Raw genomic sequence first — 109,978 nt, 5'->3', positions numbered from 1 at the left:
TTTCCCGGGCCGCAAGGCTCGGGAGGAAACTTTCTAAACTATTTTACTTTTCTTTATCTCAGTATGTTAAAATATTGCTTAATTGATAATTAACAATTTATAATTGATAATTAATAATTAAAAGCTGCTTGCAGCGAATGACCTTAAGGTGGTTATTGCGGCGGGGCTCACCTCTTCCCATCCCGAACAGAGAAGTTAAGCCCGCCTGCGCAGATGGTACTGCATTATTGTGGGAGAGTATGTCGTCGCCTTTCTTTGAAAACCCTTCCCGGTAGCGGGAAGGGTTTTTTGTTTAAAATGAGAGGTACCTTAGCTCAGATGGTAGAGCAATGGACTGAAAATCCATGTGTCCCTGGTTCGATCCCTGGAGGTACCACACAATGCTCGGATGGTGAAATTGGTAGACACGCTGGACTTAAAATCCAGTGAACAGCAATGTTCGTGCGGGTTCAAGTCCCGCTCTGAGTACCAAAACAAAAAAAAGCGTAATTACTAAATAAATGTAATTACGCTTTTTTGGGTTTATGAAATATGGATTTGATCTTTCCATGATAATGACTTCTTATGATAGATGTTACACTAAAAAAAGCGAATCATTTATAGACCCGCTTTTGTAATAGTAGCTTTTGATATTTTTAGATTCCTAAACGAAAATCTTTTACGCTTTTTTGTTCTAAGCTAATATTTTCAAAATAACTTGTGGTTCCTTTATCAACCGGGCATTGTGCGCTGATTCCTGTCCAAATTTCTGATGGATAATTGTTCTTGTATAAACGAACCATTTGCCAATTTTTATTATCAAGTGAATAATAGCTGGCTACTGTTTCTGTATCTGATGAAATTTTCATGTATACTGTTTTCGCTTTGACAACATCATGATTGTTGTCGTCTGAGGTTCCTATTGTACGAACTGTGACAATTCTATGGTTGCCGCGTTCATCCTGTTCGAAACAAAATTTTTGATAAAAACTATCGTTTACATATAAGTATAATACTCCGGCATTGTACAAACCGCGTTTAGTAAACTCAGGGCTTACTTTTGCTGTAATTGTAAAAGGCTTTGTATTATCAAGTTTGGATAAAAGAATAGGGGCCGAATTATTTGATAGTTTATTATTTGGATCTGAAAAATAATCTTTTTTCTCGCCTACATTGAATAGTATGTTTTCTGTTTTATCCACTTTTGCCAGGGTATCAGCGCCATTAATTGATTTTGTAAAGTGGATTTGACTTAGTTTAATATCGCATGGAGTTCCACTGACAATCGCTGAATCTTTTGTTTTCGCAGCTGCGTTTTCGGTAGTTTTATTTTCTTTAGAAATATTGTTACATCCTGTAAATAAAATAATTTGTAAAAGGCTGCAACAGATAAAGGATTTAGATTTCATAATGTTTTTGTTAAAGGTATAAATAGTCTAACTTAGTTTTTCAAATTTACACCCTGCTTCGAATATCGACAATACCTAAAATTAACCAATTTATTTGAGTACTATGGCAAACATATCCATCGAAGATCAGTTGACTTCTACTTTATTAAAACAAACTTTTTTGGATGACGAAATACTCGATATAGAAGATTATAAAAAAATGACTGCTGCTTATGTTTCCGTAGAGCAATGCGTAGCGGTACTTTCGGATTTTCAGGCTGACTGTAGTTATATTTATGCGGGTAATTTTGGTAAATTCTTTGGACTTCCTTTAGGTGATTTGTTTATAGATTCAGCTTTTGAGGATTGTATATTTGATAAGCTAAATTCGGATGATGTAATCGAACGTCATGCATTAGAACTTCATTTTTTTCAATATCTTAAAAGTCTCCCTGAAGAAGAATATAGAAATTACAGTACTTTTAGTCGTTTACGCTCTTCTGATGAGAAAAATGTGCGCTATATTAATCATCGGACCATGTATCTTAAAATATCACCTAATGGAAGCGTTTTATTTGCATTGTGTTTATATGCACCATCTATTAATTCTGAATTTCGAAACGGAATTGAAGGTAAAATTGTGAACATTAGAACAGGAGACACTATAACATCAGATAAATACAAACCTTACGCAGAAAGTCTGCTTTCTAAAAGAGAACTAGAAATTTTGGCTCATCTTGCGAAGGGAAGTAATAGCGATCAGATTGGAAGTTTGTTAAATATCTCGGTTTATACTGTTCGCCGCCACAGACAAAATATAATTCAAATACTACAGGTTGCGAATACAACCGAAGCTTTAAAAACAGCTTTTGTTATGGGACTAATAAATGTATAAGATTTAAAACATAAAAAACCTTTAAATGCTATGCGCTTAAAGGTTTTTTATGTTTTTCTTTTAGTTGAATGCTTTTTCAAAATTTGAATCGGCATTTTTCGCTTTTTTTGAAGGTAAAATAGAATCACATTTGTCTTTTTCAATTATCGGATTCCAGTCGCCTTCCAGATTACTTGCAGTCGTTGTGTTTGCTGCAAATATTTTTTCTTTGGTATATTCTTCAGCTTCGGTTTTATTTAACTGGCGCGACCATGAAATACGTTTATCGGTGTCAGAACCTGGACCAAAACAATCATATTCGGCATAGAAAGAAGTTTTCCAGTTGTCATAAGCTTTATTTTCAGGATCTTTGGACCATATCGACCAGCCTTCAGGAATTATAGCTGATTCTTCGTAACAATGGATAAAAACTGTATTTGCACCGGCTCCCCAAGGTCTTCCAAGAGATACTTTTGAAATGGCTGCTTTTGGATATTTCATTATGACACAATCTTTGAATACAAAACCATATTTACTTTTTCCTGCCTCATGGTTTCCGGCAGTGATGTAAGAGTCTTTTCTGCATTGGATAACACAATTTTCAAACAAGGCTATACCTGCGCCAAAAATGAAGTCTGTTGTTCCATCAATGATACAATCTTTGATATAGGTTCTCTTATTTGCTTTAAGATAAAAAGTATCCTGAAAACCGCTCATTTTGCATTTGTGGAATATTGCTCTGTCACCATTGACCATTAAAGCGACTGCCTGACCACCTTTTTTATACTCAGGTAACTCACTACTAATAGTATTTTCAAAAGTGATGTTTTCTGCAAGAAAGTCATTTGCTTCAATTAGAACACTAAATGATTTGCTAGTTCCTCCAGCTCTTTCAGCATAATCATCATAAGTAAGAATAGTATTTTTATAAGATTCGCCAATTAAAGATATATTTTTCTTTCCTGCCGTTAGTTTTAATTTTTCTTTATACGTACCAGGCTTTACAAAAATGATAGTGCGTTTAGAACTATTATCAGGTACAGCATTAAAAGCGTCCTGAACTTTTGTGTAGTTACCACTCCCATCAGCAGCTACGACAATATCATAAGTTTTATTTTTTTGAGCATGTAAAGTCATGCTGAAACTAATAAGTAAGAAATAAAAGGTAAGTAGAGTTTTTTTCATGTTAGATTTATGAAATGATAAAGTTTAAAAATAAAATTTCCAAGGAACATTATTGCTCCTTGGAAATTTATAAAAATAATTGAAAATTAACTAAGAAATGACTTTTTTTACTTTATGTCCAAATACTCCGAAATAAAGGATAATTGCAAAACACACCAAAGGAATGATATATCCAGACTGAATATCGTCATGTTTCATGTCAATTAAAGTTCCCATTGCGTAAGGAAGGATTGCACCACCGACAATAGACATTACAAGCCATGATGAACCAGTTTCTGTATTGGATTTTAATCCTACCAATCCTAAAGAGAAAATAGTTGGAAACATAATTGACATAAAGAAACCAATTCCCCCTAAAGCGTAAATAACTACAATTCCGGATCCATAAATGGCTACTAAGCAAAGTAAAATACTGGCTACGCAATAAATAGAAAGAAGAACATAATCTTTAACAAACTTCAAAAAGAAAGTCCCAATAAAACGTCCTGCCATAAACAGGAATCCATAAATACCAAGATAGTAACCGGCTGTTTTTTCATCTAATCCGGCACCTTGTTGTGCAATTCGGATAAAGAAACTTGTAATACAAACCTGAGCACCTACATAAAAGAATTGTGCTACAACTGCCCAGCTTAAATGAGAAAATTTTAAAACAGAGAAAAAACCGGGTTTAACTTCTACTTCTGTATGCTTTGGTTTCATTGATGGTAAATGCATAAAATAAAATAAGATAGCAACCAATACCAATACACTTCCTAAAATAATGTAAGGTAGTTTTACTGCTGAAGCTTCTTCTAATAAATAGGCAGCTTTTGATGCTTCCGGCATTGCTGCCATTTGTTCAGGAGTATGATTCGTTCCGGAGAGTATAAATAATGAACCAACAATTGGAGCTACCATTGCAGCCAATCCATTAAAAGAAGCTGCTAAATTCAATCTTTTAGAAGATGATTCTGCAGGACCTAAAATAGCCGCGTAAGGATTCGCACTGGTTTCTAAAATAGTTAATCCACAGCCAATAACAAATAGTGCAAATAAAAATAGTTCATATGCTCTTGAGTTTGCTGCCGGTACAAATAAAAAAGCCCCTGCAGCGAAAACCAATAAACCAATAATGATACTGTTTTTATAACCAAATCGTTTAATGAGCATTCCGGCAGGAATTGCCATAATAAAATAAGCAAAAAAGACTGCAGTATCAATCAATGTGGATTGACTGTTGTTTAATTCGCATGCTTTTTTTAAGTGAGGAATCAAAATAGAATCCAAATTGTGCGCCATTCCCCAAAGGAAAAATAAGCTGGTAATTAAAATGAAAGGTAAAAGATATTGATTTCCTTTTCCGCCTTCTGTTGGCACTTCGTGTTGGTCGCCTGTTTGGTTGGTTACTTGCATAGTTAGATTTTTATTTTAGGATTATTTCTTTTTTACTAATAAAAGGTGGTCACATACCAAAACCACTTCACCTCGCTGGTTGATGATTTCTACGTGCTCCGTCACAGTTCCCATATCCGGTTTTTTGGCTTCTCCTTTTTCTGAAATGGTAATTTCAGAATGAATGGTGTCACCAATGTGAACCGGTTTCACAAATCGCATTCTGTCATAACCTTTGGAAAAAGCTTCCGGATTTATTTCAGATGCCGTCAGACCGATGCCAATGCTGAAAACCATTGTTCCGTGGGCAATTCGCTGTCCGAAAGGCTGTGTCTTGCACCATTCTTCATCCATGTGATGCGGGAAAAAATCGCCGGTATGACCTGCATGAACTACAAAATCAGTTTCAGTAATAGTTCTGCCTAATGTAACTCTTTTATCATTAAGTTGATAGTCTTCGAAAAATGTGGATTTGAAATACATGTTTTTAGTTTTTTTAGTCCTTAGTGATTAGTTCTTAGTGACTAGCTTAGCGGCTAATTATTAATGACTTTTCACTAATCACTATATTTATATAATTTTTTGGGCGTTTTAACACGCTTTCCGCTGTATCTTTTTTGGCAGAAAAAGCCAAAAAAGGATGCCGCTTCAATCGTTAACGCGGGCAATCGTTGTTACAAGTCATTTAGTGGAATTCCTCCTTTTTGATTACTGATGTAACAGGCTTCAACAACCTTCATAGTGTCAAGAACATCTTGCACACTTGCTAATAATTTATCATCAGACCCTTCTTTAAAGCGCATTAGGTTTGACATTGTACCAATGAAAGCTTCCGGAAACCAGGAACCTTCCAGCTTGATTTTTTCCCATTCGTGGTTTCCATCCTTTTCTAAAGCAACCTCAAATTCATCCGGCATACCGTCAGGGTAATTCATCAATAAGCCCATTTTGGCTTTGATTGCTCCTTTTGTTCCTTCCCATTTGATGTAGCTTTCTTCATGTTTTGGACCAAAATGATGGTCGTGATTGGTATTAATAACCACTCGCATCGAATCACCGTAATCCAGAATAATCGAAGAACGGCAAGATGATAGTTTTTTCAAAGGATGATTAGTCGTTTTAGCATATACTCCTTTTGGATTCCCTAAAAACGAACGAATGCAGTCAATATAATGTACGCTGTGAAAAAGTATTTCCAATCTTGGATGTTCCTTAATCAGAGGGAACAATTCCCAAGGGGTGTTTACCGTTACTTTAAATTCTAAATCATACAAATCTCCAATGATTCCCTGATTGATCATATAGCGTGCTGCACTAACAAAAGAAGCAAATCGCAACTGAAAATTAATAGCGGCAACTAATTTTTTTCTTTCACAAACGGCAACAATTTCTTTGGCCTGTGCCAAATCATTTCCCATCGGTTTTTGAATCAGTACCGCAGCGCCATCTGGAAGTTGTTCCAGTATTTCGATATATTGATCAGGTAATACGGTAATGTCATAAACCGCATTCGATGGCGCATTTTTTACAGCTTCGGCTACATTTTCAAAAACATTTGGAATACCAAATTCTTCAGCCATTGCTTGTGCTTTTGCTACCGTTCTGTTTGTAATTCCGAAAACCGAAAAGCCAGCCATTTTATAAGCAGGCAGATGGGCATCTTTTACAATACCGCTCGCGCCAATAATAATAATTGGCTGTTTTGTTTCCGGTAACAAGGGTTTATATGGAATATTCATAATTATATAATTTGCAGAATAGCATTCTGTGTTTCTTGTAATAAATTTTGAGATGGAATATCACTTTCTAAAGCTTTTAAAACCATTTTGTCAATCAGTTCGGCTACTTTTGGCCAAACCGGCGTTTGTGGTAAGGTTAAAGCGTTTTCATGCAATGTTTCCAGTTTATGATAAAACGGAATAGTTTTGTTGATTTCAATATCATTCCAGGTTGATTTTCTGCATCCTATCCCGCCTTCATTAGTTAGCAATTTATCGCTTTCAGGCGTAGTGGAAAATCGCAGAAAATCGTATGCCAGTTTTTGATGTTTGCTTCCTGTACCAATGGTATATAACCAATACACATTCAGTGAAGCCGTTTTATTGTTTTCATCATGTGGTAATTCCGTAATATCTACTTTTCCTTTTATTTTCGATTCTTCAATTACTTCACACATTGAGGCAAATCCAAACCAGTTGATTGCCATTGCCGCTTCACCTTTGGCGAAAGCCATACCGGCTTCAACTGAACCAAAATCTTTGGATTGCGGATGAATGGCTTTTTTATTGTTGGCTATAGTTCTGTAAAAATCCAAAGCTTCAATCGCTGCCTTGTGGTGAATATCGATTTGATTTTGGGAGTTCAATAAAGAGCCTCCTCTGGTCCACAATTGCAGGCAGAAATCAAAAACCATATTATGTCCGTCAGGATAATGGGCAAAAACAGAACCGTATAAATTTTGATCAGGACGGTCGAAAAATTCGGCTATCTGAGTGAATTGCTCCCAGGTTTTTGGAGGATGCAGTTCATAACCAAATTGTTTTTTGAAATTTTCTTTTTCAATTGGATTTTCAAATAAATCTTTTCTATAAATCAGACATTCAGGACCATCATGAAAAGGGAGTCCGTAAGTGCCGTTGTTGATCTGTTGTAAATGCAATAAAGACTGATGCCAGCCTTCAGGATAATTGTATGGCGGATTTTCAGCAATCAATAGGTTTAAATCCAGAACTGCTCTTTCATTTGCAGCATCAAAAATCCAGTCGGTATTAATGTGTGCGATGTCCCAGTTGCCGTTTATTAAACCTTTATTGGTAATGGTTTCTTCATATAAATCGTGCAGTTCCAGCGGAATCATTTCTGCTTTAATAGTGATGTTGTTTTTCAGGCAGAAAGAATCCCATAGCTTTTGCAATGTACTTTCAAAAGGATCAAATTTCCGGACAGCGATTCTTAACTTTTCCATTATTAGACTATAAATTCTTTAATAACTCTCTCATTGTCCTGTCCTAATTTTGGAGAACCTTTTCCTGATGTAAAAATTTCTCCGTCAATTTTAATCGGGCATCGGGTAGTTTTGTATTTGTAATTGTCGAGCATTTCAACGCTTTGTGTAAAATTCAAAACCTGAAATCCTTCTTCAGCAAAAAGCTGTTTGTAATTCAAAACTTTAGCACACCAAATATCAGCAGGTTCTAAAATATCGAGCCAAAACTGGGTTTCCTGAGTCTGTAAATGTTCGGCTAAAATATTTTTGATATCATCCCTTAATTCAAATTTATTCTCCGGAAATTGTAATAGCGCATCACATTTTAAAAGCGAAGCTAAAACCGGAATAGATCCCATTGCTAAAGCTAAATAGCCATTTTGGGTTTTATAAATTCCATAAGGTGCGCCTAAATAAGCATGGGCATTGTTAGATTTCGTTCTTACTGGTAATTCACCACCGTCATTAAAAAACGTGGTAATCGTTTCAAACTGAAAATCAAAAGCAGATTCCAGCATGCTTACCTGAACTTTTGCTCCAATATTATGAGTTGCTTTTCTATACAAAGCAGCTAAAATTCCTTGTGCTAAATGTGCACCCGCCAGCATATCTACAATTGATAATCCCATTGGTACGGGGCCATCTTCCTGATTTCCGCTCAGCCAGGTTAAGGCTGTCAGAGATTGTAATAATAAATCCTGTCCCGGTAAATCTTTTAATTCGGATTTTGTACCATAGCCTGAAATTTCGGCATAAACGATATTAGGATTTATTTTTTTGACTTCATCATAACTCAAACCTACGCGTTCCATTACGCCAGGTCTGAAATTATGGATCACAACATCAGCTTTTGCTAATAATTTTTTTAATTTTTCGAGTTCGTCTGTTTGTTTAAAATCAATAGCAAACGATTCTTTGTTTCTGTTGATGGTATGAAAAACGGAAGACTCTCCGTTCATAATCAAATCAGATGTGTATAAGGTTCTGCAAATATCGCCTGTTCCCGGTTTCTCAATTTTTATTACACGTGCACCCAAATCTGCCAATCGCAAACTTGCTGAAGGGCCCGAAAGAAACTGGCTAAAATCTACTATTAAATAATCTTCTAATGGTTTCATTTTTTTGTTTAATCGTTTAACTGTTTAACCGTTGAATTGTGTTTTGAGTATCTTTTTGTTTAACTGATGACAAAACGATTTAACAAATAAACGACTCAACGGTTAAACAATTTTAATAAATAAACTCTTCGTGTATAGCTAAATTGTCTTCTCCAACTTTTGGAGCTGCTTTTGGACTAACCAAAATTTCTCCATCCAGCTGAATCGGGCTTCTTGTAGTAACCAAGGTTTCTCCTTCCGAATTTTTAACTGTTTGTTTTAATTGTAATTCCTCTACAAAAGGCTGGCTGTCTAATTCCTGGTAATTAAGTACTTTGCCACACCAGATTCCTTCCTTTTGAAGTAATTCAATCCAATAATCCGTTTTTTGAGTCAATAATTTCTCAGCTAATATTTCCCTGATTTCATCTCTTTGAGAGAACCACAAATGTTTATCAGCATATTTATTTAAATCAACTCCTAAAGTATTTCCAATAAAAAGCAAATCGCCCATAGCCAAAGAAAGATATCCTTCCTTAGTTGGATACACACCATAAGGTGCGCTTAAAAATGCATGTGCACTTCCTTTTACATCTCCTCGTTGTGGCTGTTGTCCTCCGTCATTTAGGTAAGAAGTAATAGCTTCGAACTGAACGTCCAAAACCGATTCCAGTAAACTTACTTCAACCAAAACTCCTTTTCCGGTTTTGGCTCTTTTCAATAATGCCGCTAAAATTCCCTGAACGAAATGATTCCCGCACATTAAATCTGCTACAGCCAGACCAAACGGAACAGGTTCCTGACTTTTTCTGCCGCTAAGCCAGCTTAATCCTGAAAGTGACTGGAGTAACAAATCCTGTCCCGGTTTGTTTGCCCAGGGACCTTTATCTCCGTAACCGGTTATGGTTCCGTAAATTATTTTTGGATTGATATTCAAAACATCTTCAAATGTCAAACCGATTTTATCCATTACGCCGGGTCTGAAATTATGAGTCATAATATCAGCTTTGGCGATTAGTTTTTTTACTAAAATTAAATCTTCAGGATTTTTAAGATCGGCTGCAAATGATTCTTTATTTCTGTTGATAGTATGAAACAACAAACTGCTGTCGTCAACAAAAAGGTCTTTGATGCTTAACTGGCGACAGGCTTCACCTTTTATGGGGCGTTCAATTTTAATAACTCTTGCTCCTAAATCGGCAAGCTTCAATCCAGCAGAAGGTCCTGCCAAAAATTGACAGAACTCCAATACAACTAATCCTTCTAATGGTCTCATAGTGTTATAAGTTTAAAGACTTGATGTAAAGTGTATCCATTGCAGATAAAGCAGCTTCTTCATCACCTCCGTTCATCAGATAATCACGAACTACATCACCAGCATGATCCTGAAAATACATGTGTCCTGAATATCTTGGTCTTAAAAAAGCTCTTTCTAAAGCAGGTAATGTGTTTTTGAAATAATCATGAGTTACCCCGTTGATTCGGTCATTCTTCCACGCTTGTAAATGCCCAGGCTGTCCCCCGTTATCTGAAAAAATATTTTGTTGTACCTGAGAAGATCCTGTAAATTCAGCATATTTCATCGCTTCCGGAATATGCTGGCTGAAAGAAGAAACAGCCAAACCGGTTCCGCCTAATGAACTGATCATCGGTTTATCATTCAATTTTACCAAATCATAAAAGTGAAGCAGATTTTTGCTGTAACCACTTCTCGAATAATTAGAATAGCCGTACGCAAAAGGACAATAGGCAATTTCATCCGAATTGACCATGGCCTCATACACCTGAATCGGGTTGCGATTAAAATTTGTCGGATTCATTAACTGAGCCAGTTCGCGATGCATTTGTAAAGCTTTTTTTCCTGTTTCTACAGAAATTACTTTTTCCTGTGATTGAAAAGGGTCTTCACCTAAACTACAGCAAAAAGAGTAAAAAGTCATTAATGAATCTACCGGAATCCCTGCAAAAGCGATCAGTCCTTTTTTGGCTAAAGCCAATAAATCATCGTAAGTCTGTGGAACTTTTAATCCCTGTTTTTCTAAAATGTCTAATCTTGCAGCTGCAACAGGAGTTGCTGCATCTATTGGTAAAGCCCATAATTTATTATGAAAGACATAACTTCCATAAGATTTACCCACGGTATTGGTTTCCTGATCTTTTATATATTCGGCAGAAAGATAATCTGATAATGGTAAAATGGTTTTGGTATCGGCACCAAATCCTGTCCATGGGTGATCGATAACAAGCAGGTCAAATCTTTTGGCTAAGTCTTCAATCGAAGCATCTGCAAATTCCTGTAAGCTTCTTTTCTCCCAGCTGATTTCTATATCCGGATTCAACTCTGTAAAACGTTGAGCTGTGGCAACCATCGGCAACAGACCTCTGGTATGATTCCACGTAATCCCTTTTAGTTTTTTCATTTTGATTGTCTAAATTTAATAAATGTGATTTTCACATTTACAAATATAGAAATTAGATTCAATTGCTAAGATTATATGATTTGTTTTTTCCCAGATAGTGCAGGCTTTTTTTATATTTTATACAAATTACACATAAAATGTGATATTGTTTTTAATTATATCTATTTTTCGTTATTGATTTTTAAAATAACTACCGGGTATCCATATTAAGTTTTATATTTGTAAATGTGAAAATCACATTTATTTTCACATCAATTTTTACATATAATACAATTATTTAAATTAGCGGTTATGCTTAAAACTTCTTTTCTTTCTAAAATGATTGTCTTACTGATTTTTGTAACGACGATTTCAAATGCTCAAAATACAATTCCAACAAAGCTGAAATGGTCAGAAAGAATGGCTTTAACACTGATGCAACGCCACCCGCAATCGTATATGCTTGATGATGCCAAAGTAGCGCATATTAGTTACGTACATGGATTGGTTACTTATGCTTTTCAGGAATTAGCTAAAAAAACAAAAAATGAAACGTATGCCGCTTATGCAAAACAATATGCTGACGAGTTGATTGACGCTGATGGAAATATTAAAACGTATAAGTTTGAATCTTTTAATATTGATAATATACCAACGGGCCGAATTTTGTTTGACATCTATGAGCAAACTAAAGATAAACGTTATTTAATTGCCATGCAGACTTTGCGTAAACAATTAGAAGAGCAGCCTCGTACGCCAAGTGGTGGTTTTTGGCATAAAAAAATCTATCCTAACCAAATGTGGCTGGATGGTTTGTACATGGGTGAACCTTTTTTTGCAGAATATACTGTAATGTTTGAAAACGGTGCTAAATTGGATGAAATTGCCAAAGAATTTGAATTGATTCAGAAATTTGCTACAGATAAAAAAACGGGTCTTTTGTATCACGCTTGGGACGAAAGCAAACAAATGCCATGGGCAAACAAAGAAACCGGAACTTCGCCTAATTTTTGGTCTAGATCGATAGGTTGGTATACAATGGCTTTAGTTGATGTTCTGGATTATTTTCCTAAAGATCATCCTAAACGAAAAGAACTGATTTTGTATTTAAATAATATTTCGAATGCTTTAGTGAAATTTCAGGACCCATCAGGATTATGGTATCAGGTTACTGATATGGGAACCCGTGAAGGTAATTATTTAGAAACTTCTGGGACGGCTATGTTTGCTTATGCTTTTGCAAAGGGAGCTAAAAAAGGATATTTGCCTAAAAAATTCAAAAAAATAGCAGAAAAGGCCTTTGACGGTATGACTTCAAAATTTGTTAAAGTATATCCTAATGGAGAAATTGAAATTACGAATGCCTGTGCTGTAGCAGGTTTGGGAGGAAATCCTTATCGTGATGGCTCTTTCGAATATTATATTAATGAAAAAAGGAAAGATAATGACCCTAAAGTAACCGGACCCTTTATTCTGGCGGCTTTAGAATTAAATCAATAATTTTAAAAAACTACATATATTATGTTTTCATTACAAAATAAAAAAGCAGTCATTACTGGTGGTGGTAGCGGAATAGGAAGAGCAATCGCTACCTTGTTTGCAAAACAAGGGGCAGAAGTTCATATCATTGATTTAACAATAGACAGTGCTCAGGATGCGGTTGCTGATATTGAGCAATTAGGAGGGAAAGTGTTTTCATACGCCTGCAATGTGGCGAGTCAGAAAGAGGTTGTTGAAACATTTGAAAAAATTGGAAACATTCATATTCTGATTAATAATGCAGGTATTGCCCATGTGGGAAAAGTAGATACTACACCGGAAACCGATTTTGATCGTGTGATGGATGTCAATGTAAAAGGAGTTTACAACTGTTTGTATGCTGCAATTCCGCAATTCCGATTATCAAATGGAGGTGTCATTTTAAACATGGCTTCTATAGCGTCATGGGTTGGAATTCAGGATCGTTTTGCTTATTCAACTGCTAAAGGAGCTGTAATGGCAATGACTTTATCAGTTGCAAGAGATTATATTGATGAAGGAATTCGATGCAATTCTATTTCTCCGGCAAGGGTTCATACTCCTTTTGTTGATGGATTTATCAATAAAAATTATCCGGGTAAAGAAGCTGAAATTTTCGAAAAATTATCAAAATCACAGCCAATAGGGCGTATGGGGAAACCAGACGAAATTGCTGCACTGGCTCTTTACTTATGCAGCGACGAAGCCGGATTTATTACCGGAAGTGATTATCCTATTGACGGAGGATTTATAAAATTAAATAATTAATAAAAAGAGACTAAGGTTCTGAGCGACTAAGCGGCTAAAAATTTTAGCCTTAGAAACTCAGAATCTTAGCAGCTTAGTAACTTAAAAAATAAAGAAAATGAAATTAATACGTTTTGGAGCAGCGGGACAAGAAAAACCAGGAGTTATAATTGGAGAAAAAAGATATGATGTTTCTTCTATTGTAACTGATTTTAATGAAGCTTTTTTCGAAAACAATGGTTTAGAGAAATTAAAGAAAGCTTTAGAAAGTAATCCCGTTCTGCCTGAAGTTGATGCTAATGTACGTTTAGGTTCTCCGGTGGCAAGACCTTCAAAAATAATCTGTATTGGATTGAATTATGTAGATCACTGTCATGAAACTGGTGCTCCGATCCCTACAGAACCAATTATCTTTTTTAAATCAACTACTTCTTTGTGCGGACCGAATGATGATTTGATTATCCCAAAAAACAGTGAAAAAACAGACTGGGAAATTGAATTAGCATTTGTTGTCGGTAAAAAAGCAAGTTATGTTGAAGAAGCAGAAGCTTTGGATTATGTTGCAGGATATGCTTTATTGAATGATTACAGTGAAAGAGCGTTTCAAATCGAAATGGGGGGACAATGGGCAAAAGGAAAAGGTTGTGATACTTTTGCACCTCTTGGACCATTTTTGGCTACACAGGACGAAATTGCCGATGTGAATAATTTACCAATGTGGTTAACAGTTAACGGAAAGAAATTCCAAAATAGTAATACTTCTAACCTGGTTTTCAAAATTCCATTTTTAGTGCATTATTTAAGTCAGTTTATGACCCTGCTTCCAGGTGACATTATCAGTACAGGAACGCCTCCGGGAGTTGGTTTGGGTATCAAGCCAGATCCAATCTACATCAAGCCGGGAGACGTTATTGAGTTAGGAATGGATGGTTTAGGTTCAAGCAGACAAGTAGCAAAAGCTTATAGTAAATAATACAAATTTGGAAGTTCAGTACTTCTGAAAATTAAATTGATTGAATTAAAATGAAATATATTGTTTGTGAAAAGCCACAAGAGTTTCTATATAAAGAGAAACCAATGCCGGAACCAAAGGAAGGCGAAGTGCTTTTGAAAATTAAAAGAATAGGCGTTTGCGGAACCGATATCCATGCTTTTGGAGGAACGCAGCCTTATTTTGAATATCCAAGAATTCTGGGACATGAACTTGCTGCAGAATATATTAAAGGGAATGCAAAAGGTTTTGAACCGGGAGATAAAGTAACTTTTATACCTTATTTTAATTGCGGAACTTGTGTTGCGTGCAGAAACGGACTAACAAATTGCTGTGCGAACATCAAAGTTTTTGGTGTTCATATTGATGGAGGAATGGCAGAATATGTTACGATTCCGGAGCAGTATTTATTGCACGGGCAAGGTTTAGATTATGATGAACTGGCTTTGGTAGAACCGTTAGCAATTGCTGCACACGGTGTGAGAAGAGCAGCAGTAAAAGCTACGGATACTGTTTTAGTAATGGGAGCAGGACCAATCGGAATTGGATTAATTCAGTTTGCTAAAATTGCCGGAGCTAAAGTGATTGTAATGGATATTAACGATTACAGATTAGGTTTTTGTAAAAATGAACTGAATGCTGATGAAACCATCAATCCGCTGAACGAAGATGTGGCTGAAAGATTAAAAGAATTAACTAATGGTGATATGGCTAACGTAGTTATTGATGCGACCGGAAACCAAAAAGTTATGAATAGTGCTTTTAATTACATTTCGCATGGCGGAAGATTTGTTTTGGTTGGACTTCAAAAAGGAGAATTGAGTTTCAGTCATCCTGATTTCCATAAAAGAGAATCTACTTTAATGAGCAGCAGAAATGCAACCATCGAAGATTTTGAATATGTAATGGAATGTCTGAAAGCAGGAAAAATTGATCCGAAGAAATACATTACACACAGAGGTGATTTTTCAGAAATGATCAATCAGTTTGAAAACTGGATTGACCCAAAAAATAATGTTATTAAAGCGTTAATCGAGATAAAATAAGATTACGCCATAGTTTTAAACACATAGAAACATAGATTTTCTTTTTAAAGAGAATTGAAAGAAACTAGTTTCTCACACATAGTTATGTGTCTGTATGCAAGTGAAACGTCTTTTTGTATGTTTCTAAAGCTATGTTTCTATGTGTTAAAATATATTTTACAGCTATCGAAAACCATAAATGAACAAAAAAATGGATTTAAATTTAAAAGGCAAGATTGTAGTAGTTTCCGGTTCTGCCGGAAAAGAAGGAAGTATTGGAGAAACCATGATCAAAAGGCTGGCAGATGAAGGAGCTATTCCTGCATTGGTAGACAGAAACAGCAGAGGTTTTGGTTATGCCGAAGAGCTTCAAAAAAGAGGAATTGATGCATTATTTGTTCAGACTGATGTAACAAATCCTGAAGAAATGGAAAACGCCGTTAAAAAAATCGTTGAAAAATACGGCAGAATCGATGCTGTAATTAATAACGTAGGTGTAAATGACGGTGCGGGATTAGATTCTAGTTACGAAGATTTTATGGATTCTTTGAAACTAAATGTGGTGAGTTATTTTTTATTAGTTAAATATGCGCTTCCGTATTTAAAAGAATCCAAAGGAAATGTTTTAAATATTGGTTCAAAAGTAGCTCTTACCGGACAAGGCGGAACTTCAGGTTACGCTGCTGCGAAAGGTGGAGTGCTTGGACTAACAAGAGAATGGGCGGTAGATTTGATTCAGTACGGAATTCGTTCTAATGCTATTATCATTGCAGAGAGTTATACTCCTGCTTATGAAGACTGGATTAAAACATTGGCAGATGGCGAAACTGTTCTGAAAAAAATCAATAAAAGTATTCCGTTTGAAAGCAGAATGACCAAAACAGAAGAAATTGCAGATACAGCTTTGTTTATCATTTCTGAGCGTTCTTCTCACACTACAGGACAATTTGTTTTTGTTGATGGAGGTTATGTACACTTAGATCGTGCTTTAATTAGTGATGTAAATTAATTGGTATGAACCGAATTGACTCACATCAGCATTTTTGGATATTTGATCCGGTTAGGGATAGCTGGATTGATGATTCGATGCAAAAGATTCAAAGAGATTTTTTACCGGAAGATTTATGGCCATTGCTTTCCCAAAATCAATTTTCAGGCTGTGTGGCTGTTCAGGCCAGTCAGTCTGAAGAAGAAACCAATTTCTTATTAGATCTGGCTTCAAAAAATGATTTTATAAAAGGAGTTGTAGGCTGGGTTGATTTGAGAGCTGATAACATTTCAGAACGATTAAATCATTTTTCTAAATATGAAAAACTCAAAGGTTTCAGACATGTTGTGCAGGGAGAATCGGATGATTTTATGTTCGGGGAAGCTTTTCGTAATGGAATCGCAGCTTTAAAAGAATTTAATTTTACTTATGATATCCTGATTTTTCATCGTCAGTTACCGGCAGCAATAGATTTGGTAAAATCATTTCCGGAACAAAAGTTTGTAATTGATCATATTGCAAAACCGAACATCAAATCGGGTGATATTGCATCATGGAAAAAAGCAATTGAAGAGATTTCTAAATTTGAAAATGTTTGGTGTAAAATTTCCGGGATGGTTACAGAAGCCGATTGGGACAATTGGAAATCATCCGATTTAAAACCTTATCTGGATATTATTTTTGAAAACTTCTCTGCAGATAAACTAATGTTTGGTTCTGACTGGCCGGTTTGTAATGTGGCTTCAGATTATAGTAATTTAGTCAAAACTTTAGAGGATTATCTGGCTGCGTTCTCTATAGAAAATCAGAATAAATTTTGGTTTGAAAATGCGAAATCATTTTATAAACTAAATGATTAGAAAATTAAATATATAAATATTGTTGTGAAAAAAACAAAATTAGTTTTTGGTATATGTTTTATGTTCTTAATTCTATCATGTGAGGGATCAGATATTTATCAAGGTAAATGGAAAGCATTAAATTTAAAAGGCGAGAAATATCAAATTATTTTTTCGCAAAAAGAAATTATTATAAAAAATAGCTTAGGAAAATCGGTAAAACATAGTTATACCCAAAGTGGAATGGGGCATCATGGTTCTTCAGATAAATCTATTGATACTTGTAAAATTCTATTAGACAATGGTCAAAACTATCAAATTTATTTCCCAAAAAATGACGAAAGTGCAGGGCTAATTATAGATGGAAATGGATCACAAGTTTTTAGTATTAGCAGAAAAGACTATTTGACATATGATGATATTTATAAGCTAAATTAAGGCCTGTAGAGAATAATTGTATAAAAATTATAAATTTATTTCAATATAAAAAAAGCGTGAAATTTTAAATTCACGCTTTTTTATGATTTTATTTTTTTAAAACATCAGTTTCAGGAGTCCATTTTTTCTGCCACTCCGGATATTTTTTTAGAGCTTTTTCAGGGTTATAAGTATACCATGCATAACCACTTCGACGTTCACGACTTACTTCTGCTAATGAATATAAGTACACACTATCCCTGTCACAAAATAAAGGTCTTGCTGTTCCTAATTCGTAATAACGTGTCCAGATTGGAGGTGCTGTAGGATCGTTTACAACACGACGGTCATCCTTAACTTTTTTGAATTTTGAATCGAATTCCGGAGCTTCAAAAGTCTCTACTCTGGTATTGTATATTTTAGAATCCTCAAACCATTTAACAGCACTTTGTACCGATCTGATAACCTGTTCACTCGGATTCTCAATTCTCATTAAAAATAGAACAATATCAACACTCTCTGCATTACTCACACTTGGCGGTTCAAACTTTCTGGCCCATGCAGGTAACAACGTCACCTCATCATGCTGCTGGCACCAGGCACTCAGCTTTCCGTGGTCAGAAATTTGTGTTTTTAAAATGCAGTCAATTCCTTTTTCATAAGCTGTATTTACTTTGTTTTTTGTTTCAGTATCTATAAAACTAAAATTAGGATCGTTCTGAACTATTTTATCCAGCAAATTCATAATTCCCATGTAGGCACCGTCATTAAAAGTGATGTGGCGGCTGTAACCTTTTTCCAAAGGATAATATTGAGGCCATCCTCCATTAGCATATTGTGCTTCCAAAATAAAATCGATTCCTTTCAGACAGGCAGTTTTGTATTTTTCGATTTTAGTCTGTGTATAAACCTGTGCCAGATAATAGACATGAGTATATGTGGTAGAGTTGTCAAAAGTGGTATGTAAAACCGATCTTGAACCTACAACATCGTTTATTTGCTCAGGTGTCAAAATTGCACGCATATCATAATTTTTTGGCCATCCTCCGTTATCGCGCTGAAAGCAGATAATATTATCCGCTATTTTGGTGTATTCGGATTCTTCGTATCTCGGCTGATTCGGTATCGGATTTACAATATTGTTTTTATCGGCAATACCATACCAGTGATTCGTACTGTCACCAAATGGTTTTGTACTTATCGCTACTTTATTATTCTTGTCGGATTGGGCGATTGAATGAAGGAACGAAAAAGAGATTGCGATAGCAAATAATAAACTCTTGTTTCTGGATAATTTTTGCAGGATTTTCATAGCAAATATTTAAGTTGGCTTCTGTGGTTTTTTACTTAGATACAACAGAAGCCTAAAGGTTTAATCAACTATAGTTTTACCGCTGATTTTGAAACAGTTTCTCCAATAATGGTTTTCTTAGCAAAATCTGAATTTGCAGAAGGAACAAATTCGACGTTCTCAGTAGCTTCTCCATTAATAGTAATAGCGTCAGATGATGTTGAATTAAATTCTATATTTTTAAAAGACATGTTTTTACCATTATAGATACTAATCACGTTCGGAGTTTTGATATCCATTTTAATATCACTGATTTTGATTCCATTAGCATCAACAATAGTAAATCCTTTTTCTGCTTTTGCAGTTAAATTAGAGATTTCAATGTTTTCAAGGTTCATTTCAGGTAATCCTTGTAAAAATACAGCTTGCTGAGCTCCTGCGATTGTGATATTTTTTATTGAAATATTTTTAAACGAAGGTGTTTTCTCGTCTACAGGCATTTTTTGGGTACTGATTGTGTTTCCACCTTCAGCTAAAGTTTCTGCAATAGATTTTCCTCCATAATAAAGATCGAAAGAAATGGCCTGAGAAGGAATATCGGTCATGAAAACATCAGAAATAAAAATATTTTCTACAACACCTCCACGTCCACGGTTACTTTTAAAACGTAATCCAACATCAGTTCCCATAAAAGAACAATTCGATACATGAAGGTTTTTTACACCGCCAGACATTTCACTTCCAACCGTTACACCTCCGTGTCCATGGTAAACGATATTATTTTTTACAATGATATTTTCGCACGGAACCCCACGGTCACGTCCGTCTTTATCTTTACCGGATTTGATACAGATGGCATCGTCTCCTACATCAAAACTTGAATTTTCAACGATAACATTTTTGCAGGATTCTACGTCAAGCCCATCACCGTTTTGTGAAAACCAAGGGTTACGAACCGTTACATTACGAACAATCAAATCTTCAATCAATAACGGATGAATGTTCCATGCCGGAGAATTTTGAAAAACAGGTCCGTCAAATAATACTCTTTTACTGTTTTGGATACTAACTAACACTGGACGTAAAAAATCATGTATAGCTTCAAACTCTTCCTTAGTTTTTAAATCCAGACGCACATTCTGATCTGCTCCTACAGATGCTTTCATAAATGTTTCAGATGGATACCAGCTCGTTTTGCTTTCGTTCAGAACTCCGCCTGATTCTACAAATTTCTTCCATTGACTTTCGGTTAGTTTACCTTTTTTAACTTGTCTCCAAACTTCGCCAGAACCATCCCAAACACCATTTCCGGTAAAAGCAACATCTTCAAGGTTTTTTCCGTAAAGTGGAGAAATACAGCGCCAGGTGTTTAAACCTTCAAAGCTGGTTTCTATAATTGGGTATAAACTTTTATCAGGAGAAAATTTGATTAAAGCGCCTGTTTGTGCGTGTAATTCAATTTTGCTTTTTAAAATAATTGGACCTGTAAGCCAGATTCCAGGAGGAATAATTAGTTTTCCGCCTCCTTTTTTAGAAAGAGCATTAATCGCATCTTCAAAAGCTTTTGTGTTTAAAACATATCCTCCGTTTACGGCGCCAAAATCTTTTAAATTGACTGTGTTTTTTGGAATTTTTGGTTCATTGACCTTTGCCATTTTAAATTCAATGTTGTCGTAAGTACCATTGGATTTTGATTTTTGGGCTACCGCATTTCCTGAATAGCTAATGGTCAGAACAGCCAATAGCATACGGAAAAATTGTGTTGGATTAGTTTTCATTCGTATTGAATTAGTTAAAGTTTGATTTTTTTGACATCGAAATAGTACGATATGTTTATATTGGTAAAACTTTTTTTATAAATAGTAAAATAAGTTCCCTAAAAAAACGAAAATACTACAATGTAATCGATTGCACAAATTTAATAAAAATATTTACAATATATTTAATAGGTGAAATAGGATTTAGATTGTCTGTAAAGCGAATTTGTTATCTTTTTTGTAAATAATTTCAGGGTATTGATAATTTGTGTTAGAAGGGATACAGGAGGGAGCAGGACACTTATATTTTTATGTTCCATTAAATTGTACCCATCATTTGGTAAAAGTGTAAAAAATACATTTATTTACAAGTCTTATATATTGTTAAGAATTAAAGCTTACGGTTTTACCTAAAAAAAAATAAAATGCGTTTAAATATTTTTACTAAAGTTCTAATTATCTTTTTGATAACAATCTGCACATTCTCATTGCATGCTGCTGAAATCTGGGTTTCTCCACAAGGGAAAGACACTAATTCTGGTACAAAATCAAGTCCGCTGGCAACTGTTCAGATGGCTGTGAGAAAGGCGAGGGAACTGCGTCGTCTAAAAGATCCATCTATAAAAGACGGAATCCGCATTATTGTAATGAACGGAACGTATTATTTGAACGAACCTTTATTCGTAAGGCCTGAAGATTCCGGAACGGCTGACAGTCCAACGACTATTGAAGCGGACGTCAATGCTAAACCAATCTTAAGCGGAGGAATCGAAATTAAAAACTGGAAAAAATCGGCACTTGCCATAAACAGCTTAAAAGCAGGAACAGTTTGGGAAGCCGATGCGCCACAGCAGGCAGGTGAAATTCTAAATTACCGTCAGTTATGGGTAAATGGGAAAAAAGCTGTGAGAGCCAAAAGTACGGCTGGAAATCAAATGGACAGAATTTTGTCATGGGATAAAGATTCTGAAACCTGCTGGATTCCTTTCAAAGACAAATCGGTGAAGTTCGAACCGGGAATGGAAATGTACATAGTCCAGTGGTGGGCAATCGCTAATCTCCGAATCAAAAATATCGAAATCAAAAAAGACAGTGCGAGACTTTCTTTCGAACAGCCGGAAAGCCGAATCCAAAGCGAACATCCGTGGCCAGCGCCATGGATTTCAAAAAACAACGGAAATTCAGCATTCTATCTGAATAACGGAATTTCAATGCTGAATGAACCGGGCGAATGGTTTTTAGACAGAAAAAAAGCTAAAATCTATTATATTCCAAGAAAGGGAGAGGAACTGAATTCGGTTAAAGTAACTGCTCCGGTTTTAGAAAATTTAGTCAAAATTGAAGGAACTTTGGACACTCCCGTACATCATTTTAACTTCAAAGGAATTTCATTTCAGTACAGCAACTGGCTTCGTCCATCACAGCAGGGACATGTGCCCTTGCAGGCGGGAATGTATTTGTTGGATGCTTACAAACTGAAAACTCCAGGAACTCCAAATCAGGCGAGTTTAGAAAATCAGGGCTGGGTAGGAAGACCAAGAGCTGCTGTTGAGGTAAATTATGCTAATAATACACAGTTTGAATCCTGCAGTTTTGAGCATCTGTCTTCTACAGGTTTGGATTTACACAGAGGAACAAATCACAATATTGTTAAAGGAAACCTTTTCAAAGACATTGGTGGAAACGGAATCAATTTAGGAGTTTTCTCCGAAGAATCATTCGAAGCACATTTACCTTATACTGTAAAAGACGATCGTGTAGTTTGCTCAGACGAATTAATTGCTGATAACTTAATTACCAACGTAGCCAATGAAGATTGGGGATGTTTGGGAATTGCAGCCGGTTTCATTAAAAACCTGACTATTGAACACAACGAAATTTCGGATGTAGCTTATAGCGGAATCTCGATGGGCTGGGGATGGACACATACTGAAAATGTGATGCGTAATAATAAAATTCTGCGTAATAAAATTCATCATTATGCGAAACATTTGCACGATGTAGCCGGAATTTATACGCTTTCATCACAGCCTGAGAGCCGAATAGAAGAGAATTACATTGATAAAGTCTATAACAGTCCGTATGCACACGATCCGTTTTTGTGGCTGTATTTGTATACAGACGAAGGTTCACAACATTTCACGATCAAAAACAACTGGATTCCGATTCAGAAAATCTTAAAAAACCAAAATGGTCCGGCTGGGAATATCTGGCAGGATAATTATGCTTTTGTAGATCCAAAAATCAAGGAAAACGCAGGAATCCGTGCACCATACAGCAGTTTATTAGTTAAAGAAGTTGTGGTTGACGAGGCCTGGGGTTTACAGGAAATGCCAAAACCGGTTGCTATTGAAGTAATTGGAAAAGATCTGGACATCGAAAAAATCAAATCGACTATAAAAGGGTTTCGAATTGTAGGCGAAGAGTTGTACCAATGGGAAAATCATCTGGTAATTTACGGTTTGATGAACCAGCCGGAAAGAACGAAGAGAAAACTGGCTTTGGCTTTTCCGAAATTAGAAATCAAAATCTACGAAAACCCAGTTTATGATTTTCAGAATTTCGAAAGATGCAAAGACGTTAAAGTAGCATCCGAATGGGAAAATATTATCCTTACTGCAAATTTGGTGGAAGACGAAAAACTGCAGAAAGAATATGTAGATTACCACACGACCCAATTTGAAAAATGGCCGGAAATTGCAAAAGGTTTCTGTAATGCCGATTTTCAGCAGTTACAGGTTTTCAAAAACGGAAGACAATTAATGTTAGTAATCAGTATTCCGAAAGGGGAAAGTCTGGACAAACTGAATCCGAAAACTACCGAAAACAACCCGCGTGTTAACGACTGGAACAACTTAATGAAAAAATACCAGACTGGAATCGAAGATGCAAAACCTGGGGAAGTTTGGATTTTTTTGAATAAAGTGAAAGTAGAAGAGAAAAAGTAGAAAAAAGAATAAAGAATAAAAAATTTACTGGAGAATCAGGAAGAAAGAAAATTTGCTCGATTTGCGTAATCTGCGTGAAAAAAATAAAATAAACTAACTATTTAAAATAACCACACCTCATGTTAAAAATAGCTATTCTGGGACTTGGAGAAGGACGAAGCACAATGTCGGCCGCTTTAGAAAGTTCAAAATTAGAGTTGGTAAAAGTATGTGACAGAAATGAAGACTTGTGTAAGCAAAGAGCCAAAGAATTCGATTTTCATTCGTACACCACAAACTATGACGATTTACTAAACGATGATGCGATTGATATCATCGCTATCTATACACCAGACCATTTACACGCTCAGCATGTAAAGCAGGCTTTATTGCACGGAAAACACGTAGTTTGTACTAAGCCTTTTATCGATGACCTTTCAGATGCGAAGGAATTATTGGAGTTAAGCAAATCAACTGGTAAAAAAGTTTTCATCGGACAGAGTTCACGATTTTTTGAACCGGCCAAAAGACAAAGATCTGATTATGAAGCAGGATTAATTGGAGATTTAATTACGATTGAAGCCCAGTATCACGCTGATCACCGATGGTTTTTGAAGAAAGAATGGTCGTTGTTACAATCTTTCAAATGGCTGTACGGAGGTTTGAGTCATCCCGTAGATTTCATCCGTTGGTACCTGCCAAACATCGAAGAAGTGATGGGTTATGGAATGATCAGCAGTAACGGAAAATCGGCAGGATTGAAGAATGAAGACACGATGCATTTTATCTTTAAAGCTACCGATGGAAGAATCGCCCGAGTAAGCGGAGTTTATACTTCGCCGACTCAGCCAGCTCAAAGAGACAGCGGAATGAGTACAATTTTAAGAGCAACCGAAGGTGCCAGCCAAGCCGACTATCATGAACTGCGTTATGCCGTTACAGACAAAACCGGAGAAGAAAAAGTAATTACCTGGGGCGACAGTACGTTGAAATATTATTTCCGATTTGAAGGTCAGAGTCATCACGGTGGGGAATATCAGAATTACTTAGAATATTTTGTAGATAGTATCGAACAGAATTTTGAAGCCTATCCAAATATGGAAGAAGGTATCGGAACGGTAGCTTTACTTCAGGCAATGGATCAGTCTTTACAAACCGGAATGCCAGTAAAAATCGCTGCTATTCTTAACCAATACGGACTATGAACAGCATCTACGATAAGTTAACGGCTCTGGATTTTATTATTGTCGCTGCCTATCTGGTGATTTTATTGGTCATTGGATATGTGGTGAGCGTGAAGCAGAGCAAGAAGAATGAAACGCTTTTTATGGCGGGAAATTCCCTGAACTGGTACAACATAGGATTCAATATGTGGGGTACCAATGTGGGACCTTCTTCTTTATTGGCTTTTGCCAGTATTGGTTACGCGACGGGAATCGTTGCCGGAAATTTCGAATGGTATGCCTTTGTTTTTCTGTTGCTTTTGGCTATTGTTTTTGCGCCAAGATACATTGCGAGTAAAGTCAGTACCATGCCCGAATATATGGGGAAGCGCTACGGCGACAGCACCCAGACAATTTTAGCCTGGTATGCTATGGTCAAGATTTTGGTAAGCTGGTTGTCATTAGGATTATTCAGCGGTGGAATTTTGGTACGCCAGATTTTAGGAATTCCGATGTGGCAGAGCGTGACAGTTTTGGTTATTTTCTCCGGAATTTTCACTTATGCAGGCGGATTGAAAGCCATTGCCAAAGTGAATGTTTTTCAGATGATTTTATTAATTGTCGTTTCGCTTACCTTATCGTATTTAGGTTTGCAGAAAGTAGGCGGAATCGAAGCTTTAATTGTCAAAACACCTTCTAATTTCTGGAATTTAGTTCAGCCTGCTGACGATGTACATTATCCGTGGCCTGCCATTTTATTAGGTTATCCGGTGGCGGCTGTTGCCTTTTTCTGTACAGATCAGTCAATGGTTCAGAGTGTTTTGGGAGCCAAAAATTTAGAACAGGGACAATTGGGGGTCAACTTCATCGGTTGGCTGAAAGTAATGGCTTTACCGTTGTTTATTTTACCGGGAATCCTGTGTTCGGTTTTGTTTCCGGAATTGGGTAAAAATTCCGATTTGGCTTATATGACGATGGTAACCAATTTATTTCCAAGCGGGATGAACGGTCTGGTGATTTGTGTCATGATTGCTGTTTTGGTAGGAACAATTGGTTCATCTTTGAATGCATTGAGTACCGTTTTTACGAATGATATTTATGTAAAGAAAATCAACCCGACTGCTTCTATCAAAGAGCAGATCAAAATCGGAAGATTGACAATTGGGGCAGGCTGTGTGTTTGCCATCCTGATTGCCATTGCGATTGATAATATCAAAGGACAGAATTTATTCAACATATTTCAGGCGGTTTTGGGTTTCCTTGCACCATCTTTATCAGTGGTGTTTTTGTTGAGTGTTTTCTGGAAACGCACTACCAAAAAAGCGGTGAACGCAACGCTTTCATGGGGTTCTGCTTTTAGTTTATTTGTTGGGGTATTGTATTTATGGATTTTTCCTGCTGATAAATACCCGGTTTGGCCACACTTTTTATTAATTTCCTTTTACATTTTTGCTGTGCTTTTAATTGCTGCAGTGCTAATTTCTTTAGTAGATAAAAATCCTGAAGTTAATTTTTCTGATGAAAGGGATATTCCTAAAACCAGTAAAAAGGTTAAACTGTTATTTGGTTTGCTGGGATTGACGATTTTGGTTTTGTATCTTGTTTTCAATTTCAATTAATGTTAAAAATAGCATCAAAGGTAGAGACGCACAGCAGTGCGTCTTTTTTTTTAAGCATATTTTCAAAGTACACTTATAATCGACCAAAATAACATGATGCCTCCGTTGTTTTCTAAAAATGATAGATTATCAAATTGATACATAATTTCTTATTTATATCCGAAAAATTGATTGAAATGTCAAATTTATTAGTTCAAGTTGTTTTTATCCAATGAAATTTTTATTTATTTGGTAAATAGTTTTGTATAGAACTAATTTTGACCAGAATTCCTAACTTTCCAAAGGCAGAAATGAAAACATTAACATTAAAAGAATATAAATACATATTCGATACTATGTATACTAGTTTGTGCCTGTTTGCCAATAAGTATATTGAAAACCTTGAAGCCTCACAAGATTTAGTACAAGATGTTTTTATCAGGATATGGGAAGAAAAAATTGTCTTTCAGCATGACCAGGCTGTTAAATCATATTTATATACAGCAGTTAAAAATCAGTGTCTCGATTATTTGAAGAGTGCTTATGTAAGAACGACACAATCTCTTGGCGAAGAAGACCTGTCTCAATGGGAGACGGATCCTTTTTTTCATAGAGAAGTGGTTATCTCTGAAACAAATCATATATTAGAAAAAGCTATAACAACACTACCTGAAAAATGTGCTCAAATTATAAAATTGAGTATAAAAGGAATGAGCAATCCGGAAATTTCTGAGGAACTTGGAATTTCTTTAAATACAATTAAACTGCAAAAAAAAATTGCTTACAAACGTTTACGTCCTTTATTAAAAGATTATTTCCTCTTATTTGCTTTTATAGCCGAATTAAAAAAATAGCTAAATATTTTAGGCAATATCTTGATTTCGTTGTAGATATTTAGGTGTTTTGCAGAAAACATTAAAAAAAATATTTTTTTCTACACCCACTTTATCTTTTTTGTCGTCTTAGTATAAAAAAACGATACTAATGACGACTTTAAACAAACTTTATGAACTTTCAAGACAAATTGCTCTGTCGCTTGTCAAAGAAAAAGATCCAGAAGAACTAAAAGAAACGGATCTTTTTGAGCAAACAGACAAGGATTATATTTTTGAAAACATAACCAATCCTGAAAAAAGAAGACAGCGACAGTTATTATCACAACAAATAGATAAAAAAAGAGGTTGGGAAAATATACAAAAAGCTATTGGAGCACCTGTAGATAAACCACCTCTATGGAAGTATGGAAAGTATGCTGCAGCCGCAGTGATTGTATTAGGAACTCTATTCTATTTTGCCCAACACGATTCTACAAACAAAATTGAAACTACCGTTGCATCAGGTAAACCTGCTATTGTGCCTGGTACAGATAAAGCGACCTTAGTTTTAGGGAATGGACAGACTATAGTTTTAGGAAACGGAAATACGTATAAGGGAAATGGAGTAACTACTAATGATAAATCAGTTACCTACTCAGATAATAATGCGGCTATAGAATACAATTACCTGACCATTCCGTGTGCAGGACAATTCTCTTTGTTATTAGCCGATGGAACCAGAGTTAGACTTAACTCTGAAACTCAGCTAAAATTTCCTAATCATTTTATCGACGGTAAGCCTCGTTCTGTAGAATTAGTGTATGGTGAGGCCTATTTTGAAGTGTCTCCAAGTTCAGCTCATAAAGGGTCACACTTCAACGTAAAAACCAAAGGACAAAATGTTGAAGTACTCGGCACACAATTCAATATCAAAGCATATAAAGATGAAGAGAATCTGATAACCACCCTGAAAGAGGGTAAGGTTGCTATTGATTATGCTGATAAAAAAGAAGAATTACACCCTGGAGAACAATCTGTCGTGAATTCAGTCACTTCTTCTTTACGAATTGCTCCTGCGAATTTAGATACTGAATTAGCCTGGATAAACGGTCAGTTTGTTTTTAATGATTTGACATTAAAAGATATAGTAAAAGTTTTATCCCGATGGTATGACGTCGATTTTGTCATTAAAGGTGAAACGATTAAAAATGAAAAGTTTAAGGGACAATTCAGCAAAAATCAAAACCTTGAAGTGATACTGGAATTAATCAAAACAACTAACCAAATTAAATCGTATGAAATAAAAGAGAAGACTGTAATTTTTAAATAAAAGTAAAAAGAGGGAAAGCATATAAACTTTGGCCGGTGTATAACAATCCCCCTTTTTGATTCATAATGACCAATTATTTTAATAACCAATCACCAAAACAAATTTATGAAAATTAACCAAACCATTTTTCGTCCCCCTTGTTGGGATCGATATTTTATTTTTATGATTCGAACCATACTGTTATTCTGTTGTCTCACGGCTTTTAGTATGTCACCAACAACTGCTTTTTCTCAAAATGAAAAAATTGTGATAAAGGAAGACGTGACAATTAGTGTCAATGAAATATTTGATTTAATTATTCAACAAACCAATTACAATTTTATCTATTCTCAGAATTTGTTTTTAAATGCACCCAAAGTGAATTTAAAAAAGGGATCAGTTAAAATTTCAAATTTACTTGAAAAGTGTGTCACGGCTAATAAGCTGGAATTTTCATTAGCAGGAAATAACACTATTGTAATTAAACCTATTCCTGTAGCAATTTTCCGTAATTCTAATCAGCAGGCAGAAATTCAAATCTCTGGAACTGTAACAGATGCTAAAGGTTTGGCTTTACCGGGAGTAAGTGTAACTTCAAAAAAAGCAAAAACTACTGAAATTACAGATTTGAATGGTCAATTTACAATGAAAGTTCCTGAAAATGATGTTCTTCAATTTTCCTATATAGGATATAAAACTAAAGAAGTTGTGATTAATAGTAATAAGCAAATTAAAGTAGTTTTAGAAGAAGATGTTACAGAACTTCAGGCAGTAAAAATTGTATCTACCGGAATCTATACAAGGAATAAGGAAAGTTTTACCGGAGCTGCCTCTACATTCACTGCCGAAGAATTGAGGACAATAGGAAATCAGAACTTAATTCAAAGTTTAAAAATACTTGACCCCTCATTTGTTCAAATTGATAATATTGCTGCAGGTTCGAATCCTAACATGATGCCAGACATACAAATCAGAGGCGCTAATAGCTTACCTAATTTAAGTGGTGAATATGCAAATAACCCAAACTCCCCTTTGTTTATTTTAGATGGGTTTGAGACTACTCTGCAGAAAATTTACGACTTAGATATGAACAGGGTGGCCGCTGTAACCATCCTTAAAGATGCTGCTGCAAAAGCTATTTATGGTTCCAGAGCAGCAAACGGTGTGGTTGTAGTTGAAACTAAAAGACCTAAAAAAGGGAAAATGAGACTGAGCTACACCGGGGATTTCAATGTAACCACCCCGGATTTGAGTAGTTATCATTTAACGAATGCCGAGCAAAAACTTCAGGTAGAATTAAATGCCGGGAGGTATAGTTCTAATTATTATTACAGTGAACAATTACTTAAGGAGCAATATAACCGAACCTATGCTGAGGTGGCAAGAGGCGTTAATACCTATTGGCTTTCGCAACCCTTAACAACAGCTGTAGGTCATAAAAGTACATTGTCTCTGGAAGGAGGGGATGATAATTTTACTTATGGTGCAGATTTAACCTATAATTCCATACCGGGAGTTATGAAAGAGTCAGGGCGTAGAACCACTTCGGGAAATCTGTTTTTATCGTATCGTGTAAGTGATTTTATTTTTAGAAATATTTTGACAATTACCGGAACTCATGCCTATGATTCTCCTTATGGTTCATTTTCGGAATACACAAGATTAAATCCGTATTGGACTCCTTTTGATGATAATGGCAATATTAAAAAATTATTAGGACAGTTTAATTCCGGATCCGGAACTCCTGTAAACTATTATAACCCATTATTTAATGCTACGTTAGGAACTAAAAATTTTAGTGATTACACCGATATCACCAATAATTTTCAGGCAGAGTGGTCTTTGTCTAAAGCACTTAAAATTGTTGGTCGTTTGGGCTATACGCAAATTCATGAAACCAGAGAAGATTTTTATCCCGCCAACCATACCCGCTATGCTGAATATTCGGAAGAAGATTTTTATAGAAGAGGAGATTATACGATAACCGATGGTAAAAGTCATTCTATCAAAACAGATCTTACGCTAAACTATTCCAAAACGATAGATAAGCACCTTTTTTACTTAAATGCCGGATGGAATTTATATCAAGTAGGAAGCGAAAGCCATGGAGTACATGCTCAGGGCTTTTTAAATGACCGAGTGGATTATATCAATTTTGCAAGACAATATGCTCAGGATGGCCGACCATCAGGTGCTGATGCTCTTACCAGGGAAACGGGATTACTTTCTGCGTTAAACTATTCATACGATGACCGCTATCTGGCAGATCTTACATATCGTTTACAAGGATCCAGTGTATTTGGCGCCGATAACCGTTGGGGGAGCTTCTGGTCGGTTGGTTTAGGTTGGAATATCCACAAAGAAAAATTTTTCAAAGCAGACTGGATCACACAATTAAAATTACGCACCTCTACCGGATATACAGGAAGCCAAAATTTTAACCCTTATCAGGCCATGGCTACTTACAACTATTTTACAGATAGTTATTATGACAACATAGTGGGAGCAAAATTAATAGGTTTAGCAAACGATCAGCTGAAGTGGCAGCAAACACAAGATTATAACTTTGGTTTAGATTTAGGCTTATTGAGCAAATTATCTTTACGATTTGATTATTACATAAGTCTTACTAATAACCTGCTTACTGAGGTAGCCATGCCCGGTTCTGTAGGGTTTAGTACTATTTCAGAAAATTTAGGCGAATTAAGAAATAATGGTATCGATGCCACTTTAAACTATAAAGCATGGAGTAATCCTTCCAGCAGTAGTTTTGTTAATTTATTTCTAACCGTTGGATCTAATAAAAACAAATTAGTAAAAATTTCAGATGCGCTAAATTCAGTTAATGATGAATTAGAAGCAGACAGAGGTACATCTACAAAACCCTTTGTAAGATATCAGGAAGGAAAATCTACTACAGCTATTTGGGCCGTTAGATCTATGGGAATTGATCCTGCGACGGGCAGCGAAATTTTTGTGAAAAAGAATGGGGATCTAACTTACGTTTGGGACCCAAATGATCAGGTTGCTGTAGGAGAATCTACGCCGAAGGTCAGAGGAAGTTTTGGATTTAACGCACAATATAAAGGCTTTGGTGTCAACTGCGCATTTTCGTATCGTTTTGGAGGCCAATATTACAATCAGACATTAGTAGACAGAGTAGAAAATGTGGATATTCAATATAATGTAGATGAACGTGTCTTTACAGATACCTGGAAAAATCCTGGCGATAATGCCTTCTTTAAAGCAATTGGACGTACTCCGACCCGAACCAACCCAAGTTCCCGTTTTGTTCAGGATCTTGATGAATTACTATTGAATTCTGTGAATGTTTCTTATGATTTTAGAAATAAGAACTTTTTAGAAAAATCGCATTTAAGCAGATTAAGATTGACACTATTCGGCAACGATTTAGCAAGAATGTCAACTATTAGAGCCGAACGAGGATTAGATTTTCCTTTTGCAAGAACGTTTTCTTTTTCTGTCCAGGCATCATTTTAAGTGATACAACATTAATGTATAAAGTTTTAAACCATGAAATCATATAAAATATTACCCAAAATAATAGTCTTAACACTATCATTAGTTTTGAGTTCCTGTACAGACTGGCTCGATGTTGAACCCAAATCCCAGGTTCGTGATAGTAATTTATTTTCGTCCGAAAGCGGCTTCAAAGAAGCATTGGCAGGCGTTTACACGACTTTGACCTACGAATCATTGTATGGAAGAGAAATGACTTTCGGATTAATTGGAGTTTTGGGAGCTGAATGGGATTTTCAAAGTATCTCTTATGACTTTGACAAGACCTATGATTATAAAAACAGCACTACCTCTTTAAACAGAATTGATGCTATCTGGAATCAAATGTATAACGCAATAGCGAATGACAATAAATTATTAGGAGAAATTGATGCTAAAAAAGGAGTCTTTAGAGATCATAATTTTGCCATTATAAAAGGAGAGGCTTTAGCACTAAGAGCATGGATTCATTTTGACCTTCTTCGTGTATTTGGGGCAAGCTATAAGGAAAACCCAAACAAATTGGCTATTCCCTATTTCACAAAAGCCAGTAAAGAAATTGCACCGCAACTTTCGGTAGATGCCGTAATTAATAATGTTATTACTGATTTAAACCAGGCAGCAGAATTATTGAAAAATGACCCTATAGTAACAGGGCAGCAAATTACTATTGGAGATGATAATGGGTATTTAATGAACCGTCAGGTGCATTTAAATTATTATGCGGTTAAAGGACTCTTAGCCAGAGTTTATCTTTACAAACATGATTATGCCCAGGCAGCTTCTAATGCTATGGAGGTAATAAATTCAACAAAATTTCCATGGATTACTCAAAATAGCCTGGTAGATGCAAATAATTCAGATCTTACATTTTCTACGGAACATTTATTCGCTCTGAATATTGTTCGAATGAATACTATTTATGAAAACTCATTTACCACGACAGGCGGCAGTAATGTTTTTTATATGTTTCCTCCAACCAGAACCGAATATTACGATAGTAACTCAGACGATTACAGATATCTATATTGGTACAGGGCAAATAATGAAGGGAATTATTTTTTAAGAAAGTACGAACAGTTAGAAAGTACAACCTGGCCTGCTGCTTATAGAAATAAAATGCCAATTATTAAATTGTCTGAAATGTACTTTATTGCTGCAGAAGCTCTCAAAGATACAGATATCACAAAGGCTTCAGCATTGATTAATGAGGTACGCACACACAGAGGTTTAAGCACAATGACTATTGACAACGCTGTATTTGATGCTGTTTTATTACAAGAGTTTAGAAAGGATGTTATAGGTGAAGGACAGCTTTTCTTTTTTCATAAAAGATTAAACGCAACCCGCATTCCCCGCTCACCAATTAATGATATAATCGCCATTAAAGGTTACAAATTGCCAATTCCGGTAAGTGAGCTTAATAACGCACCTGGCAGAGTAGATAATCAATAATCAAAAAATACATTTCATTACTATGAAAAATATAACATTTGCAATACTAATCTGCTCCTTACTATTTATAGGATGCGAAGAGGAACCCAAATCAATATACCCCGAAGATTTTAGTGGACTGAACTTGTGGTTAGGCACTAACTCGATGAAGCCGGACAGTTTGGAATACAATTATGCTTTTAAATCACTTAATGCTGTAGACAGTATCATGTTCTCTGTTAGATTAACCGGATTTTCTAGTGCTCAGGACAGAACTTTCAGGTTAAAACCTATAGGCGGAGATACCAATGCAATTGTAGAAGGAGTTCATTATGAGTTAAAGGACTATGTACTAAAAGCAAATACATATCAGGACGTTTTTCCTATTTATATCTATCGTTCTTCTGATTTTAAAGATACTTCTGCTAAGATTGTCTTTGGTCTTGAAGAAAATGAAAACTTTAAAAAAGGAATCACAGAACGTTCTGATTTAAAAATTGTTTTCAGGGACAAATTTAGTAAACCTGCTCATTGGGATGTAGACCCGCTTCCTTATTATAGGTTGTCTACTTTTTTCGGTGTTTACTCTGATGTTAAATTTCAATTTATTACAACCATAATCGGTGAAGCTCCGGTATTCAAGGTTCGTTATACGGGCACACCTGTTCCTCCTAACGAAATTAGTTATACGCGTGCTCAGTATTACCAAAATCGTTGCAAAAGCGAATTGATAAAGTACAATCAGGAGCACAGTCAGCCTTTGAGAGATGAAAATAATGTATTAGTTGTTTTTCCATAATCATTGGATAGAACTAATTTAAAAATTTAAAAAATGAGAAAAACAAATATATATAAGTTGTTAAGCTTCTTGTTTCTTGTGATTACAATGGTTTCCTGTTATGATGATAAAGGAAATTATGAGTATGAAAAGTTAGACGAAGTAACTATCGATGTTTCCGGAATGGCAACCTCGTATTCTATTTTACGTTATGACATATTAACGTTAGAACCTAAAGTAATCTATAAGGGCACGGAAGTAAATCCTGAAAATCCTCAATTTAAGGAATTAAGTTTCAGTTGGGAAATGTATCCCGCTCAGATAAATAAAGACATTCTGGAAAGACACAATTTGGCAACTACTGTTCACCTTCATCAAGAGATTACAGCCAATGAATTAGTTTGGGAAGTTCTTTTTACAGTAACTAATACTAATACAGGAGTAAAAACATTTGCAAAGTTTCCTGTTGCTGTCACTCCTGCTTTAGCCGAAGGGTGGATGGTACTCTACGAAAAAGATGGAAATACAGATGTTGGTTTGATAACGAATAATGAAATTTCTAAAACCGCCACTAATGAACGTGTTTTTTATGACTTATATGCAAATGCCAATGGAGCTCCAATACCAGGTAAACCTGGTTCACTAATTTATTCACTTGCCAACTTAACCGGAGCTCATGCTTTATATATACAAAGCGCTAATGATGCGGTCCGAGTGGATCCCGCAACGTTTAGAAGTATGGCTACTTTTAATGATAAAATGTTTTGGACACCTCCGGCAATAAAAGCTCCTGAATTTGTCACTGCAACTATAGCCAGAAAGGAATTTCTAATAAATAACAATCAGTTACATGTAGTTGATTATACCATTATTGCACCTGGAGACAGAGCTTTTAATGATGCCTTAGCTGGCAGCTATGGAAAATTAGCACCCTGGATGGCAACTGCAACAAGTGCAGCTTTTGACGCAATTTTATACGACCAGACCAATAAGAGGTTTGTGAAAGTGGTTTCTAGAGGTGCAGAAATTATTCCTATTGCCACTACACAGGCTGCAACTGCTGCATTTGATGTCAAAAATGTTGGTTTAGAATTAATCGATTCCGATTTAGGATTTAGCAATTTCGAACATATGCTTATGAAAGATGATAGTGGTAGTTATTTTTTATTAACCGCAAATTTTATTGGTGGAGAAACCACTACAATCGGACGAGGTAAATATAACATGAGTTCGTGTCCCGAAATAGCCAATGTTAATGCTATTGCTGCAGGGACATATGGCGAAGTATTTTATTATAGTTCTTCTAATAATTTATATCAGTTTAAATACACGCCCGGTACTACAGATAAACTGTGGACTCCTCCGGCAGGCGAAACCATAACTACAATTTCTTTACAAAAATATTATAATCAAAACAGAGCCACAGGTGTTATCTATGATCCTAAGAATTTTTGTAAAATTTTATACATCGCAACTTATAATGAAAGCACAAAAACAGGATCGGTTTATCAAATGGGTGTAAATGAAACCAATGGTGCAATTATTACGGGTACAGAAAAAAAGTACTCAGGGTTTGGTAAAATTAAAGCCATGGCCTGGAAACCATTTATTGTCAGGTAATCAATTTAATCCCGATACACCATAAAAAAAGTATCGGGATAATATAATAAGTAATTTAAAAAAAAATAATAAAATCAAGTAAATGAAAAAGTTTATAATTTCAATGATAATGTGTTCCGCTGCAATTGCAGTCAGTGCACAAGACTTTACTATTAAAGGAAAGATTAAAGGACAGGGGAACGAGCAAATAATTGTTCCCGGGCCTGAAGGAGATATTAAAGCACAAGCAAAAAATGATGTATTTGAATTGAGCGGTAAAGCCACAGATGAGCCTATTGTTACGCAATTAAGAACAACCTACGATCGTAACATTTACCTGGGTGGAGGTAAAACAGGTATGTATATGCCAGCTCCGGGTTTAGAAATTGTTCTTAGTAAAGGAGCGAATATTACTGTGAATGGTAATGTAGATGAACTACATCTGGCTGAAGTAACAGGCGATATCCATAATGACGGTTTTACAAAACTAAGAAAATTACAAGCCAAAAACATAAAAGAAATGATGACGCTTCAGCAGCAATTCACTGAAATTCGTATGATGGGTATCAAAGAAGAGACGGAGAAGCATTTAAAAAAGATGATGGCCAACCGAAAGGCGATTGAAGATGGTAAAAATGCTTTTATTAAAGAAAATCCCGATTTACTTGCCAGTATTTATTACTTAAATCAAACATCCAAAAGTTATTCTGCAAGCGAGTTAGAACAAGCATTCAATGCCTTGTCTCCAACATACAAAAATACCAGATACGGTCAGGGTATAAAATCAAAAATTGAGGCAAATAAAATAATAAGCGATGGTGGTCCGATGCCTGATTTTACCAAACCTGATGTAAATGGTAAGCTGGTGAAACTTTCTGATTTTAAAGGGAAATATGTACTGTTAGATTTTTGGGGCAGCTGGTGTGGTCCGTGTCGTGCGGCTAATCCACATTTAAAAGAGTTATATGCTAAATACAAATCGTTAGGTTTTGAAATTTTAGGTGTTGCAAGTGAAAAAGTTCAAAGTCAGGCTATAGCTGAAAAAAATTGGAAAGGAGCTATTGAAAAAGATGGGTTAACCTGGACAAATGTTATTAATAACGAAATTAATATAAAACAGGATGTTGTTGAAATGTATAGTATTGAGGCATATCCTACTCAAATTTTATTAGATAAAGAAGGACGATTAGTGAAACGTTGGAAAGGCTCCGGACATGAAGAACTAGATCAGACATTAAAAGAAATATTTAAACAATAAGCTATCATGATACAATTAAAAAAAATATCCCCTTTTTGTCTAAGTTTCATTTTTTTCTTTTTCGCATCACTTGCTTTACAAGCACAATCAGAGAAATCAATTCTTATTCATGGACATGTTCAAAATCTCAACCCAGAGATTTTTAAAAAATACAATAAGATCTGGTTATATGAAGGAATTGGAAGTCAAAGAAAACTTATCGATTCAACAGTAATAAATGAACAGGGAGATTTCAAACTCAAAACGAATAAAAAACAAACGCTGTATTCCTTAGATATTTTAAAATGGCAAACCGCATCGTTTTGGGCCGATGCAGATGTAAAAATTTCTGCCCGTGGTTATGATACGTCTAAATTTAAAATGAAAAACTCCGGTTTTGTCGAATTACAAAGTGCTTCTAAAGCAACTAAAATTATTAATGCAGCTGATTACAATCAATATCTTGCTTCAGAAGAAATGAAAATATTGAATGATGAGTGGTTGGTGGCAAACCGTACTGCACAGCAGGATTCAACCTGGAGAAAGTATATTAAGAGTGATGGGTTTATTAAAAAATCAGGTGAATTTAACAGACTTCGTTTAGAGAAATTTATTGAAGTTAACTCGGATAGTCCAGCCATCGCTTATTTACTGAGTTTGTATCCTACTGATGCTGATAGTGCGTTTTTTGAATCAAACATGCAACAAGCACTAAAAAAATATCCACAGTCCGAAAATCTGAAATATCTGGATAAGGAGTACCAAACCAAGAAGAATATTAGAAATTCATTAAAAACTAAAAGTCAAATACCTTCATTTGCCTATCCTTCGCCTAATGGGGATATTGTTAGTATAGAGTCTTTTAAAGGTAAATATGTGCTAATTGACTTTTGGGCAAGCTGGTGTGGTCCTTGCAGAAAAGCCATTCCGGCGGTAAAAGAACTTTACGCTAAATATAAAGACAAAGGATTTGAGGTATTAAGTGTTTCCGTAGATTCTAATCAGGAAGCATGGCGTAAAGCTATGGCCCAGGAAAATATGCCATGGCCACAAGTGTTAAGTCCCGATAAAGATAAGACACTAAAAGAATTTATGATTGTGGGTATACCAACCCTGTTTTTAATTGACAGAGAAGGAAAAATAATTCAGAAATTTACTGGTTTCAGCGAATCCTTAAAAGACCAGTTAGCTAAAGCAATTGAAAGTGAAAAGTAAAAAAACAGTATTTTTTCTATTGAAAAATTTATTTGTATTCGTACTGTTAATCAACAGCGTTGTAAGAGCACAGCATACAGAAATTCAGGATAAAGCCGTCAAAAAAGTTTTAGAAAAATCGTATCCCGCAGCTGTAAAGCTGTGGGGTATTGATAGTTTAAACTTAAAACAAAACAGCCCGCAGTTTTCAGGTGTTGTCGTCAAGCCAGAAGGAATTATTTTAACTGCAGCTCATGCTATTCATCCGGGGAATTTTTATAGTGTACATTTTCCTGATGGAAAAAAGGTGAAAGCTAAGGCTTTGGGAAGAATGGGAATTAAATCCATGCAGGGAAGACCAGATATAGGAATGCTTAAAATAATAGATCCGGGAACTTACCCTTTTGCAGAAATGGGTTGGTCGGATAGTATGAGTACTAATAATTTGTGTGTCAGTATAGCGTATCCAACAACCCTTAATCAGGATGTTCCAACCATACGTGTAGGTAAAATAACAACCGCGTTAGATCCATGGGGATTTATAGTTTCAACCTGCAAAATGGAGCCAGGGGATTCCGGAGGTCCGCTTTTTGATAATCTGGGGAGGGTTATTGCAATTCATAGCCGTATCGCCATAGATGAAGATATTAATTACGAGTCACCTGTCAATCTTTTTAGAGAATATTGGGAAGATTTGCTGCAACCGGTAAATTACGCAGAACTGCCTTCAAATAAACAACAATTTGCACCTGACACTTCAAAAGATAAACTTATAAATTTAAGCGTTACTCCTCCTAATTTAGTGGCAAAAGGAATCGTCGAAATAGTAAGTAAGGATGATAAAGCAAAAGTAATAGCTTTTGGTACGCTTATTAAGCCAGACAATAAATCAGGAAAATTTACATGCATTGTTACCAAAAGCAGTCTGCTAACAAACGCAGTTGTAGTTAAAATTGATGGTAAATTATACGATGCAAAAGTTGTTGCTACTAGTTTTCCAAATGATTTAGCACTCCTAAAAATCAATAAAATTAATAAAGATGCAATTTCTAATACTAAAGCTGTTGAATCATTTAAGAATCTTGGAATACCCCTTGTTAGTTTTTTAAGTGATAATAAAAATGAATTAAGTTCTTTAGGATCTGATGTCTTTAAGTTTGAGGCTAAACCTGCTAAAGGTTACTTTGGTGCCGGAGCCAATTTTATTAAAGGAAATATAACAATCACCAGTTTTAGTCCGGATAGTCCGGCTGCAAAAGCAGGTCTGCAAGTACAGGATCAGGTCAAATTTATTAACGGTATTGCTGTTACGAAGCCCGAAGATTATGGCAGGGAATTAATGCAGTATTTGGTTGGTGATACGATTTCGATAAAGGGATTAAGAAACGGAGAGGAGTTCAGTTATAACGTAGTATTAGAGAAATCTCCTTTAAGTGATCACCCTTCGAATAAATTTGAAGGTGGCAGAAGTGAACGATTTGATAATTTTGAATCTGTTTTTGCGCATGATGCAAAGTTAAAACCGTATCAATGTGGAGGCCCTGTTTTTAAAGCTGATGGAACTTTTATAGGAATTAATATAGCCCGATTTAGTCGCACGTGTTCTTTGGCAATACCTGCTGAGGTAATTTTTAATTTTGTAGAATCTTCTTTAAAAACTGAAATTTAATAGTTTACTAAATAATATTAACCAGAACGCTTTCTTTTTAGGAAGCGTTTTTTTATGTTTTTAACGTTAAAAAAAAGTAAGTAAATATTTATAATTTAAGTTAAAAATAATTAGGTTTGCCGTTATGGAAATATTTGAAACTATTTCTAATATAAAAAACGAACAAACAAAAGTTCGGTTTATATCATAACTTTATTTATATTTGCAAAGCCATTAGTATGAGGATTATAGGGAAAAAGACAATCTTAAAGATCAAAAAGAAAAACATAGGAAATAAAAAGCTATGTATTGAAATTGATAAATTAATCACAGATTTAGAAAAGTTTAATCCTAACGAAAAAAATATTAACGACATTAGAAATGATGCAGATTGTGTTCATAATGACGGATTTTATTTTTTTGATATTCACATTCACAGAACACTGATATTGATTGAGTTTGATGAGGACGGTGAAGCTACAATTGTTTGGGCCGGAACGCATCAGGAATATGAATCGACATTTAAAAATACCAAATCGACTATTGAAAAATGGTTGAGAAAAAACGGTTATATAGTATGAAAACACATTTTGACATAGAGCAACTAATAGAAAAGGGCGTAATCACAAACGAATTGGATTATGAAAGAGCGCTTATTGCCGACAGAAAATTGAGACTTCTTGCAAAGGAAGATTTCAACTTTAAAAAGCTAAGAACTAAACTGCGTGATATAATTGAAAAATATGAAAATGCAGAATGGAGTGATGTTAATCAAATTGATGATGCCAAACTTTTAGAAAGTGACAAAGCAGAACAGATTGCCGAATTAGAAAGAGTTTTTCTGGAAAACAGAAAACAGGCAATCAGAAAAAAACTCAAAGAACTGGAATTGACTCAGGAAAATTTAGGCTCAATTTTAGGACATAAAAGTAAGACTCATATGTCTGAACTTATGAATGGTATCAAACCTTTTACTTTAAGAGATTTAATTGTGATAAATCGGTTATTAAAAATAGAAATAGCTGTATTGATTCCGGTTTTCCTTTCCAAAGAAGATCAAATTAAGGTAAAGGAGGCTGTGATAAAATTGGGCAAACCAAAAGTAAGACTAACAAGTGATGATTTGGTTTTAGGGTAATTGAATAATTTTGATTAATATAATGATAGAACGCTTTTTGTGCAAGGAAGCGTTTTTCCTTTTTAAGAAATAGAAAGAATATTTTCGTAAACTTGTTTTTTATAATACTTCCAAAATTCACAAGTACATAATTGGAAGAAGCGTGAAATTATAGATATATAATATGAATAATACAGTATTCTATTCTTGGCAATCTGATTTGGAGAATAAATTTAATCGCTCATTTATTCAAGAAGTTCTTGAAAAAGCTGTAAAAATTCTCGCCAAAGATGAAAAATTTTTATTAAATGCTGTTGTTGATAGAGATACTTATGGCATGGTAGGCAGTCCTTCAATAGTCGAATCTATTACTGCCAAAATCGCAAAATCAGATGTTTTTATTTGCGATATTTCAATTATTAATTTTTCATCTACAGCTCGCCCTACTCCAAATCCAAATGTTTTGTATGAATTGGGATTTGCTTCTGCAATACTCGGTTGGGATAGAATTATAATGATACAAAATACAGCTTACGGTAGTATAGATATGTTGCCTTTCGATTTACGAGGAAGACGTGTTTTACAATATAATTTAGACAGCTCTGTTGAAAGTAAAAGTGAAGAAAGAAATAAATTAAAAAATACCTTAGTAAGTATATTTCGAGATGTTCTAAAGCATTATGCTAATGATTTTATTTTAAAAGAAAAAATTGTTTGGTGGGGGAAATGGACAATTGATTCTAAAATTAAAGTTCGTGGCGGGCAGTTGCATATTAGTAGAGTTTCATCGGATGCATTTTTATTTACTATTTCAATTTATGATGGGGCAAGATCCGGTAACATTTCTGGGAAAGCACAAATTATGACTCCGCATTCGGCTTATTCAAAAATTAAAACTTTTGATGGACAAAATTGTGGAATTATTTTTCGTAGAAGACTTGAAAATGACAGATGGTTTATCGAAGTTGAAGAAGGAGAAAATTGTGATACTTTCCATGGTTATAATGCTACATTTTCAGGACATTATATTCATGAAACAGAGATGATTGTCGATAATGGTCACATAGATGAAATTGACCTTAACGAAATAGAAAGAATTACAGGTAAATATTTATCAATTTTTTTAGGAAATTTTCAAGAGTTACATTTTGAAGAAGATTCGGAGGATAAAAGTCTAACAGTAATATCAGGTGGAGTAAAAGGATTGTATACAATTATGGAATCTATAGTTGCATTAGATGAGTCAGGGTGTGTTTGGTGTGCATTTATTGATCCAGAGATTGATTCAATTCGATATTTTTCAAATGTGCCAAATGAAATTAAAAACAAACCGAAATCTATCCAATCTTGGTTAGATAAGTTTCCTAGTAAAGAAGTTATTGAAAATGATAAAAATGAACAATATTTAGATGAAGAATTTTAAAACTTCTAGGCCATCTATATTTTAAATAGTAATAGCAATTACTTCACAGTAGAAACCAATAACTCCCGAATATCCACTTTTAAAAAAATAGAAATCTCATAAAGTGTTTCAATAGACGGTTGAATTTCATTTGTACACCAACGAGAAACAGTAGATTCCGTTTTGTTTAAATGATTAGCTAATTCTTTTCCACTTCTATTTTTTTCAGCTAAGACAGATTTTATTCTATTTAAATTTTCTTTTGACACTATGTTGATTTATGAATTCTCCTGCAAATATCGCAAAATTTTAAATACTTGAAAATCAAAGTTTAATATGTTGAAATTGCTTTTTCGTGTTGATTTATTTTGTTTTAAATATTATTTATTATAATATTGTGTAAATAAGTTGTCGTAATGAAGCAAAAAAATATAATTCAGCGCACAGGAAAAAGGCAATTGAAGGTACATCAAAAATACATTTCAAGGTCATACCATCGTTATGTTGTATTCCCAGAAATCAGACTTTGTGGGAAGTGGCTTCAGGGAATTGGCTTCGATTGCGGACAATTCGTAACAGTTTTACTTGAAGAAAATAAAATTATCATCACGGTGAGCAACGAAACAGAAATAGAGGAGTAAATATTTGTTTCAATTTAATATTTAAAAATGCTCTTTTAGCTCGTATCACAAAAAATTCAAATATAATTTATCTCTAAATCATTCTTCCAATTCTAAAATCAAATCCAATTTCACAACAACCATTGAATTAATTCAATATTTTAATAAAAAACCATAAGTACCTTGTGTTGTTAAAATAAACACAAACACTTATGAAAAAAATCTACTATTTAATGCTGTCCTTTCTGATATCGGGATCAGTTTCTGCAGCTACTTATTATGTAACACCAATCGGAACTGCTTCAAATTCTGGTTCGAGTTTTACTAACGCAATGAATTTTAAAACGGCTGTTGGCAAAGCCGTTGCCGGAGATGTTATTTTATTGCAGGCCGGAACGTATACAATTGCGTATACTACCGGTGCCAAAAACACGATTTCATTTACAAAATCAGGAACTTCGGCAAGTCCTATTAAGGTGGAATGCGTAAACAACGGAAGGGCGATCATAGATTTTTCGTTTCCGGATCAGGAATGGGTACAGGATTCGTACGGTTTTAGCATTACAGGTTCTTATTGGAGTTTTAAAGGAATTGCCATTACCAGAGCGGGCTATCAGGGCGCTTATGTAACAGGTTCTAATACTGTTTTTGAAAATTGTGCTTTTTACAACAATCGTAATACCGGTCTGGAAATTAACAAAGGAGGTTCGAATACCACAGTAAAAAACTGCGATGCGTACAGAAATTATGACCCTAAAAAGAAGGGAAGCATGGCAGACGGATTCGGCCCAAAACAAGAACAGGGACCGGGAAATAAATTCATTAACTGTCGTGCCTGGGAAAATTCAGATGACGGATACGATTGTTTTGACAGTACCCAAAAAGTGACTTTCGAAAACTGCTGGGCAATCAGAAATGGAGTAGATGTGTGGAATTACGGAGGCTTTACCGGAAACGGAAATGGTTTTAAAGTAGGAGGAAATTCTGTTCCGGCAGACAATGTACTGACTAGATGTGTTGCGATAGGACATCCCAAAAAAGGATTTGATCAGAATAACAATACCGGAAGCATAACGGTTTATAATTGTACAGGATTCGGAAACAACATCAACTTTGGTTTTGGAAATCCGGTGCAATCTGGAAAGAAACATATTTTCAAAAATAATATTTCATTATCCGGAACTATATCAATTTCAAACGCCACGCAGCAAAACAACTCGTGGAATTTAAGTGTAACTGTAAGCACTGCCGATTTTACAAGTACCAGTACTTCACTTGCCATAGCAGCCCGACAGTCAAATGGTGATCTTCCGACTAATTTGCCTTTCAAATTAGTTCAGGGAAGCGATCTGATTGACAAAGGAACGAATGTTGGTCTTTCGTATTTCGGCAGTAATCCTGATTTGGGTTATGCTGAAAGTAACTTTACAACCGCTAAAAAAATAAATACAGATCTGGCTGGAGAAACGATAGAAGATACGAACTCTGGTTTTGCATTTAATTATTATCCAAATCCCGTAAAAAATATTCTGACAATAGAATTAGACAATGAAATGGTAAAAGGTACAGTAATAGAATTGGCGGATTTATCGGGTAAATTGATTGTTAATAAAACAATGAATGGGCAGATACAAAACTTAAGTTTAGAGAATCTTCCGTCAGGAGTTTATATTTTGAACTTGATAACTTCCGGAAATAAAATTAGTAAACGCATCATTAAAGAGTAGACATTTGTAAATTTTTATTATTTTCACTTTAAAATTAAATAAGAAAAATATGTCGAATTATAAAGTATTAATCGCACTAATCTTTTCTGTAATTTTTAGTAATTATGTACATCCGCAATCAGGAAAAGTCATTATAAAACCAATTACAAATGCGGATAATAGTGTTGACTTTACTTATACCAAAGAAGCAGTAGGCAGTTATATAGTCAGCGTCAATTTCGGAAAACTGATAAATGCAGTAACAAGTGTTACAAAATTTAATGCAACTGCCGATTCAGGTTTACTTTTTACGTTAAAGCCAATCAATAAGAATAAAAAAATCGATTTTTTATATACGTATAATGCAACTCAGGGCTATTTAAATCCGACTGTAAATCAGGATATCATCTATTCACTCCCTTTTAAAGAAGGGAATGTGGTAAAAATTTATGCCATCACCAGAAGTGATATGAGTCCTGAAAGGTGGAAGAGTTATCTTGTTTATTCCAGAAATCAGGATACTATTTTCAGTATGAGAAAAGGAACTGTTGCCATTATTAGAAATTTTTCTGAAAAAGATTACGACGAAGTAACCAAAAAAACTACCAGTATTGAGAGAAAGCAAATTGTTATAGAACATGCTGACGGAACCTTTGCTACTTATTCGGGAGTTGAGGAAAAATCAATTAGTGTTACGCTAGGTGAAAAAGTGGATGCTCATACTCAACTAGGTGTTATGAACAGATACAATGATGATACCTTTAAATTTGTTTTCAATGTCTATTATCATGAACAGGACGAAAAGAACAAAAAGAATTTTAGAGGCATCGAAGTAGCTTTTAGTCCTAATTTTATAACCCAAAAAGGGATAGGGAAATTGGTAGACAAAAGGGAATATGTCGTGATTTATAATGATACTGTCAGGCTTCAGGAATAAATTCAAAATAAAAACACATGAAGTTGTCCTTTGAGACAGGCTCATGTGTTTTATTTTAATGAAATGCCTTTAAAGACAATCCAAATACTATGTTTCTATGTGTTTAGAACAGAAATTTAATTCCTAGTCTTTTTCTTTCCTTCAATATTCGGCAGAAATCCGGTAATGATTCCAAGCAAAGGAAGAAAAGCGCAAATGCTAAATACATAAGAAATACTCGTTACATCGGCTATTTTTCCCAGAACAGCAGAACCCAAACCGCCCATTCCGAAAGCAAATCCAAAGAAAAGACCAGCAACCAGACCGACTTTTCCGGGCATTAATTCGGTGGCATAAACCAAAATAGCAGAGAAAGCAGACGAAATAATCAGTCCGATAATGACAGATAATATTCCTGTCCAGAATAAAGAAACATATGGCAGCAGCATTGTAAAAGGAGCAGCTCCCAAAATAGAAATCCAGATGACATATTTTCTTCCGAAACGATCTCCAATCGGTCCACCAATTAAGGTTCCTGCAGCAACTGCACCTGAAAATAAAAATAAATAAACCTGTGACTGCTGTATTGAGATGTGAAATTTATCAATCAAAAAGAAAGTGTAATAACTCGTTATACTGGCCATGTAGAAATATTTGGAGAAAATCAAAACCAATAAAATAATCAGGGAAACGATTACTCTGTTTTTAGACAAATGATGTGTCTCAATTTTATGCGCTGCTTTATTGGCATTTCTTTCAGCTAAATGTTCCGTGTACCAAAGTGCAATTTTATACAATGCAAAAATTCCAATCAGTGCAATAAGGCAAAACCATGCAATGTAAGTTTGTCCGTGCGGAATGACGATAAAAGCGGCCAACAATGGTCCGATGGCACTTCCTGCATTTCCTCCCAACTGAAAGATTGACTGCGCCAGTCCTTTTTTACCGCCCGAAGCGAGATGCGCTACTCTCGAAGATTCCGGATGAAAAATCGAAGATCCGATTCCGATTAAACTTACCGAAAACAACAGATAAGCAAAGCTCGTGGCAATAGAAGCAAAAAATAGCCCGACAAGCGTAAACGACATTCCGATTAGTAAAGAATAAGGTTTCGATTTTTTATCGGTATACATTCCGACAAACGGCTGAAGAATAGACGCGACGATTTGATACGTAAAAGTAATGATACCGATTTGGGAAAAACTCAAATTAAAATTGTCTTTGAGCAAAGGATAAATTGACGGAATTACAGCCTGCAAAAGATCATTGATTAAATGCGAAAAACTGATTATGAATAAGATTGAATAGGTGGTTTTTTTGATAATTTCCGGATGAGCTTTAATAGTGTCCATGAGTTATTTTCAGGTTTTAAAATGATTTAAAATAACAGTTGTATTATTTTTTACAAAGGTGAAAAGAAATAATAATGTCGTAATTACTATATTTGGACAATGAATAATGATATTCGGACATATAAAGTAGTGAGTTTTGGATTTCAAATTAATCCTGAGTTACCGGTTGTGGGGTATACTGAAATGGTAAACGATGCCGTTTGTGTCTCGCATTCGCACCCGCGGGCACAGATTATTTACGCGACAAGCGGAGTCATGAATGTTGTGGTCGATAATCAGATTTGGGTGGTTAATCCGCTGCAGGGACTTTGGATTCCGGGTGGCGTCGAGCATCAGGTTTCGTTTCAGAAAGATGTCAATTTGTACAGTGCTTTTATTGATCCATCATTTACAGACGGACTGCCGACTGCGAGTTTTTCTTTTGATATTTCGGTGTTTCTAAAACAATTGTTGTTCAAAATCATTTCTTTTGGAACAGAAGGAGATATTGCACCCGCAAAAAGAAGAATCATTGATGTGTTTCTGGATGAACTGACTTTAATTGAACCGAGTGCGACTTTCCTGCCGACAACCAATCACGAAAGGTTACAAAAAGTAGTGGAACTTTTACTTAACGATGTCGCCAGTAAAAACACGATCGACCATTATGCAGAAATTTCTTTTATGAGCAGCAGGACCTTATCCCGATTGTTCATAAAAGAACTCGGAATGAATTTTAGCGACTGGCGTACCCGCTTAAAATTACTCGAAGCTATAAAACGACTAGGCGAAAAACAATCCATAAAAGAAATCGCACTCGATTTGGGTTATGAAACGGCCAGTGCTTTTATATTTATGTTCAAAAAACATTTAGGAACTACACCTTCTAATTATATTTTAGAGGATCAGAAATGAGTTTTTAACCTCATAATTATATGACTCAGTTTTAAAGATATTTTATTATAAATTAATAATGTTTTAAAATTCTCTCAAAAAAGGAATATTTTGTTAATTTCAGGACGGTACAGGACAGTACAGGTTATGAAATGTAAAAGGAACACTTATCTTTAATCCCAAAATATCTTTTTATGCGAAATCGATTTCAAAATTTTAAAAAATTATTTGTTTTTATAGTTTTATTTTCTTCAGCTTTTGTATTTGCTCAGGAAAATAAGCCTGCCACATGGATTTGGTATCCAGGCGATTTCGAAGTTTGGTTAAGCAATAAAATGCAGGTAAGACGCACAGAACGCGAAGCAGTATTTCCTCCGCTTTGGCAATATTATAGTCCGTATGCTTTGGTTACTTTTCAAACAGAAGTAGATATTCCGCAACCAGACGACGTGAAAATTTACTCAGAAGGACCTTTTCAATTACTTTTAGACGGCGTTCAGATTTACGGACAGCCAAAATCAATAACGGTTCCAGCCGGAAAACATAAAATTTCTTTTAAAGTGTACAATCAGGAAGTATTGCCGGCAATTTATATTAATGGAAAATACGTTAAATCTGATGCTTCATGGAAAGTAACCAACGAAGATAAACTTTGGATTGACGAAACCGGAAAAGCGCAACAATCTGGTACGCCATGGGTTCCTGTTGGTTCCTGGAATTTTGATTCAGCAGAGAATAAACCTTCGGGATTTAAACTAACAACCAAACCTTTAAGTGCAAAGAAAACAGAAAAAATTGGAGCGGGTCAGTTGGTAGATTTTGGAAAAGAGACTTTCGGTTATATTAAAATTCATGGTTTAAAAGGAAAAGGGAAACTAGCGCTTTATTATGGGGAATCTCGTGAAGAAGCTTTGGATTCTGCTAAATGCGAAACTTTAGATCATTTATCTTTTGACGGAAAACAATCCCAAACTTATACACATAATGGCTCGAAAGCATTCCGTTATGTTCAAGTACAAGCAGATGCTGGAGTAAAATACGATTCAATTTCGATGCTTTATGAATATTTGCCATTAGATTATCGCGGCGCATTCAAATCATCAGACGAACAATTGAATAATATTTGGGATGTGTCAGCTTATACGATGCATTTAACTTCTCGAGAATTTTTTATAGACGGAATAAAACGCGATCGCTGGGTTTGGTCTGGTGATGCGTATCAGAGTTATTTAATGAATTACTATTTGTTCTTTGATTCGGCTTCTGTAGAACGAACGCTTTTAGCACTTCGCGGAAAAGATCCTGTAACGGCTCACGTAAATATCATTATGGATTATTCGCTGTATTGGTTTGTAGGTGTTTACGATTACTACTTACACACAGGCGATACGAAATTCATCAAAACTTTCTATCCAAGAATGAAATCGCTGATGGATTTCTGTTTAGAAAGAAGAAACAAAAACGGATTCCTTGAACCATTAGAAGGGGACTGGGTTTTTATTGATTGGGCAGACGGATTGCCAAAAACGGGAGAAGTGAGTTTTGAACAAATGCTTTTAGCAAGAAGTTTAGAAGCAATGGCGGTAAGTGCTGAAATTGCTGGGAAAACTGAAGATCAAAAACAGTATCAGAAATTAGGAACTGATTTAAAAACCAAATTATTTGATGTCTTTTGGGATAAAAAAGAAAACGTGATGAAACACCAGCGTATCGATGGAAAAATACAAAACATCGTAACCAGATACGCTAATATGTTTGGTATTTTCTTTAATTATTTTAATGAAGAACAAAAACAAAGCGTAAAAAATAAAGTGTTACTCAATAAAGATGTTCTTCAAATCACAACGCCATACATGCGTTTTTACGAGTTAGAAGCGTTGTGTGCGATGGGCGAACAGAATTATGTTTTAAAAGAAATGAAAGATTATTGGGGTGGAATGCTGAATGAAGGCGCAACATCTTTCTGGGAGGAATACAGACCAAACAAAAAAGGAACGGAGCATTTAACAATGTATGGTCGTCCATACGGGAAAAGTCTTTGCCATGCTTGGGGTGCGAGTCCGATTTATTTATTAGGAAAATATTATTTGGGTGTAAAACCAACTGCTCCGGGTTATGCTGAATACGAAATCAAACCAAACCTTGGAGGATTGCAATGGATGGAAGGAAAGGTACCTACGCCAAACGGAGAAGTGGCTTTGTACGTTAGCAAATCAGAAATTAAAGTAAAAGCAGTTGAAGGTCAGGGGAAATTGATTGTTGAAAGTAAATCAAAACCAAAATCAAATTCAGGAGCATTTACAGAAGTTTCTAAAAATAAATATCAATTAATGGTGCAACCAAATGTAGCCTATCAAATTAGCTACAAAGCTTTATAATTTATGAGTCTTACAAAATTTCAAAGGTGCTTATTGGCATTGTTTATTTTAATAGCACCCAATTTAACGCAAGCACAGAATAAAGAACTGAAACCAGTTTCGTACACTGTTGTTACAAAAAAACTGCAGACCTACACTTTGCAACAATATGCTCACGTGTTCTCGGGAAGTAAACATAATGTGGTAGGATTGGCAACAGAATTGCGTGGATTTAAAGCAGTTCGGCTTCCATTGGACAGTTATAAAAATGGAACTCAAGATCCCTTAAAATTAAATTTTTCGCACAATTCAAAATTGTTAATCGGAATTTTTAAGGATACTTCTTCAGATTATTTGCAGGCTAATCAATTGGAAAATGCACAGTTGGTTATCCAAAATGGAGTTACAGTTACGGGACTTCCGGCTGTTGATGTTTATGCTTTGGAAGTGAAAAAAGGAATTCAAACCATTTTTCCCAACAAAAAGGGATTATTTATGGTATTGGGAGCTATAAATAATACGAGTTCTTTAGTGCAAACGGATGCTAAAATGTTAGATGGAAGAGAATGGAAGTTTCCGTATATCATAGAAGATTTTTCAGATGAAAAACCACTTTTCGAAATTATCAGTGGAGAAAACAAACCCGTTATTGATGAAGGAATGTCCGGAACAGAAGGAATTCAGGGCGGTTTTGAAGGCGGACGTGTTGTAAAAGTTGGGGATACGTACCACATGTTTCCAACAGAAAGAGCAGGAGAAAAAGGCGTTGATTACTATTACGATCGTGTAAAAACAAAAATAGGGCACTGGACAAGTAAAGATGCGATTCACTGGAAAAGAGAATCGACAATTTACCAAGCAAGCGGAACTTACGCTGTAACAGAAGACGATAATCCAATGAATGACCGTCGTGGTGCTATTTGGTCGTATATGCCGGTTTTCAACGAAAAAGCAAACAAATGGTATGGTTATTATTTAGCCTACACCGTTCATAAAGAAATTCAGCCGAATCATTCCTTTGGAAGAATCTGGCGTTGCGAATCAACTGTAGATGGAATCGACGGAATTGGTGGTCCGTACAAAGATATGGGTATTATTATGGAACCAGGATTGGATTCACAGCCTTGGGAAGGACGACAAGGAGTGGCTTCTTTTTTTCCATATAAAGTGGGCGATAAATATTTTGGATTCTATAGCGGTGCATATCCGTTCAATTCATGGGCAGATTATCCTAAGAAATCAGGAAAAGGCTGGTTTGTGGCTTTGGCAGAGTCAAATAGTCTCGAAGGGCCTTGGACTCGTTTGAATAAAGGTTTGGAGCCGATAAAAACAATTCATCCGCAATTTGTAGAAAACCCAATTGTGAGTCAATTACCCAATGGTTTGTACATCGCAATTTTCGACGGAGGCCCAGACGGCTGGGGTCATCATTTACCAAATATGATTGCGTATTCATTATCAGCAGACGGTGTTAATTGGGCAGAAGCACATTATTTACCAATCGAAACCAAAGTAGATAAATGGTGGGATATTATGAGAACGCCATTGTGTTTAATCCCAGAAGGAAATGATGTTTATACAATCGTATACAATGCAATTGATTTAAAGAGAAGATTTCATCCAACAGGAATGGTAAAAGTAAAATTGAACAGAGATGTGATGGATTCTAAATTAAAAGAATTGAAAAGATAAAGTTTCCCGCAGATTTTGCAGATTAAGCAGATAAAGAAATCAGCCAAATCTGCAAAATCTGCGAGAGAAAAAAAACTTTGCGTCTCAGCGACTTTGCGAGAGTTAAATAAAAAGCTTAAAAATTAATCTCGCAAAGACACAAAGTCACAAATAAAAAAACTTAGAGCCTTAGTGCCTTCGTGGCAAAAAAAACATAACAATGAAAATTAAATATCTAATCGTAGCCATTTCAGCACTTGCCGTAACCAGCTGTGCAACCAAATACAAGAAAAGAGAAATCACCGACAGTGTAATGCAGGAGATTTACGAAGAAATCAAAACGCCTTATAAATACGGTTTGGTGATGGTTCCTACCGACAATTCATACAAAATGGATTGTCCAAGTGTGTTTAGAAAAGGTGGGAAATGGTATATGACGTATTTAATTTACGACGGAAGAGGTTATGAAACCTGGTTAGCAGAAAGCGATAATCTTTTAGATTGGAAACATCTGGGAAAAGTAATGTCTTTCTCAGAAAACGAAAAACATTGGGATGTCAATCAAAAAGCAGGATATATTTCTTTGCAAGATATGACTTGGGGCGGAAGTTACGAATGGGAAAAATACGATGATAAATACTGGATGAGTTATTTTGGAGGAGACAGCAAAGGTTACGAAGCAGGTGTTTTATCAATCGGAATGGCATATACTAAAGAATCGCCGACGAAACCACACGAGTTTCAAAGGTTAGAAAATCCGGTTTTAACGCCAAAAGACAAAGACGCCAAATGGTGGGATAATAGTACGATGTATAAAAACAGTGTAATCCGTGATAAAGATAAACTGACGGGACACAATTTTATCATGTATTACAATGCTCGTGGAGATAGTTTAAATCCAGCAAAAGGTGCGGAGCGTATCGCAATGGCGGTTTCAAACGATATGAAAACATGGAAACGTTATGGTGATAAACCCTTAATCAACCATCATAAAGGAATTTCAGGAGATGCTTATATTCAGCGTATTAATGATACTTGGGTAATGTTCTATTTTGGAGCTTTTTGGACGGGTTGGAATCAAGGTGCATTTAACCGTTTCGCCGTTTCGAATGATTTAGTAAACTGGACCGACTGGAAAGGCGACGATTTAGTTAAATCTTCTGAACCTTACGATGATTTGTTTGCTCATAAATCATTTGTAGTAAAACATGATGGAGTTGTTTATCATTTTTACTGCGCGGTTAACAAAGCAGAACAAAGAGGAATTGCCATTGCAACTTCTAAAGATTTAGGGAAAAGCAAATTGAGTTTTGTGGCACCGCCTGAGAAGAAGAAGAATTAAGAGGAAAGTACAAAGTACAAAGAATTAAGATATAGTACGTTTTAAACCTGTCAGGTTTAACAACCATAAGATAAATAAAGACCAAGTTTGTCATTTCGACTGAAAGGAGAAATCACACTCGTAACCACAAAGATTGTCGATTACAGTTGTGGAATTTCTAGTGCGATTCCTCCTTCGTCGGAATGACAAAAAAACTAAAAATAAAATAATGTTTAAGCAAAATCATATTCAGCAATTTTTCAACTTTCGACTTTCGACTTTCGGCTTTTTGACTGTAATTTTACTTTTCACAATTAACATTAACGCCCAATCTGTAACAGGAGAACCAGCGGGAGTTCCAGAGTTGAATAAAAAGTACGAATTTGCTCCGTGGGAAGATCCAACAATCACAAGCATCAACAGACAGCCATCAAGAGCGACTTCATATTCATACACTTCTGTTGAAGATGCTTTAAAAGGCGACAGAACCAAAAGCCGAATCCAGATGCTAAATGGCGATTGGGATTTCAAATATGCTGTAAATCTAAAAGAAGCTTCAAAAGATTTCTATAAAAATACTGTTTCAGGCTGGGATAAAATCGAAGTACCTTCCAACTGGGAAATGAAAGGATATGATAATCCGATTTACAAAAGTGCCGTTTATCCGTTTAGACCAATAAATCTGCCTTATATTCCGAAAGATTATAACGGAGTAGGTTCTTATCAAAGAAGTTTTACCGTTCCTGAAAATTGGAAAGATATGACGGTTACGCTTCATTTTGGTGCCGTAAGTTCAGGTTTTGAAGTTTGGTTAAATGGAGAATTTTTAGGTTATGGCGAAGACAGTTTTTTGCCGTCAGAGTTTGATATTACACCCTATTTAAAAGCGGGAGAAAATGTAGTTTCTGTTCGTGTAATTCGTTGGACAGATGGTTCTTATTTAGAAGATCAGGATCACTGGCGAATGAGCGGCATCCAGCGTGAAGTTTTCATTATGGCCGAGCCAAAACTGCGTATTCAAGATTTCTTTGTTCAAACGAAATTAGATAAAGAATACAAAGATGCTATTTTCAAATTGCGTCCAAAAGTAGAGAATTTGACTGGAGCAAAAATCAAAGATTATACGATGCATGTTCAGTTGTACGATGCTAATAATACTGCCATGTTCAAAGAACCGCTTCAAAGACCTGTAATCGATTTAATCAACGAAAGTTATCCGCGTTTGGATAATGTTCGTTTTGGATTCTTTCAGGAAACCATTAAAAATCCTAAAAAATGGAGTTCAGAGGAACCGAATTTGTATACGATGGTTATTTCATTAAAAGATAAAAATGGAAATGTTACCGAGGCTAAAAGCTGTAAAGTAGGTTTCCGTTCGATTGAATTTTCGAAAGAGAATGGTAAAATGCTCATCAACGGAAAAGAAACGTATGTATATGGCGTAAACCGTCACGATCATCATCCGACGAGAGGGAAAGCCGTTACGAGAGAAGATATCAAACAAGATATTACCACAATTAAGAAGTTCAATTTCAACTTTATACGTACAAGCCATTATCCAAACGATCCTTATTTCTACGAATTATGTGATCAATACGGAATCATGGTTATGGACGAAGCCAATCAGGAAACACACGGAATAGGTGGTAAATTAAGCAACGATCCGCTTTGGACAAACGCTTATATGGAAAGAATGATTCGAATGGTCGAAAGAGATAAAAACCATCCGTCTGTCGTAATGTGGAGTTTGGGTAATGAAGGCGGAAAAGGGCCGAACCATTCTGCAATGTCGGGTTGGGTTCACGATTTTGATATTACGCGTCCGGTACATTACGAACCTGCACAAGGAAATGCAAAATTAGACGGATATATTGATCCGCTTGATCCGAGATATCCAAAAACAATCGATCACGCCTATCGATTCGAAAACCCGCAAGATGATTCGTATGTCGATATGGTGAGCCGTTTTTATCCAGGCGTTTTCACACCTAAATTTTTAGTCGATCAAAAGAAAGATACACGTCCGATTATTTTTGTCGAATATTCTCATGCCATGGGAAATTCGGTTGGAAATTTAAAAGAATTGTGGGATGAATTCCGTTCGCTTCCTAGAGTTATTGGAGGTTGTATTTGGGAATTCAAAGATCAGGGAATCGTAAAATTTGATTCAAGATCAGGTCAGAATTATTTTGCACATGGCGGAGATTTCGGCGAAAAATATCACGACGGAAACTTCAATACAAAAGGAATTGTTGATTCTTACGGAAAACCAAAAGGTTCTATTTTTGAGAATAAATGGGTGTATCAGCCAGCGATTTCAACTTTAAACGGAAATCAATTAGAAATTAAAAACCGTCAGGCAGTAAAATCTTTAGAAGGATATATTCCGGTTTTAAAGGTGTTGGAAAACGGAAATGTGATTAAAACTCAGATTTTAAAACCTTTGAAAGTAGAAGCAGGACAATCGACAACTTTAGATATCAGTTCTTATTTGCCAAATATGAAAGCTGATGCTGAATATATTTTAAATATAGAATTCCAGCTTTCAAAAGATGAACTTTGGGCTTCAAAAGGTTACGCTGTCGCGAAAGATCAGTTTGTGTTGAAAAAGAAAGAAGTTGTTTCAACTGAATCTAAAAAAGAAAATAGCAATGTTTCTGAATCAGATTCTGATTTCAAAATCAAAGGAAAAGCATTTGATATTACAATCAATAAAACAAACGGAGCTTTGAGTTCGTATGTTTTTAATGGAGAAGAACAGGTTTTTGCACCGTTGCTTCCGAACTTTGTAAGACCGCTTACAGATAACGATAAACGTGGTTGGAAGTCTCAAAAATTATTAAAACAATGGTATAAAGCAAAACCAAAATTGGTAAATATTGCCATTGATAAATCGGCTTCAGCAATTAAAATCACAAGTAATTATGAAGTGATAAAAGACAGTGCAAGCGTAAATGTGGTTTACAGTATTTTACCAAACGGATTAATAAAAGTAGATTACAGCTTAAAAGCATCAGACAAACTGCCAAACATTCCAAAAATCGGAATGCAGATGGGAGTTAAAAGAAGTTTCGACCAGATTTCATGGTACGGAAAAGGTGAATTGGAAAATTACAGCGACAGAAGTTTTGGTTCGTTTGTTGGGAAATATTCGCTTCCAATAAATGATTTTATCGAACATTACCCAAAACCACAGGAAAACGGAAACAGATGTGATGTAAGATGGATGGCATTAAGCACTCCACAAAAAAATAACGGATTTTTAGTAGTAAACGATACTAAAGTTCTAAGCATGAGCGCATGGCCATACACGCAAGAAAACCTAAGTGCATCAGGACATACGTACGATTTGAAAGATCCAGGATTTTTAACTGTAAACATCGATTTAATCCAAATGGGTGTGGGAGGAAATGACAGCTGGACGATTGTAGCACAGCCATTAGAACAATATCAGATTAAATCTGGAAATTATGACTACAGTTTTTATTTGACGCCTTTCAGCGGTTCGAAGAATGAATTGGAAAATAGTTTGAAGAAGTTTAAATATTAGATTACGATTTATCCTAACAGGTTTCCAAAACCTGTTAGGTATTTTGTATTTATAGATAAAGTACAGTATAAGTACAGTTTGTCATTTCGACGAAGGAGAAATCTTCGTAAGTAGCTCCGCATGCTGGATCAACTTTGTAGAGTTTCTTGCGAAGATTTCTCCTTCGTCGAAATGACAAAAAAACGGAAATACATCAAACCCGACAGGTTTTAAAAACCTGTCGGGTTTACGAACAAAATAAAAACAATAAAATGTTTCAAAAAAAACACCTCTTTTTCATGTTATTTCTTGTGGGATTCCTTTCCGCGCAGGAAGTCCATAAAAAAGAAACTACTTTTCAGCCAACATTAGAATCCTCAAGACCTTGGGTATATTGGTATTGGATGAAATCGGCGTATTCTAAAGCGGGAATTACAGCCGATTTAGAAGCGATGAAACAAGGTGGAATTGCGGGTGCATATTTAATGACCATCAAAGGCCCAGCCAATCCACCATTGATTGAACCGCCGGTTTTACAGTTGAGTCCGGAGTTTTGGGATATGATTCATTGGGCTTTTAAAGAAGCCGATCGCTTAGGTTTGAAATTGGCTTTTCACGGAGCTGACGGATTCGCCGTTGCAGGAGGACCGTGGATTACGCCAGAAATGTCGATGCAAAAAGTAGTCTGGTCTACGACGGAAATTTTAGGCGGAAAAAAAGTGACTTCAAAATTGCCAGTTCCAGCGCATTACAAAGACTATTATAAAGACATTGCCACTTTTGCGATTCCGATTAAAGAATACGAAATCACTTCGCAAATGCAACTGCCAAAAGTAACGACATCCAACAATACCGATGCATCGTTTTTGGCAGATCCTAAAAAAGACGAGAACTTCAAATTTGCCGATGCGGGTTGGATTCAGTATGAATTTGCACAGCCTTTTACCTGCAAATCAATTGTAATAGAAACCAAAGGAAGAGATTTTCAGGCACAACGTCTAATTGTAGAAGTGAGCGATGACGGAATCAATTTTAGATTCCACGAAAGAATGATTGCGCCACGTCACGGCTGGCAGGACATGGATTTCCCAAATACACATACAATTACTCCCGTAACAGCAAAATATTTCCGATTTGTTTACGATCCAAAAGGAACAGAACCCGGAGCAGAAGATTTAGATTTTGCAAAGTGGAAACAGAATTTGAAAGTCAGTAAAATTACACTTTCGAATCAATCGCTGATTAATAATTACGAAGGGAAATCAGGAGCAATCTGGCGTTTGACTACGCAAACAACAGACAAAGAAATTCCAAATTCTGATGCATTCAAAAAATCAGAAATCATTAATATTTCCAATTTTGTAGATGCGGAAGGAAACTTAAACTGGAAAGCACCAAAAGGAAAATGGAAAATTATCCGAATGGGACATACTTCGACAGGACATGAAAATGCAACTGGCGGAGCAGGAAAAGGTTTGGAAGTAGATAAATTTAATCCCGAATTAATTCGTTTTCAGTTAGATCATTGGTTTGGAGAAGCCGTTCGTTCCGCTGGGACAGAATTGGCTTCAAAAGTATTGGAAATCCTGCATTTTGACAGTTGGGAATGCGGAAGCCAAAACTGGTCTTCGGTTTTTCAGGCTGAATTTAAAAAGAGACGTGGTTATGATCTTGTAGAATATTTGCCTGTAATGGCGGGAATTCCTGTAGAAAGTGCCGATTTCTCAGAGAAAGTTTTATACGATGTCCGCAAAACAATTGCTGATTTTGTGGCGGATAATTTCTACGGAACGGTAGCCCAGATTGCGAAAGAAAATAACGTTAAATTTAGCTCGGAAAATGTTGCGCCAACAATGATGAGTGATGCTTTGTTGCATTATAAATATGTCGATTATCCAGGTGGAGAATTTTGGCTGAAAAGCCCAACACACGATAAACCTTTTGATATGGTTGATGCTATTTCGGGAGGACATATTTACGGAAAAGATATTATTCAGGCCGAATCTTTTACGGCCCTGCGAATGGATTGGGACGAACATCCCGGAAATCTGAAAACAACGGCAGACCGCAATTATGCCTTAGGAATTAACCGTTTGTTTTACCACGTTTTTGTCCACAATCCGTGGACGGATAGAAAACCGGGAATGACTTTAGACGATATCGGAACTTTTTTCCAAAGAGACCAAACTTGGTGGAAACCTGGAAAAGCATGGTTTGATTATTGCCAAAGAGTACAGTTTCAATTACAAAAAGGAAAACCTGTAATTGATTTGGCGGTTTTTATTGGCGAAGATTTTCCTTCACGTTCTTTTGTGCCTGATCGTTTAGTGCCTTTTATGCCGAATGTGTTTGGAAAAGAAAGACTCGAAAGCGAGAAAATCCGATTAGAAAATGAAGGTCAGCCAACGGCGAAAATGCCAAAAGAAGTGACGTATTCTAAAAATATTACCGATTTATCGCAATGGATTAATCCGCTAAATGGATACCAATATGATTCTTTTAATGCCGATGTTTTAATCAATCGTGCGAAAGTGGTAAACGGAAAAATTTCGTTTGATGGCGGAATTGAATATGGGGCTTTATTCTTTCCGGGAAGTCATAAAATGGCACCGAATAAAATGCTTTCTTTGGCTTCCGCCGAAAAAATATTACAATTGCTAAAAGACGGTGGAACTATTTTTGTGGATGAAAAACCAAATCTTCAACCGGGAATCCATTCTGAAGCCGATCAAAAGAAATGGCAGTATGTAATTGATGAAATTTGGAATAATGCCAATTCATCAACATGGAAAATCGGAAAAGGAACAGTTGTCAAATTACCGTATCTAGGAAACGATTTTGGTTCAATTGGAATCACTCAAGATATTTATTTTCCAAATTTAAACCGAGCAGATTCAGAAACATTAGCTTGGGCGCATCGTAAATCGGATATTGAAGATATTTATTTCATTTCCAATCAAAAAGTAGAAAAACGTTCTTTTGAGACGTCTTTCAGAATTTCAGGAAAAGTGCCACAATGGTATAATCCTATGACAGATCAAACTTCGGCTTTAGCCAATTGGAAAATAGAAAATGGAAGAACAATCGCTTCTTTAACTTTAGAAGCAAATGAATCTGGTTTTGTGATTTTTAAAGATGAAGCGAAAGAAGTTTTAGCAAAAGGAAAATCATCTGAATTTGAGAAAGTTCAAACTTTAGAGGAAAATTGGGAATTGCAATTCGATCCAGCTTTTAAAGGGCCGAAAGAAGCAGTAAAAACAAACAAGCTTTTCGATTGGAGTACTTCTGAAAATGATGAGATTAAATATTATTCGGGAACTGTGATTTACAGAAAAGATTTTGTTTGGAAAGGAAAAAGCGCAGATAAAACTTGGCTGGATTTAGGCGAAATTTCCAATATCGCTGAAATCAAAATCAATGGAAAAGATTGTGGAACACTTTGGACTTTCCCTTTCAAAACTGATATTTCAAAAGCTTTGCAAAAAGGAAAAAATACGATAGAAATTAAAATCACAAATACCTGGAGAAACAGATTAATTGGCGATCAAAAATTACCAAAAGAAGAAAGATTAACCTGGACAACAGCGCCGTTTCGTTTAGAAGGAGAACCGTTGTTGAAAGCAGGATTGTTAGGGCCGGTTACAATTTTACAGGAGAAATAAATGTTAGCCACTCCCGATAGCTATCGGGATAAAAGGATTAGAAGGATTTTTTTTGAAAACAAAGAAAGAAATCAATTGCCTCCAACTTTAGTTGGAGGTTAAGAAAGAAGACACAACAAGGCTTTAGCCAAATAATTAGTTTGGCTAAAGCCCATTAAGAATAAACATTTGATGATCCTCCAGTTAAAACTGGAGGCAATTGAAAAAGAAAATAACCATATATTAAAGAGGGCAGAATTAAGGAAAATTCGTGAATTGCTTCGCCAGTTCGCTATCGCTCGGGTCGTGGCGAAAAAAAAATCTTTTTAATCCTTTTAATCTGTGGCAAAAAATAGACAAAAAATGAAAAAATCAATTATTGCATTATTAACGATTTTAGCGAGCTTTCAAATAAATGCCAAAATCAAACTGCCAGCATTGTTCACCGACAATATGATATTGCAACAAAAATCAAACGCACCAATTTGGGGGTGGGCAGAAAAAAACGCCAATGTCGTAATCAAAACTTCGTGGGATGCTAAAACCTACAAGACAAAAGCCGATGCTTCAGGAAAATGGAAAACGGAATTAAAGACTTCCACTTTCGGGGGACCTTACACCATTGAAGTTTCAGAAGGAAACGAAAAAACAACCATCAAAAATGTTTTGTTGGGAGAAGTTTGGCTTTGTTCCGGACAGTCTAATATGGAAATGCCTTTGAAAGGATTTCAGGGACAGCCGGTTAAAAACGGAAACGAAATCATTGTAAGGTCAACCAACAAAAACATTCGTTTAATTACGATTCCAAGAGCGACGGTTTTAGAACCTTTGCAAGATTTTGGAGGGAAATGGGAAGAAGCTTCTCCAAAATCGACTTCTAATTTTAGTGCAACGGCTTGGTATTTTGGATCGCTTTTGCAGGAAGTTTTAAACGTTCCGGTTGGATTAATTCATGTTTCATACGGAGGTTCCAGTATGGAAGCGTGGATGAATCAGGAAATGCTGAAAGATTTTGCTAGTGCTAAAATTCCGACCACAAAAGAAGAATTAGCAAAAGATCCAAATCGTGTTCCGACGACTTTGTTTAATGGAATGCTTTCGCCTGTAATTGGTTACGGAATCAAAGGCTGTATCTGGTATCAGGGAGAATCAAATTACGAAAGAGCTTCTGAATATACCGCCTTAATGAAGAAAATGATCAGCAGTTGGAGAGCGTTATGGAAACAGGGCGATTTTCCGTTTTACTATGCGCAGATTGCACCGTTCAACTATGCTTCTTTTCATCCAAAAGATTATCAGGAAAAATACAATTCGGCTTATTTGAGAGAGGCTCAGTTTAAGGCTTCAAAGGAAATTCCGAATTCTGCAATGGCGGTTTTAATGGATGTTGGAGAAGAAAACAGTATTCACCCAATGGATAAAGAAAAAGGCGGAAATCGTCTGGCTTTTCAGGCTTTGGCAAGAACGTACGGAATCGAAGGTTTTGAATTCGAAAGTCCGAAATACAAATCGATGGAAATAAAAGATGGCGCTGTAACTGTTTCATTTGATGACGTAGCAACCGGAATTACATCTTATGATAAAGAAGTCACAGGTTTCGAAATCGCAGGAGAAGACAAAGTTTTCTATCCGGCAAAAACAGTCGTAAGAAGAAAATCAGTAGTTCTGACTTCAGATAAAGTAAAGAAACCCGTCGCAATACGTTATTTATGGAAGGATTTCGCTAAAGCGGAATTGTTCAGCGCGGGAGGTTTGCCTGTTTCTTCGTTTAGAACAGATGAGTGGTAATACGCACGCGCTCCTGCAAGGTTTTCAAAACCTTGTAGGTGTGATTGAATTATGAGTTTAACGCCTAGTTTGTCATTTCGACTGAAAGGAGAAATCACACTCGTAAATCGATAAATATAGGAACTTAACTTGATGATTTTAGGAAGCTTAATTATAACTCTCGCAGATTTGGCAGATTTTGGAGATAAAAATAAATCTGCTCAATCTGCAAAATCTGCGAGAGAAAAATAAAAAATAAATACCTACAAGGTTTTGGAAACCTTGCAGGAGAGAAAACGATGAGAAATAATATACTAATAATACTTTTCTTCACAACGCTTTGTCTTAAAGCACAAATCCCTACGCTTGAAAATTACAATCAGGTTTGGACAACGCAGAGTCAGAATTCATCCGAATCGATGCCTTTGGGTGGCGGTGATATTGGTATGAATGTCTGGGTAGAAAAAGGCGATTTGTATTTCTATTTTTCGAGAAGTGGGACTTTTGATGAACATAACACTTTATTGAAATTAGGTCGTGTAAAAGTGACTTTAACGCCGAATCCGTTTGAAGGGAAAGACGGTTTTCATCAGGAATTAAAACTCAAAGGCGGTTATGTTTTGGTTGGTCAGAATGATACTAAAATTAAACTTTGGGTAGATGTTTTTAAACCGATTATTCATGTTGATTTAGAAAGTAAAAATGCGTTGCAAATGACGGCTTCGTACGAAAGCTGGCGTTATCAGAACCGTTATCCGAAAGGAAAAGAAAACAATGCGAATTCTTATAAATGGGCACCTCAGGGAGAACTTATTATGTTTAAAGATTCTATTTCGTTTGAAAATAACGGAATCAAATTTTACCACAGAAACAGAGAAAATACCGTTTTTGACGTTGCGGTAAAACAACAGAAAATGGAATCGGTTAAAGATCAAATGATGAACCCGATTGCGAACCTAACTTTCGGCGGATTCATGACAGGAAATAATCTAAAACCAAACGGAACGTATTTAGGAAAATACCAATCAACCGATTTCAAAGGTTTTAATTTGTCAAGCATAAAACCTTCCAAAAAGCATTCATTAGAAATTTATTTAAATACCAATCAATCTGATTTTTTGACTTGGAATAATGGGCTAAAAAGTTTGATTTCGGCTAATAAAAACACTTCGAAACTGGCAGAAAAAAACACTCAAAAATGGTGGAATAATTTCTGGAACCGCAGTTTTATTTTCACCCAAAAAAATCAATCGATTGAGAAAGATTCGGTATATCAAATCGGACAGAATTATCAGTTGTTTCGATATATGTTGGGATGCAATGCTTATGGAAAATATCCAACGAAATTCAACGGCGGACTTTTTACGGTTGATCCTGTTTACACCAATAAAGACCTAGATTTTACACCAGATTTCAGAAACTGGGGCGGAGGAACTATGACGGCTCAAAATCAGCGATTGGTTTATTTTCCGATGGTAAAAAACGGTGATTTTGATATGATGAAATCGCAATTGAGTTTTTATTTGGATTTGCAAAAAAATGCTGAATTACGAAGTAAAGTTTATTGGAATCACAACGGAGTATCATTCACAGAACAGTTAGAAAATTTCGGTTTGCCAAATCCAGCCGAATACGAATGGAAACGCCCTGCAGATTACGATCCGGGAATGGAATACAATGCGTGGCTGGAATATGAATGGGATACCGTTTTAGAATTCTGCCAAATGATGCTTCAGCAAAAAGAATATGCAGGAGAAGATATTCAGAAATACAATAAATTCATTATCAGCTGTCTTCGTTTTTTTGATGAACATTATCAATATTTAGCCAAACAAAGAGGCAGGAAAGCGTTGGACGGAAACGGAAAATTAGTTTTATATCCGGGTTCAGGAGCAGAAACGTATAAAATGGCGAATAATTCAAATAGTACGATTTCGGCTTTACAAGTTATTACAGCACAGCTTTTAAACCTTTCTTCAGAACAATTATCTAAAGAAGATCTGGAATATGTAAAGGGATTTCAAAATCGAATTCCGCCTTTAAATTTTGGGCAGATCGAAAATCATAAAGTTTTGATTCCTGCCAAATCTTGGGAAAGAGTCAATAATTCTGAAGTTCCACAATTATATTCTGTTTATCCGTGGGGAATTTACGGCATAGGAAAACCTGATCTAGAAACGGCTTTGAATACTTGGAAATATGATGCAGATGCTTTAAAATTCAGAAGCCATGTAGGCTGGAAACAAGACAATATTTTCTCGGCTTGTTTGGGATTAACAGATGAAGCCGCAAAATACAATACTATGAAAATGGCGAATTCAGAAAGACGTTTTCCTGCTTTCTGGGGTCCGGGATTTGACTGGGTTCCCGATCATAATTGGGGCGGATCTGGAATGATTGGCATGCAGGAAATGCTTCTGCAAGAAACTGATGGTAAGATTTATCTTTTTCCAGCGTGGCCAAAAGATTGGAACGTTCATTTTAAATTACATGCCAAACAAAATACTACGATTGAAGCCGAACTCTTAAACGGAGAATTAAAGGTTTTAAAAGTAATTCCTGAAGAAAGAAAAAAAGACATTATAAATCTGCTTGGGAAATCTGAAGCGGAGAAAATGAAATTAAACTAACTATTACTAACAGAAATGATTAAGAAATTAATAAGTGGTGCTGTTTTGTCCTTACTTTTGACTACAAACGGACAAGCACAATCAGTTCAAAATACTGATAAACAAATTATAAAAGTCGATTTTGACTTTTTTCAAAGAAGATTAGAAGAAGTTCACGATCCGAGTTATGAAGCTTGGGTTATCAATGAAAATAAAGAAGACCAGAAAACGTTTAACGGAGTAAGTTTTAAACTAAAAGGAAACTTCACTTCAAAATGGTATAAAGTGGGGATGAACGCTCCTTTTTACAATAAATTGGGAAGCGACGGATTGGTAACGGCTGAAAATTTAGAATTAAAAATCAGCGGTTTAAAAGAAGGAAAGCACACACTTTTGACATTTCATAATGCTTTTGATGTTATTACAGGAAAGACTTATTCACCCATAAAAATTTATGTTGACGGAAAACTTCAGGAAACCGTAAATGCCAGTCAGAGAGCCAATGCTAAGATTGATGCTACTATGGCATATTTGACTTTTAACGCTTCAAAAGGAAAAGATGTGATTGTTCGTTTTGAAATTGATCCTACTTCAAATCCTGATATTGTAAAACAAATTGTAATTAATGGTTTTGAATTGGATACGCCAAACTTAATGAATCAGGCGCGCACTCCGGAACCAAAAAACAGAGATGAACATGTTGAAGTAACCAAAAGTTTACTTTTAAAATGGGACGCTCCAAAAAATGTAGTGGCTCATAAAGTTTATTTTGGAACTGATAAAAATGCGGTAGAAACAGCTACCGAATCTTCAAAAGAATTTAAAGGAAAACAAACCGATAAAAGCTTTACCGTTTCTGACTTATACAGCGGTTCAACGTATTATTGGAGAGTGGATGAAATTGATAATAACGGTTCTATAACTTTAGGAAATGTGTGGTCATTTAAACCCGCGCAATTGGCTTTCCCAGGAGCTGAAGGTTACGGAAGATATGCCGTTGGAGGACGTGGCGGAAAAGTAGTAGAAGTAACAAATTTGAATGATGACGGACCGGGAAGTTTACGTGATGCGATCAATCAGGAAATTGGCCCTAGAACGATTGTTTTTAATGTTTCAGGAAATATCAAATTGGCTTCGAGATTGGTTGCCAATCAGCCTTATATTACTATTGCGGGACAAACTGCACCGGGAGAAGGAATTACAATCAGTAGAGCGCCGATTGGTTTAACTGGGAATGATGGTGTAATTCGTTTTCTAACAGTTCGTATCGGTGGCGGAACTACTTTTGACGGAATGGGATTAACGGGGGCAGATTATAGTATTATTGACCATTGTTCGATAAGCTGGACAATCGATGAATCGTTTAGTTCACGTGGCGCGCATCATATTACGTTACAAAGAACTTTAATTTCAGAAGCTTTAAACGTAGCTGGACACGATAAATATCCTGCTGGAAAAATGCACGGTTTTGCAGCAACAATTGGCGGAGATATTGGAAGTTTTCATCATAATTTACTGGCGCACAATCAAGGTCGTAACTGGAGTATTGGAGGAGGTTTGAACGGAGACGGTTATTACACAGGAAGACTGGATATCACAAACAATGTGGTTTACAACTGGGGTACTAGAACAACTGACGGTGGTGCGAATGAAGTAAATTTTGTAAACAATTATTATAAACCAGGTGCTTCAACTAAAATATTTGTCGCTTTAAATGCACAGCACGAAGGTGTTGGAAAAGGAATGCAACGTTACTATTTTGACGGAAACATAATGCCGGGTTATTTTGATGAGAAATCTCAGGACAAAGGAAGAAAGTCTACAATAAGTAATAATGAGAAAGTAGAATATGAAACTTTCGTTGATAAACCATTTTTCCCTTCTTATATAAATACGCAATCAGCTAAAGGAGCGTATAAAAATGTACTTTCGGATGTAGGGGCAAATCAGCCGTTTTTTGACAAACACGATAACCGAATTATCGATGAAACTTTAAAAGGAACTTTCACTTACAAAGGAAGCAAAAGCGGTTTAGGTGGTATGATCGACAACGAACAAGATGCAGGAGGATGGCCAAACTTCGCATCAGAAACTCGCCCAGCTGATTGGGATACGGATCATGATGGTTTGCCAAACTGGTGGGAAAAAGCTTTTAGTTTGAATGAAAACTCCCCTTCAGGAGATTTCTCTGATGCCAATTCAGATATGGATAAAGATGGATTTACGCAGTTGGATAATTATTTAGACTGGTTGGCTCAGCCTCATTATTTTATCAATTTAAAAGATAAAAAGACTTTAAACGTGGCAGATTATTTCAAAGGTTTTGAGATTAAACCAGTTTACACTTTCTCTGAAGTAAAAAATGGAAAAGCCAATTTAAAAGGAAAAGAAATTCAGTTCACGGCTCTTGATAAAGGTTTTGCTTCTTTCGTAGTAACGGTAAAAGATGCGGATGGAGATTCTATGAGCAGAACTATTAATTTCTTTGTTAAGTAAAAGATTTCACGCAGATTTTGGCTGATTTAGGCAGATCTGCGCAGATTTATTTAAAAGAAAAAAATCTGTAGAATCTGTTAAATCTGCGGGAAAAAATTTTTAGCTCTTGCAGATTTAACAGATTAAGGAGATTTTAGGCAAGAAATAAAAATCAAAAAATAATCTGCTAAAATCTGCTGAATCTGCGTGAAAAAAATATTCTCTCGCAGATTTAGCAGATCAAGCAGATAAAATTAATTCAAAATGAAAAAGAACATCATCATATCGTCATTATTTCTTTCAACTGTAATCTTTGCTCAGAATAAAGGTTTGGTTGCGAATTCAGAAAGTCCGTATTCCAAACTGCAAAGTGTGGGCCTTCAAGATGTAAAATGGACAAACGGATTCTGGAAAGAACAATTTGATGTAGAAACCAAAAATACCTTGCCGTACATGTGGGATTTGTATCATAACGATGAAGTTTCACATGCTTACAAAAACTTCGAAATTGCAGCAGGATTAAGCAAAGGAGCTTTTAAAGGGCCTTCGTTTCATGATGGTGATTTTTACAAGATTTTTGAAGGAATGGCTGCCACTTATGCTGTAACAAAAGATAAAAAACTCGATGCCGAAATGGATGAAGCCATTGCGCTTTTTGCCAAAGTACAGCGTAAAGACGGTTATTTGCATACGCCAGTTTTAATCGATGAACGCTGGGGAACTTTAGGGCCGGAAGAAGTAAAAAAACAATTGGGTTTCGAAAAATACAATATGGGGCATTTGATGACTGCAGCCTGTATTCATTATCGCGCCACCGGGAAAGATAATTTTCTGAATATTGCTAAAGGCGTTGCCGATTTTTTATATGATTTCTATAAAAAAGCCTCTCCTGAATTAGCCCGAAACGCCATTTGTCCGTCGCATTATATGGGGATTGTCGAAATGTACCGCACGACCAAAAATCCAAAATACCTGGAATTGGCGAATAATCTAATCGATATCAGAGGAACTACCGATGACGGAACCGACGATAATCAGGACAGGATTCCGTTCAGGCAGCAGACAAATGCAATGGGTCACGCCGTTAGAGCGAATTACCTATACGCAGGTGTAGCCGACTTGTATGCAGAAACGGGAGAGAAAAAATTACTGGATAATCTGGAATCGATTTGGGATGATGTAACTTACAGAAAAATGTATATCACTGGAGCCTGCGGTTCTTTGTATGATGGTGTTTCGCCAGACGGGACATCGTATAATCCAGCTGATGTTCAGAAAATTCATCAGGCCTATGGAAGACCTTTTCAATTACCAAATGCAACAGCTCATACAGAAACCTGTGCTAATATTGGAAATGTGTTGTGGAATTGGCGAATGCTTCAGATTACAGGAGATGCCAAATATGCTGATATTGTAGAATTGGCATTGTATAACAGCGTGTTATCCGGAATTAGTCTGGAAGGAAAAGAGTTCTTTTATAATAATCCGTTGAATGTCTCTAAAGATTTACCTTTTAAACAAAGATGGAGTAAGGAACGCGAAGGTTATATCGCTTTGTCAAACTGCTGTGCACCCAACGTAACTAGAACGATTGCTGAGGTAAGTAATTACGCTTATAGTTTTTCGAAAGAAGGATTGTATGTGAATTTATATGGAAGCAATAATTTGAATTCAAAAACTCTTTCGGGAGAAAAAATTGAAATCGAACAGCAGACCAATTATCCTTGGGATGGAAAAATAACACTGAAAATTATAAAAGCTCCAAAAGAAGAATATGCTTTTCTTTTAAGAATTCCGGGCTGGAGCCAAGGGGCAACGATCTCAGTTAATGGTAAAAATATAAATGAGACTGTAGCATCAGGTTCGTATCAAAAAATAGCACAAAAATGGAAAAAAGGAGATGTTATCGAATTGAATATCCCAATGCCGGTTGAACTGATGCAGGCTAATCCATTGGTAGAAGAAGTGAAAAATCAGGTTGCTGTAAAAAGAGGTCCGATTGTTTACTGCTTAGAATCTGATCAGCTTCCGGCGAATACAAGTATCAATGAAGTTGTTTTGGATATCAATTCTAAATTCACTACCGATTTTATAAAAATTCACGATAGACAATTATTGAGTATAATTGCCAGTTCGTCAATTAATAATGATGTTTCCTGGGATAAAAAACTCTACAAACCACTTTCTGCAAAAGACAGCAAAGAATATACTGTGAAATTAATTCCTTATTTTGCGTGGGGAAATCATGGCAAAGGCGAAATGTCTGTCTGGCTGTCACATTAAAGAAATAAAAATGAGAAATAAGCAAATATTTCTATTAGTATTGTTTGCATTTGTTCGGATGCAGGCACAAGAATATATTCCGCTTTGGGAGAAAAATAAAATGCCCAATTCTAAAGGATTGGTTATAAAGGACAGTATCAGTAATGAGCGTGTAATGCAAGTGGGAACACCCGGTATTCACGCTTTTTTCACTTCAATTCAGGAGAATAAAGGTGCGGCTGTTTTGATTATTCCCGGAGGAGGCTATCATCATTTGTCTTATAATATTAGTGGTTTCCAATTAGCAAAATGGTTTAATACAATCGGAATTAATGCTTTTGTACTGACACACCGATTGCCGATTTCTGCCGACATCAAAGAAAGAGAGAAAGCTCCTTTACAGGATGCCGAAAGAGCAATGAGAATCATCCGTAAAAACGCTGTCAACTGGAAAATTGATACAAATAAAATTGGAGTAATGGGCTGTTCTGCCGGAGGACATCTGGCTGCAAGTCTCGGAACAATCAAAGACGATTTTGCAAAAGTTGGGGATGAACTGGACAGTTATACTTTTCAACCTAACTTTATGATACTGATTTCTCCGGTAATTGATATGGGAAAAGATGGTCATAAAGGAAGTACAGAAAATCTGTTGGGGACAAAACCATCTGCAGAATTAGTGAAAAAATATTCCTTGCAATTTCAAGTGAGCGATTATACACCACCGACTTTTATGGCGCATGCTTTTAACGATAAAGTGGTATCACCAAAAAACAGTCTTATGTTTTATGATTCTTTGTTATCTAATCACATTCCTTCCAGTTTGCATATTTTCAATCAGGGAGGGCATGCCATTGCATTAAGAAATAATCCGGGTTCTACGAATTTATGGACTGATATTTGTGAGCAATGGCTGGAGGAAATAAATATCCTGAAAAACTAATATTTATTTTTATTTATTATCATTTAAGTAACTTAAACTATTTTGAATTGAGTGTTAATAAATGTATTTAATGATTTCAAAATAAAAGTTATGAATATAACAAATATGTTTATTTAACAAATTAAACCTTAAATATTTAATTATTTTTTTAAGAAATGTTTTATATTTTTGCCTTTTCAGGCATAAATATTACATTATGGGTATCTTAAAATTAAATTTTTTAAAGGTTTTCCTTTTGGGTTCTACTCTTTCCTTGAGTTTGATTTATAACTATAATTGTGATTTTTGGATTCGTAAGGAGTATGAATATTATCAATTATTTACTGTTCTTTTATTTGCTATAGTTTTTTTTGTGCTCTCAAGAGAACCTTTAAAATTTGGTAAAGTTGATATAGCTGTTATTTCTATTTTAATATTTTTGTTATTATCACGTGCCTCGAGGCTTATTTCTTTTAATGAAATACATGTCCTGAATACAGCTTCGCTGATCTTTTATTACATTTCAGTAAAAACAATTCATTTCAAAAAAGAAGATTTTATAACCTATTATAATTTTATTATTGGCATAGGTTTTTTTTTGTCAGTATATAGTTTGTTTGAACTTTCAGGATATATTCCTTCGCCTGATTACTTCTGGAATATGTTGGGGAATTTTCCCAATCCGGCACCTTTAGGCGGTTTTATAGCAGTTGTTTTGTTGTTGGTATTCAATGAATTGCTTCAAAAAGAAATTCTAAAAAAACATTTAAAACTAATAGTCTATATTTTAATTGCAATAATTTTATTGGTTGTCCTTATTAAAAGTGCATCACGCGCAGCAATACTATCTTTAATAGTTTCTGTGCTTATTTTGCTGCTGCTTAAAGGAGTTATAAAGTGGAAAAATTTAAGATACATTATTTTTATTGGATTGCCAATCTTATGTTTCGTCTTTTTTTATAAGGGAACTGATTCTTTTTATGGAAGATTGCTGATATGGAAAATTTCATTTATATCATTTTTTGAAAATCCATATGCGGGCATTAGATATGGTTTTTTTGGTGTTGATTACCTTAATTTTCAAGCCAATTATTTTATGAATGGAGGAACCAATCAGGAGATTTTATTGGCAGGTGCTACTGAACAAACTTTTAATGAGTTTTTGAAATTTGTAATTGAAAATGGAATCTTAGGAATACTACTCGTTGTGGGATGTTGTTTTTGGATTTTAAAGCCTAATACTGACTTTTGCAATTATATAAAAAGAAATTCATCAATAGTATCGTTTTCATTATATTCTGTAATATTGGTTTTTGCACAATTTTCGTATCCTCTACAATTTTTACCATTTAAATTAATTTTGCTAAATCAAATTGGTTTGCAGAAGTATACACCTCTACTTCTAAATTTTACAATAAAGGTAAATTTTCAAAAAATATTATTTTGTTTGATGTGTTGTTTATTATTTTTTGCGAGCAATTATCAATACAAAGGCTTTAAGGCCTGGAAAGAAGCTAGTGAATTGCAATTTTCTGATCCCAACTTATCTAATACTCTTTATGTATTTGCTTCTAGACGTTTAGAATATGAAGCTGCATTTTTGTCTCATTATGCTAATGTTATACAAGAAAAAACACCTCAAGAAGCTTTAGTTTACTATGAAAAAGCAAAAGGACTTGCAAGTTTTTCAGGATTATATAGAAAAACAGCTCAGATAAATGAGAATCTTGGAAACTATAAAAGTGCAGAAGCAGATTATTTAAAAATTCATTTTATTTCCCCTCACTTGTTTCTACCATTAGAGCAGTTATTAGATTTTTATAACAGAAGAGGAGATAAAAAAAAATCTAATTACTATGCAAAGAAAATACTTGAAACGAGTATTAAAATTCCAAGTGCTGAAGTGATTAGAATCAAGCATAAAGCTAAGAATCAATTAGACTTTTACTAAACTATTATTAATCTTAAGACCAAAAAATTATGATGAGAAATTTAAATTTTTTAACAGTACTTTCTTTGTTACTGCTATTGATCTCCTGTGCGGTTGATAAAGTAGAAAGAGATGAAACTCAAATTACGAATCCCGAAAATGTCTGGATATATGATGGAGAGAGTGTCGTTCTAAAAAATGTCATAGCAGATTTAAAAAATGGTGAATACCGAGAATCATTAGAAAGAAGATTATCTAAAAATGAAGTAATATGGGAAGAAGCAAAATTTTTGTTAATAGATGGTAAGAAAAGGATTCTTGTTCCTTTTTTGAGTAAAGACAAAGAGAATGTAATAGGCGTACTTACACTTGTTAAAGATGATAAAGGAAAAACTACTTTTGAAATGACTTCTCGTACCCAGTTAAAAACAAAAAACAACAAACTTCCCTTTTGGAACAAAGGTACATGGGCTGGGTACTTTATGGCACTAGACAGAAATATTTTGAATATAAAAAATGGAAACCCAGGGCTGGCTCAAATTCAACTTAGTGAAGAAAAGACGGCAGAAATATTTGGTACAGCTACTGCTAAGTCACTTAAAACTTGTAGACAACAGTTCGCAGGTTATTCGGTGTCTTTCTATGCTGCTGAGGAGCAATGCGATGTGAATCTTGAATCAACAAATTGTTATTATTTTACTACAATAATTTATGTTCCTGTTTATGAAGAGGTGTGTTGGGAAGATGGTCAACCTGCACCACAACTTCCAGATCCTCCGGCATTACCAGATCCGGTTATTCCAACAGATCCGAATTATGTTCCAGGAGCAATTTCGTATAATAATATTAATAATTTTACACAAGCTTCTTTCTTAGCTTATGTTAAATCTGAAACATATTCAATAAGTTCACCAATAATCACCAATACTTATGGGGAAGGATGCATCACAAAAGTTAAAATTGTGAATAGTGTTTTTGCTTATGACATTGAAATTGAACAATTACTTAATAGAAATGCTTCAGTTCCATTTTACTATGTAAATGGAGTTACTTCTTACGTCTCAGATTTTTTATCATTTTGGGTAAATTCTAATAATGCAGAACACTGGATGAACTCTTATAATAATTATTTTGAAAATTCAATTTCGATAGTAGAATATGAAGGAGAATCTAGATATAAAGTAAGTGCGAATGGTATGGTACTGTTCAGTGTTCCTGCAAAATACAAAATTGAAATAAATTCACATACTGGAGAAATTCTATCTATTTCAAGAATCGAAGATTAAAGATGTTAAAAATTTTGTATAGCAATCCGTTGAGAGAAAACTTTGAAAGTTCTAATAATTTTAGTCAAAACAACAGCCTTAATATTGGTTCAATATATCATAAACAATATTAAAATCGAACAATTTAATTATACCAAGAGGTTAAAATATTAATCTTTTTAAAACTAAAAAATATGATGAGAAGTCTAAAATTTTTAACAGTACTTTCTTTGTTACTGCTATTGATCTCCTGTGCGGTTGATAAAGTAGAAAGAGATGAAACTCAAATTACGAATCCCGAATATGTCTGGATATATGATGGTGAGAGTACCATTCTAAAAAATGTCATAGCCGATTTAAAAAAAAGTGAACACCGGGAATCACTAGAAAGAAGACTGTCTAAAAATGAAGTAATGTGGCAGGAAGCAAAATTCTTGTTAATTGAAGGGAAGAAGAGAATTCTTGTGCCATTTTTGAGTACAGACAAAGAGAACGTAATAGGTGTATTGGCACTCGTTAAAGACGATAAAGGGGAAATTACTTTTGATATGACTTCTCGTACCCAATTAAAATCCAAAACGAACAAACTTCCTTTTTGGAATAAAGGTACGTGGATGGGATATTTTATGGCTCTGGATAGAAGTATTTTGGGTATAAAAAATGGAAATCCAGGTTTGGTTCAACGAAAAGCAAGTGAAGAAAAGTTATCTGAAATGTTTGGAACGGCTACTGCTAAATCACTCAAAACTTGTGCTCAAATGTTTCAAGGTTTTTATGTATCATTCTATGCTGCGGAGGAGGAATGCGATGAGAATCTTGAATCAACAAATTGTTATTACGTCACAACAGTAATTATACTTCCTGTATATGAAGAAGTATGTTGGGAAGAAGGTCAACCAGTACCAGAATTTCCAGTACCGCCTGTTGTACCGCCTGATGCTATAGCGGAAATAGGCTATCGCAACCGTTTTTTTTCACGATTTGAGTTCTTAAATTATGTTAATTCAGAAACATTTTCTATAGGTTCACCAGTAATCACTAATATAGATGGAGAAGAGTGTACAACAACCGTTAGAATTGTTACTCCTATTTATACTTTGGATCTTAAAGTAGAACTTCTAAAAAGACACACGCCATTTTATCACATATATGGAGTCACTTCCAATTATACAGATAATGATCCAATATGGCCAGCAGCAGGAACAACCATTACAGGATATAACAGTGTAGATCATTCAATGGTGGGACAAAATAGTTATTATGAAAATTCGATTCCAATATTAGAATATGAAGGAGAAAGTATGTATATAGGTAGTACAGCTGGTGGGTATGGAGCTATTGTCGTTCCTGTGAAATACAAAATGGAAATTAATTCTCTGACAGGAGAAATTTCATCAATTTCAAGAATCTAAGATTTAAAAATTGAAATATAAACAAACAGAAGTTTCAAAGCATAGGTTTATGCTTCTGTTTATATAATCCAAATTTTATGAAATACCTTATTACATTTATTTCTATTCTCTATTTCGGATTTAATTGTCATTCGCAAATCGATAGAAGTGCCATAACTAAAATAATTAAAGATCAACCAGAGTTAACATCAGTTATTAACCATTATAAAAAAGAAGGAAACCAGGATAAATTGAAGGCAGCCTTTTTTTTAATTGCTAATATTGATAAAAAAGGCACTACTTTGATTGATTTGGTAGATAAAGAAGGAACTTCTGTAAACTATAATATAGCTAATTTCAAAGATGAAACTGCTCAAAAGAAATGGTTGGATTCAGTTGCAAAAGTTAGAGGGAAATTACAGGAGAAAGAAGTTTTTGTACCCGATTCAAAAAAAATTACGGCTAAATTTTTAATAGACAATATAGATAGTGCTTTTGATGTGAAACAAAAAAGCCCTTTTTGCAGAGGTATATCTGATGCTGACTTCTACGAATATGTTTTGCCTTACAGAGTAGGTAGTGAAAAATTGGAATCATGGCGAGAGGCTGTTTTAAGCGATTTTTCTCAAGTACAAAAAGATTCTGTTTATAAGTTTACAACCGTTTTGGCTGCTACAAATTATATAAACAAAATTTATCAAAAACGTTTTCAATTTGGAGGTAGCAGATACTTCAGTCAAAAAAAAGTACGTTCCTATTCGGAACTATTGCGTGACAAAGAAGGTAAATGTGATGATATGTGTAATCTAGTAGTTTTTGCACTTCGTGCTTTTGGAATTCCTTGCGGCTTTGATGGTATTCCATATAAGAGAGCTTCGGATGACGTGGGACATGGTTGGTGTTTTGTATTAGATACAAAAAAACAAAAAAAGTATCCTTTCGATGCTTTATCTAATAATGGACCGGGATTTTTTAATTTACCATACAAAAATGCACCGAAAGTTTACAGGAAGCAATTTGCATTGACTTCCGAAAAGTTAACAATAAAAGACAATAATTTTATTTACGCTGATTTTTTTGAAAATAATAGTATTGATGTAACCTCAGAGTATTTTGAAACTGAAAATATAGAAATACCATTAGAAAAAAAGTATCAGGAGCCTATTTATTTATGTATTTGGAAGGACAATTGGTGGAGGCCGGTTAATTATTCATATGATCCAAATCAGTCAACAGCGATATTTGAAAATGTGGCTAAAGATAATTTATATTGCCTGAACAGGTATCGTTATTCGGCATTTCAGGAAGTAAATGAACCTTTTATTCTCAATAAATTAGGAGAAATAATATTTCTAAGTTCAATGCAATCTAAAAGAGTTATTAATTTAAATGATTATGTAAATAAAGAATTAAAGAACGCCAAAAACAATGTTAAAATTTTAGAATTTGGAACAAATAAGGAAGTCTGTCAGAAAATAATTCAAACGCCTTTAAAAAAAGATGAATGGACTGTTATTGCAGATGCAATTTTAACAACAAATACTTTATATCATTTTATAGATGAATCTAACAAAGTGAAAAAAAATTTCATATTAAAAAACGATGGTAGTGTTGATTGGTATTAAAGTAATAAATTCAATTTTTTAAAGTTTCTATTTGTTCAAAAATATTAGGTGTAAATCTTTATTTTTACAAACCTAAAAGTGTCTACATTATCAGGCTTTACAGAATTAATTACTGAATTGACTTGCTTTTGTGTTTCATTAATTGAAAGTGATGAATGGTAATATTTAGTTTTGTATAATTATATAAAATTAAAATGTTGATACTTTTTAAATTAAATTATAGATAAACTAATATTGAAAAGAAAGATGAAATGCATTATAACTTTATTACTGATTTTTAGTTCTACCTTATCATCAGCACAAACAACCGACAATCGATTTGAATTAACTGTTGCGCAGGATGGTTCGGGAGATTTTAAAACCATTCAGGAAGCAATAAATAAAGTAAGGGATCATGCCGAAAAACGAGTTGTTATTAAAATTAAACAAGGAGTTTATAATGAAAAGGTTGTGATTCCGGCTTTCAAAAGAAATATCACTTTAAAAGGTTCTGACAGGGAGAAAACGGTGATTTTATACAATGATTATTCCGGAAAACCATTCAGAGGAATTGATGTTACCGGAGATACAAAATTCAGTACTTATACATCTTATAGTTTATTGGTTCAGGGAAATGATTGCTCAGTAGAAAATCTGACTGTAGAAAATACCGCCGGAAGAGTAGGTCAGGCAGTGGCTTTACATACAGAAGGCGACAGGGTTTCAATTAAAAACTGTTCGATTTTAGGAAATCAGGATACTTTATATTTGGCAAAAGGCGGAACCAGAAATTATTTCGAAAATTGTTATATCAATGGTACAGTCGATTTTATTTTTGGTGCAGCAACAGCTTATTTTTCAAATTGTACTATCGAAAGTTTAAGCAATTCTTATGTTACGGCAGCATCAACAACCCAAGAGGATAAATACGGATTTGTATTTGTAGATTGCAAACTTACAGCAAAAGATAATACTGTTGATAAGGTTTTTCTGGGACGTCCATGGAGGCCTTTTGCAAAAACGGTATTTATTAATACAGAATTAGGTTCGCATATTGTTCCTGAAGGATGGAATCCGTGGAAAGGGGATAAAAATTTTCCGGATAAAGAAAAAACGGTTTATTACGCTGAATTAGGAAGCAAAGGCGAAGGAGCGAAAGATTTGTCTAAAAGAGTTTCCTGGTCACATCAATTGAAAAAATCAGATCTAAAAAAATACGATTTAGAAAAAGTATTAAACGGTTGGAATCCAAAAGAATAAAGAATTATGAAAAATTATAAAATAGCAGCAATTGCTTTTCTTGGGATACTTGTTCTAAGTGCTTTTAGTTTTAAATCAAAAGTAACTACCATTTATTTGATTGGTGATTCAACCGTCGCAGATTATTCACTCGAAAAAGATTATGAAAGCAAGCGATTTCCTCAGGTTGGCTGGGGACAGGTCTTTCAGCCTTTTTTCCAGAAAGACAGTTTAAAATTGGTTAAAAATATACTGGGGACTGCCAAAGAAGTAAAAATAGAAGACAGGGCAAAAGGCGGCAGAAGCACCCGAACCTTTTTTCAGGAAGGACGTTGGGCAGCGGTTTATAAAACGCTACAAAAAGGAGATGTTGTAATGATGCAATTCGGGCACAACGACTCCTCTGAAGAAAAAACAGAACGTTATGTAAATATTGAAGGATATAAAGAATTCCTGCGCCTTTTTATAAATCAGACCAGAGAAAAAGGGGCGATTCCGATCGTGCTTACCCCAGTTGCGCGTAATTATCCATGGAAAGATGGAAAGTTGTCTAATGTTCACGGAGAATATCCACAGGCAGCTAAAGATGTTGCTAAAGAATTAAACGTTAAATTGATTGATCTTAATGAATTGTCTATGGAGTTTTTTAGTTCTAAAGGTAAAGATTATGTTACTCAAAATTATTTTATGAATTTTGAAGGAAATTTATATCCAGGATTCCCAACAGGACAGAAAGATAATACACATTTTCAAACTGCCGGAGGTAAGGAAGTGGCAAGATTAGTCTTCAAAGCCATGAAAAGATTATAAAATACCGGATAGTTCTTCGTAATCTGAAATAAAAAAGGTATTGTAATGTAAGAACAACGCCTTTTTTGTTAAAATTTGAAATTTCATTTTTAAAAAATTATTCAGTTTTTTCTTCTTTTTAAAAAAAAATTATTATTTTTTTCTTTTTTTTTCTTTTTTTTTCTTTTGTGTTTTGAAAACGTTTTCGTAAGGTTTTTAATTCAATTCATAGTGATTTACTATAACGATATAGTAGATCAAAAGATTTTTTTGTACTTTTATTTTTGTTTATTATTTAGCAATTAACATCTTTATTTAGAAGTATTTTGTCAATTTTGTAGGTTTTTGGCTGTTTTTACTTACTTTATTGAAGTTCAAACTTATTATATTCAAAAAAACATTGTCTTTTTTTGAGTTGCTGTATTTTGTTTTATTTTTTTTTGACAATATAATTTTTTTTATTGATTTTTTTTGAAGATAATTTTGAAGCAGGATGCCACAGGACAGTTGTCATATTCAATCGTTCTATTTTTGGAACTAAATAATAAATGTATTTTTAACGTTTAATTTTCGCTCACATGAAAAATCTGTTAAAATGTAGCTTTTCTTTAACAATTAAAAATGCTTTTAAACTAACTAACTATTAATCTAACTAAATCATTTATGAAACAAGCACTTTTAAAAAGATGTAGTTTTATTTTGTTTGCACTAATGAGTATGGTCACTCATGCCCAAACTTCAGGAGGTCAAATTAAGATCAAAGGTACCGTTACTGATAATTCAGGGCTTCTTTTGCCTGGGGTTAACGTAACCGAAAAATCATCCAAAAACACCGTTACTACAGATTACAGCGGTAAGTATGAAATTAGTGTTAAGCCAGGCGCAACATTGGTTTTTTCTTTTATTGGAATGAAAAAAACAGAAATCCCATTAAACGGGCGTACTAATCTGGATGTTAAATTACAAGAAGACTCAAATGTGTTGGATGATATTGTGGTTGTAGCATATGGTAAACAGAAAAAGAATAATGTTACAGGTGCTATTGTAACTATTAAACCAGATGATATAAGAGATTTGCCAGTCTCAAATTTAGCAGAAGCTTTAAGAGGGTTAACTCCAGGAGTAAATGTTAATAATGCAAATGGATCTAGCCGTCCAGGTGGGGCTGCGGATATTACTATCCGTCAATCTTTTGGATTTACAAATGCTACCTCATTATTTAAAGTTCCTTTGATCGTAATTGATGATATGGTGCAAATTGATCCTCAAAGCGGTTTGCCTACACAAGAGGCTTTTAATAGATTGGATCCTTCAGAAATTGAGAATATTACGATTTTGAAAGACGGTTCTGCTGCCATTTATGGTGCTCGTGCTTCTCAGGGAGCTATTATTGTGAAAACAAAAAGGGGAAAAGAGGGTAAAGCTAAACTTTCTTATTATGCTCAATTTGCTGTGAATGATGCGGTAAGTCATCAAAAAACAATGAATGCTTATGAGCATGGGGTTTGGAAAAACAGATTTTTAAGTTCTAATTTGGAGGCGAATCAATCCAAATATTTTTCTCAAGACGAATTAGAAGAAATGAAAGGTTTGGATTATGATTGGTTGAAGAAAGCATGGAAACCAGCTTTGCAACAAAGACACGTTCTTAATGTAAGCGGTGGTACTGATAAGGTTACTTATTTTGCTGGTGGAGCATTTTTTACTCAGGGAGCCAATTTAGGAAACCAAGATTATAAAAAATGGAATTTCCGTACAGGTACTACAATAAAAGTGACAAATAATTTAGAACTTTCAGCTTCGGTTTCCGGAACTTCAACCGATACTCAAAAATCATTTACGAAAGCATCTGCAAATCTAAACGATAGTAGTTTTGGTTCCCTTTCTTCAGGAGAACAGGCAGATTATATGTATTTGTTGCATATGCCAAAATACATTCCTTGGCAAACTACTGTAAATGGTAAAGAATATTGGATGTCCCCGTTTGCTCGTACAGATGCTAACTTAGGTAGCGCTAATAACAGAGGGACTATTGCAGGTTGGAATTATTTTGCAGCCCTGGATGCTGGTAAACAAACTGATGAAGACTTTTCTTATAATGTGAATTTGAATTTGACTTATAAAGTGCCTTTTATTAAAGGAATGTCTATTAAAGGAAGTTATGCCAGAACTCAATCAAGTGCTAATACTGAACAAGCACAATTGCCATTTGATTTGGCTAGAATAAGAAATTATGAGACAATTGGTAATCATTTGGCTTCTGCTGCCGATCCTACAATTTATGATCTTACTACTAATCCAAATGGTGATTATCTTATTGAAACGAATAGTGCTCAGTCCAGAGTGTACTATTATAGTGACGTAGACAAAATGATTCAGTCTAATATTTTTGTTAACTATAACAGAACTTTTGGTGATCATGCTATTGATGCGATGGTTGGTATGGAACGTTCTGAGTTAAATAATAAAAATTTACGTTTGGCTTATGAAGGTACCGGAAAAGATTATTTGGGAGATTATACTACAGCAGGACCAATAAGTAGTAATTCGACAGCTACAAAAGTAGAATCAGGTACTCTTTCTTATTTAGGACGCTTAAATTATAGTTATAAGGATAAGTATTTAGCTGAATTCATTTTCCGCTCAGATGCTTCAACTAAGTTTGCTCCAAAAAATTACTGGGGCTTTTTCCCAGGGGCCCAATTTGGTTGGGTTGTGTCTAAAGAAAAATGGTTTGCAGATAATGTTTCCTGGGTAAATAATTTAAAACTGCGTTATTCTATTGGTAAAACTGGAAAAGATGCTATTGGACCTTGGCTTTGGCAGCAATTGTATGAACCAATTGTCGATAAAGGAGCTCAATTTGGTTCTGGAGGAGGTCTTTTGGGAACAGGTATAACACCTCGTATTACACCAAATTCAGAGGTTAGATGGGATGCTAGCCTTAAGCAAAATTATGGAATCGATTTAGCAGTTTTAAATAATAGATTACAAATATCTGCTGATTATTATTATAATAAATCAACTGATATGTTGGTTAGTTTAGCAAGTATGGCAGGAACTCCAATTTCTGTAGGAGGAGGGTTAGCAGAACAAAATTATGCAGCTGTTAACGACTGGGGAACTGAGTTTTCTGTTAATTGGAATGATAAAATTAAAGACAAATTAAGTTATAATGTAGGAGTAAACTTTGGTTTTGGTAATAATGAAGTGCAAAAGTATCCGGAAGGGGCTTTACAACACCCGTCTTTCAACGCAATTCGTGAGGGTAATTCTTTGATTAATCCAGTTTGGGGATTTAGAACATGGAAAGAGACTTCGACAGGAGATGGTATTCTGCGTACTGATGAGGATATTGCTAATTATTGGCAGTACTTAACAGAACGTGCTGCTGCTGTTGGAGGTACACCAAGTTATTTTACAACTACAAATGTAGCAATGATGAGAAAAGGTATGTTAGCTTATGAAGATGTTGGAGGTGTTTTTAACGCTACTACAGGAGAACAGGCCCCTGCAGATGGGAAAATTGCCAGTAATGAAGATTATGTGAAATTGGTTAATAAAAATATAACCTATGGATTTACCACAAATCTTGGATTCAAATACGATAGTTTTTATTTTAAAACTCAAATTGCTACCACTTGGGGAGGATATAATACTATAGACTTAGTAAAACAAGGAATTGGTACTTCAAGTAGTGGTACGCATAATGACTGGTCACATGAGATTTTCTGGACAGATATGTATGATACTACCACCAATCCAAATGGAAAATATCCAAATATGTATCAAACAACGAATTTTAGTCCATCTGATTTCTGGCAATTAAATAATTTCAGATGTGTAGTTAGAAATTTATCTGTAGGTTTTGCTATTCCAAAGGAATCACTTAAATCTACAAAGATTGATGGCATTAATTTAGGTATTACTGGTCAGAATCTTTGGGATTTGTATAATCCTTATCCAAAAAAGTACCGTAATATGTATGATGATTCTACTGCAAAGTATCCAACACTTAGAACTTGGTCATTGAGTATGAATGTAACATTCTAATTTTAAAGTTAATTTTAATTATGAAAACAAGATTTAATAAATATATAGTAGTTTCATTATTACTGGTTTTGGGGTTTTCTTCGTCTTGTAGTGATGATTTTTTAGAAGAAAAAAAGCAGTTTAAATACTACGATGAGAGCTTTTTAGAAAGTGAAACCCGCGTTAATCAATACGTAAATAATTTATACTATGATTTTTATGATGGGTATAAAACACCTACGGCAGTTAGGGTAGCTTCTTGGACTACAGCTGAAACCTCCTATACAGAAGAAGTGGGAGGAATTTCAAATCTAATTAATCCAAATGTAACTTTGCAAAATGCAGCGGATGGTTCAACCTATTATGGGACTACTTTAGGGTCAACACTTAGAAACGAACCTTATACCAGAATTAGGGATTGTAATTTTTTGTTGGAAAAATTGGATGTAGTTGGAGCCGCTTTATCAAAGACTTTTCGTGATCAAATAAAAGGACAAGTATATTATTTACGTGGATTACAATATTTTGATTTAATGCGCATGTATGGTGGTGTTCCTATTGTAACTACAGTTCAGGAAGCATCTCCAACAGATGAATCCATTAAATTACCCAGAGCTACGGTAACTGAAGTAGTGAATCAAATAGTTGCCGATTTAGATCAGGCGGCTACTTTATTGCCTCCAAATTGGGATGCGGCTAATTACGGTCGTTTTACTAAAGGTGCTGCTTTAGCTCAAAAATCAAGAGTGTTATTGACTTATGCTAGTCCACTATTCAATAAAAATTGGGATTCAGCAACAGATCGTTGGGATAAAGCTTTGGCAGCAGGATTAGCTGCTGAAACACAGTTAACTGCTGATGGCTATGGCTTGTATGGAACAAACGCCAAACAATGGGCAGAAATGTTTTATATTAATAATAACTCTTTTAATAAAGAAGCTATTACTATTAAACTTTTGGCTGATGGTACTACAGCATTGTATTCAAACAATTCTTGGGAAAAATCAATTCGACTTGCTAGCCAGGGAGGTGTAGCTGGTAGTGGTGTAAAAGTACCTAAACGTATGATTGATTTGTTTCCTATGAAGGATGGAAAACGCCCTACAACTTCTACTACTTATCCATATAATGATTTCTTGTTTTTTAAAGATCGCGATCCACGTTTTTATAGAACTTTTGGTTTTTCAGGCTGTGCTTGGCCTTATAATAATGCTACAGGAGCTACAGTCCAAACAACTGTTTGGGCATATCGTTGGGCGGTAAGTAGTGCTTCTAATACAGCTTTTGGGTTTAGTATGGGTAATGATGTTCCAAGTCCTGCTTTTGTTCGCAAGATGTCAAGCCCTACAGTTGCTAATACAAGTAATTTTCAATACTCAGGTACTGATATTATGGAATACCGTTATGCGGAGTTGTTGTTGAATATTGCTGAATGTTACGCTGCTAAACAAGATATATCAAATACTTTAGCGTATTTAGGAAAAATAAGACAACGTGTGGGGATTCCTTCAGCAGATAATTATGGAATTGGGACATTGGCTGATAAATATGCTGCAATTGAAGCAGTGCTGTATGAACGTAGAGTAGAGTTGGCTTATGAAGGAAAACGTTTTTGGGATATCCAGCGTTGGATGTTATATAGTGATGATAGTTCTGTAAATCAGGATGCTACAAATGTAAAGCTTGGTATTGCTGATATAAACGGAACACAGCGTATAGGGAATTATTTACATTATAAGAATGGGTTTAGCCCAGTAAATACAGATCCATTGACTGCTGCACGTGCAACAATATCAGTAGATCCGGATGCTGCAAATTTCGAGACTCAAATAACAGCTTTAGCTACTTTTTATACGACTAACTTTGAGTTGAAATCTCCGCCAAAAGCGATGGATGATGTTAGTGGTACACCAACTAATATTCTATTTAGACCGAATTATTATATTATGGGGCTTTCTCAAACTGTTTTGGCACAAAACCCATGGTTAATACAAAATAAAGGTTGGAATGGTGCATCTGGAGAACAAGGAACTTATAATTTTCAAGAATAAATTTTAAAACTTAAAAATGCCTGATAATTTTCAGGCATTTTTATTAATACCTTAATAAAACGTTAACATTAAATTAGACTTTTCACCTGTATTTCTTCAAAAGATACAGGTGATTTGTTTAAATCGAATTATCAAATTAAAATTAACATGAAAAATTCAGCATTATTTGTATTGCCTCTTTTGCTTTTGGGAAGCATAAAATGTTTTGCCCAATACCCAAAAATTAGCCCCGAAATTAAGGAACAACAAGACGCAATTATTAAGGAAGCCAACAGACTTTCTGACGAAGCCTGGGAAAAAGCATTAGTTGTCATTGAAGAAGAAGCGAAACACGGTAAACCTTTTATTCCATGGGCATCAAGACCAACAGATTTACCACAGGCGTCTATACCTGCTTTTCCAGGAGCTGAAGGAGGAGGTATGTACGCTTTTGGAGGACGTGGCGGAAATGTCTATGTTGTAACAAGCTTGGAAGATCGTGGGCCGGGAACTTTACGTGAGGCTTGTGAACAAGGTGGAGCAAGGATTGTAGTATTCAATGTGTCAGGAATTATCAGAATCAAGAGCCCGTTAATCATTCGTGCACCTTATATCACAATTGCAGGACAAACTGCTCCGGGTGATGGTATCTGTGTGGCTGGTGAATCAGTGTGGATTGATACTCATGATGTTGTAATCAGGCACATGCGTTTTCGCAGAGGAGAAACTTTTGTAGGTCGTCGTGATGACGCTATCGGAGGAAACCCTGTTGGAAATATCATGATCGACCACGTTTCTGCAACTTGGGGATTAGATGAAAACATGTCTATGTACAGACATATGTATAATCCTGGTGCTGGTTATCCGGAAGTTAAAGTAGGTACAGTAAACATTACCATTCAAAACAGTTTATTCGGAGAAGCTCTGGATACGTACAACCATGCTTTTGGAAGTACTCTGGGTGGAGAAAACTGCTCTTTCATGAGAAATATGTGGGCAAACAATGCAGGTCGAAACCCGTCTATCGGATGGAACGGAATTTTCAATTTTGTAAATAATGTTGTTTTCAACTGGTATAACAGATCAACAGATGGTGGTGATTATACAGCTAATTATAATATCATCAACAACTTTTACAAACCGGGACCTGTAACGAATTTAAATGAGCCTATCAGTTATAGAATCTTAAAACCGGAATCAGGAAGGAGCAAACTGCCTTATATGGTTTTTGGAAGAGCTTATGTAAACGGAAATATCGTTAACAATAACGATAAGGTAACCAAAGACAACTGGGACGGAGGTATTCAGATTGAAAACAAAAAAGGGGAATTAATGGGCTATGATGAAGCTAAAACCTATTTCGATAAAATGAAAAGCGACAAACCTTTCCCAATGCCTTGGTTTCGTCCTTTTATGAAAGCAGATGAAGCTTATGAATTCGTGCTGAAAAATGTGGGAGCTACTTTGCCAATCAGAGATAAAGTTGACGAAAGAATCGTAAGAACTGTTAAAACAGGAGTTCCTGAATATGCAAAAGGTTTAGAGAAAAAGACTTTCTATCAGTTTGAACACAGACGTTTGCCGATGGATTCATACAAACAAGGAATCATTACAGACATTTCGCAGGTAGGCGGATATCCTGAATACAAAGGAAAACCTTATGTTGATACAGACAAAGACGGTATGCCGGATGCATGGGAGAAAAAATACGGTCTGAATCCAAAAGATCCATCTGATGCAAAAGGAGATTTAAACGGTGATGGCTATTCTAACATTGAAGATTACATCAATGGTGTAAACCCTGCCATCAAAGTAGACTGGACAGATTTAGCTAATAATAAAGAAACTTTGGTAAGACCTTTGTTAGATTTAAATTAAAAAAGTAAAGTTAGGTCATAAAGTTTAAGATAAAACTTTTGACTTTATGACCTTTGACTTTAAACTAAAATAATAAATAAGATGATGTCGATAAAAAAAATAAGTCTGCTGTTTTTGTTTTTCGCCTTTTGCAAATTAAGTGCACAACAATACGCAGATCCGGAATATATCAAGGTTACGAACGAAAGAGCGGCAAAAATTGTCGAGAAATTGGCCTTGAATAACAAAGAAAAAGAAACCGCTGTAACGAATATCATTGCACAGCAGTTTCGTGATTTGAGTAAAATTCAGGATACTAGAGATGTAGAAGTTAAAAAAGTAAAAGAAGACAGCAGTTTAGCAAAAGATAAGCAAAACGAGAAAATTGATAAATTGAAAGCCGATGCCGACAAATCAATTGACAAACTGCATAAATCTTATTTGAAAAAATTAGGAACTCAGTTAAACGAAGCAAAAATTACCGAGGTAAAAGACGGAATGACTTATGGAGTACTTCCAATTACGGTAACGGCTTACAATGATATGATACCAACTTTGACCGAAGTCCAAAAAAAGTATATTTATGATGCTTTAGTTGAAGCAAGAGAACATGCTATGGATGGTGGTTCATCGAAAGAAAAGCATGCCTGGTTTGGTAAATACAAAGGAAGAATCAACAATTACTTGTCTAAAGAAGGTTATGATTTGACCAAAGAACGTGAAGGCTGGAATAAACGTATTGCCGAAAAAGAAAAAAATAAAAAGAAGGAATAACAGCTATTTTTAATAATAAGTGTAATTTTAACATTTTTAAATTAAACCTTTTATCGATTACAGTATCCAACTAGTCTAACTTATAAATTTCAGACTAACTCATGCAGAACAATTTCCAAAAAAACATTCTTAGAAGAACAATTATGGCAGTGTCCTTTTGTTCTTTTTTTTCATCAGCCTATGCTCAGTATCCTGATATTCCAAAAACGCTTCAGGAAAAAACTGATGCGATGATGAAGGCCGAAAGTGATCGTTTGGATCAGATTTGGAAAGCCAATGAAAACATCATCAAAGCCGAAGCTTTACAAGGACGTCCTTATGTGCCTTGGGCATCATTACCAACCGATTTAGTTCATGCCGATATTCCTGCTTTTCCCGGTGCAATGGGAGGCGGAGCTCAGACGCCAGGTGGCCGTGGAGGTAAAATATTTGTTGTCACAAGTTTAGAAGACAGCGGAAAAGGAACTTTTCGTGAAGCGCTCGAAGCTGTTGGAGCTCGTACCGTAGTATTTAATGTTTCGGGAATCATTCGCCTTAAAAAACCAATTACCGTTCGTGCGCCTTACATCACGATTGCAGGACAAACCGCTCCGGGTGACGGAATCTGTGTTGCGGGAGAATCTGTTTTATTAGACACACACGATATTATCATCCGCTATATGCGTTTTCGCCGTGGAGAAACCGAAGTGACCCGTCGTGACGATGCTTTGGGAGGAAACGTAATCGGAAACGTAATTATCGATCACTGTTCCATGAGCTGGGGATTAGACGAAAATATTTCGTTGTATCGTCACCAGTTTCAGGCAAATGAAAAATCAAAATTAGAAAAACTGCCGGCTGTTAATGTGACCATTCAAAATACCATTTCAGCAGAAGGTCTGGATACTTACAATCACGCTTTCGGAAGTACTATTGGTGGTTTGAATAGTATGTTTATCCGTAATTTATGGGCCGATAATATTTCGAGAAATGCCTCAGTTGGAATGTACGGAAGTTTTAACTTTGTGAATAATGTTGTTTTCAATTGGTGGAACCGTACGCTTGATGGTGGTGATTACCGTTCGCAATACAACATTATCAATAATTATTTCAAACCAGGACCAATTACGCCAGCCGATCAGCCGATTCGTTATAGAATCATCAAACCGGAATCAGGTTATATCAGCCCAAAACAATACGGAAAAGCTTTCGTTGATGGGAATTACATAGTGAATTCTCCTGAAGTAACAGCTGATAACTGGAATGGCGGAGTACAATTGGAAGACCAGTCAGCAGAAGCAACCAAAGACTTTCTGGCACAAATAAAATACCCAAAAGCTTTTGCAATGCCACCAATTTCAATCATGAAAGCAGAGCAGGCTTATGATTTTGTATTGAATAATGTAGGAGCCACTTTACCAAAAAGAGACGCTGTTGACGAAAGAGTGATCAAACAGGTTCGTACCGGAAAAATAGAAGTAAAAGACGGTCTGGAAAATACAATTGGTAAAGAATTCATCAAAAGAAGATTACCTGCCGATTCATATAAAAAAGGTATTATCACACATCCGAACCAGGTTGGAGGTTATCCGGAATACAAAGGAAAAGCCTATAAAGATTCAGATAACGACGGAATTCCGGATGCCTGGGAAAAGAAATTTGGCTTAAATCCGAATGACGCTTCCGATGCCAACAAAGACAGCAACGGTGACGGATACACCAACTTAGAGAAATATTTCAACGGAATTGATCCAAACAGTAAAACAGACTGGACAAAATCAGAAAATAATACAGATACATTGTCTAAAGTTTTATTGCAGTAAAGATTAATAGAGAATAGAAGAAAAAATTATAGAAAATAGAATATAGAGAATAGAAAAAAGAGAGAACTCATCATGAGAAAATCTATATTCTTTATTCTATTTTCTACATTCTAAAAGAAATCTAAAATTAAAATGAATTTTATTCAACTCAAAAATATCATAACAAAACAGGATTTACTTATGTTGTCCTGTTTTGTTATTTTCTTTAGTGCCAATATCAGCACGGCACAAAACACATTCCCCGATATTACAAAATCAAAAGAAGGAAAACTCGAGCGTACCGCTGATGCAAAAGGAAACCAGATTCCCGATTTTTCTTTTGCCGGATATAAAGCCTCTTCGGTAGCGATTCCTGATGTAGCCATTAAAGTTTTTGTACCACACATCGATGGAGATGCCACAAAAACAATTCAGACAGCGATAGAGTATGTTGCGAAATTGAAAGCCGATGCAACAGGTTTTAAAGGAACCGTACTTTTAGACAAAGGAACCTTCAAAGTTTCGGGCGAAATCAATATCAAGGAAAGCGGAATTGTATTAAGAGGAAGCGGTTCAGGAAATAACGGAACCATACTTTTAGGGACTACAATCAACAGAAAAGCAATCGTCAATATCAGTGGAATTAATAACCGTGTTTTTAAGGAAACGACAGAATTAGCGACTAATTACACGCCACTTGGAGCAACTGTTTTAACGGTAAAAAATGGCAACGCCTTCAAAAAAGGAGACCATATTGTTATCAACACGCCCATCACAAAAAACTGGATTGAACTTTTAGGAACTGCTGATTACGGAGGAGAAAGCGGATGGATTGGATGGAAAGCCGATGATTTTGTCATTCGAGCCGACAGGGAAATTACAAATGTTCAGGGGAATAAAATTACGATTGATTCACCATTGACAAATGCTTTGGAAGAAGAATTATCCAAATCAACGGTAGTAAATTATATTTGGTTTGGCCGAATTAATAACGTCGGTGTAGAAAACCTGACTTTGAAATCAGAATATGACACAACAAATCCCAAAGATGAACAGCACCGTTGGACAGGAATTTCTGTTGAAAATGCTGAAGATGTTTGGGTACGACAAGTCAATTTTGAACAGTTTGCAGGAAGCGCGGTTTCTATTTTAAAAACAGCCAAAAGAATTACTGTTGAAGATTGTATTTCCTTAAATCCAATTTCAGAAATCGCATCACATAGAAGAAACACTTTTTATACAGAAGGACAGCAAACCTTGTTTCAGCGTTGTTATTCTGAATTCGGTTACAATGATTTTGTGGTTGGAGGCTACGCTACTGCAGGGCCAAACGTCTTTTTGCAATGCGAATCACATCTGCCGTACAGTTTCAGCGGATCTGTCGGAAGCTGGGCAACCGGAATTCTTTTTGATGTTTCCCTAATTGACGGAAATGCCATTAGTTTCAAAAACAAAGAACAGGACGGTAGAGGTTTAGGCTGGAATGTTGCCAATAGTGTCATCTGGGAAACTTCAGCATCTAAAATAGAAAATTACAATCCGCCAACAGCCAACAACTGGGCATTTGGAGTCTGGGCGCAATGGGCAGGAAACGGACACTGGAAAGACGTCAACAATCACATCAGTCCAAGAAGTTTATTCTATGCTTTATTGCAACAGCGTCTGGGTAAATTACCAATGGATGCGCAGATTATGGATTTAGGTTCAGAACCTTCTTCAAGCCCGACAATTGAACAAGCTACAGTCTTAACCGCCGAAGCTTATAAATTAAATGAAACCTTAAAAGAGTTTATTACTAAAGCATCTACTCGAAATCCAATTTCAATCGATTATGTTAAAGCAAAACGTATTGACGAAGTAAAAGCCGATGCAGTTACGAATACCAATACCGATAAAATTACTCTGACCAATGGATTATTAACTACCTCAAAAGGAGTTATTACCGGAGAAGTTGTAGATGTGCCGTGGTGGAGAGGAAGCTTGCGTGAATCGGAAGTTTCAAAATCAAGACCTCACATTACCCGATTTGTTCCGGGACATTATGGATTAGGTTATACCGATAATCTGGAGGAAACAGTAAATTATTTAGTCGAAAACAATAAGTCGGCAATCGATCACAATTACGGACTTTGGTACGAACAAAGAATGGCAGATCACGAACGAATCCGAAGAATCGATGCTGATGTGTGGGCACCATTCTACGAACAGCCTTTCGACAGAAGCGGACAAGGAATTGCCTGGGATCATTTGAGTAAATACGATCTAACCAGATACAACGCCTTTTATTGGAACCGATTAAAAACCTTTGCAGAGTTGGCTGGTCAAAAAAATAAAATACTCTTAAACGAAAATTATTTTCAGCATAATATTTTAGAAGCAGGAGCACACTGGGCAAGTTCCTCTTGGCGTCCGGCCAATAATATCAATACCACAGGATTGCCGGAACCACCGCCTTATGCAGGTGATAAAAGGATTTTCCTTGCCGAACAATTTTATGATGTAAAAAATGCCGACATCAGAAAACTGCACGTAGCATTCATCGAAAAAAATCTAGAAAATTTCAAAGATAACGCTAACGTGTTGCAATTGACAAGTGCCGAATATACAGGCCCTTTAAGTTTTATGCAATTCTGGATTGATGTCATAGCCAATTACGAAAAGTCACATCAAAATGAATCCAAAATCGCTTTAAGTGCTACTAAAGATGTTCAGGATGCCATTTTAAATGACAGCGAAAGAGTGAAAACCGTTGATGTAATTGATATCAGATATTGGTATTATAGAGAAGACGGAACATTGTATGCTCCGGAAGGCGGAAAAAATCTCGCGCCACGCCAGCATGCCCGTAAAATCAAAACCGGAAAAGAAACAGACGATCAGGTGTATCGAGCAGTTCGTGAATACAGAGAAAAATATCCTGAAAAAGCAGTCTTATATTCCACGATGGGAGCACCACGATTTGGATGGCCGGCATTAATGGCCGGAGCCTCTTTGGCAAATGTTCCAAAAATTGAACTTTCTGCCTTTCATTCTGCCTTAACTGGTATGAAGTTTGCAGAAGGAACTACTTTTTCAGACAAGCTCTGGACACTGGAAAATAAAGGGAATGCCTATCTTTTTTATCTGAAAAACGATCAGGATGTTTCGGTCGATTTATCGAATCAAAAAGGAACTTTTGAAGTGTATGCAATCAATGCTTCCAATGGAAATATCACGAAAAAAGCAAATATCAGCGGAGGAAAACAAGTTGTAATTCCGCAGTCAGAAATCAAAGAAAAAGTACTATTTGTAGTGAAGAAAAATTAACCAAGTTTTGTCATTGCGAGGAACGAAGCAATCACATAACGAGAGCAACTAGTGAGATTGCTTCGTTCCTCGCAATGACTAATAAATCATAATTCAAAATAAAAATAAAATGAACCTGAAATATCTATTTGCCCTAAGCATCAGCTTTATGTTGACAGCACAAACTGGTTTTTCGCAATCTAAAAACCTGCCTAAACTAAAAGTTTCACCAAATCAGCACTATTTTGTTACCGAAGACGGGAAACCTTTCTTTTGGCTGGGCGATACAGGCTGGCTGGCATTCAGTAAACTGGACAGAGAAGGTGTAAATAAATATTTTGAAGACCGAAAAGCAAAAGGTTTTAACGTAGTTCAGGTAATGGTATTGCATAATTTGAATGCCGTAAATGTCTATGGTGATCAGGCATTGATGAATGATAATCTGGCGGATCAAATTACTTCACCAGGAAATGATCCCAATAATGCTCCAGAATACGATTACTGGGATCACGTAGATTATACTTTGGAAGTAGCTCAAAAAAACGGAATCTATGTGGCAATGGTGCCAGTTTGGGGAACCAACGTTTCAAAAGGAAATAAAGTCAGCAAAGAACAGGCGGTTAAATACGCTAAATTTTTGGCAGACAGATATAAAAAGAGAACCAATGTAATTTGGTTAAACGGAGGCGATACCAAAGGAAATGAATTTCAGGACATTTGGAATGCTATCGGAACAACCATCAAAACCAATAATCCGGATCAGCTGATGACTTTTCACCCTTTTGGGAGAACCGATTCCTCAGAGAATTTTCATAATGCAAGCTGGTTGGATTTCAATATGTTCCAGTCCGGACATAAAACCTACGCACAGGAAACTGATCCGACAGCCTTCAAAGAAGACAATTACAAATTCGTTTTAAGAGACTGGGATTTAAAACCAACCAAGCCAACACTGGACGGAGAACCATCTTACGAAGGAATTCCACACGGATTACACGACACTTTACAGCCAAAATGGAATGCTAATGATGTACGTCGTTACGGCTATTGGTCTGTTTTTTCAGGAGCTTCGGGCTACACTTATGGACACAGTGCCGTAATGCAGATATTTAGAAAAGGAGATAAACCAGCCTACGGAAACAAAATGTTGTGGACAGATGCCCTCAATGATCCAGGAGCCGGACAAATGATTTATATCAAAAACCTGATGTTGGAATTTCCATTCACAGAAGGAACAGCTGATGCTTCGATAATTGCAAATCAAGGCGAAAAATACGATTACTTACCAGCAATAAAAGGAAAAGAGTACGCTTTGATTTACACCTATAACGGAAGAAAAATTACAGTGAATATGGGTAAAATCACAGGAGATAAAGTAACCGCAAGCTGGTACAACCCAAGAAACGGAGAAAAAACACAGATTGGAATTTTTGACAACAAAGGCAAAAAAGAATTCCAGCCTTCCGGCAAAAAAGAAGACGGAAACGACTGGGTTTTAATTCTAACTTCAAAAAAATAAAAAAATAGCTCTCGCAGATTTTGCAAATCAAGCAGATAAAAAATCCCGCACAATCAGCCAAATCTGCGAGAGCCAAAAATAACAACACAATGAAAATCAAAAACATTATAATTCTACTCTGCTTCATAACCGGAATTAATTCAGCTTTTGCTAATGACGGCTGGCTAAACATCCTAAACGAAGGCGGAAACAACAAAGGCATAAAATGCACCGAAGCCATTCAAAAAGCCATCGATAAAGCTTCAGCAAATGGTGGTGGAACTATCTTTTTTCCGGCTGGTGAATACCTGACAGGCGCCTTAAAACTAAAAAGCAATATCACCATCCATTTAGATTCTGGTGCGCTTTTAAAATTTTCAGAGAACTTCGATGACTACCTTCCGTATGTCGAAATGCGTTATGAAGGAATCGTGATGCAGTCATTCTCCCCATTATTTTATGCCAAAGATGTCGAAAACATCACCATCACAGGAAGGGGCATAATCGATGGACAGGGAAAAGCATGGTGGAATGAAGTCTACAGAATCGAAACCGCCAAAGGTCCGATTCCCGAAACCAAATACCAAAAAATGTGGACCGAGCAAAACAAAGGAATTGTTTACGAGCCATATTACAAAAGAACGATTGACAAACACTTTTTTAGGCCTTCTTTTTTCCAGGCTTATAATTGCAAGAATATTTTGATTGAAGGCGTAACGTTCAAAAACTCGCCTTTCTGGACGATCAATCCTGAATTCTGTGACAATGTAACCGTTACCGGAATCTCGATTTTCAATCCGCATTCCCCAAACACAGACGGAATCAACCCTTCGTCCTGCACCAATGTTCACATTTCAAACTGCCACATTAGCGTTGGCGACGACTGCATCACCATCAAATCGGGTCGTGATGCAGACGGCCGTAAATACGGAAAAGCAACAGAAAATGTAACCATCACCAACTGTACGATGTTAAGCGGTCACGGCGGTGTCGTAATCGGAAGCGAAATGTCAGGCGGAATCAAAAAAATCACGATTTCCAACTGCGTTTTCGACGGAACCGATCGTGGAATCCGTATCAAAGCGGCCCGTGGACGAGGCGGAGTTGTAGAGGACATTCGCGTGAGCAATATCGTAATGAAAAATATCAAGGAAGAAGCCATTATTTTGGATCTTTTCTACGATAAAGACAATCCGGTTGAACCTGTTACCGAGCGTACGCCGATTTTCAGAAACATCCACATCAGCAACGTTACGGGCGGAAATGTCAACAAAGCCGGATTCGTTCGCGGAATTGTTGAAATGCCAATTCAAAACATCACGTTCTCTAATATCAACATGGATGGCAAAGAAGGTTTCACTGTAAACACCGCCACCGATGTAGAATTTCACGACGTAAAAGTAAACGCAACCGTAGGTTCATCTTTCAAAATTCTGGATGCTAAAAACCTGATTTTGGACAACGTAGGATCTTCAACGCCAATCAAAGAAGTGCCGGTTATTAAAATCGACAATGCATCAAATATTATGATCAACAACAACTTTCCTTTCAACGCCACCGATGTTTTCATCGAAGCAAACGGAAAGGATACAAAGAATATTTTCCTTAAAAACAATGTATTCAGCAACGTAACCACAACCGTAAAAAAAGGAAAAGATTTGGATAAAAAAGCAATTTCAGAATAGACTAATAATGTAACACGAATTTCACAGATTGGCACAAATTAATTGATGTAAATAAAAAATGGCACTAAAATATTAGGAATACAAAGCTTAGCGCTTCTTTGCGTAAACCTTTGCGAATCTTTGCGGTAAAGTTTTGAGTTAGTTAAAATGAATAAAGAAGAATCTGTGATAATTTGTGAAATCTGTGTTTAATAAGAAAACATGAAAAAAATATTCATCATACTAACGCTTTCACTTTTCGCTCTAAGCTATTCCCAGAAAAAAAAGGAAATTTTCCTTTTCACCTCTTTCAGGGAACCCGCTACCGAAGGTTTATATTTAGCTTATAGCGAAGACGGCTACAACTGGAAAGGTTTTGAAGGCTCATTCCTAAAACCTGAAATCGGGGCCAGCAAAATCATGCGCGACCCGTCCATCACAAAAGGAGCTGATGGAACGTATCACATGGTCTGGACAACAGATTGGAAAGGCGGAAACGGATTCGGATACGCCAATTCTAAAGATTTAATTCATTGGTCGGAACAACAATACATTCCGGTAATGAAACACGAACCCGAAGTTGTAAACGTGTGGGCGCCCGAGATTTTTTATGACGATGTCAAAAAAGAATACATCATTATCTGGGCTTCGACAATTCCTTTCCGATTCGAAAAAGGAGTTGAAGATGAAAAAAACAACCACAGAATGTATTACGTAACGACTAAGGATTTCAAAACCTTTTCGGATACGAAATTATATTATGACCCAGGTTTCAGTGTCATCGATTGTGTCATCGTAAAAAAAGGCAAAAAAGATTATGTTTTGGTGCTAAAAGACAACACCAGACCGATGCGAAACATAGAAGTAGCTTTCGGAAAATCACCTTTAGGCCCATTCGAAAAAAGATCAAAACCCTTAACGGAATATTTATCAGAGGGACCGACGGTTGTAAAAGTCGGTAAAAACTGGTTACTCTATTATGATAATTACGGATCCAAAAATTACAAAGCCTTAAGCACTTCTGATTTTGTACATTTTGAAGATGTTTCCACAAAAATAAGTCTTCCCGAAGGACACAAACACGGAACCATCACAACCATTTCCGCAGAAGTTCTAAAAGGATTAATTGAAAAGAAATAATTTATCTTCAACAGACCTAACAGGTTTTCAAAACCTGTTAGGCCTCAGGAGTTATCAAAATAAAAGCAATGATTGCATTTCAAAACATAAAAACCAATATCGTAACAGGAACAGCTCTTTTGTTAAGCTGTGTTGCAGTCAATTCGGCGCAAGCCCAACAGGACACGATACGATATACAGGTAAAACCCTTTCCAATGTTGATTACCACCACGGGCAATTGAGTCCTGCAGTTGGTGTTCACGCCACACAAATTATGCGTGCGAGCAGAGAACATCCCGAAAAAGCAGACGGTTTCGGATGGACATACAACCATCAGTCAATGATGGCGTATTGGAACAATACTTTTTATCTGCATTATTTGAGCGACCCGTCAGGCGAACACACTCCGCCGAGTCAAACTTTTATAATGACTTCCAAAGACGGAGTTACCTGGACAAAACCAGCCGTGCTTTTCCCAATTTACCACGTTCCCGACGGATTCAAAAAAGAAGGAGTAGAAGGAGTTGCCAAAAACATAGATGCCATTATGCACCAGCGTATGGGCTTTTATGTTTCCTCCGATAACAGATTATTAGCGATAGGCTATTACGGAGTGGCATTAGACAAAAAAGATGATCCCAATGACGGAAAAGGAATTGGACGTGTCGTGCGTGAAATCTACAAAGACGGAACTTACGGCCCGATTTATTTTATCCGATACAATAAAACCGGAAATCCATTGCCAACGACTTTTCCATTTTTTACCAAAAGTAAAGACAAAAAGTTTATCAAAGCCTGCAATGAATTGCTTTCTAAACCATTGTTAATGCAACAATGGGTGGAAGAAGCTGATCGTGATGATGAATTGATTCCGTTAAAAAAACAATACAAAGCGTTCAATTATTACCATTTGCCAAACGGAAACGTAGTTGGTTTATGGAAATTTGCTTTAACTTCCTTAAGTAAAGACGAAGGTAAAACCTGGGAATACATACCGGTAAGAGCCCCTGGATTTGTAAACAGCAATGCCAAAATCTGGGGACAAAAAACCTCCGATAACCGTTATGCAACAGTTTATAATCCTTCGGAATACCGTTGGCCATTGGCGATTTCAACCAGTGACGACGGACTGAATTATAAAGATTTATTATTAGTTCACGGAGAATTGAGTCCGATGCGTTACGGAGGAAACTACAAATCTGCCGGCCCTCAATACGTTCGCGGAATAAATGAAGGAGATGGAACTCCGCCTGACGGAAAACTTTGGGTAAGTTACAGCGTAAACAAAGAAGATATTTGGGTAGCATCTGTTCCTGTTCCTGTAACCAGCGAAGTAAAAGAAAATGCTAACGATGTTTTCAATGATTTGCCAAACGGCGAAGAATTAAAATTATGGAACACCTACGATTTGTCCTGGGCTTCCACCAAAATCGAGAAGAAAACAGACGGCAAAAAATGGCTGACACTAAGAGATCAGGACTTTTTTGACTATTCTCGTGCCGAGCGTGTGATTCCGTTTGCACAAAAAATGGAAGCGACTTTCACCGTAAAACCGGAACAAAATAACCACGGTTTACTGCAGGTGGAATTCCAAAACAAACAAGGATTACCAGCGATTCGTATTGTTTTCGATTCAGATGGAGAAATAAAAGTAAAACACGGAGCCCGTCATGGCGGATTAGGGAAATACGAAGCCGGAAAAGACTATACGATTACAGTCAAATTAGACGTAACTTCTCGTTCGTATACTGTAAAAGTGAATGACGGCAAAGAAACCAATAAAATATTCTATGCTCCGGTTGATGGAATTTCACGTATTATGTTCCGCACAGGCGATCAGCGTTACACACCCAATGCTGACACCGAACCGGATACGCCGGATTTTACCGATTTACCGGATACAGGAAAATTAATTCCGGAAGCGGTTTTTAATATTAAATCATTGGTTACGAAAAAATTGTAAGATTGAATAATTAAAAGATTAAAAAATATAAAATTAACCACATAGAATCATAGAAAAAAGAGAGTTTTTAAGCCAATATATTGGTTCGCATAGCTCTGTTTTTTATAAAAAGTGAAACGCCTTTTTTATTCAGAAAAAAATCTATGTTTCTATGTGGTTAAAAATAGGTTTAACGATTTAAAAAAATCTGCGTGTAAAAAATAAAACATGAAGAATTTCAAAAACATAGTATTCCTCTTTTGTCTTTTAGTAACTTTCATTACTAACGGACAAATCTCTGCCGAAAATTTGACTTGTGAAATGACCCAAAATCCATTGGCTTTCGTTTCAAATCAACCGCGATTAAGCTGGCAATTGATTTCAAAAGAATCAAACGTAACTCAATCAGCCTATCAGATTTTAGTCGCTTCATCCGAAGAAAAACTAAAAAAAGGTCAGGGCGATATATGGGATAGTGGAAAAGTCAATTCCGATAAAAACCTGCAGATTCTCTTTGGCGGAAGCCTATTAAAAACAGAAACCAAATATTTTTGGAAAGTCAAAGTCTGGAACCAGAAAGACAAAGCTTCTGCTTGGAGCAAAACTGCCTCTTTCAGAACGGCTTCTGCAACATCCGATTTGAATCCAACTTGGATTGGAGCTATTACCAAAGCCGACAGTCATTTGCCGGAAGGCAGAACTTATCACACCGCCACTTTTAACCGTGCCAAAAAAGACTCTTATATCAACGCTTCCGATTCGTTGTCAAGAAGAAGTATTATGCTTCGCAAGTCTTTTTCGGTTAACAAAGAAATCAAAGAAGCTGTGGTTTACATTTCAGGTTTAGGGCATTACGAACTAACCATCAACAGTAAAAAAATTGGAAACAGCGAGTTTGCTCCTTTGTGGACGGACTACGACAAAAGCGTGAATTATAATATTTACGAGCTAAACGCAAAAGCATTAGAAAAAGGCGAAAACGTAATTGGCGTACTTTTAGGAAACGGAATGTACAACACGCTGGAAGCGAGATACACCAAGTTTTTTGTGAGTTTTGGGCCTCCGACTTTGTTTTTCAAAATGAAAATTACCTACAAAGATGGCTCTTCCGAAATCATAAAATCAGATGAAACGTGGAAATACAGCAAAAGCCCAATTACTTACAATAGTATTTTTGGAGGAGAAGATTACAATGCTAATTTAGAACAAAAAGGCTGGAATAGTAAAGGATTCAATGATGCCAATTGGAAAAAAGTAGTCGTTCAGGAAGCCCCAAAAGGTGTTTTGAGACCACAGACTACATCACCAATTACAATCCAAAAACAATACGAAGTTAAAACGGCAAAAGAGCTGAAGCCTAATTTCTATATCTTTAATATGGGACAAAATCTTTCGGGATTCACCAGCATAAAAGTTAAAGGGAAAAAAGGACAGACCGTTCGCGTTTGGGTGGGCGAAAGCCTGAACGAAGACGGAACCGTTAGTCAGGGGAAAACCGGAAAACCGTATTATTACGATTACACTTTGAAAGGCGAAGGTACCGAAGAATGGACACCAAGATTCAGTTTCTACGGATTTCAATACGTGCAGATAGAGAACATTAATTATAAAGAAACGAAGAATGAAAATCTTCCGACATTGTTAGATTTAAAATCGAATTTCATTTACAATTCGGCAGGTGAAGCCGGAACTTTTGAATGTTCGAACGACATTTTCAACAAAACACATTTGCTGATTAACAATGCCATAAAAAGTAATTTTCAAAGTGTTTTTACCGACTGTCCACAACGTGAAAAACTGGGATGGTTAGAGGAAATTCATCTGAATGGTCCTGGATTATTTTTTAATTACAATCTCGAAAGTTTCATTCCTGCTACGATGCAGAATATTTCCGATGCACAGCGCGACAATGGATTGATTCCGTCCATCGTTCCTGAATATGTGGTTTTCGGAGGTGATTTTACCGATTCTCCCGAGTGGGGCGTTACGGGTATAATCCTTCCTTGGATGTATTACGAATATTACGGCGATGCTTCGTTAATCGAAAAATATTATCCTGTAATGAAAAAATATGTTGATTATTTAGGAACAAAAGCAACGAATCATATCGTGTCTCACGGATTGGGGGACTGGTACGATTATGGAACACATCCTGCGGGTTATTCCAAAAACAGTCCGATTGCGCTTTCTGCAACTTCGCACTATTTTTATGGAGCCAGTTTGGTTGCAAAAGCTGCTAAATTATTCAATAAAACAGAGGATATTGCAAAGTATGAAACTCTGACTGTAGACATTAAAAAGGCTTTTAACGACAAATTTTTTAATCCCGAAACCAAACAATACGGTACCAGCAGTCAGTTTAGCAATGCCGTTCCAATTTTTATGGATATCGTAGAACCGCAATACAAACAAGCGGTGATGGATAATTTATTGACTGACATCAAAGCCAAAGGTGACCGACTGACCACAGGAGATGTTGGAAACCGTTATTTGTTTCAGGCTTTGGCACAAAACGGGCAAAACGAAACGATGTACAAAATCAACAATCATTACGATGCACCGGGCTATGGTTTTCAGATTAAATTTGGTCTGACCACTTTGACTGAGCAATGGGATCCTACAAAAGGAAATTCCTATAATCATTTTATGATGGGACAAATCGAAGAATGGTTTTACCAAAGCCTTGCCGGAATCGTTCCAGATGCTGAAAATCCGGGATTCAAACATTTCTTTATTCAGCCGGAAGTTGTGGGCGACATGACTTTTGCGAAAGCGACTTACGAATCCATTTACGGAAAAATTGCTTCGGCTTGGGAGAAAAAAGACGGAAAATTAATTCTGAAAGTAGAGATTCCGGCGAATACATCAGCGACAGTAAAATTACCAGTTGATAAGAATTCTGAAATAAAAGTCAACGGAAAACTGACTGAAAATTTAAAATTAGGATCAGGAAAATATACAATTGAATGTAAATTATAGCTTCTACAGAGAGACCTAACAGGTTTCCAAAACCTGTTAGGTCTGATAGGAATTCACAATAAATAAAAAATGAAAAATTTAAAAAACATAACATTTGCTTTTTTGGTTTCAATGTTCACATTGACGACTTCAAACGCACAATGCACATCGGATACCAATTTCAGAAAACCCGTAACTGAAACCATCCAAAAAATTGAAACCATTTTTAAGATAAAAGTTATCGACGACCGCGGTTTACTAAAAGGAAAAGAACTCGATTATGCCGACTGGCGTATCGAACAGGGAAATCTGGAAGTTTCTTTGGCTAATGTTTTAGTGCCTTTTGAACTGACCTATTTCAAACAGCCCGATGGAACCTATCAAATCCGAAAATATGAAAACCATAAAGTTTCGGTTGATAAAGGTAAAGAACGCTTAGATTATTTGACGACTTTATATGCTAACGTTTCCGATTGGGAAGCCCGCAAAAAAGAAATCAAAGCCTGTATGTTTACGTCATTTGGTTTGGATAAAGCACCGCCAATGCCCAAATCAAAACCGATTTTGACACCAAAAAGAATCTACAAAGATTACAGCATCGAAAACATAGCATTAGAAATCCTTCCGGGAGTTTACACCACAGGTTCAATCTACAAACCCTATCCGTTCAACAAAAAATCGGCAGTTATCTTAACGCCCGACGGACATTTTGGTGACGGAAGATATAGAAAAGACGAGCAGTACCGTTGTGCAATGATGGCCAAAATGGGCGCAGTTGTCGTAGCTTACGATTTATTTGCCTGGGGCGAATCACTGTTGCAATTTCCAACCGAAACACACCGCAACAGCATTGCCTCAACCGTTCAGGTGTTGAGCGGAATCCGATTATTGGATTATTTAGCGACTCAAAAAAATGTTGATATGTCGCGAGTAGGCGTTACAGGCGGTTCTGGCGGAGGCTCGCACACAATGTTTTTAGGCGCTTTAGACGACAGGGTTACAGTTACCGCTCCGGTGGTGATGGTTTCGTCACATTTCTCTGGCGGTTGTCCTTGCGAAAGCGGTCGCGGAATTCACCTTTGTGGCAACGGAACCAACAATGCTGAAGTTTCGGCAATGATGGCGCCAAAACCGCAATTGATTGTTTCCGACGGAAAAGACTGGACTTTGGCCGTTCCCGAATTGGAATTCCCTTTTATCCAACGCACTTATGATTTGTACGGTAAAAAAGACTTGGTCGAAAATGTGCATTTAGCCAGCGAAGGACACGATTTTGGAGTTTCAAAACGTATGGCTTTGTATCCTTTTATGGCAAAATATTTAGGTCTGGATCTGAACAAAGTGAAGAACGAAAAAGGCGAAATCGACGAGTCAACCTGCGTGATTGAACCGTATGACAAATTATATGTTTTTGGCAACAAAGCCGAAAATCTGCCTAAAAATGCATTGAAAGACATCAACAAATTATATGAAATGTTCGGAGAAAAAAATCTGAAAGTGTATGAAGTCAAGAAGTAATAGTTGGGCGTGACCCAATTTGAAAAAGGGGGCAACTCTCGAAACCGTTTACTCGCCCCCTTTCCCAAATTGGGTCGGGCTATCCGCGCTACTTCGGTAGCTAGCTTCTATCCCTCACGCGCTCTCGTAACTTGAAGAAATTTGTGCTAATTTGTGCAATTTGTGGTTAAAAATAATTAGGGCATTTGTCCAAAAAGTATAAAAGATGAAGTTTAAAAATAAAATAATTGCTTTTCTAGTAGTTTCACTAGTTGTTTTACAAAACTCAACAGCGCAAACCAACAGCGACCTGAAATTATGGTACAACAAACCCGCTTCCATCTGGAACGAAGCTTTGCCTTTAGGTAATGGACGTTTGGGCGCAATGGTTTTTGGAGATCCATCCATAGAGCGTTTGCAGTTGAACGAAGAAACCATTTGGGCAGGTTCGCCAAACAGTAATGCGCACGACAAATCGATCAAAGCATTGCCAATCGTACGTCAATTGGTTTTCGAAGGAAAGTTCAAAGAAGCACAGGATTTGGCAACGCAAGATATTATGTCGCAGACTAATGACGGTATGCCGTATCAGACTTTTGGGAGCGTGTATATTTCGTTCAATGGACACAACGATTACAAAAATTATTATCGTGATTTAGACATTAGTAATGCTATCGCTTCGGTGCAATATGAGGTAGATGGTGTTACTTATAAAAGAGAAGTTTTAACCGCTTTTGCAGATCAAGTTATTGCGGTTAAATTATCAGCAAGTAAAGCCGGAAAAATCACCTGTAATGTGATGATGAATTCTCCGATTGACAAAACAGTTTCTTTCTCGGACAACAGCGAAATAGTGATGACCGGAACCGGAACCAATTTTGAAGGTGTAAAAGGAAAAGTGAAATTTGAAGGGCGTTTAGCTGTTCAAAACAAAGGTGGAAAAGTGATTTCTAAAAATGGTGTTTTGAGCATCAATGGAGCCGATGAAGCTACTTTGTACATTTCGATTGCAACCAATTTTGTCGATTACAAAACATTAGACGAAAACCAAACGCCAAAATGCAAATCCTATTTAGAAAAAGCATTGCCTAAATCATTTGAAACCATCAAAAAGGATCACGTTGCTTTTTACCAAAATTACTTCAACCGTGTGAGTTTAGATTTGGGAACGAATGAAAATGCGAAGAAACCAACTGACGAGCGTATTCGTGATTTCAAGAATCAATTCGATCCGCAATTGGCGAGTTTGTATTTTCAGTTTGGACGTTATTTATTGATTTCGTCTTCACAGCCGGGCGGTCAGCCAGCCAATTTACAGGGAATCTGGAACGATATGGTAACTCCACCTTGGGACAGTAAATACACAACAAATATCAATGCCGAAATGAATTATTGGCCAGCAGAAGTAACCAATCTTTCTGAAATGCACGAGCCTTTTATCCAAATGGCAAAAGAGCTGAGTGTGACGGGAGCTGAAACGGCCAAAATGATGTACAATGCAGGAGGCTGGGTTTTGCACCACAACACCGATATTTGGCGAGTTACAGCACCAGTTGACCAAGCTACGTCTGGAATGTGGCCAACGGGTGGTGCCTGGGTTTGTCAGGATTTATGGGAACGCTATTTGTATACCGGAGATAAAAAATACCTGACCGAAATTTATCCGATTATGAAAGGAGCTTCGCAGTTCTTTTTGGATTTTATGGTTGTGGATCCGAATACGGGTTATTTGGTCGTAGTGCCGTCGAGTTCACCTGAAAACACTCATGCCGGAGAAGACGGGAAATCAACGATTGCCTCGGGAACTACGATGGACAATCAATTGGTTTTCGATTTGTTTTCGAATGTGATTAAAGCTTCGAAACTAGTTGCTCCTGATGAAAATTATACTAAAAAATTAAGTGATGCTTTGGCTAAAATGCCTCCGATGAAAGTAGGGAAACACAATCAGTTACAGGAATGGCAGGACGATTGGGACAATCCGAAAGACAATCACCGACACGTTTCGCATTTGTACGGCTTGTTTCCGAGTAACCAGATTTCGCCAATCAAAACACCGGAATTGTTTGAAGGAGCCAAACAATCCCTGATTTACAGAACCGATGAATCAACAGGCTGGTCAATGGGCTGGAAAGTGAATTTATGGGCAAGATTATTAGACGGAAATCACGCTTATAAATTAATCCAGGATCAATTGCATTTGGTAACCGCTGACCAAAGAAAAGGGGGTGGAACTTATCCAAATATGCTCGATGCGCATCAGCCGTTTCAGATTGATGGTAACTTTGGATGCACCGCAGGAATCGCCGAAATGCTGATGCAGAGTCAGGAAGATGCGATTCATTTATTACCGGCTTTACCAACGGTTTGGAAAGACGGAAGCATCAAAGGTTTAGTAACCCGAGGCGGATTTGTAATTGATATGACCTGGAAAAACAATAAAGTTTCGACTTTGAAAGTATACTCGAAAATTGGAGGAAACTGTCGATTGAAACTGGAAAATACCTTGAAAGCAGACAAAGGAATTACGCTTAAAAAAGCAAAAGGTAAAAATCCGAATACGTTGTTTTATGATGTGGAAGTGAAAAAACCGATTATTGCTAAAGAAGCAAAATTGCCTAAAGTGCAGTTGCCAAAGTACAATGAATACGATGTAGAAATGAAAGCGGGGCAGACTTATAGTTTTTCAGCGAATTAATAGTCATTGCGAGGGACGAAGCAATCGCATAACGAGAGCAACAACTGTGATTGCTTCGTTCCTCGCAATGACAAAACAGGGTAACTATTAAACAATAAAAAAGATTCAATGTTATATCATTTTAAATATAAGTTAATTGCTTTGCTGATTCTGATTTCGGCTTTGAACAGCGGTTGTAAATCGGGAGCGGGGTATTCCGGAAAGGGAAAAGGAGTGGTTTTGCAAAAAGAGAACTTCAAGCATTATGTTGATTATTTCAACACGATGGAAGACGAGAACTTGAAATTTGCGATTCCGAATGACAGTGCGTGGGCGTGGATGGAAAAGAATGTTCCGTTGTTTGAATGTCCACAGCAAAATTTTGAGGAGATTTATTATTTCCGTTGGTGGAGTGCAAGAAAGCATATCAAGAAAACACCTTTAGGTTATGGAATCACAGAGTTTTTGGTCGATCGTTCCTATGCCGATAAATACAATTTGATTGCTTGTGCAGTGGGGCATCATATTAATGAATTTCGTTGGGTGCAAGATCCGCAGTACATTGAGCAGGATGTGAAAATTTGGTACCGTGGTAATGAAGGAAAACCGATGAACAAATTGTATAAATTCAGCAGTTGGACGGCTGATGCTTTGTACAATCGTTATTTGGTCAATAAGGATGAAAAATTCTTATTGGATATGTACCCGGATATGGTTACGGATTATGCCGTTTGGGAAAAAGACCGCCAGCGCAAAGATGGTTTGTTTTGGCAGCACGATGTAAAAGACGGAATGGAAGAATCGTTGAGTGGTGGTCGAAAAGTACAAAATGCAAGACCAACGATTAACAGTTATATGTATGGAAATGCCGTGGCAATTTCTAAAATGGCGTCGATGAAAGGAGACAAAGAAGTCGAAGCTAAATTTAAAGCCAAAGCCGATGTTTTGCAACAATTGGTAGAAACCAAATTATGGAATTCGAAAAGTGAATTCTTTGAAACGTTTACCGAGAAAGATACGCTGGCACAGGTAAGAGAGGCGATTGGATTTATTCCGTGGTATTTTAATTTACCTGAAAAAAATAAAGGTTTTGAAAAAGCCTGGGAACAGATTAAGGATGAAAAAGGGTTTTCGGCTCCTTTTGGATTGACGACTGCCGAGCGCAGAAGTCCGCGGTTTAGAACCCATGGAACCGGAACCTGCGAATGGGACGGTGCGATTTGGCCATTTGCGAGTTCACAGACTTTGACAGCTTTGGCGAATGTGTTGAATAATTACAATCAGAATTATGTTGCCAAAACCGATTATTTCAAGCAAATGGATTTGTATGTGCAATCACAATATTACCGAGGAAAACCGTATGTGGGAGAATATCTGGATGAAACGACAGGGTATTGGTTAATGGGCGACAGAGAAAGAAGCCGTTATTACAACCATTCGACTTTTAACGATTTGATGATTACGGGATTGGTCGGTTTACGCCCGAGAGCGGATGAAAAGATTGAAGTGAATCCGTTGATTCCACAGGAAAAATGGGATTGGTTTTGTCTGGATAACGTTTTATATCACGGGAATATTATTACCATTCTTTGGGACAAAACAGGAGAGAAATATGGTAAAGGAAAAGGATTCAGAATCTTCAAAAACGGAAAGGAAATTGCGGTTTCAGAAAAATTGGAGAAATTAGTGGGGGAATAGAAAAATTGCAAGCAGATTTGAACGGATTTAAGGAGATTAATGCTAAAAGATCGAATATTAAATAAAACGGATAGATAAATGTCGAAATATAGTTGGGATATAATTCAAAAACAATCTGACGAAATTTTATCGTGTGGACTAAATAAATTAAAAACTCAACAGTTTTGTGATACTTCTACTGTTAATGAAAAAGGTTTTGGAAATTATTTGATATCATTGGACAAAGTTCCGTTTTATGTTGGTGAAGGAAAAGAACTTATTAAAAGACTTAAGCAACAATTTAAGCCAGCGACATCAACTTTTTACAAGAATTTTGAGAAACTAAATTCTACAAATCAATTCGTAAAATCAACAACAATAGATAAATTTAAAATTCAATTTATTTCGACAAATATTGGACGAAAAGAAGTTGAAGAATTTGGTATTGTCAACTTGCCAACGAAACTTAACGGTTTCCAACTTGCCAAAAGGAAAAATTTTGTAATTGCAGACCAAAAAGGACTTTGGAACGCAGTTCAAGAAAATTTTGAAAAGCTATTAGAAGAAGGAGAAATAAAAGTTTTGAAATCAACTTTTGCATCTTGGTTTGATACAAAAATTATCAGTTCAGCTGGACTTTATCTTGTAAAAGACAAGTCCGATAAACTGATCTATATTGGAGAAAGTTCAGATATTGGAGAGCGAATAAAAACTCATAGTGGGCGGACATATTTTTCCGCACTTAGAAGACATATAGGAACTGATATTTTAGGTTTTGAGCTTCTAGAAATTAAAGGTAAAAAACGGTATTTCAGTGAAATGGAGGATAGAAAGGTAACAGAGTTTTTAAAAACGTGTAAAGTGACACTTTTTCCAGTTGCATTTGGACGTTATGAATTGGAAGAATATTTAATAAAAAAGCATAGACCATTATTAAACAGAAAAGATAATAAGGACTAACGAAAAAGTCCTACCCGATAAATGCAGATTTTTATCTCAATATTATTCAAATAAAATCTGCCTAAATCTGCAAAATCTGCGTGAAATAAAAATTACAACTTATGAAAAAATCATTTCTATATACATTCATCATTATAACCTTGATTTCGCTTTCGGCGCAAGCCCAAAATAAAATCAGCGTCACCAACCTGCAATGCGAAATGCTGAACAATCCGGAAGGAATTGATGTACTCAAACCTCGTTTGAGCTGGCAAATAAAAGCAGATGTAAACGATGTAAAACAGACTGCCTATCAAATTATGGTCGCTTCGACTTTAGAAAACCTAAATGCGAACAAGGCCGATTTGTGGGATAGCGGAAAAATAGAAAGCGATGCTTCGGTAAATATTATTTACAACGGAAAAAAGCTGGGTGACCGACAAAATGCGTTTTGGAAAGTAATTGTTTTTACGAATAAAGGCGAAATCAAATCGGCTGTAACTGCACATTTCAGCATCGGGATTTTAACCTATGCCGATTGGAAATCAACTCGCTGGATTGGTTATGAAAAATTGTCGAAAGATGACAGTATTTCGCAGTATTCCAAATTGTCTGCACGCTATCTGCGAAAAGAAATCAACCTGAAAAAACAGGTCAAAAACGCCAAGGTTTACATTATGGGAATGGGCTTGTATGAGCTGTACATAAACGGAAACAAAATTGGCGATCAGGTTTTGGCACCCGTTCCGACGGATTACACCAAAAACGTAAAATACAATGTTTTTGATGTGACTTCGCAACTGAAAGAAGGCAAAAATATGCTGGGAACGATTTTAGGAAATGGACGTTTTTTTGCAATGCGTCAGGATTACAAACCTTATAAAATCAAATCATTTGGTTTTCCGAAAATGGCTTTGCAGTTATTTGTCGAATATACCGATGGAAGCAAAGAAGTTATCAGAACTGATGACACCTGGAAATTAACTACTGATGGACCAATTTTGTCCAACAACGAATACGACGGTGAAGAATACGATGCCCGCAAGGAAATGAAAGGCTGGGCTACCATCAATTTTGACGATAAAAACTGGGTAAATGCACGATACGTTCAGGAACCGGGCGGTTTTTATGAAGCGCAAATGTCGCCGTATATGAAAATAATGGGCGAAGTAAAACCAATTTCGATTAAAGCTACTGCAAAAGGGACTTACATTCTCGATATGGGTCAGAATATGGTGGGCTGGTTGCAACTGAAAGTAAAAGGGAAAAGCGGAGATAAAATCACAATGAAATTCGCAGAATCTTTGCAGAAAGACGGTTCGCTCTATATTGCCAATTTGCGTGATGCCAAAACCACCGATGTTTATACTTTAAAAGGAGAAGGCGAAGAAATCTGGGAACCACGTTTTATAT

General features: G+C 35.9%; 72 protein-coding genes, 2 tRNA genes and 1 rRNA gene (1 of these 75 cut by a window edge). 62 read left to right on the top strand and 13 right to left on the bottom strand.

Annotated features, from left to right (window positions below):
- Positions 1-144: 144 nt before the first annotated feature.
- The 3 genes from rrf (at position 145) to GWR14_RS05420 (ending at position 471) form a co-directional block, all read left to right on the top strand.
- Positions 145-254 (top strand): 5S ribosomal RNA (rrf, locus tag GWR14_RS05430).
- Positions 255-303: 49 nt separating this feature from the next.
- Positions 304-376: transfer RNA gene (locus GWR14_RS05425), tRNA-Phe, on the top strand.
- A gap of 6 nt (positions 377-382) precedes the next feature.
- Positions 383-471, top strand: a tRNA-Leu gene (locus GWR14_RS05420).
- Positions 472-635: 164 nt separating this feature from the next.
- Here the strand turns inward: GWR14_RS05420 and GWR14_RS05415 are convergent.
- A complete protein-coding gene (locus tag GWR14_RS05415) occupies positions 636-1,388 on the bottom strand; it encodes a DUF1349 domain-containing protein (RefSeq protein WP_163408043.1) in 753 nt (250 codons plus the stop codon).
- Positions 1,389-1,491: 103 nt separating this feature from the next.
- Between GWR14_RS05415 and GWR14_RS05410 the strand changes: the two genes are divergently transcribed.
- Positions 1,492-2,262, top strand: a complete 771-nt coding sequence (locus tag GWR14_RS05410) for a response regulator transcription factor (protein WP_163408042.1) — start codon at positions 1,492-1,494, stop codon at positions 2,260-2,262.
- A 60-nt stretch (positions 2,263-2,322) separates the two neighbouring features.
- Here GWR14_RS05410 and GWR14_RS05405 read toward each other — a convergent pair whose 3' ends face one another.
- The 8 genes from GWR14_RS05405 to GWR14_RS05370 form a co-directional block, all read right to left on the bottom strand.
- A complete protein-coding gene (locus GWR14_RS05405) occupies positions 2,323-3,426 on the bottom strand; it encodes a pectinesterase family protein (protein ID WP_163408041.1) in 1,104 nt (367 codons plus the stop codon).
- Positions 3,427-3,516: 90 nt separating this feature from the next.
- Entirely contained in the window at positions 3,517-4,821 is a 1,305-nt protein-coding gene (gene fucP / locus GWR14_RS05400) for an L-fucose:H+ symporter permease (protein WP_163408040.1), read from the bottom strand.
- A 21-nt stretch (positions 4,822-4,842) separates the two neighbouring features.
- Positions 4,843-5,283, bottom strand: a complete 441-nt coding sequence (locus GWR14_RS05395; RefSeq protein ID WP_007809657.1) for a MaoC/PaaZ C-terminal domain-containing protein — start codon at positions 5,281-5,283, stop codon at positions 4,843-4,845.
- Positions 5,284-5,474: 191 nt separating this feature from the next.
- The gene (locus tag GWR14_RS05390; protein ID WP_163408039.1) at positions 5,475-6,539 is read right to left on the bottom strand and encodes a Gfo/Idh/MocA family protein; all 1,065 of its coding nucleotides are present in this window, start codon (positions 6,537-6,539) and stop codon (positions 5,475-5,477) included.
- Between the two features lie 2 nt (positions 6,540-6,541).
- Positions 6,542-7,765 (bottom strand): extracellular solute-binding protein, encoded by a 1,224-nt coding sequence (locus GWR14_RS05385; protein ID WP_163408038.1) that lies wholly within the window; start codon positions 7,763-7,765, stop codon positions 6,542-6,544.
- Between the two features lie 2 nt (positions 7,766-7,767).
- Complete coding sequence (locus GWR14_RS05380; protein WP_163408037.1) at positions 7,768-8,904, bottom strand: CaiB/BaiF CoA transferase family protein; 1,137 nt, start codon at positions 8,902-8,904, stop codon at positions 7,768-7,770.
- Between the two features lie 112 nt (positions 8,905-9,016).
- Positions 9,017-10,159, bottom strand: a complete 1,143-nt coding sequence (locus tag GWR14_RS05375) for a CaiB/BaiF CoA transferase family protein (RefSeq protein ID WP_163408036.1) — start codon at positions 10,157-10,159, stop codon at positions 9,017-9,019.
- A 4-nt stretch (positions 10,160-10,163) separates the two neighbouring features.
- The gene (locus GWR14_RS05370; RefSeq protein ID WP_163408035.1) at positions 10,164-11,303 is read right to left on the bottom strand and encodes an ABC transporter substrate-binding protein; all 1,140 of its coding nucleotides are present in this window, start codon (positions 11,301-11,303) and stop codon (positions 10,164-10,166) included.
- Positions 11,304-11,594: 291 nt separating this feature from the next.
- On the opposite strand from GWR14_RS05370, the gene GWR14_RS05365 reads away from it, so the two are divergent.
- The 7 genes from GWR14_RS05365 (at position 11,595) to GWR14_RS05335 (ending at position 17,828) form a co-directional block, all read left to right on the top strand.
- Entirely contained in the window at positions 11,595-12,782 is a 1,188-nt protein-coding gene (locus GWR14_RS05365; protein ID WP_246236285.1) for a glycoside hydrolase family 88/105 protein, read from the top strand.
- A gap of 21 nt (positions 12,783-12,803) precedes the next feature.
- Positions 12,804-13,568 carry an SDR family NAD(P)-dependent oxidoreductase gene (locus GWR14_RS05360; RefSeq protein ID WP_163408034.1) on the top strand — a complete coding sequence of 255 codons (765 nt, stop codon included), beginning with the start codon at positions 12,804-12,806 and terminating at the stop codon, positions 13,566-13,568.
- 97 nt (positions 13,569-13,665) lie between these two features.
- Positions 13,666-14,520 carry a fumarylacetoacetate hydrolase family protein gene (locus GWR14_RS05355; protein ID WP_163408033.1) on the top strand — a complete coding sequence of 285 codons (855 nt, stop codon included), beginning with the start codon at positions 13,666-13,668 and terminating at the stop codon, positions 14,518-14,520.
- A gap of 50 nt (positions 14,521-14,570) precedes the next feature.
- Positions 14,571-15,584 carry a zinc-binding alcohol dehydrogenase family protein gene (locus GWR14_RS05350; protein ID WP_163408032.1) on the top strand — a complete coding sequence of 338 codons (1,014 nt, stop codon included), beginning with the start codon at positions 14,571-14,573 and terminating at the stop codon, positions 15,582-15,584.
- A gap of 190 nt (positions 15,585-15,774) precedes the next feature.
- Positions 15,775-16,572: an SDR family oxidoreductase gene (locus GWR14_RS05345; RefSeq protein ID WP_163408031.1), complete on the top strand. Its 798-nt coding sequence runs from the start codon at positions 15,775-15,777 to the stop codon at positions 16,570-16,572.
- A gap of 5 nt (positions 16,573-16,577) precedes the next feature.
- On the top strand, positions 16,578-17,411 hold the full coding sequence (locus GWR14_RS05340) for an amidohydrolase family protein (RefSeq protein WP_163408030.1): 834 nt from the start codon (positions 16,578-16,580) through the stop codon (positions 17,409-17,411).
- 24 nt (positions 17,412-17,435) lie between these two features.
- Positions 17,436-17,828, top strand: a complete 393-nt coding sequence (locus tag GWR14_RS05335; RefSeq protein WP_163408029.1) for a hypothetical protein — start codon at positions 17,436-17,438, stop codon at positions 17,826-17,828.
- Between the two features lie 88 nt (positions 17,829-17,916).
- Here the strand turns inward: GWR14_RS05335 and pelA are convergent, their stop codons facing one another.
- Positions 17,917-19,119, bottom strand: a complete 1,203-nt coding sequence (gene pelA, locus GWR14_RS05330; RefSeq protein WP_163408028.1) for a pectate lyase — start codon at positions 19,117-19,119, stop codon at positions 17,917-17,919.
- 68 nt (positions 19,120-19,187) lie between these two features.
- Positions 19,188-20,876: a glycoside hydrolase family 28 protein gene (locus GWR14_RS05325; RefSeq protein WP_163408027.1), complete on the bottom strand. Its 1,689-nt coding sequence runs from the start codon at positions 20,874-20,876 to the stop codon at positions 19,188-19,190.
- 404 nt (positions 20,877-21,280) lie between these two features.
- On the opposite strand from GWR14_RS05325, the gene GWR14_RS05320 reads away from it, so the two are divergent.
- From GWR14_RS05320 to GWR14_RS05250, 15 genes are all read left to right on the top strand, one after another.
- Positions 21,281-23,803 carry an L-rhamnose mutarotase gene (locus GWR14_RS05320; RefSeq protein ID WP_163408026.1) on the top strand — a complete coding sequence of 841 codons (2,523 nt, stop codon included), beginning with the start codon at positions 21,281-21,283 and terminating at the stop codon, positions 23,801-23,803.
- Between the two features lie 119 nt (positions 23,804-23,922).
- Positions 23,923-24,987 carry a Gfo/Idh/MocA family protein gene (locus tag GWR14_RS05315; protein ID WP_163408025.1) on the top strand — a complete coding sequence of 355 codons (1,065 nt, stop codon included), beginning with the start codon at positions 23,923-23,925 and terminating at the stop codon, positions 24,985-24,987.
- Entirely contained in the window at positions 24,984-26,564 is a 1,581-nt protein-coding gene (locus tag GWR14_RS05310) for a sodium:solute symporter (protein ID WP_163408024.1), read from the top strand. The genes GWR14_RS05315 and GWR14_RS05310 overlap by 4 nt, the downstream gene beginning before the upstream one ends.
- 290 nt (positions 26,565-26,854) lie before the next feature.
- A complete protein-coding gene (locus tag GWR14_RS05305) occupies positions 26,855-27,397 on the top strand; it encodes an RNA polymerase sigma-70 factor (protein WP_163408023.1) in 543 nt (180 codons plus the stop codon).
- A gap of 130 nt (positions 27,398-27,527) precedes the next feature.
- Positions 27,528-28,688, top strand: a complete 1,161-nt coding sequence (locus GWR14_RS05300) for a FecR family protein (RefSeq protein WP_163408022.1) — start codon at positions 27,528-27,530, stop codon at positions 28,686-28,688.
- Positions 28,689-28,895: 207 nt separating this feature from the next.
- The gene (locus tag GWR14_RS05295) at positions 28,896-32,168 is read left to right on the top strand and encodes a SusC/RagA family TonB-linked outer membrane protein (RefSeq protein ID WP_223150961.1); all 3,273 of its coding nucleotides are present in this window, start codon (positions 28,896-28,898) and stop codon (positions 32,166-32,168) included.
- A 33-nt stretch (positions 32,169-32,201) separates the two neighbouring features.
- Complete coding sequence (locus GWR14_RS05290; RefSeq protein WP_163408020.1) at positions 32,202-33,641, top strand: RagB/SusD family nutrient uptake outer membrane protein; 1,440 nt, start codon at positions 32,202-32,204, stop codon at positions 33,639-33,641.
- A gap of 22 nt (positions 33,642-33,663) precedes the next feature.
- Positions 33,664-34,419 carry a DUF4843 domain-containing protein gene (locus GWR14_RS05285; protein ID WP_163408019.1) on the top strand — a complete coding sequence of 252 codons (756 nt, stop codon included), beginning with the start codon at positions 33,664-33,666 and terminating at the stop codon, positions 34,417-34,419.
- Positions 34,420-34,452: 33 nt separating this feature from the next.
- Positions 34,453-36,018, top strand: coding sequence for a PKD-like family lipoprotein (locus GWR14_RS05280; RefSeq protein WP_163408018.1), 1,566 nt, complete (start codon positions 34,453-34,455; stop codon positions 36,016-36,018).
- A gap of 82 nt (positions 36,019-36,100) precedes the next feature.
- Complete coding sequence (locus tag GWR14_RS05275) at positions 36,101-37,255, top strand: peroxiredoxin family protein (RefSeq protein ID WP_163408017.1); 1,155 nt, start codon at positions 36,101-36,103, stop codon at positions 37,253-37,255.
- Positions 37,256-37,261: 6 nt separating this feature from the next.
- Positions 37,262-38,449, top strand: a complete 1,188-nt coding sequence (locus GWR14_RS05270) for a TlpA family protein disulfide reductase (RefSeq protein WP_163408016.1) — start codon at positions 37,262-37,264, stop codon at positions 38,447-38,449.
- 19 nt (positions 38,450-38,468) lie between these two features.
- A complete protein-coding gene (locus GWR14_RS05265; protein WP_163408015.1) occupies positions 38,469-40,097 on the top strand; it encodes a S1C family serine protease in 1,629 nt (542 codons plus the stop codon).
- A gap of 218 nt (positions 40,098-40,315) precedes the next feature.
- A complete protein-coding gene (locus GWR14_RS05260) occupies positions 40,316-40,657 on the top strand; it encodes a type II toxin-antitoxin system HigB family toxin (RefSeq protein WP_163408014.1) in 342 nt (113 codons plus the stop codon).
- On the top strand, positions 40,654-41,214 hold the full coding sequence (locus GWR14_RS05255) for a transcriptional regulator (RefSeq protein ID WP_163408013.1): 561 nt from the start codon (positions 40,654-40,656) through the stop codon (positions 41,212-41,214). Before GWR14_RS05260 ends, GWR14_RS05255 begins: the two co-directional genes overlap by 4 nt.
- A 163-nt stretch (positions 41,215-41,377) precedes the next feature.
- Positions 41,378-42,616, top strand: coding sequence for a nucleotide-binding protein (locus tag GWR14_RS05250; RefSeq protein ID WP_163408011.1), 1,239 nt, complete (start codon positions 41,378-41,380; stop codon positions 42,614-42,616).
- A gap of 38 nt (positions 42,617-42,654) precedes the next feature.
- Here GWR14_RS05250 and GWR14_RS05245 read toward each other — a convergent pair whose 3' ends face one another.
- On the bottom strand, positions 42,655-42,864 hold the full coding sequence (locus GWR14_RS05245) for a helix-turn-helix transcriptional regulator (protein ID WP_163408009.1): 210 nt from the start codon (positions 42,862-42,864) through the stop codon (positions 42,655-42,657).
- 147 nt (positions 42,865-43,011) lie between these two features.
- On the opposite strand from GWR14_RS05245, the gene GWR14_RS05240 reads away from it, so the two are divergent.
- The 3 genes from GWR14_RS05240 (at position 43,012) to GWR14_RS05230 (ending at position 45,858) form a co-directional block, all read left to right on the top strand.
- Complete coding sequence (locus GWR14_RS05240; protein WP_163408007.1) at positions 43,012-43,236, top strand: SymE family type I addiction module toxin; 225 nt, start codon at positions 43,012-43,014, stop codon at positions 43,234-43,236.
- Between the two features lie 191 nt (positions 43,237-43,427).
- A complete protein-coding gene (locus GWR14_RS05235; protein WP_163408005.1) occupies positions 43,428-44,942 on the top strand; it encodes a right-handed parallel beta-helix repeat-containing protein in 1,515 nt (504 codons plus the stop codon).
- A gap of 49 nt (positions 44,943-44,991) precedes the next feature.
- Positions 44,992-45,858: a hypothetical protein gene (locus GWR14_RS05230; protein ID WP_163408003.1), complete on the top strand. Its 867-nt coding sequence runs from the start codon at positions 44,992-44,994 to the stop codon at positions 45,856-45,858.
- 116 nt (positions 45,859-45,974) lie between these two features.
- On the opposite strand, the gene GWR14_RS05225 is transcribed toward GWR14_RS05230, so the two are convergent.
- A complete protein-coding gene (locus GWR14_RS05225) occupies positions 45,975-47,189 on the bottom strand; it encodes an MFS transporter (protein WP_163408001.1) in 1,215 nt (404 codons plus the stop codon).
- Between the two features lie 99 nt (positions 47,190-47,288).
- Between GWR14_RS05225 and GWR14_RS05220 the strand changes: the two genes are divergently transcribed.
- The 33 genes from GWR14_RS05220 to GWR14_RS05060 form a co-directional block, all read left to right on the top strand.
- Positions 47,289-48,083 (top strand): AraC family transcriptional regulator, encoded by a 795-nt coding sequence (locus GWR14_RS05220; protein ID WP_163407999.1) that lies wholly within the window; start codon positions 47,289-47,291, stop codon positions 48,081-48,083.
- A 173-nt stretch (positions 48,084-48,256) separates the two neighbouring features.
- Positions 48,257-50,440: an alpha-L-rhamnosidase-related protein gene (locus GWR14_RS05215; protein ID WP_163407997.1), complete on the top strand. Its 2,184-nt coding sequence runs from the start codon at positions 48,257-48,259 to the stop codon at positions 50,438-50,440.
- A 3-nt stretch (positions 50,441-50,443) separates the two neighbouring features.
- Complete coding sequence (locus GWR14_RS05210; protein WP_246236284.1) at positions 50,444-52,111, top strand: glycoside hydrolase family protein; 1,668 nt, start codon at positions 50,444-50,446, stop codon at positions 52,109-52,111.
- 199 nt (positions 52,112-52,310) lie between these two features.
- Complete coding sequence (locus tag GWR14_RS05205; protein WP_163407996.1) at positions 52,311-53,432, top strand: glycoside hydrolase family protein; 1,122 nt, start codon at positions 52,311-52,313, stop codon at positions 53,430-53,432.
- A gap of 208 nt (positions 53,433-53,640) precedes the next feature.
- A complete protein-coding gene (locus GWR14_RS05200; RefSeq protein ID WP_163407994.1) occupies positions 53,641-56,961 on the top strand; it encodes a glycoside hydrolase family 2 TIM barrel-domain containing protein in 3,321 nt (1,106 codons plus the stop codon).
- 251 nt (positions 56,962-57,212) lie between these two features.
- Positions 57,213-60,602, top strand: coding sequence for a glycosyl hydrolase (locus GWR14_RS05195; protein ID WP_163407993.1), 3,390 nt, complete (start codon positions 57,213-57,215; stop codon positions 60,600-60,602).
- A 342-nt stretch (positions 60,603-60,944) separates the two neighbouring features.
- Positions 60,945-62,369, top strand: coding sequence for a sialate O-acetylesterase (locus tag GWR14_RS05190; protein WP_163407991.1), 1,425 nt, complete (start codon positions 60,945-60,947; stop codon positions 62,367-62,369).
- A 278-nt stretch (positions 62,370-62,647) separates the two neighbouring features.
- Positions 62,648-64,978: a DUF5703 domain-containing protein gene (locus GWR14_RS05185; protein WP_163407989.1), complete on the top strand. Its 2,331-nt coding sequence runs from the start codon at positions 62,648-62,650 to the stop codon at positions 64,976-64,978.
- A gap of 15 nt (positions 64,979-64,993) precedes the next feature.
- The gene (locus GWR14_RS05180) at positions 64,994-67,453 is read left to right on the top strand and encodes a pectate lyase family protein (protein ID WP_163407988.1); all 2,460 of its coding nucleotides are present in this window, start codon (positions 64,994-64,996) and stop codon (positions 67,451-67,453) included.
- Positions 67,454-67,696: 243 nt separating this feature from the next.
- Positions 67,697-69,715, top strand: a complete 2,019-nt coding sequence (locus GWR14_RS05175) for an aceric acid hydrolase (RefSeq protein ID WP_163407986.1) — start codon at positions 67,697-67,699, stop codon at positions 69,713-69,715.
- 10 nt (positions 69,716-69,725) lie between these two features.
- The gene (locus GWR14_RS05170) at positions 69,726-70,637 is read left to right on the top strand and encodes an alpha/beta hydrolase (RefSeq protein WP_163407984.1); all 912 of its coding nucleotides are present in this window, start codon (positions 69,726-69,728) and stop codon (positions 70,635-70,637) included.
- A gap of 196 nt (positions 70,638-70,833) precedes the next feature.
- The gene (locus GWR14_RS05165) at positions 70,834-72,567 is read left to right on the top strand and encodes an O-antigen ligase family protein (protein ID WP_163407983.1); all 1,734 of its coding nucleotides are present in this window, start codon (positions 70,834-70,836) and stop codon (positions 72,565-72,567) included.
- A gap of 65 nt (positions 72,568-72,632) precedes the next feature.
- Positions 72,633-73,832: a hypothetical protein gene (locus GWR14_RS05160; RefSeq protein ID WP_163407981.1), complete on the top strand. Its 1,200-nt coding sequence runs from the start codon at positions 72,633-72,635 to the stop codon at positions 73,830-73,832.
- 221 nt (positions 73,833-74,053) lie between these two features.
- Complete coding sequence (locus GWR14_RS05155; RefSeq protein ID WP_163407980.1) at positions 74,054-75,223, top strand: hypothetical protein; 1,170 nt, start codon at positions 74,054-74,056, stop codon at positions 75,221-75,223.
- Positions 75,224-75,300: 77 nt separating this feature from the next.
- Entirely contained in the window at positions 75,301-76,827 is a 1,527-nt protein-coding gene (locus GWR14_RS05150; RefSeq protein ID WP_163407979.1) for a transglutaminase domain-containing protein, read from the top strand.
- Positions 76,828-77,073: 246 nt separating this feature from the next.
- Complete coding sequence (locus GWR14_RS05145) at positions 77,074-78,066, top strand: pectinesterase family protein (RefSeq protein WP_163407977.1); 993 nt, start codon at positions 77,074-77,076, stop codon at positions 78,064-78,066.
- A 6-nt stretch (positions 78,067-78,072) separates the two neighbouring features.
- A complete protein-coding gene (locus tag GWR14_RS05140; protein ID WP_163407975.1) occupies positions 78,073-78,855 on the top strand; it encodes a rhamnogalacturonan acetylesterase in 783 nt (260 codons plus the stop codon).
- 642 nt (positions 78,856-79,497) lie between these two features.
- A complete protein-coding gene (locus GWR14_RS05135) occupies positions 79,498-82,887 on the top strand; it encodes a SusC/RagA family TonB-linked outer membrane protein (RefSeq protein WP_163407974.1) in 3,390 nt (1,129 codons plus the stop codon).
- A 20-nt stretch (positions 82,888-82,907) separates the two neighbouring features.
- A complete protein-coding gene (locus GWR14_RS05130) occupies positions 82,908-84,917 on the top strand; it encodes a RagB/SusD family nutrient uptake outer membrane protein (protein WP_163407972.1) in 2,010 nt (669 codons plus the stop codon).
- 147 nt (positions 84,918-85,064) lie between these two features.
- Entirely contained in the window at positions 85,065-86,774 is a 1,710-nt protein-coding gene (locus GWR14_RS05125; RefSeq protein ID WP_163407970.1) for a pectate lyase family protein, read from the top strand.
- Positions 86,775-86,855: 81 nt separating this feature from the next.
- A complete protein-coding gene (locus tag GWR14_RS05120) occupies positions 86,856-87,527 on the top strand; it encodes a DUF3826 domain-containing protein (protein WP_246236283.1) in 672 nt (223 codons plus the stop codon).
- A 143-nt stretch (positions 87,528-87,670) separates the two neighbouring features.
- The gene (locus tag GWR14_RS05115; RefSeq protein WP_246236282.1) at positions 87,671-89,329 is read left to right on the top strand and encodes a polysaccharide lyase; all 1,659 of its coding nucleotides are present in this window, start codon (positions 87,671-87,673) and stop codon (positions 89,327-89,329) included.
- 132 nt (positions 89,330-89,461) lie between these two features.
- A complete protein-coding gene (locus tag GWR14_RS05110) occupies positions 89,462-92,614 on the top strand; it encodes a DUF6298 domain-containing protein (protein WP_163407967.1) in 3,153 nt (1,050 codons plus the stop codon).
- Positions 92,615-92,723: 109 nt separating this feature from the next.
- Positions 92,724-94,112 carry a glycoside hydrolase family 140 protein gene (locus GWR14_RS05105; RefSeq protein ID WP_163407965.1) on the top strand — a complete coding sequence of 463 codons (1,389 nt, stop codon included), beginning with the start codon at positions 92,724-92,726 and terminating at the stop codon, positions 94,110-94,112.
- Between the two features lie 89 nt (positions 94,113-94,201).
- Positions 94,202-95,776 (top strand): glycoside hydrolase family 28 protein, encoded by a 1,575-nt coding sequence (locus GWR14_RS05100; RefSeq protein ID WP_163407963.1) that lies wholly within the window; start codon positions 94,202-94,204, stop codon positions 95,774-95,776.
- Between the two features lie 201 nt (positions 95,777-95,977).
- Positions 95,978-96,895 carry a glycoside hydrolase family 43 protein gene (locus tag GWR14_RS05095; protein WP_163407961.1) on the top strand — a complete coding sequence of 306 codons (918 nt, stop codon included), beginning with the start codon at positions 95,978-95,980 and terminating at the stop codon, positions 96,893-96,895.
- Positions 96,896-96,963: 68 nt separating this feature from the next.
- The gene (locus GWR14_RS05090; protein ID WP_163407959.1) at positions 96,964-98,838 is read left to right on the top strand and encodes a sialidase/neuraminidase family protein; all 1,875 of its coding nucleotides are present in this window, start codon (positions 96,964-96,966) and stop codon (positions 98,836-98,838) included.
- Positions 98,839-99,045: 207 nt separating this feature from the next.
- Complete coding sequence (locus GWR14_RS05085; RefSeq protein WP_163407958.1) at positions 99,046-101,796, top strand: glycoside hydrolase family 78 protein; 2,751 nt, start codon at positions 99,046-99,048, stop codon at positions 101,794-101,796.
- A gap of 69 nt (positions 101,797-101,865) precedes the next feature.
- A complete protein-coding gene (locus tag GWR14_RS05080) occupies positions 101,866-103,293 on the top strand; it encodes a glucuronyl esterase domain-containing protein (protein WP_163407956.1) in 1,428 nt (475 codons plus the stop codon).
- 205 nt (positions 103,294-103,498) lie between these two features.
- On the top strand, positions 103,499-105,970 hold the full coding sequence (locus GWR14_RS05075; RefSeq protein ID WP_163407954.1) for a glycoside hydrolase family 95 protein: 2,472 nt from the start codon (positions 103,499-103,501) through the stop codon (positions 105,968-105,970).
- 108 nt (positions 105,971-106,078) lie between these two features.
- A complete protein-coding gene (locus GWR14_RS05070) occupies positions 106,079-107,647 on the top strand; it encodes an MGH1-like glycoside hydrolase domain-containing protein (protein ID WP_163407952.1) in 1,569 nt (522 codons plus the stop codon).
- 78 nt (positions 107,648-107,725) lie between these two features.
- Positions 107,726-108,586 carry a GIY-YIG nuclease family protein gene (locus tag GWR14_RS05065; RefSeq protein WP_163407950.1) on the top strand — a complete coding sequence of 287 codons (861 nt, stop codon included), beginning with the start codon at positions 107,726-107,728 and terminating at the stop codon, positions 108,584-108,586.
- Positions 108,587-108,687: 101 nt separating this feature from the next.
- Positions 108,688-109,978: the 5' portion of a glycoside hydrolase family 78 protein gene (locus GWR14_RS05060; protein WP_163407948.1), read on the top strand. It continues 1,454 nt past the right edge of the window; the window shows 1,291 of its 2,745 coding nt (coding positions 1-1,291); the start codon lies at positions 108,688-108,690; its stop codon lies beyond the right edge, outside the window.

Origin of the sequence: Flavobacterium ajazii, from assembly GCF_010614725.1 — a bacterium.
GTDB lineage: Bacteria > Bacteroidota > Bacteroidia > Flavobacteriales > Flavobacteriaceae > Flavobacterium > Flavobacterium ajazii.
This window is presented reverse-complemented; position numbering and strand designations above follow the sequence as displayed.

Excerpts from the sequence above, each read along its gene's own strand:
- GWR14_RS05165 (WP_163407983.1), top strand. The coding sequence starts at position 70,834 with ATGGGTATCTTAAAATTAAATTTTTTAAAGGTTTTCCTTTTGGGTTCT.
- GWR14_RS05115 (WP_246236282.1), top strand. The coding sequence starts at position 87,671 with ATGGCAGTGTCCTTTTGTTCTTTTTTTTCATCAGCCTATGCTCAGTAT.
- GWR14_RS05230 (WP_163408003.1), top strand. The coding sequence starts at position 44,992 with ATGTCGAATTATAAAGTATTAATCGCACTAATCTTTTCTGTAATTTTT.
- GWR14_RS05200 (WP_163407994.1), top strand. The coding sequence starts at position 53,641 with ATGTTTAAGCAAAATCATATTCAGCAATTTTTCAACTTTCGACTTTCG.
- GWR14_RS05110 (WP_163407967.1), top strand. The coding sequence starts at position 89,462 with ATGAATTTTATTCAACTCAAAAATATCATAACAAAACAGGATTTACTT.
- GWR14_RS05370 (WP_163408035.1), bottom strand. The coding sequence starts at position 11,303 with ATGAAAAAACTAAAAGGGATTACGTGGAATCATACCAGAGGTCTGTTG.
- GWR14_RS05175 (WP_163407986.1), top strand. The coding sequence starts at position 67,697 with ATGAAAAAGAACATCATCATATCGTCATTATTTCTTTCAACTGTAATC.
- GWR14_RS05325 (WP_163408027.1), bottom strand. The coding sequence starts at position 20,876 with ATGAAAACTAATCCAACACAATTTTTCCGTATGCTATTGGCTGTTCTG.
- GWR14_RS05395 (WP_007809657.1), bottom strand. The coding sequence starts at position 5,283 with ATGTATTTCAAATCCACATTTTTCGAAGACTATCAACTTAATGATAAA.
- GWR14_RS05125 (WP_163407970.1), top strand. The coding sequence starts at position 85,065 with ATGAAAAATTCAGCATTATTTGTATTGCCTCTTTTGCTTTTGGGAAGC.
- GWR14_RS05355 (WP_163408033.1), top strand. The coding sequence starts at position 13,666 with ATGAAATTAATACGTTTTGGAGCAGCGGGACAAGAAAAACCAGGAGTT.
- GWR14_RS05100 (WP_163407963.1), top strand. The coding sequence starts at position 94,202 with ATGAAAATCAAAAACATTATAATTCTACTCTGCTTCATAACCGGAATT.
- GWR14_RS05345 (WP_163408031.1), top strand. The coding sequence starts at position 15,775 with ATGGATTTAAATTTAAAAGGCAAGATTGTAGTAGTTTCCGGTTCTGCC.
- GWR14_RS05185 (WP_163407989.1), top strand. The coding sequence starts at position 62,648 with ATGAGAAATAATATACTAATAATACTTTTCTTCACAACGCTTTGTCTT.
- GWR14_RS05285 (WP_163408019.1), top strand. The coding sequence starts at position 33,664 with ATGAAAAATATAACATTTGCAATACTAATCTGCTCCTTACTATTTATA.
- GWR14_RS05085 (WP_163407958.1), top strand. The coding sequence starts at position 99,046 with ATGAAGAATTTCAAAAACATAGTATTCCTCTTTTGTCTTTTAGTAACT.
- GWR14_RS05275 (WP_163408017.1), top strand. The coding sequence starts at position 36,101 with ATGAAAAAGTTTATAATTTCAATGATAATGTGTTCCGCTGCAATTGCA.
- GWR14_RS05080 (WP_163407956.1), top strand. The coding sequence starts at position 101,866 with ATGAAAAATTTAAAAAACATAACATTTGCTTTTTTGGTTTCAATGTTC.
- GWR14_RS05240 (WP_163408007.1), top strand. The coding sequence starts at position 43,012 with ATGAAGCAAAAAAATATAATTCAGCGCACAGGAAAAAGGCAATTGAAG.
- GWR14_RS05375 (WP_163408036.1), bottom strand. The coding sequence starts at position 10,159 with ATGAGACCATTAGAAGGATTAGTTGTATTGGAGTTCTGTCAATTTTTG.
- pelA (WP_163408028.1), bottom strand. The coding sequence starts at position 19,119 with ATGAAAATCCTGCAAAAATTATCCAGAAACAAGAGTTTATTATTTGCT.
- GWR14_RS05205 (WP_163407996.1), top strand. The coding sequence starts at position 52,311 with ATGAAAATTAAATATCTAATCGTAGCCATTTCAGCACTTGCCGTAACC.
- GWR14_RS05120 (WP_246236283.1), top strand. The coding sequence starts at position 86,856 with ATGATGTCGATAAAAAAAATAAGTCTGCTGTTTTTGTTTTTCGCCTTT.
- GWR14_RS05135 (WP_163407974.1), top strand. The coding sequence starts at position 79,498 with ATGAAACAAGCACTTTTAAAAAGATGTAGTTTTATTTTGTTTGCACTA.
- GWR14_RS05410 (WP_163408042.1), top strand. The coding sequence starts at position 1,492 with ATGGCAAACATATCCATCGAAGATCAGTTGACTTCTACTTTATTAAAA.
- GWR14_RS05150 (WP_163407979.1), top strand. The coding sequence starts at position 75,301 with ATGAAATACCTTATTACATTTATTTCTATTCTCTATTTCGGATTTAAT.
- GWR14_RS05220 (WP_163407999.1), top strand. The coding sequence starts at position 47,289 with ATGAATAATGATATTCGGACATATAAAGTAGTGAGTTTTGGATTTCAA.
- GWR14_RS05350 (WP_163408032.1), top strand. The coding sequence starts at position 14,571 with ATGAAATATATTGTTTGTGAAAAGCCACAAGAGTTTCTATATAAAGAG.
- GWR14_RS05295 (WP_223150961.1), top strand. The coding sequence starts at position 28,896 with ATGTCACCAACAACTGCTTTTTCTCAAAATGAAAAAATTGTGATAAAG.
- GWR14_RS05195 (WP_163407993.1), top strand. The coding sequence starts at position 57,213 with ATGTTTCAAAAAAAACACCTCTTTTTCATGTTATTTCTTGTGGGATTC.
- GWR14_RS05255 (WP_163408013.1), top strand. The coding sequence starts at position 40,654 with ATGAAAACACATTTTGACATAGAGCAACTAATAGAAAAGGGCGTAATC.
- GWR14_RS05385 (WP_163408038.1), bottom strand. The coding sequence starts at position 7,765 with ATGGAAAAGTTAAGAATCGCTGTCCGGAAATTTGATCCTTTTGAAAGT.
- GWR14_RS05130 (WP_163407972.1), top strand. The coding sequence starts at position 82,908 with ATGAAAACAAGATTTAATAAATATATAGTAGTTTCATTATTACTGGTT.
- GWR14_RS05365 (WP_246236285.1), top strand. The coding sequence starts at position 11,595 with ATGCTTAAAACTTCTTTTCTTTCTAAAATGATTGTCTTACTGATTTTT.
- GWR14_RS05305 (WP_163408023.1), top strand. The coding sequence starts at position 26,855 with ATGAAAACATTAACATTAAAAGAATATAAATACATATTCGATACTATG.
- GWR14_RS05340 (WP_163408030.1), top strand. The coding sequence starts at position 16,578 with ATGAACCGAATTGACTCACATCAGCATTTTTGGATATTTGATCCGGTT.
- GWR14_RS05260 (WP_163408014.1), top strand. The coding sequence starts at position 40,316 with ATGAGGATTATAGGGAAAAAGACAATCTTAAAGATCAAAAAGAAAAAC.
- GWR14_RS05190 (WP_163407991.1), top strand. The coding sequence starts at position 60,945 with ATGAAAAAATCAATTATTGCATTATTAACGATTTTAGCGAGCTTTCAA.
- GWR14_RS05310 (WP_163408024.1), top strand. The coding sequence starts at position 24,984 with ATGAACAGCATCTACGATAAGTTAACGGCTCTGGATTTTATTATTGTC.
- GWR14_RS05390 (WP_163408039.1), bottom strand. The coding sequence starts at position 6,539 with ATGAATATTCCATATAAACCCTTGTTACCGGAAACAAAACAGCCAATT.
- GWR14_RS05415 (WP_163408043.1), bottom strand. The coding sequence starts at position 1,388 with ATGAAATCTAAATCCTTTATCTGTTGCAGCCTTTTACAAATTATTTTA.
- GWR14_RS05065 (WP_163407950.1), top strand. The coding sequence starts at position 107,726 with ATGTCGAAATATAGTTGGGATATAATTCAAAAACAATCTGACGAAATT.
- GWR14_RS05170 (WP_163407984.1), top strand. The coding sequence starts at position 69,726 with ATGAGAAATAAGCAAATATTTCTATTAGTATTGTTTGCATTTGTTCGG.
- GWR14_RS05235 (WP_163408005.1), top strand. The coding sequence starts at position 43,428 with ATGAAAAAAATCTACTATTTAATGCTGTCCTTTCTGATATCGGGATCA.
- GWR14_RS05105 (WP_163407965.1), top strand. The coding sequence starts at position 92,724 with ATGAACCTGAAATATCTATTTGCCCTAAGCATCAGCTTTATGTTGACA.
- GWR14_RS05360 (WP_163408034.1), top strand. The coding sequence starts at position 12,804 with ATGTTTTCATTACAAAATAAAAAAGCAGTCATTACTGGTGGTGGTAGC.
- GWR14_RS05075 (WP_163407954.1), top strand. The coding sequence starts at position 103,499 with ATGAAGTTTAAAAATAAAATAATTGCTTTTCTAGTAGTTTCACTAGTT.
- GWR14_RS05280 (WP_163408018.1), top strand. The coding sequence starts at position 34,453 with ATGAGAAAAACAAATATATATAAGTTGTTAAGCTTCTTGTTTCTTGTG.
- GWR14_RS05225 (WP_163408001.1), bottom strand. The coding sequence starts at position 47,189 with ATGGACACTATTAAAGCTCATCCGGAAATTATCAAAAAAACCACCTAT.
- GWR14_RS05070 (WP_163407952.1), top strand. The coding sequence starts at position 106,079 with ATGTTATATCATTTTAAATATAAGTTAATTGCTTTGCTGATTCTGATT.
- fucP (WP_163408040.1), bottom strand. The coding sequence starts at position 4,821 with ATGCAAGTAACCAACCAAACAGGCGACCAACACGAAGTGCCAACAGAA.
- GWR14_RS05315 (WP_163408025.1), top strand. The coding sequence starts at position 23,923 with ATGTTAAAAATAGCTATTCTGGGACTTGGAGAAGGACGAAGCACAATG.
- GWR14_RS05215 (WP_163407997.1), top strand. The coding sequence starts at position 48,257 with ATGCGAAATCGATTTCAAAATTTTAAAAAATTATTTGTTTTTATAGTT.
- GWR14_RS05290 (WP_163408020.1), top strand. The coding sequence starts at position 32,202 with ATGAAATCATATAAAATATTACCCAAAATAATAGTCTTAACACTATCA.
- GWR14_RS05380 (WP_163408037.1), bottom strand. The coding sequence starts at position 8,904 with ATGAAACCATTAGAAGATTATTTAATAGTAGATTTTAGCCAGTTTCTT.
- GWR14_RS05270 (WP_163408016.1), top strand. The coding sequence starts at position 37,262 with ATGATACAATTAAAAAAAATATCCCCTTTTTGTCTAAGTTTCATTTTT.
- GWR14_RS05090 (WP_163407959.1), top strand. The coding sequence starts at position 96,964 with ATGATTGCATTTCAAAACATAAAAACCAATATCGTAACAGGAACAGCT.
- GWR14_RS05140 (WP_163407975.1), top strand. The coding sequence starts at position 78,073 with ATGAAAAATTATAAAATAGCAGCAATTGCTTTTCTTGGGATACTTGTT.
- GWR14_RS05320 (WP_163408026.1), top strand. The coding sequence starts at position 21,281 with ATGCGTTTAAATATTTTTACTAAAGTTCTAATTATCTTTTTGATAACA.
- GWR14_RS05145 (WP_163407977.1), top strand. The coding sequence starts at position 77,074 with ATGAAATGCATTATAACTTTATTACTGATTTTTAGTTCTACCTTATCA.
- GWR14_RS05180 (WP_163407988.1), top strand. The coding sequence starts at position 64,994 with ATGATTAAGAAATTAATAAGTGGTGCTGTTTTGTCCTTACTTTTGACT.
- GWR14_RS05250 (WP_163408011.1), top strand. The coding sequence starts at position 41,378 with ATGAATAATACAGTATTCTATTCTTGGCAATCTGATTTGGAGAATAAA.
- GWR14_RS05210 (WP_246236284.1), top strand. The coding sequence starts at position 50,444 with ATGAGTCTTACAAAATTTCAAAGGTGCTTATTGGCATTGTTTATTTTA.
- GWR14_RS05300 (WP_163408022.1), top strand. The coding sequence starts at position 27,528 with ATGACGACTTTAAACAAACTTTATGAACTTTCAAGACAAATTGCTCTG.
- GWR14_RS05405 (WP_163408041.1), bottom strand. The coding sequence starts at position 3,426 with ATGAAAAAAACTCTACTTACCTTTTATTTCTTACTTATTAGTTTCAGC.
- GWR14_RS05095 (WP_163407961.1), top strand. The coding sequence starts at position 95,978 with ATGAAAAAAATATTCATCATACTAACGCTTTCACTTTTCGCTCTAAGC.